The sequence below is a fragment of the Sphingobium sufflavum genome (genome assembly GCF_021403115.1).
Lineage (GTDB): Bacteria > Pseudomonadota > Alphaproteobacteria > Sphingomonadales > Sphingomonadaceae > Sphingobium > Sphingobium sufflavum.
The window spans coordinates 172,502-283,712 of sequence record NZ_JAJSSH010000002.1; the positions used below are offsets into that span (position 1 = coordinate 172,502).

Annotated in this window: 117 protein-coding genes and 1 pseudogene (2 of these 118 cut by a window edge); 76 read left to right on the forward strand and 42 right to left on the reverse strand. The window is 65.4% G+C overall.

Features of this window, described 5'->3' with window-relative positions:
* From LWE61_RS04015 to LWE61_RS04045, 7 genes are all read right to left on the reverse strand, one after another.
* Positions 1-410: the 5' portion of a hypothetical protein gene (locus tag LWE61_RS04015; protein ID WP_234148746.1), read on the reverse strand. Its footprint begins 82 nt before the window's first position; only the first 410 of its 492 coding nucleotides appear in the window; the start codon lies at positions 408-410; its stop codon lies beyond the left edge, outside the window.
* 20 nt (positions 411-430) lie between these two features.
* On the reverse strand, positions 431-2,374 hold the full coding sequence (locus LWE61_RS04020; RefSeq protein ID WP_234148747.1) for a ribonucleoside-diphosphate reductase subunit alpha: 1,944 nt from the start codon (positions 2,372-2,374) through the stop codon (positions 431-433).
* A gap of 622 nt (positions 2,375-2,996) precedes the next feature.
* On the reverse strand, positions 2,997-3,590 hold the full coding sequence (locus tag LWE61_RS04025) for a Smr/MutS family protein (RefSeq protein WP_234148748.1): 594 nt from the start codon (positions 3,588-3,590) through the stop codon (positions 2,997-2,999).
* A gap of 165 nt (positions 3,591-3,755) precedes the next feature.
* Entirely contained in the window at positions 3,756-5,018 is a 1,263-nt protein-coding gene (gene mltA, locus LWE61_RS04030) for a murein transglycosylase A (protein WP_234148749.1), read from the reverse strand.
* A gap of 132 nt (positions 5,019-5,150) precedes the next feature.
* Complete coding sequence (locus LWE61_RS04035; protein ID WP_234148750.1) at positions 5,151-5,801, reverse strand: Tim44/TimA family putative adaptor protein; 651 nt, start codon at positions 5,799-5,801, stop codon at positions 5,151-5,153.
* Between the two features lie 355 nt (positions 5,802-6,156).
* Positions 6,157-7,029 (reverse strand): alpha/beta fold hydrolase, encoded by an 873-nt coding sequence (locus LWE61_RS04040; RefSeq protein WP_234148751.1) that lies wholly within the window; start codon positions 7,027-7,029, stop codon positions 6,157-6,159.
* Positions 7,030-7,148: 119 nt separating this feature from the next.
* Positions 7,149-7,718 (reverse strand): hypothetical protein, encoded by a 570-nt coding sequence (locus LWE61_RS04045; RefSeq protein WP_234148752.1) that lies wholly within the window; start codon positions 7,716-7,718, stop codon positions 7,149-7,151.
* Positions 7,719-7,925: 207 nt separating this feature from the next.
* Between LWE61_RS04045 and secB the strand changes: the two genes are divergently transcribed.
* From secB to LWE61_RS04105, 12 genes are all read left to right on the forward strand, one after another.
* Positions 7,926-8,435: a protein-export chaperone SecB gene (gene secB, locus LWE61_RS04050; protein ID WP_234148753.1), complete on the forward strand. Its 510-nt coding sequence runs from the start codon at positions 7,926-7,928 to the stop codon at positions 8,433-8,435.
* Positions 8,436-8,628: 193 nt separating this feature from the next.
* Positions 8,629-10,215 (forward strand): murein biosynthesis integral membrane protein MurJ, encoded by a 1,587-nt coding sequence (gene murJ, locus LWE61_RS04055; RefSeq protein WP_234148754.1) that lies wholly within the window; start codon positions 8,629-8,631, stop codon positions 10,213-10,215.
* Between the two features lie 13 nt (positions 10,216-10,228).
* Positions 10,229-11,233, forward strand: a complete 1,005-nt coding sequence (gene trpS / locus LWE61_RS04060; RefSeq protein ID WP_234148755.1) for a tryptophan--tRNA ligase — start codon at positions 10,229-10,231, stop codon at positions 11,231-11,233.
* A gap of 421 nt (positions 11,234-11,654) precedes the next feature.
* A complete protein-coding gene (locus tag LWE61_RS04065; protein WP_234148756.1) occupies positions 11,655-13,373 on the forward strand; it encodes a sensor domain-containing diguanylate cyclase in 1,719 nt (572 codons plus the stop codon).
* 234 nt (positions 13,374-13,607) lie between these two features.
* On the forward strand, positions 13,608-14,714 hold the full coding sequence (locus tag LWE61_RS04070; protein ID WP_234148757.1) for an AI-2E family transporter: 1,107 nt from the start codon (positions 13,608-13,610) through the stop codon (positions 14,712-14,714).
* Positions 14,715-14,749: 35 nt separating this feature from the next.
* Complete coding sequence (locus LWE61_RS04075; RefSeq protein WP_234148758.1) at positions 14,750-15,253, forward strand: hemerythrin domain-containing protein; 504 nt, start codon at positions 14,750-14,752, stop codon at positions 15,251-15,253.
* A 303-nt stretch (positions 15,254-15,556) separates the two neighbouring features.
* Complete coding sequence (locus LWE61_RS04080) at positions 15,557-16,216, forward strand: DUF4136 domain-containing protein (RefSeq protein WP_234148759.1); 660 nt, start codon at positions 15,557-15,559, stop codon at positions 16,214-16,216.
* Between the two features lie 85 nt (positions 16,217-16,301).
* Positions 16,302-17,438 carry a homoserine O-acetyltransferase MetX gene (gene metX / locus LWE61_RS04085; RefSeq protein ID WP_234148760.1) on the forward strand — a complete coding sequence of 379 codons (1,137 nt, stop codon included), beginning with the start codon at positions 16,302-16,304 and terminating at the stop codon, positions 17,436-17,438.
* A complete protein-coding gene (locus tag LWE61_RS04090) occupies positions 17,435-17,917 on the forward strand; it encodes a GNAT family N-acetyltransferase (RefSeq protein ID WP_234148761.1) in 483 nt (160 codons plus the stop codon). The genes metX and LWE61_RS04090 overlap by 4 nt, the downstream gene beginning before the upstream one ends.
* Positions 17,914-18,507: a methionine biosynthesis protein MetW gene (gene metW / locus LWE61_RS04095; RefSeq protein ID WP_234148762.1), complete on the forward strand. Its 594-nt coding sequence runs from the start codon at positions 17,914-17,916 to the stop codon at positions 18,505-18,507. The genes LWE61_RS04090 and metW overlap by 4 nt, the downstream gene beginning before the upstream one ends.
* Positions 18,508-18,509: 2 nt before the next feature.
* Entirely contained in the window at positions 18,510-19,571 is a 1,062-nt protein-coding gene (locus LWE61_RS04100) for a cation diffusion facilitator family transporter (protein WP_234148763.1), read from the forward strand.
* Between the two features lie 234 nt (positions 19,572-19,805).
* Positions 19,806-20,882, forward strand: coding sequence for a L,D-transpeptidase family protein (locus tag LWE61_RS04105; protein WP_234148764.1), 1,077 nt, complete (start codon positions 19,806-19,808; stop codon positions 20,880-20,882).
* Positions 20,883-20,922: 40 nt separating this feature from the next.
* Here LWE61_RS04105 and LWE61_RS04110 read toward each other — a convergent pair whose 3' ends face one another.
* On the reverse strand, positions 20,923-22,503 hold the full coding sequence (locus tag LWE61_RS04110; RefSeq protein ID WP_234148765.1) for a peptide chain release factor 3: 1,581 nt from the start codon (positions 22,501-22,503) through the stop codon (positions 20,923-20,925).
* Positions 22,504-22,570: 67 nt separating this feature from the next.
* The gene (locus tag LWE61_RS04115) at positions 22,571-23,443 is read right to left on the reverse strand and encodes an aldose 1-epimerase family protein (protein ID WP_234148766.1); all 873 of its coding nucleotides are present in this window, start codon (positions 23,441-23,443) and stop codon (positions 22,571-22,573) included.
* A gap of 134 nt (positions 23,444-23,577) precedes the next feature.
* Between LWE61_RS04115 and LWE61_RS04120 the strand changes: the two genes are divergently transcribed.
* Positions 23,578-24,144 carry a hypothetical protein gene (locus tag LWE61_RS04120; RefSeq protein WP_234148767.1) on the forward strand — a complete coding sequence of 189 codons (567 nt, stop codon included), beginning with the start codon at positions 23,578-23,580 and terminating at the stop codon, positions 24,142-24,144.
* Between the two features lie 182 nt (positions 24,145-24,326).
* Here the strand turns inward: LWE61_RS04120 and dnaA are convergent, their stop codons facing one another.
* The 3 genes from dnaA to mutM form a co-directional block, all read right to left on the reverse strand.
* A complete protein-coding gene (dnaA, locus tag LWE61_RS04125; protein WP_234149062.1) occupies positions 24,327-25,706 on the reverse strand; it encodes a chromosomal replication initiator protein DnaA in 1,380 nt (459 codons plus the stop codon).
* Between the two features lie 647 nt (positions 25,707-26,353).
* On the reverse strand, positions 26,354-26,617 hold the full coding sequence (gene rpsT, locus LWE61_RS04130) for a 30S ribosomal protein S20 (RefSeq protein ID WP_234148768.1): 264 nt from the start codon (positions 26,615-26,617) through the stop codon (positions 26,354-26,356).
* A gap of 148 nt (positions 26,618-26,765) precedes the next feature.
* Entirely contained in the window at positions 26,766-27,593 is an 828-nt protein-coding gene (mutM, locus tag LWE61_RS04135; protein ID WP_234148769.1) for a bifunctional DNA-formamidopyrimidine glycosylase/DNA-(apurinic or apyrimidinic site) lyase, read from the reverse strand.
* A gap of 57 nt (positions 27,594-27,650) precedes the next feature.
* Here mutM and LWE61_RS04140 point away from each other — a divergent pair, with 57 nt between their 5' ends.
* Genes LWE61_RS04140 through LWE61_RS04150 form a run of 3 tightly spaced genes read left to right on the forward strand, consistent with a single transcriptional unit; the run spans position 27,651 to position 30,410 of the window.
* Positions 27,651-28,406 carry a class I SAM-dependent methyltransferase gene (locus LWE61_RS04140; protein ID WP_234148770.1) on the forward strand — a complete coding sequence of 252 codons (756 nt, stop codon included), beginning with the start codon at positions 27,651-27,653 and terminating at the stop codon, positions 28,404-28,406.
* 9 nt (positions 28,407-28,415) lie between these two features.
* Positions 28,416-29,963: a 2-polyprenylphenol 6-hydroxylase gene (gene ubiB / locus LWE61_RS04145; RefSeq protein ID WP_234148771.1), complete on the forward strand. Its 1,548-nt coding sequence runs from the start codon at positions 28,416-28,418 to the stop codon at positions 29,961-29,963.
* A 3-nt stretch (positions 29,964-29,966) separates the two neighbouring features.
* Positions 29,967-30,410, forward strand: coding sequence for a hypothetical protein (locus tag LWE61_RS04150; protein WP_234148772.1), 444 nt, complete (start codon positions 29,967-29,969; stop codon positions 30,408-30,410).
* Here the strand turns inward: LWE61_RS04150 and LWE61_RS04155 are convergent.
* On the reverse strand, positions 30,405-31,823 hold the full coding sequence (locus tag LWE61_RS04155) for an MFS transporter (RefSeq protein WP_234148773.1): 1,419 nt from the start codon (positions 31,821-31,823) through the stop codon (positions 30,405-30,407). The two genes, LWE61_RS04150 and LWE61_RS04155, sit on opposite strands and share 6 nt — an antisense overlap.
* Before the next feature lie 194 nt (positions 31,824-32,017).
* Between LWE61_RS04155 and LWE61_RS04160 the strand changes: the two genes are divergently transcribed.
* The 5 genes from LWE61_RS04160 to LWE61_RS04180 all read left to right on the forward strand — a co-directional run bounded on the left by LWE61_RS04160 (position 32,018) and on the right by LWE61_RS04180 (position 36,101).
* Entirely contained in the window at positions 32,018-33,292 is a 1,275-nt protein-coding gene (locus LWE61_RS04160) for a bifunctional phosphopantothenoylcysteine decarboxylase/phosphopantothenate synthase (protein ID WP_234148774.1), read from the forward strand.
* Complete coding sequence (gene dut / locus LWE61_RS04165) at positions 33,282-33,743, forward strand: dUTP diphosphatase (protein WP_234148775.1); 462 nt, start codon at positions 33,282-33,284, stop codon at positions 33,741-33,743. The genes LWE61_RS04160 and dut overlap by 11 nt, the downstream gene beginning before the upstream one ends.
* Complete coding sequence (locus LWE61_RS04170) at positions 33,740-34,531, forward strand: HesA/MoeB/ThiF family protein (protein WP_234148776.1); 792 nt, start codon at positions 33,740-33,742, stop codon at positions 34,529-34,531. Before dut ends, LWE61_RS04170 begins: the two co-directional genes overlap by 4 nt.
* Positions 34,532-34,541: 10 nt before the next feature.
* Positions 34,542-34,919: a peroxiredoxin gene (locus LWE61_RS04175; protein WP_234148777.1), complete on the forward strand. Its 378-nt coding sequence runs from the start codon at positions 34,542-34,544 to the stop codon at positions 34,917-34,919.
* Between the two features lie 99 nt (positions 34,920-35,018).
* Positions 35,019-36,101 (forward strand): branched-chain amino acid aminotransferase, encoded by a 1,083-nt coding sequence (locus LWE61_RS04180; protein WP_234148778.1) that lies wholly within the window; start codon positions 35,019-35,021, stop codon positions 36,099-36,101.
* A 181-nt stretch (positions 36,102-36,282) separates the two neighbouring features.
* Here LWE61_RS04180 and LWE61_RS04185 read toward each other — a convergent pair whose 3' ends face one another.
* The gene (locus tag LWE61_RS04185) at positions 36,283-36,714 is read right to left on the reverse strand and encodes an excalibur calcium-binding domain-containing protein (RefSeq protein WP_234148779.1); all 432 of its coding nucleotides are present in this window, start codon (positions 36,712-36,714) and stop codon (positions 36,283-36,285) included.
* Positions 36,715-37,580: 866 nt separating this feature from the next.
* On the opposite strand from LWE61_RS04185, the gene LWE61_RS04190 reads away from it, so the two are divergent.
* Complete coding sequence (locus tag LWE61_RS04190; RefSeq protein WP_234148780.1) at positions 37,581-38,447, forward strand: LytTR family DNA-binding domain-containing protein; 867 nt, start codon at positions 37,581-37,583, stop codon at positions 38,445-38,447.
* Between the two features lie 134 nt (positions 38,448-38,581).
* On the opposite strand, the gene LWE61_RS04195 is transcribed toward LWE61_RS04190, so the two are convergent.
* The 3 genes from LWE61_RS04195 to LWE61_RS04205 all read right to left on the reverse strand — a co-directional run bounded on the left by LWE61_RS04195 (position 38,582) and on the right by LWE61_RS04205 (position 40,766).
* Positions 38,582-39,157 (reverse strand): nitroreductase family protein, encoded by a 576-nt coding sequence (locus LWE61_RS04195; protein ID WP_234148781.1) that lies wholly within the window; start codon positions 39,155-39,157, stop codon positions 38,582-38,584.
* Between the two features lie 169 nt (positions 39,158-39,326).
* Positions 39,327-39,881 (reverse strand): nucleotidyltransferase family protein, encoded by a 555-nt coding sequence (locus LWE61_RS04200; protein ID WP_234148782.1) that lies wholly within the window; start codon positions 39,879-39,881, stop codon positions 39,327-39,329.
* A 78-nt stretch (positions 39,882-39,959) separates the two neighbouring features.
* Positions 39,960-40,766, reverse strand: coding sequence for a universal stress protein (locus LWE61_RS04205; RefSeq protein ID WP_234148783.1), 807 nt, complete (start codon positions 40,764-40,766; stop codon positions 39,960-39,962).
* Positions 40,767-41,000: 234 nt separating this feature from the next.
* Here LWE61_RS04205 and rpmI point away from each other — a divergent pair, with 234 nt between their 5' ends.
* The 5 genes from rpmI to pheT all read left to right on the forward strand — a co-directional run bounded on the left by rpmI (position 41,001) and on the right by pheT (position 46,201).
* The gene (rpmI, locus tag LWE61_RS04210; protein WP_129404793.1) at positions 41,001-41,204 is read left to right on the forward strand and encodes a 50S ribosomal protein L35; all 204 of its coding nucleotides are present in this window, start codon (positions 41,001-41,003) and stop codon (positions 41,202-41,204) included.
* Between the two features lie 13 nt (positions 41,205-41,217).
* Positions 41,218-41,580 carry a 50S ribosomal protein L20 gene (gene rplT, locus LWE61_RS04215; RefSeq protein WP_234148784.1) on the forward strand — a complete coding sequence of 121 codons (363 nt, stop codon included), beginning with the start codon at positions 41,218-41,220 and terminating at the stop codon, positions 41,578-41,580.
* 76 nt (positions 41,581-41,656) lie between these two features.
* Complete coding sequence (locus LWE61_RS04220; protein WP_234148785.1) at positions 41,657-42,661, forward strand: hypothetical protein; 1,005 nt, start codon at positions 41,657-41,659, stop codon at positions 42,659-42,661.
* Positions 42,662-42,740: 79 nt separating this feature from the next.
* The gene (gene pheS / locus LWE61_RS04225; protein ID WP_234148786.1) at positions 42,741-43,820 is read left to right on the forward strand and encodes a phenylalanine--tRNA ligase subunit alpha; all 1,080 of its coding nucleotides are present in this window, start codon (positions 42,741-42,743) and stop codon (positions 43,818-43,820) included.
* On the forward strand, positions 43,817-46,201 hold the full coding sequence (pheT, locus tag LWE61_RS04230) for a phenylalanine--tRNA ligase subunit beta (RefSeq protein ID WP_234148787.1): 2,385 nt from the start codon (positions 43,817-43,819) through the stop codon (positions 46,199-46,201). The genes pheS and pheT overlap by 4 nt, the downstream gene beginning before the upstream one ends.
* Before the next feature lie 54 nt (positions 46,202-46,255).
* Here the strand turns inward: pheT and LWE61_RS04235 are convergent, their stop codons facing one another.
* The 6 genes from LWE61_RS04235 to hisN form a co-directional block, all read right to left on the reverse strand.
* The gene (locus LWE61_RS04235) at positions 46,256-46,534 is read right to left on the reverse strand and encodes a hypothetical protein (protein ID WP_234148788.1); all 279 of its coding nucleotides are present in this window, start codon (positions 46,532-46,534) and stop codon (positions 46,256-46,258) included.
* An 81-nt stretch (positions 46,535-46,615) separates the two neighbouring features.
* A complete protein-coding gene (locus LWE61_RS04240; protein WP_326490607.1) occupies positions 46,616-47,917 on the reverse strand; it encodes a sensor histidine kinase in 1,302 nt (433 codons plus the stop codon).
* 96 nt (positions 47,918-48,013) lie between these two features.
* Positions 48,014-48,679, reverse strand: a complete 666-nt coding sequence (locus tag LWE61_RS04245; RefSeq protein WP_234148790.1) for a response regulator transcription factor — start codon at positions 48,677-48,679, stop codon at positions 48,014-48,016.
* A gap of 27 nt (positions 48,680-48,706) precedes the next feature.
* A complete protein-coding gene (locus LWE61_RS04250; protein ID WP_407696188.1) occupies positions 48,707-49,072 on the reverse strand; it encodes a hypothetical protein in 366 nt (121 codons plus the stop codon).
* Positions 49,073-49,236: 164 nt separating this feature from the next.
* On the reverse strand, positions 49,237-51,168 hold the full coding sequence (locus tag LWE61_RS04255) for a glycosyltransferase family 2 protein (protein ID WP_234148792.1): 1,932 nt from the start codon (positions 51,166-51,168) through the stop codon (positions 49,237-49,239).
* Between the two features lie 220 nt (positions 51,169-51,388).
* Positions 51,389-52,177: a histidinol-phosphatase gene (hisN, locus tag LWE61_RS04260; RefSeq protein ID WP_234148793.1), complete on the reverse strand. Its 789-nt coding sequence runs from the start codon at positions 52,175-52,177 to the stop codon at positions 51,389-51,391.
* A gap of 117 nt (positions 52,178-52,294) precedes the next feature.
* On the opposite strand from hisN, the gene LWE61_RS04265 reads away from it, so the two are divergent.
* From LWE61_RS04265 to LWE61_RS04410, 30 genes are all read left to right on the forward strand, one after another.
* Positions 52,295-53,068: a hypothetical protein gene (locus LWE61_RS04265; protein ID WP_234148794.1), complete on the forward strand. Its 774-nt coding sequence runs from the start codon at positions 52,295-52,297 to the stop codon at positions 53,066-53,068.
* 124 nt (positions 53,069-53,192) lie between these two features.
* Entirely contained in the window at positions 53,193-53,444 is a 252-nt protein-coding gene (locus LWE61_RS04270) for a hypothetical protein (protein ID WP_234148795.1), read from the forward strand.
* Positions 53,445-53,761: 317 nt separating this feature from the next.
* Positions 53,762-54,133, forward strand: a complete 372-nt coding sequence (gene rpsL / locus LWE61_RS04275) for a 30S ribosomal protein S12 (RefSeq protein ID WP_234149063.1) — start codon at positions 53,762-53,764, stop codon at positions 54,131-54,133.
* A gap of 18 nt (positions 54,134-54,151) precedes the next feature.
* Entirely contained in the window at positions 54,152-54,622 is a 471-nt protein-coding gene (gene rpsG / locus LWE61_RS04280; protein WP_234148796.1) for a 30S ribosomal protein S7, read from the forward strand.
* 185 nt (positions 54,623-54,807) lie between these two features.
* Entirely contained in the window at positions 54,808-56,901 is a 2,094-nt protein-coding gene (gene fusA, locus LWE61_RS04285) for an elongation factor G (protein ID WP_234148797.1), read from the forward strand.
* Positions 56,902-57,043: 142 nt separating this feature from the next.
* Complete coding sequence (tuf, locus tag LWE61_RS04290) at positions 57,044-58,234, forward strand: elongation factor Tu (protein WP_234148798.1); 1,191 nt, start codon at positions 57,044-57,046, stop codon at positions 58,232-58,234.
* A gap of 140 nt (positions 58,235-58,374) precedes the next feature.
* Positions 58,375-58,686: a 30S ribosomal protein S10 gene (gene rpsJ / locus LWE61_RS04295; protein WP_129403764.1), complete on the forward strand. Its 312-nt coding sequence runs from the start codon at positions 58,375-58,377 to the stop codon at positions 58,684-58,686.
* A 212-nt stretch (positions 58,687-58,898) separates the two neighbouring features.
* A complete protein-coding gene (rplC, locus tag LWE61_RS04300) occupies positions 58,899-59,657 on the forward strand; it encodes a 50S ribosomal protein L3 (protein WP_234148799.1) in 759 nt (252 codons plus the stop codon).
* 3 nt (positions 59,658-59,660) lie between these two features.
* Positions 59,661-60,284: a 50S ribosomal protein L4 gene (gene rplD, locus LWE61_RS04305; RefSeq protein WP_234149064.1), complete on the forward strand. Its 624-nt coding sequence runs from the start codon at positions 59,661-59,663 to the stop codon at positions 60,282-60,284.
* Positions 60,277-60,591 (forward strand): 50S ribosomal protein L23, encoded by a 315-nt coding sequence (locus LWE61_RS04310; RefSeq protein WP_234148800.1) that lies wholly within the window; start codon positions 60,277-60,279, stop codon positions 60,589-60,591. The genes rplD and LWE61_RS04310 overlap by 8 nt, the downstream gene beginning before the upstream one ends.
* Before the next feature lie 12 nt (positions 60,592-60,603).
* Positions 60,604-61,440 carry a 50S ribosomal protein L2 gene (rplB, locus tag LWE61_RS04315; protein WP_234148801.1) on the forward strand — a complete coding sequence of 279 codons (837 nt, stop codon included), beginning with the start codon at positions 60,604-60,606 and terminating at the stop codon, positions 61,438-61,440.
* 3 nt (positions 61,441-61,443) lie between these two features.
* Positions 61,444-61,719: a 30S ribosomal protein S19 gene (gene rpsS / locus LWE61_RS04320; protein WP_234148802.1), complete on the forward strand. Its 276-nt coding sequence runs from the start codon at positions 61,444-61,446 to the stop codon at positions 61,717-61,719.
* Entirely contained in the window at positions 61,719-62,105 is a 387-nt protein-coding gene (gene rplV / locus LWE61_RS04325) for a 50S ribosomal protein L22 (RefSeq protein WP_234148803.1), read from the forward strand. Before rpsS ends, rplV begins: the two co-directional genes overlap by 1 nt.
* 4 nt (positions 62,106-62,109) lie before the next feature.
* Positions 62,110-62,826, forward strand: a complete 717-nt coding sequence (gene rpsC, locus LWE61_RS04330; protein WP_234148804.1) for a 30S ribosomal protein S3 — start codon at positions 62,110-62,112, stop codon at positions 62,824-62,826.
* 27 nt (positions 62,827-62,853) lie between these two features.
* A complete protein-coding gene (gene rplP / locus LWE61_RS04335) occupies positions 62,854-63,285 on the forward strand; it encodes a 50S ribosomal protein L16 (protein ID WP_234148805.1) in 432 nt (143 codons plus the stop codon).
* A gap of 3 nt (positions 63,286-63,288) precedes the next feature.
* Complete coding sequence (gene rpmC, locus LWE61_RS04340) at positions 63,289-63,489, forward strand: 50S ribosomal protein L29 (protein ID WP_234148806.1); 201 nt, start codon at positions 63,289-63,291, stop codon at positions 63,487-63,489.
* Positions 63,490-63,499: 10 nt separating this feature from the next.
* Positions 63,500-63,763, forward strand: a complete 264-nt coding sequence (gene rpsQ, locus LWE61_RS04345; protein ID WP_234148807.1) for a 30S ribosomal protein S17 — start codon at positions 63,500-63,502, stop codon at positions 63,761-63,763.
* Positions 63,764-63,928: 165 nt separating this feature from the next.
* Entirely contained in the window at positions 63,929-64,297 is a 369-nt protein-coding gene (gene rplN, locus LWE61_RS04350; protein ID WP_234148808.1) for a 50S ribosomal protein L14, read from the forward strand.
* Positions 64,297-64,608, forward strand: a complete 312-nt coding sequence (gene rplX, locus LWE61_RS04355; protein WP_234148809.1) for a 50S ribosomal protein L24 — start codon at positions 64,297-64,299, stop codon at positions 64,606-64,608. Before rplN ends, rplX begins: the two co-directional genes overlap by 1 nt.
* Positions 64,608-65,183 (forward strand): 50S ribosomal protein L5, encoded by a 576-nt coding sequence (gene rplE, locus LWE61_RS04360; RefSeq protein WP_234148810.1) that lies wholly within the window; start codon positions 64,608-64,610, stop codon positions 65,181-65,183. The genes rplX and rplE overlap by 1 nt, the downstream gene beginning before the upstream one ends.
* A gap of 52 nt (positions 65,184-65,235) precedes the next feature.
* Positions 65,236-65,541: a 30S ribosomal protein S14 gene (rpsN, locus tag LWE61_RS04365; RefSeq protein WP_234148811.1), complete on the forward strand. Its 306-nt coding sequence runs from the start codon at positions 65,236-65,238 to the stop codon at positions 65,539-65,541.
* A 12-nt stretch (positions 65,542-65,553) separates the two neighbouring features.
* On the forward strand, positions 65,554-65,949 hold the full coding sequence (rpsH, locus tag LWE61_RS04370) for a 30S ribosomal protein S8 (RefSeq protein ID WP_234148812.1): 396 nt from the start codon (positions 65,554-65,556) through the stop codon (positions 65,947-65,949).
* On the forward strand, positions 65,949-66,482 hold the full coding sequence (rplF, locus tag LWE61_RS04375; protein WP_234148813.1) for a 50S ribosomal protein L6: 534 nt from the start codon (positions 65,949-65,951) through the stop codon (positions 66,480-66,482). The genes rpsH and rplF overlap by 1 nt, the downstream gene beginning before the upstream one ends.
* Position 66,483: 1 nt before the next feature.
* On the forward strand, positions 66,484-66,837 hold the full coding sequence (gene rplR / locus LWE61_RS04380) for a 50S ribosomal protein L18 (RefSeq protein ID WP_234148814.1): 354 nt from the start codon (positions 66,484-66,486) through the stop codon (positions 66,835-66,837).
* A gap of 2 nt (positions 66,838-66,839) precedes the next feature.
* Complete coding sequence (gene rpsE, locus LWE61_RS04385; RefSeq protein WP_234148815.1) at positions 66,840-67,565, forward strand: 30S ribosomal protein S5; 726 nt, start codon at positions 66,840-66,842, stop codon at positions 67,563-67,565.
* Positions 67,566-67,570: 5 nt separating this feature from the next.
* Complete coding sequence (rpmD, locus tag LWE61_RS04390; RefSeq protein WP_234148816.1) at positions 67,571-67,750, forward strand: 50S ribosomal protein L30; 180 nt, start codon at positions 67,571-67,573, stop codon at positions 67,748-67,750.
* Between the two features lie 233 nt (positions 67,751-67,983).
* Positions 67,984-68,523, forward strand: a complete 540-nt coding sequence (gene rplO, locus LWE61_RS04395) for a 50S ribosomal protein L15 (RefSeq protein WP_234148817.1) — start codon at positions 67,984-67,986, stop codon at positions 68,521-68,523.
* Between the two features lie 225 nt (positions 68,524-68,748).
* A complete protein-coding gene (secY, locus tag LWE61_RS04400; RefSeq protein WP_234148818.1) occupies positions 68,749-70,113 on the forward strand; it encodes a preprotein translocase subunit SecY in 1,365 nt (454 codons plus the stop codon).
* A gap of 86 nt (positions 70,114-70,199) precedes the next feature.
* Positions 70,200-70,847, forward strand: coding sequence for an adenylate kinase (locus LWE61_RS04405; protein ID WP_234148819.1), 648 nt, complete (start codon positions 70,200-70,202; stop codon positions 70,845-70,847).
* Between the two features lie 395 nt (positions 70,848-71,242).
* Entirely contained in the window at positions 71,243-71,407 is a 165-nt protein-coding gene (locus LWE61_RS04410) for a hypothetical protein (protein ID WP_234148820.1), read from the forward strand.
* A 14-nt stretch (positions 71,408-71,421) separates the two neighbouring features.
* Here LWE61_RS04410 and LWE61_RS04415 read toward each other — a convergent pair whose 3' ends face one another.
* On the reverse strand, positions 71,422-72,738 hold the full coding sequence (locus tag LWE61_RS04415; RefSeq protein ID WP_234148821.1) for an MFS transporter: 1,317 nt from the start codon (positions 72,736-72,738) through the stop codon (positions 71,422-71,424).
* A 358-nt stretch (positions 72,739-73,096) separates the two neighbouring features.
* On the opposite strand from LWE61_RS04415, the gene pgsA reads away from it, so the two are divergent.
* Genes pgsA through LWE61_RS04430 form a run of 3 tightly spaced genes read left to right on the forward strand, consistent with a single transcriptional unit; the run spans position 73,097 to position 74,386 of the window.
* Positions 73,097-73,663: a CDP-diacylglycerol--glycerol-3-phosphate 3-phosphatidyltransferase gene (pgsA, locus tag LWE61_RS04420; protein WP_234148822.1), complete on the forward strand. Its 567-nt coding sequence runs from the start codon at positions 73,097-73,099 to the stop codon at positions 73,661-73,663.
* Between the two features lie 10 nt (positions 73,664-73,673).
* Positions 73,674-73,946, forward strand: a complete 273-nt coding sequence (locus LWE61_RS04425; RefSeq protein WP_234148823.1) for a MoaD/ThiS family protein — start codon at positions 73,674-73,676, stop codon at positions 73,944-73,946.
* The gene (locus LWE61_RS04430; protein ID WP_234148824.1) at positions 73,943-74,386 is read left to right on the forward strand and encodes a molybdenum cofactor biosynthesis protein MoaE; all 444 of its coding nucleotides are present in this window, start codon (positions 73,943-73,945) and stop codon (positions 74,384-74,386) included. Before LWE61_RS04425 ends, LWE61_RS04430 begins: the two co-directional genes overlap by 4 nt.
* A gap of 154 nt (positions 74,387-74,540) precedes the next feature.
* Here the strand turns inward: LWE61_RS04430 and LWE61_RS04435 are convergent, their stop codons facing one another.
* From LWE61_RS04435 to epsC, 4 genes are all read right to left on the reverse strand, one after another.
* On the reverse strand, positions 74,541-75,176 hold the full coding sequence (locus tag LWE61_RS04435) for a glutathione S-transferase family protein (RefSeq protein ID WP_234148825.1): 636 nt from the start codon (positions 75,174-75,176) through the stop codon (positions 74,541-74,543).
* A 162-nt stretch (positions 75,177-75,338) separates the two neighbouring features.
* Complete coding sequence (locus tag LWE61_RS04440; protein ID WP_234148826.1) at positions 75,339-76,838, reverse strand: OprO/OprP family phosphate-selective porin; 1,500 nt, start codon at positions 76,836-76,838, stop codon at positions 75,339-75,341.
* 114 nt (positions 76,839-76,952) lie between these two features.
* Positions 76,953-77,321 (reverse strand): DUF2794 domain-containing protein, encoded by a 369-nt coding sequence (locus LWE61_RS04445; RefSeq protein ID WP_234148827.1) that lies wholly within the window; start codon positions 77,319-77,321, stop codon positions 76,953-76,955.
* Positions 77,321-78,016 carry a serine O-acetyltransferase EpsC gene (gene epsC / locus LWE61_RS04450; protein WP_234148828.1) on the reverse strand — a complete coding sequence of 232 codons (696 nt, stop codon included), beginning with the start codon at positions 78,014-78,016 and terminating at the stop codon, positions 77,321-77,323. The genes LWE61_RS04445 and epsC overlap by 1 nt, the downstream gene beginning before the upstream one ends.
* A 188-nt stretch (positions 78,017-78,204) precedes the next feature.
* Between epsC and LWE61_RS04455 the strand changes: the two genes are divergently transcribed.
* The 3 genes from LWE61_RS04455 (at position 78,205) to LWE61_RS04465 (ending at position 80,738) form a co-directional block, all read left to right on the forward strand.
* The gene (locus LWE61_RS04455; protein WP_234148829.1) at positions 78,205-78,978 is read left to right on the forward strand and encodes a sulfite exporter TauE/SafE family protein; all 774 of its coding nucleotides are present in this window, start codon (positions 78,205-78,207) and stop codon (positions 78,976-78,978) included.
* A 39-nt stretch (positions 78,979-79,017) separates the two neighbouring features.
* The gene (locus LWE61_RS04460) at positions 79,018-79,962 is read left to right on the forward strand and encodes a hydrogen peroxide-inducible genes activator (protein ID WP_234148830.1); all 945 of its coding nucleotides are present in this window, start codon (positions 79,018-79,020) and stop codon (positions 79,960-79,962) included.
* A 74-nt stretch (positions 79,963-80,036) separates the two neighbouring features.
* A complete protein-coding gene (locus LWE61_RS04465; protein ID WP_234148831.1) occupies positions 80,037-80,738 on the forward strand; it encodes a DUF2490 domain-containing protein in 702 nt (233 codons plus the stop codon).
* A 40-nt stretch (positions 80,739-80,778) separates the two neighbouring features.
* On the opposite strand, the gene phoB is transcribed toward LWE61_RS04465, so the two are convergent.
* The 7 genes from phoB to LWE61_RS04500 all read right to left on the reverse strand — a co-directional run bounded on the left by phoB (position 80,779) and on the right by LWE61_RS04500 (position 88,375).
* A complete protein-coding gene (phoB, locus tag LWE61_RS04470; RefSeq protein WP_234148832.1) occupies positions 80,779-81,477 on the reverse strand; it encodes a phosphate regulon transcriptional regulator PhoB in 699 nt (232 codons plus the stop codon).
* A gap of 3 nt (positions 81,478-81,480) precedes the next feature.
* Positions 81,481-82,179, reverse strand: a complete 699-nt coding sequence (phoU, locus tag LWE61_RS04475) for a phosphate signaling complex protein PhoU (protein ID WP_234148833.1) — start codon at positions 82,177-82,179, stop codon at positions 81,481-81,483.
* A 19-nt stretch (positions 82,180-82,198) separates the two neighbouring features.
* Complete coding sequence (gene pstB / locus LWE61_RS04480; RefSeq protein ID WP_234148834.1) at positions 82,199-82,993, reverse strand: phosphate ABC transporter ATP-binding protein PstB; 795 nt, start codon at positions 82,991-82,993, stop codon at positions 82,199-82,201.
* An 8-nt stretch (positions 82,994-83,001) separates the two neighbouring features.
* On the reverse strand, positions 83,002-84,258 hold the full coding sequence (pstA, locus tag LWE61_RS04485; protein ID WP_234149065.1) for a phosphate ABC transporter permease PstA: 1,257 nt from the start codon (positions 84,256-84,258) through the stop codon (positions 83,002-83,004).
* A gap of 59 nt (positions 84,259-84,317) precedes the next feature.
* A complete protein-coding gene (gene pstC, locus LWE61_RS04490) occupies positions 84,318-85,700 on the reverse strand; it encodes a phosphate ABC transporter permease subunit PstC (protein ID WP_234148835.1) in 1,383 nt (460 codons plus the stop codon).
* A gap of 165 nt (positions 85,701-85,865) precedes the next feature.
* The gene (locus tag LWE61_RS04495) at positions 85,866-86,918 is read right to left on the reverse strand and encodes a substrate-binding domain-containing protein (RefSeq protein ID WP_234148836.1); all 1,053 of its coding nucleotides are present in this window, start codon (positions 86,916-86,918) and stop codon (positions 85,866-85,868) included.
* 206 nt (positions 86,919-87,124) lie between these two features.
* Positions 87,125-88,375: an ATP-binding protein gene (locus LWE61_RS04500; RefSeq protein WP_234148837.1), complete on the reverse strand. Its 1,251-nt coding sequence runs from the start codon at positions 88,373-88,375 to the stop codon at positions 87,125-87,127.
* A 181-nt stretch (positions 88,376-88,556) separates the two neighbouring features.
* Between LWE61_RS04500 and LWE61_RS04505 the strand changes: the two genes are divergently transcribed.
* Genes LWE61_RS04505 through LWE61_RS04520 form a run of 4 tightly spaced genes read left to right on the forward strand, consistent with a single transcriptional unit; the run spans position 88,557 to position 91,911 of the window.
* Entirely contained in the window at positions 88,557-88,886 is a 330-nt protein-coding gene (locus LWE61_RS04505; RefSeq protein WP_234149066.1) for a hypothetical protein, read from the forward strand.
* Positions 88,887-88,901: 15 nt separating this feature from the next.
* Complete coding sequence (locus LWE61_RS04510; protein ID WP_234148838.1) at positions 88,902-89,915, forward strand: HPr-rel-A system PqqD family peptide chaperone; 1,014 nt, start codon at positions 88,902-88,904, stop codon at positions 89,913-89,915.
* Positions 89,912-90,877, forward strand: coding sequence for an HprK-related kinase A (locus LWE61_RS04515; RefSeq protein ID WP_234148839.1), 966 nt, complete (start codon positions 89,912-89,914; stop codon positions 90,875-90,877). Before LWE61_RS04510 ends, LWE61_RS04515 begins: the two co-directional genes overlap by 4 nt.
* On the forward strand, positions 90,874-91,911 hold the full coding sequence (locus LWE61_RS04520) for a nucleotidyltransferase domain-containing protein (protein WP_234148840.1): 1,038 nt from the start codon (positions 90,874-90,876) through the stop codon (positions 91,909-91,911). The genes LWE61_RS04515 and LWE61_RS04520 overlap by 4 nt, the downstream gene beginning before the upstream one ends.
* A 67-nt stretch (positions 91,912-91,978) precedes the next feature.
* Here LWE61_RS04520 and LWE61_RS04525 read toward each other — a convergent pair.
* Both LWE61_RS04525 and LWE61_RS04535 read right to left on the reverse strand, forming a co-directional pair.
* Positions 91,979-93,309 (reverse strand): annotated as a pseudogene (locus LWE61_RS04525) (MFS transporter).
* Positions 93,310-93,495: 186 nt separating this feature from the next.
* Positions 93,496-94,848: a hypothetical protein gene (locus LWE61_RS04535; protein ID WP_234148843.1), complete on the reverse strand. Its 1,353-nt coding sequence runs from the start codon at positions 94,846-94,848 to the stop codon at positions 93,496-93,498.
* A gap of 121 nt (positions 94,849-94,969) precedes the next feature.
* On the opposite strand from LWE61_RS04535, the gene LWE61_RS04540 reads away from it, so the two are divergent.
* Both LWE61_RS04540 and LWE61_RS04545 read left to right on the forward strand, forming a co-directional pair.
* Entirely contained in the window at positions 94,970-95,611 is a 642-nt protein-coding gene (locus LWE61_RS04540; RefSeq protein ID WP_234148844.1) for a TetR/AcrR family transcriptional regulator, read from the forward strand.
* Between the two features lie 224 nt (positions 95,612-95,835).
* Complete coding sequence (locus tag LWE61_RS04545; protein ID WP_234148845.1) at positions 95,836-96,735, forward strand: SDR family NAD(P)-dependent oxidoreductase; 900 nt, start codon at positions 95,836-95,838, stop codon at positions 96,733-96,735.
* A gap of 5 nt (positions 96,736-96,740) precedes the next feature.
* Here LWE61_RS04545 and LWE61_RS04550 read toward each other — a convergent pair whose 3' ends face one another.
* Positions 96,741-97,142: a 2Fe-2S iron-sulfur cluster-binding protein gene (locus tag LWE61_RS04550; RefSeq protein ID WP_234148846.1), complete on the reverse strand. Its 402-nt coding sequence runs from the start codon at positions 97,140-97,142 to the stop codon at positions 96,741-96,743.
* Here LWE61_RS04550 and LWE61_RS04555 point away from each other — a divergent pair.
* Entirely contained in the window at positions 97,141-98,013 is an 873-nt protein-coding gene (locus LWE61_RS04555) for an HpcH/HpaI aldolase/citrate lyase family protein (protein ID WP_234148847.1), read from the forward strand. The two genes, LWE61_RS04550 and LWE61_RS04555, sit on opposite strands and share 2 nt — an antisense overlap.
* Positions 98,014-98,120: 107 nt before the next feature.
* On the opposite strand, the gene LWE61_RS04560 is transcribed toward LWE61_RS04555, so the two are convergent.
* From LWE61_RS04560 to LWE61_RS04570, 3 genes are all read right to left on the reverse strand, one after another.
* Positions 98,121-99,344, reverse strand: coding sequence for a dihydroorotase (locus LWE61_RS04560; RefSeq protein WP_234148848.1), 1,224 nt, complete (start codon positions 99,342-99,344; stop codon positions 98,121-98,123).
* Complete coding sequence (locus LWE61_RS04565) at positions 99,335-100,297, reverse strand: aspartate carbamoyltransferase catalytic subunit (RefSeq protein ID WP_234148849.1); 963 nt, start codon at positions 100,295-100,297, stop codon at positions 99,335-99,337. The genes LWE61_RS04560 and LWE61_RS04565 overlap by 10 nt, the downstream gene beginning before the upstream one ends.
* Before the next feature lie 268 nt (positions 100,298-100,565).
* On the reverse strand, positions 100,566-101,498 hold the full coding sequence (locus LWE61_RS04570) for a glutaminase (protein WP_234148850.1): 933 nt from the start codon (positions 101,496-101,498) through the stop codon (positions 100,566-100,568).
* Between the two features lie 158 nt (positions 101,499-101,656).
* On the opposite strand from LWE61_RS04570, the gene LWE61_RS04575 reads away from it, so the two are divergent.
* From LWE61_RS04575 to LWE61_RS04595, 5 genes are all read left to right on the forward strand, one after another.
* The gene (locus LWE61_RS04575; protein WP_234149067.1) at positions 101,657-101,914 is read left to right on the forward strand and encodes a GlsB/YeaQ/YmgE family stress response membrane protein; all 258 of its coding nucleotides are present in this window, start codon (positions 101,657-101,659) and stop codon (positions 101,912-101,914) included.
* Between the two features lie 234 nt (positions 101,915-102,148).
* Positions 102,149-103,333, forward strand: coding sequence for an efflux RND transporter periplasmic adaptor subunit (locus tag LWE61_RS04580; protein ID WP_234148851.1), 1,185 nt, complete (start codon positions 102,149-102,151; stop codon positions 103,331-103,333).
* A gap of 12 nt (positions 103,334-103,345) precedes the next feature.
* Positions 103,346-106,504 carry an efflux RND transporter permease subunit gene (locus tag LWE61_RS04585; protein WP_234148852.1) on the forward strand — a complete coding sequence of 1,053 codons (3,159 nt, stop codon included), beginning with the start codon at positions 103,346-103,348 and terminating at the stop codon, positions 106,502-106,504.
* 113 nt (positions 106,505-106,617) lie between these two features.
* On the forward strand, positions 106,618-107,895 hold the full coding sequence (locus tag LWE61_RS04590; protein ID WP_234148853.1) for a DUF445 domain-containing protein: 1,278 nt from the start codon (positions 106,618-106,620) through the stop codon (positions 107,893-107,895).
* A 227-nt stretch (positions 107,896-108,122) separates the two neighbouring features.
* Positions 108,123-109,412 (forward strand): adenylosuccinate synthase, encoded by a 1,290-nt coding sequence (locus LWE61_RS04595; RefSeq protein ID WP_234148854.1) that lies wholly within the window; start codon positions 108,123-108,125, stop codon positions 109,410-109,412.
* 124 nt (positions 109,413-109,536) lie between these two features.
* On the opposite strand, the gene gph is transcribed toward LWE61_RS04595, so the two are convergent.
* Positions 109,537-110,208 (reverse strand): phosphoglycolate phosphatase, encoded by a 672-nt coding sequence (gph, locus tag LWE61_RS04600; RefSeq protein WP_234148855.1) that lies wholly within the window; start codon positions 110,206-110,208, stop codon positions 109,537-109,539.
* Between the two features lie 155 nt (positions 110,209-110,363).
* Between gph and glmU the strand changes: the two genes are divergently transcribed.
* Positions 110,364-111,211, forward strand: partial view of a bifunctional UDP-N-acetylglucosamine diphosphorylase/glucosamine-1-phosphate N-acetyltransferase GlmU gene (gene glmU, locus LWE61_RS04605; RefSeq protein WP_234149068.1) — the 5' portion only. It continues 442 nt past the right edge of the window; the window shows 848 of its 1,290 coding nt (coding positions 1-848); its start codon is at positions 110,364-110,366; its stop codon lies beyond the right edge, outside the window.

The following is a 111,211-nucleotide window of genomic DNA, read 5'->3' on the forward strand; positions in this document are numbered from 1 at the left end:
CAGAAATGCGCCTGCGCCGCGCGGGGTTGGACCCGTTCGGGAGCCAGCCGATAGGTTTCGACCATCTTCTGGCAAAGCTGGTTGGATATGTCCGGCGCGGACTGGCTCATCAGCACTTCGCAGGATAGCGCGCGCGGCGACCCTGCCGCAAACGCCATGTTGACCTGCATGCTGGCGGTGCGATCCGCGGGCGTCGTCGGCCGTTCCCTGTCCGTCGCAATCCGCGGCGCATCGGGATTGAAAAACCACAGGGGGAGCGTGGCGCCGAGCTGCTTGAGCCGGTCCATCGAAATCGGCACGGTGGCCGTCACGGACACCCCTTGATAGGCGCCGATGATCTGTGCGGAGGCCGTGGGGGCGATCGACAAGAGTGTCAACGCCCCCGCGAGGATGGGACTATAGCGGATCATGGCGCGCGCACGTCCGCCCGTCACTGACAGGCGAGACATTCGTCATAGTCGGTGGTCGTCGCCAGTTCGATGCGGGGCGCGTCGGGCGTGTTGTCCGCCTCCACACCGCCCGCGAAACCGGCGCGCTGGATCGACTTGGAGCGCAGGTAATAGAGCGACTTGATGCCCAGTTCCCATGCGCGGAAGTGCAGCATGAGCAAATCCCACTTCTCCACGTCCGCCGGGATGAACAGGTTCAGCGACTGCGCCTGGTCGATATAGGGCGTGCGGTCGGCGGCCAGTTCGAGCAGCCAGCGCTGGTCGATCTCGAAGCTGGTCTTGAACGTGTCCTTCTCGTCTGGCGTCAGGAAGTCGAGGTGCTGGACCGAACCGCCCTTCTCCAGGATCGAGTTCCAGACGTTGGTCGAATCCTTCGACTTCGCCTGGAGGATCTTCTCCAGATAGGGGTTCTTGACGATGAAGCTGCCCGACAGCGTCTTGTGCGTGTAGATGTTCGCCGGGATCGGTTCGATGCAGGCCGACGTGCCGCCGCAGATGATACTGATCGACGCGGTGGGCGCGATCGCCATCTTGCAGGAGAAACGCTCCATCACGCCCTGATCGGCGGCGTCGGGGCAGGGGCCGCGCTCCTGCGCCAGCATCATCGATGCCTCGTTCGCCTTGGCGTTGATATGCTTGAAGATCTTGAGGTTCCACGACTTCGCCAGCGCGCTCTCGAACGGGATGTTGCGCTGTTGCAGGAAACTGTGGAAACCCATGATGCCCATGCCGACCGACCGTTCGCGCGTCGCCGAATATTTGGCGCGGGCCATCTCTTCCGGTGCGCGGTCGATATAGTCCTGAAGCACATTGTCGAGGAAGCGCATCACATCCTCGATGAACAGCTTGTCGTCCTTCCACTCTTCCCACGTCTCGATGTTGAGCGAGGACAGGCAGCAGACGGCGGTGCGATCATTGCCGAGATGGTCGCGGCCAGTGGGCAGCGTGATCTCGGAACACAGGTTGGAGGTGGAAACCTTCAGCCCCACGTCGCGGTGATGCTTGGGCATCATGCGGTTCACCGTGTCGGAGAAGACGATGTACGGCTCACCCGTGGCGAGGCGGTTCTCGACGATCTTCTGGAACAAGCTGCGCGCATCGACGGTGTTGCGGACGCTGTTGTCCTTTGGCGAACGCAGCGCGAACTCCTTGCCGTCGCGCACCGCCTCCATGAACTCGTCGGTGATGAGCACGCCATGGTGCAGGTTCAGCGCCTTGCGGTTGAAGTCGCCGGACGGCTTGCGGATTTCGAGGAACTCCTCAATCTCCGGGTGGCTGATGTCGAGATAGCAGGCGGCCGAGCCACGGCGCAGCGAACCCTGCGAAATGGCGAGGGTAAGGCTGTCCATGACGCGCACGAAGGGGATGATGCCACTGGTCTTGCCGTTGAGGCCGACCGGCTCGCCGATGCCGCGCACCGCGCCCCAATAGGTGCCGATGCCGCCGCCGCGCGAGGCGAGCCAGACATTCTCGTTCCAGGTGTTCACAATGCCCTGAAGGCTGTCGTCGACCTGGTTGAGGAAGCAGGAGATGGGCAGGCCGCGCCCGGTGCCACCGTTGGACAGCACCGGCGTCGCGGGCATGAACCACAGGCGCGAGATATAGTCATAGATACGCTGGGCATGCGCCTGATCGTCGGAATAGGCGGAGGCGACGCGGGCGAACAGATCCTGATAGCTTTCGCCGGGCAGGAGGTAGCGGTCGTTCAGCGTGTCCTTGCCGAATTCGGTCAGCAGCGCGTCGCGCGACGAATCGGTGACGATGTCGAAGCGACGCTCCGCCACGGCGTTGGACGCCAGCGGTTTCGCGGCGGCGGGCGCAGGCGCGCCGGTGGCGCCTGTTTCCGAAGCCGCGGCGGCCTCCGAAGCGGCGGGCGAGGGAGCGGGACGGGTTTCCAGCACGGTGTCGTCAGTTCCTGTCTGCATATCGCGAAAATCCACTTTGCGCCCCCAACTTGCTCATTATCCGTTCGATCCGGTCTCTACCGACAGCTCCGGCGACAGTTTCGGCACCCCTGAAGGATGGCAAACGGCGCGAAAGGCCCCATGACGGAAAGCGATGCTCCCGCCCTGCGACACAATCTGTAGAGTGCTCCCCTTACTCCGAACACTATGGATAGTGCCACAGCCGAATCTCGACGCAAGAGGATAAACGCAGGATTAACGGCTCGGTTCACCGCTGAAAAGACTCGCCTCATGGAGGGGGCGAGGGGGGTGACAGGGCGCGACGCGCGGACTTTCCTGCACTTGGGAGCGGTGCAAGGGAAAAAATGGCCCGGCGCGGGGAAAAATTAAAACTGTGGATAAGGGGGAGGAGGGTGCCGTCCGGCGCGCAGGACGGTCATCGAGGACCGTCATTCTGCAGGGTTCGACCGACACGCGGAAAGGGCCGGACGAGAGGGGATTCGAGTCCCCTTTCCCATCCAGCCCCCGCGCCCGAGGCATCCTCCTCCGTTCATTGCGAAGATGGAATATTCGGCTTAATTTTTTATGTATCCGGCAGGGAAAATCCCACTTTTCCGAGCTTTATGGATAGCGGTGCAGGCTGTCAGCGGTCGCGGCGCAGGATGATGTAGAGCGCGCCGTCGCCGCCATGGCGCGGATGGGCGACGCGCACGCTGGCGATGCGGTCGGCATGGGGGGAGCGTTCGAGCCAGTGGCCGATCTCCGCCCGGATCGCGCCGCGTCCTTCGGGGGCGATGCGGCCGGGCCGGGGCTTGCCGGTGACGACCAGCAGCACCCGCACCCCGTCGCGCCGGGCGGCCCCCAGCGCGGTGTCGAGCGTGGCATGGGCGCCCGCCAGATTATGGCCGTGGAGGTCGACGCTGCGTTCCGGCTGGAGCGTGCCGGACCGGATGCGCTTCTCCCACCCGCTGTCGAGCGTTGCGACCGGCTCCCGCCGGGCGGGTGGCGGCGGGGGGGCGGGCGCGGGACGGAGCGGGGGCACGCGGCCCTTCACCCGCGCGGCGGGCGCGGGCGGCGGGGGGGGCAGGTCGGGAAGGGGTGGCGCGGGGCGCGGCGCGGCGGTGCGGGCCGGGGCGGCGTCACGGCGCAGCAGGCGGACGCTGCGCGCCAGATGCTGCCACAGCAACTCCTCCTCCGGGCTGAGCGGGCGTCCGCCACCGGGGCGGCGCGGGGTCATGTCAGCGGCCCGGCAGGAGGGTGATGAGGTGCGCCAACGGATTTGGCGCCGGCACGGACGGAACAGGCGACAGGGACAGCGGTATGCGCGATGGCGATGGGGCTGGCAGCGACCGGTGGGTGCGCGACAGAGGTGTCAGCGGGGACGGCATCGGCGCGGGTGGCATCAGCGCGGGGCGAGGCGCGCGGCGGTGCCGATGGGGAGCAGCAGCCAGGCGTTCCCCCGCGCCGACATGCCGCCCGCGATGGTGCGCGCGTCGGACCCTGCGCCCCAGAAGGTATCGAAGCGGTTCGACCCCTTGATCGCGCCGCCGGTATCCTGCGCCACCCACAGGCCGTTGGCCTCATCCCGGTCCATAGTCAGGAGGACGGGCGCGCCCAGCGGCACATATTTGGGATCGGCGGCGACGGTGGCGCGCGGCGTGACCGCAATGCCCAGCGCGCCAAGCGGCCCGGCCCCGGTCAGTTCGCGGAAGAAGATATAGCTGCGATTCTCGTTCATGATCCGGCGACCATCGACGGGGTTGGCGCGCAGCCACTGCATGATGTCCTGCATCGACCCGGCCTTGATGAGGCCGCGATCCTTCATCAACTTGCCGATGCCGGTATAGTCGCGGCCATTCTGCCCGGCATAGCCGACGCGCAGGATGCTGCCGTCGGGCTGGCGCAGGCGGCCCGATCCCTGAACCTCCAGGAAGAACAGCTCGATGGGGTCGTTGGCATAGGCGATTTCGAGGCCGCGCCCGCTGAGCGACCCGGCGGTGATCTCCGCCCGCTCGTCAAAGGGGATGAAGTTGGTGCCCGACACTTTGCCCCGGATGGTCTTGCCCTTGAGCGCCTCGCTGAACTTGCCGAGGTCGACGTCGATCAGATTGTCGGGACGGCGATAGAGGGGCGTGGCGCAACTGGCGGTGGGCGTGCGGCAGCCGGCGATCTCCGGCTCATAATAGCCGGTGGCATAGGCGCGGCCATCGGCGATCTGCACCGCTTCGAAATTGCGGCGGAAGAATTCGCGGGCCTGTCCGTCGCTCCAGCTCGCGGCGTTGCTGCACGCGGATTGCCAGTCGCTGCCCGCGGTCAGGCCGGACGTGTCGGTGCGGCGCATCAGCGAAGGGCAGGTGGCGCGGAAGGCGCGGAGCGCATCGGCCAGACGCGCCGAATCGGCGGGCAGCAGCGTGTCGAGGTCGGGGCCGAGGATCACGCCGGCCGAAGCCGCCATGCCGTCGGTGACGGGTGTCGTCGCGGTGGAGGGCGATAGGGGAGCGGGGGTGGGCCGGGGTGTCGTCGGTACAGGCGCGGGTGCGGGCCGGGGCGCAGGCCGGGGCCGGGTTGACGGAGTCGCGGGCGTGCGGGCCGATTCCGGGATGACGGTGCAGGCACTGATGGCAAAGGCCAGCGCGGAGATCGCGGCCAGATGGCTCCAGCGCATGGTCTTCCCCTTTTTGTCCCGGACGATCCCGGCAGCGAATGAAAAGGAACCGGACCGGATCGGTACATCCGGTCAGGCGATCAGATGGCGCGGTACAGGGAGCACGTCGCGATAAACCCTGACGCCAAGGCCTCAAACCTCGTCGGTGGCGACCAGAATCCAGTCGGGCGAGCGGCTGCGCAGGTCGCGCGCGAAGGTCCAGATTTCCCGCGTGGGAATGGCGTCCTCCAGCGAACCGGCGATCATCACGCCATCCGCATCGCGGGTAACGGCGGCGATGTCCGCTTCGAACTGCACGGTGATCTGGGCGGTGCTGCCGTTCAGCACGGCCTCGCCGATGCGGGCGGTGTCGATGCGGACCAGTCGGTTTTCAAGGCTGTGGCCTGCGGTGACGCGGTCGTCGATGGCGGTGGCGAAGGCGCCATAGACATCGTCGTCGCACAGCGCGCGCAGGCGGTCCTTATCACCCTGCCAGAAGGCTTCGAGGATCATGCCATAGGCGGCGCGCGCGCCGACGAGGAAGCGGGTCACGTCGAAACTGCGGTCGATTGCGATGATCGCGCGGATCCCGCCCTGCGCGTCGGGGGCCATCAGCGCATCACCGACGCGGACCGGATCGGGCCGGGCGTCGACGGCGGGACGCGCGGCGGACAGCGGCACCGCCGGACGGTCGTCGGCGGGGGCAGGCATCTGCTGCTCATGACCCGTGCGCTTGCCCAGCACCGAATAAAGGCGCAGCGCCAGAAGCGCGAAAATCATGGCAAGAATGACGATGACGGTCACGACGCTCCCAAACCTTCCTGTGCTGCAAATCCGGCGACCGTGGTTCGGTCATGCGTGCAGCCAACCGTTGACATAGGCAATTTATGCGCGGGATTCAAATAGACTGGCCCGCTATTGTTCGTTTCCGGCACGATAGCCCGGCTTGTCGCGGCGAACATGGGTGCGAACCGTTCGGCGCGCGGGGGTGAAGGGGGGCGAAAGGCGGACGTCATGATCGCCCTAACGGGTGAGGGCCGCGGTGGTTTCATCGGGCGTAACGAATCCTGTCACCGGGGGGACAAATCGCAGACCGGAAGGGGGCAGGTTCGCGAGAATCAGGCCCGTGAGGATAGAAGCAGCCGCGCGTGGCCCGCCTTCAGAGAAACTCCGTCAGCGAGGCGATGAAATCGTCGAAGCGGTCGTGGTGGACCCAATGGCCCGCGCCGTCATAGACGATGGTGCGATGGTCGCGCAGGTGCCGGGCGCGGCCGTCCTCCTCCGGGTCGGTGGTCCAGCTTTCGGTGCCATAATAGAGGAGGGTGGGGACGGTGACGCCCTGCCAGAAGGCTTCGCCGCCGACCGCGAAGTCGTGGGGCGCGAACATCTGAACGCGCGGATCGAACTTCCACGACCAGCCATCGGGATGCTGGCGCGCGCCATGGATGGCGAGGTGCCGGGCCTGTTCCGCGCTGAGGTGCGGATTGCCCTTTGCCATGCGCTCGACCATCTCCTCGATGGTGGCGAAGCGGCGCTGCGACGTGGCGCGCGGGTTGCGGCGTTTTTCCACCCATTCCCGCAGCCGGACGACGGGGCCGACCGCATCCCAGCCAGCGATGGCGTTGGGCGCGGGGCCGAGACCGTCGACCACCACCAGCTTCTCCACCCGGTCGGGATACAGCGCGGCATAGTGCCAACTGATGTTGCCGCCGAAGCTGTGGCCGAGGATCGTCACCTTGTCCGCCCCCAGATGATCGACCAGTTCGACCAGATCGAGGACATGATAGGGGGCGAGATAGCCGCCGTCCGCCGACCAGTCGCTGTCCCCATGGCCGCGCAGGTCCATCGCGACGACATGGAAACGGTCGCGCAGCGCGCGCGCCGTCCAGTCCCAGCTGCGCGCATGGTCCGCATTGCCGTGCAACAGGATCAGCACCGGCGCGCCCGCATTACCCCAGTCGAGATAATGGATGGCCAGCCCCTGCGAATCGATGGTGCGGGAGACGGGTTCGGGGGAAAGGCTCTGGGTCATGGAGGCCAGCGTATCAGGCCCGGCGGGCGATGCGCCAGTGGGGGCGGACGCATAGCGCGGTGGCGATGCGCCGTCGGCCCCGCTCTCTGTCTCGCCCTGTCTTGCCCATTGGCGGCAGGCTATGCGGCGATGCGCGCCGCCCTGGCCCGGCCTACGCGCCGTTGCCAGCGCAGAAGGGCATAGGTGAGGGTGACGATCCCCGCCATCATCGTGGAAAACAGGCTTTCCGATCCGCGCCGCCGCTCCATGGCCCTGTCGTCGTCCAGCAGGCTGCGATAGGAAGCCGCCGAGGCGTGGAGCAGGTTGAGCATGTCCTTACGCTCCCGCAATATCCGCCCCGACTTCAGCCGGATTTCGGTGGCATAGCGCGTCCCGTCCAGCGTGATGACGTCGATGGCGGCGATGTGCGGCTGGGCGTCCTTCCACGCTTCCACCGGGCATCGCAGGCAATAGAGATAGTGCCGCTCGCCATCCTTGCGATAGTAGAAATAGTTCGATCCCTTGCCCCGTCGCCGGTTGAAGGTCACGCCGCTGACCGTCTGCTCCGGCGCCTCCAGTGCGTGGAGGTAGAGAAGCAGCGCCGCATTATAGGTGCGGACATCGTCGGCGCGGCTGGGGGAGGGGAGCGATTGCACCAGCGCGAAGGTGCCGATGAAGACCAGCGTATAGCGGGCGATCCTGCGTATCATCCTGCCCATCATCCTGGCTGCCCCTACCCCCGTTATCGCCCTGCCCTATGGCAATATCCGCCGCTCTGCGAAAGGGCGGAGGGGGCGGCGGCGGCGCGGCGGGGGATCGTCCGCGGGGGACTGGCATTTTGCCGAGAATCGTCTAATCGCCGGGCGACGCGCCCGTTCGTGCGCGACCCATTTTCGCAGGCAGGAAAGACGACTCGCATGACCGACGCAATCGACAACGGCCTCAACGGCGACAACAGCCCCAATGGCGCGGACGACCTGCCGCAGGTCGGCCTGATCGCGCAATATGTGAAGGACCTGTCCTTCGAAAACCCCAATGCGCCCGCCGTGTATAGCTGGCAGACCCAGCCGCAGATCGACATCCAGTTCAACATCTCGACCGGATCGCCCGGCGACGATGTGCATGAGGTCGCGCTGAAGATCACCGCCAAGGCCGTGGCGGACGAGGGCACGACCTTCGCTGTCGAGCTGGTCTATGCGGGCCTGTTCGGCCTGCGCAACATCCCCGAAGACCAGCTCCAGCCCTTCCTGCTGGCGGAGGCTCCGCGCCTGCTCTTCCCGTTCGCGCGCCGCGTGCTGGCCGACACGGTGCAGGATGGCGGCTTCCCGCCCTTGCTGCTCGACCCCATCGATTTCGGGGCGCTGTACCTCCAGCAGCAGGCCGGCGTCGACGGCATCGCCAATGCGGAGCCGGCTGGCCACGCCTGATTGAGAGTGCCGGGGTGGCGTCAACTTCGCCATCCCGGCCTCGTTCGTCATCCCGGCGAAGGCCGGGATCTCTCACGACCGGGCACGATCTTGTCTCACCCGATCCCAGCCTGCGCTGGGATGACGAGAAGGATAGGGCGAAAAGCCCGTCTGCGCCGACTTTCCCGTGCGCGGGAATGAACGGGAGGACGCCATGAACCTTCTCAAGGCCACCGGAACCATCGGCGGGTTGACGCTGGTCAGCCGCATCCTCGGCATGGTGCGCGACATGTTGATGGCGCGCTATGTCGGCGCGGGTTTTGCGTCCGACGCCTTCCTGATCGCCTGGCGCCTGCCCAACCTGTTCCGCGCCCTGTTCGCGGAAGGGGCCTTCTCCGCCGCCTTCGTGCCGATGTTCAACCGGGTGATGGCGCAGAATGTCGACCCGGACGATCCACTGGCGGGGCAGCGGTGCGCGGTGATCTTTGCCGGGCAAGTCCTGTCCGTGCTGGTGCCGTTCCTGACAGTGTTCACCGTGCTGATGATGCTGGCCGCCGGTCCCATCGTCTATGCGATGACGGGGGGCTTTCCGGAAGGCGGCGCGGAAAAATTCGACCTTGCCCGGCACCTGACGCTCATCACCTTTCCGTATCTGGGCCTCATCTCGCTCACGTCGCTGCTGGGCGGTATCCTCAACAGCCTGAACCGTTTCTGGGTCAATGCGGCCGCGCCGGTGCTGCTCAACATCTGCATGATTGTTGCGATCGTCTTCCTCCGGGGCGACAGCGAGGTCGCGACGGCGGTGACGCAGGCGATTGCGGTCACCATCTCCGGCGCGATACAGTTGCTGTGGCTGATCTGGTCCTGCCGGCGGGCGGGGGTCGTGCTGCGCCTCGGCCCGCCGCGCCTGACGCCCGATGTGCGCCGGATGCTGGCCGTCATCGGTCCCGCCGCGATCGGGCAGGGGGCGATCCAGTTCAACCTGCTGATCTCCACCAGCCTCGCCGCGCGCTTCCTGCCGCAGGGCGCGGTCAGCTATATCTATTATGCGGACCGGCTGAACCAGTTGCCACTGGGCCTGATCGGCATCGGCGTGGGCACCGCGATCCTGCCCGCCCTGTCGCGCCAGATCGGCGGCGGCGATCCCAAGGCCGCCAGCCATACGCAGAATCGCGCGATGGAGCTGGCGCTGTTCCTGGCCCTGCCCGCCGCCATTGCCCTGTTCGTGTCAGCGATGCCGATCATCCGGGGTGTGTTGCAACATGGCGCGTTTACCGCCGCCGACACGCTGGGCAGTGCGGCGGTGCTGGCCGCCTTTGCGCCGGGCGTGCCCGCCTATGTGTTCATCAAGGTGCTGACCCCCGGCTTCTACGCGCGGCAGGATACGCGGACGCCGGTGCGGATCGCCTTCATCGCGATGCTGGTCAATCTGGTCGGCAACCTTGCGCTGATCTGGCCGCTGGGCGCGGTCGGCATCGCCTTGTCCACGGCGATTTCGGCGTGGGTCAATGTGCTGCTGCTCTATGGCGCGCTGCACCGGGCCGATCATCTGAAGATGGACGCGCGGTTCCGGGGCAAGGCGCTGCGCATCGTGGCGGCGGGCGTGGCGATGGGGGCGGCGCTGTGGGGCCTCAATATCCTGCTCGACCCCTATATGGCGGCGGGCTTCTGGGAGCGGATCGGCGCTCTCGGTTTGCTATGCGGTGGCGGTGCGGTGGTTTATGCAGTGGCGTCCTTCCTGTTTGGCGCGTATCGGCTCTCCGAACTCAAGGGGCAGTTCCGGCGCCCCGCCCGTAAATAGGAAGTAGGAAGCGATGCGTATCCTGTCCGGCATCCAGCCGACCGGCAATCTCCACCTCGGCAATTACCTCGGCGCGATCCGCAACTGGGTGGCGATGCAGGATGCGATGGGGCCGGAGGACGAGTGTTTCTTCTTCCTCGCCGACATGCACAGCATCACCGTGCATGAGGAGCGGGCGCAGCGCATCGCCAATGTGCGCGACATGGCGGCCGCGCTGGTCGCGTGCGGCATCGACCCGGACCGCTCCACCCTGTTCAACCAGGCGCGCGTACCCGCCCATGCGGAGCTGCAATGGCTGCTGAACGGCACCGCGCGCATCGGCTGGCTGAACCGCATGACCCAGTTCAAGGACAAGGCGGGCAAGAATCGCGAGGGCGTGTCCATCGGCCTCTATGTCTATCCGGTGCTGCAAGCCGCCGACGTGCTGCTGTATCAGGCGACGCATGTGCCGGTGGGGGAGGACCAGAAGCAGCATCTGGAGCTGACCCGCGACATTGCGGTCAAGTTCAACACGGATTTCGGCGTCGATCTGTTCACCCTGCCCGACCCGATCATCCCCAAGGAATCGGCGCGGATCATGTCCCTGCGGGACGGCAGTGCGAAAATGTCCAAGTCGGACCCCAGCGATATGAGCCGCATCAACCTGACCGATGATGACGACACCATCATGCAGAAGGTGAAGAAGGCCAAGAGCGACCCGGACCTGTTCCCCGAAACGGCGGCGGGCCTCGCGGAGCGGCCGGAGGCGCGCAATCTGGTCGGTATTTACGCGGTGCTGGCGGGGACCACCCCCGATGCCGTATGCGCGCAGTTCGCCGGGCAGGGCTTTGGCGCGTTCAAGCCCGCGCTGGCCGAGGTGCTGGTGGAGAGCCTGCGCCCGATCCGGGAGCGGTATCAGGCGCTGCGCGGTGACGATGCGGCGCTGGACGCCATCCTCGTCAAGGGTGCGCAGCGGGCGGCGGCGGCGGCGGAACCGACGCTGCGCGGGGCCTATGACGCATTGGGCCTGATGCGATAGGCGGGATCGACCTGCCGGTGGTCGAACCCCGGAAGGTCTGAGGCCGGACGGTCGCATGGGCGCGGTTTCGGCCTTTCCGTCGTCCTGACGAGCACCAACAGAATGAGGGGTGGCGAGCGGAAAGATGCTCGCCAAAAGCCCACCCCGGCAGTCCGGTGGAGATAGGTGACGGTCGGGGGTAAAGAGAGGATCGCCGGGACCGGCCCTCCCCACCCTGACTCCCAGCGCCCGCCTGATCCGCGCGGCATCGGCTATTGCGGGGGCTGCTTCGGGGTCTGTTTCTGGCCAATTCCCATAGTTCCGATTCCGCAACGATAATAATGTTAACGGCATGGCAACCCGATACTGGCATTGCCGGTCCATGGAATGGCGCCTCAACAGATCGGCCCGATCACTGTGCTTCGGTGGTCTCTGGGCGCCTTTGATCGTTGGTGTCTGCTATACGCTGCTGGTCGGCGCGACCCTGTATTTCGCCAGCGCCGTCCATGCCGTTTCGGTGCTGTGGCCCGCCAATTCGCTGCCACTGGCGCTCGCCATGCTGCGCCCGCGCCGCCAGTGGTGGGCGATCATGCTGTTCACCTTCCTGGGCGTGATCATTGCAACCTTCACGGTGCGGGGCGTGTCGCTGGCGCCCGTCTTCCTGGGCCTGGCCAATATGTCGGAAGTGCTGCTGGCGGCATGGCTCACCAATTTTTCCCGCATGGGCGACGGTATCGGCGGCAGCGCGCGCAGCATGGTGCGCTTTACCATCGGTGCCGGCGTGGCGGCCCCGGCGTTCAGTTCGCTGATCGGCGGGGCGACCTTCGCCCTGTTCTTCGGCAGGGATTTCCTGGGCAGCGCGCTGATCTGGTTCTTTGCGGACTCGCTGGGCATCCTGATCTTCGCTCCCGTCTTCTACACGCTGCTGGCGGGCCAATATGGCCGGGCGTGGCAGGAGGCGACGGTGGCGCGGCGCTGGGAGGCGGGCGGGCTGGTGCTGCTGACCTCCCTGGTCGCGATGCTCGTGTTCACGGCGGAGCGGCCGCTGGTCTTCCTCGTCATCATGCCGACCATGCTGGTTGCTTTCCGCCTTGGCTGGATGGGGGTGAAGGTCGCGGTGATGATGGTCGCGGTGATCGGCACCCTGTCCACCATGAATGGCCATGGCCCCATCGTCCCGCTCAGCGAGGATGTGCAACTGCGGGCCTATTTCCTGCAGATTTTCATCGCCGCCCAGTTGATGACGCAATGGCCGGTCGTCGTCGCGCTGGCCGCGCGTGACCGGGTGATGCAGGAACTGGCGAAGAGCGAGCAGTCGCTGCGCCTGCTGGCCGCCCGTTCCGCCGTGCTGATGCTGACCTTCGACGTCGGCGGCCGCTGCCGCAAGGCGATCGGCGCGATCGAGCTGCTGCATGGCCATGCGATGGACGACCTGCCCGGCCTGTTGATCGAGGAACTGGTGGAGAATGGTGGAGCCACCCTGCGACCGGCGCATGAAATGGCGCTGGACGTGCCTGATGCGGTGCACAGCGTCGAACTGCGTATCTGGGCCGGGGAGGAACGCTGGCTGGAGGCGAGCTTCCGCGCGTTGGAAGATGAGGGCGGGCGTTGCCCCGGCACGCTGATGACGCTGCACGATGTCTCCACCCGCAAGGCGCAGACGATGGCGCTGGCCCGGTCGGCCTATACCGACAGCCTGACCGGCCTGCTCAACCGCGCCGGTTTCCTGTTGCGGCTGGAGCGGGCATTGGCCGGGCGGACGGAGGGGCTGGTCCTCGCCATGATCGACGTGGACCGCTTCAAGCTCATCAACGACAATTGCGGGCACCAGACCGGCGACGCCGTGCTGGAGGAGATTGCGCGGCGTATCTCCGGCCAGTTGCGCGTGACCGATTCGGTGGGGCGGATGGGCGGCGACGAGTTCGTCATCCTGCTCGACACCACCGAATGGGACAGCGCGCAGGAGATTTGCCGGCGGCTGGTGGATGCGGTCAGCGCCCAGCCGGTGCGCCTTGCGTCTGGCCAGACCATCGCCGCCGCTATCAGTTGCGGCGTGGTGCGCCACCGGGTGGGGATGAGCGCGGACCATTTCCTCCACGACGCCGACGTGGCGCTGTACGAGGCAAAGCGGGGCGGCCGGAACCGGGTGGTCGCGGCCTGACGGGGCGCGCGGGCGGGGCGCCGTCCCGGTGCGGACGCCTTTGTCCGATGGCTTGAAACCGGACGGCAGCGGGGCCGCGGATCAGGTCCGGGGTGACGAGGGCGCGTTGCGGGTCGCCGTTCCCACCGTTTCGCTTTTCCCTTCCCGTTGCACCGCCCCTTGATCCCTCCGCCGTGCCGCCATAAGCCATGCGCCAGCCGGTGCGCGTCGCGCCGCGCGGCAGGGACATGATGCATGAAGCGCGGAGAAGACAGGTTTTTCGTGGCGCTGGTCGTCGGTGTCACCCTCGCGCTGGCGCTCATCATCCGCCCCTTCTTTGGCGCGATCCTGTGGGCGCTGGTCGCGGCGCTGATGTTCGAGCCGCTGATGAACCGGCTGGTCCACAAGCTGGGCGGGCGGCGCAGCCTGGCCGCGTCGCTGACCCTGCTGGCGATCATCGTCATGGTGGTGGTGCCCGCGCTGATCCTGGGGATGTTCATCGCGCGGGAGGTGGTGGCCCTGTACGGGCAGATTTCCACCGGCAACCTCGACATCAACAGCATCTTCGGCAAATTTCAGGCGCTGCTGCCCAACTGGGCGACGCAGATGCTGGAACGCTATGGCCTGTCGGACCTCGACGCGCTGCGCCAACGGGCGACCACCGCCATTGCGGGCAGTTTCCAGACGCTGGCCGGGCAGGCTTTCAACATCAGCCAGAGCGCGTTCGGCTTCATCCTGACGCTGGGCGTGATGCTGTACCTCGCCTATTTCCTGCTGCGCGACGGGCAGAAGCTGGCGCAGAGGATCGAACAATCCATTCCCCTCCAGCCGACGCTGCGCCGCCAGTTGCTGGACAAGGTGGCGACGGTGATCCGCGCCACCATCAAGGGCAGTCTGGTCGTCGCCATATTGCAGGGGCTGATCGGCGGGGTGATCTTCTGGATGCTGGGCGTGGGTGGCGCCTTGCTGTGGGGCATCGCGATGGGCTTCCTGTCGCTGGTGCCCGCCATAGGCACCGGCCTGATCTGGGTGCCGGTCGCCATCTACCTGCTGATTTCGGGCGCGATCTGGCAGGGTATCGTGCTGATCGCCTGCGGCATCCTCGTCATCGGCATGGTCGATAATGTGGTGCGCCCGGTGCTGGTTGGCCGCGATACGCAGATGCCGGACTATGTCGTCCTGATCTCCACCCTGGGCGGGCTGGAGCTGTTCGGCTTCAACGGTTTCGTCATCGGCCCGGTGATCGCCGCGCTGTTCATGGCGGTGTGGGAGATTTTCGCCAAGGCGCGGCGGCGCGGGACATCCGGCGATGCGGCGGACGGAGGGGCGGCAGGGGAACAAGCGCCGGTGCCGGGCGTCTGAAACCTTGTCCCGACAGGGGATGAGGAGAAACCATAATGGCGCAACCAGTGTTTAGCGACGCCATCGCGTTGCTGAAGGCCGACCATCGCACGGTCGAGGCTCTGTTCGAACAGTTTGAGAAAGCGCGCGACGCGACCCGCAAGAAGGAGATCGCGCACAAGATCTGCCTCGAACTCAAGATCCACACGACGATAGAGGAAGAGATTTTCTATCCGGCCTTCCGCGGCAAGATCGAGGACGGCACGCTGGACGAAGCCTATGTCGAGCATGACGGCGCCAAGCTGCTCATCAACGACATAGAGGCGTCGGGACCGGAGGCGGATTATTTCGACGCCAAGGTCAAGGTGCTGTCGGAAGAGATCAAGCATCATGTCCATGAGGAGGAAGCGCGGGGCGAAGGCATGTTCGCCCAGTGCCGTCGGGCCGATGTGGATCTGGTGGCGTTGCGCGACCGGATGCTGGCCCGCCAGCAGGAACTGAAGGCGGAGGGCGACCTGCCCCCCGCGAAGACGACGGCGCTGCATCTGGTCGCCGCCTGACGCCGGTACGCTGTCTGCCCCGGTGGTTCTGTACCGGGGCGGACAGTGGCTTGGTCGCCCGTCATATTGCCCGTCACACCGATGGCGATCGGCACGGCCGTTGCGGGTGGAAGGCGCTTTCAAAAAGCTCGCCCAGCCGTCTGCCCAAGAGGCCGAAGCTCGCCATGGCCTGACGCCGGAACATAGGACAGGGCGTGGCGGTTGATCGTTCAATTGCCGTTCACAGATGAGGACGTAATGTCCGTATCGAATTGCAATGGGTGCGCCCTCCCCCGACCGGCGCGAACGAACGGACGAGAAACCATGACCGGCACAAGATTTCTGAAAATGGTCGCCGCGCCCGCGCTGGCACTGGTGGCGCTGAGCGGCTGTGCGACGGGCTTCAACGCCAATGTCTCGCGCTTCCAGCAGCTCCCCCCCGCGCAGGGCGAGAGCTTTACCGTGGTGCCGGAGGACAGCCGCAAGGCGGGCGGGCTGGAGTTCGCCCATTATGCCGATCTGGTCGCGCAGCAGATGGGCCGGTTCGGCTATGTCCGCGCCGCCGACCCGGCCGCCGCCCAGCTGGTCGTGCGCGTCGATTATGACGTCGACCAGGGCCGCGAGCGCGTCCGCACTACGGGCGGCTTCGGGGCCGATCCCTTCCTCTATGGCGGCTATGCCGGTTATGGCTATGGCCGTCGCTGGGGCTGGGGTGGCCGCTGGGGCTATGGCTTCAACGATCCCTTCCTGTTCGGCGGCTATCCGCAGGTCGACAGCTACACCGTCTATGGCAGCACGTTGAAGCTGCGCATCGACAAGTCGTCGAACGGCAAGGCCCTGTTCGAGGGTACGGCGAGCGCCCAGTCGCTCTCCAACAAGCTGACCTATGTGGTGCCCAACCTGATCGACGCGATGTTCACCAACTTCCCCGGCAACAGCGGCGAAGAGGTGAAGGTGACGGTCGCGCCCGAACCGAAGAAGTAAGGCGAGGGCGGGGAGCAGGCGGTTCCTGCTCCCCGTTCGCAACAAGCGATTCCATTTCCCGTCCGACACTCTATGAGCATAGGCCATGGTCGAGACGGCTGAGCATCATGATCCGCGTTACGGCATCCGGCGGCATGTCGCGCTGCCGGGGCCGTTGCGGCTGGACGGGGGCGCGCTGCTCAGCCCGGTCGAGATCGCCTATGAAACCTATGGCACGCTCGCCCCAGATGGCCGCAATGCGATCCTGATCTGCCATGCGCTGACCGGCGACCAATATGTGGCCTCCACCCATCCGCTGACCGGCAAGGCGGGCTGGTGGACGCGGCTGATCGGGCCGGGCCTGCCCATCGACCCGGCGCGCCACTTCGTCGTCTGCGCCAATGTGCTGGGAAGTTGCATGGGGTCGCACGGTCCCGCCAGCGTCGATCCGGCGACCGGCCAGCCGTTTGGCATGCGCTTTCCCGTCATCACCATCGCCGACATGGTGCGGGCGCAGGGGCTGCTGCTCGACCATCTGGGCGTGGAGCGATTGTGCGCGGTGGTGGGCGGCTCCATGGGCGGGATGCAGGCGCTGAGCTGGCCCACCATCTTTCCCGACCGGGTGGAGAGCGCCATCGTCATCGCCTCCACCTCCCGCCATTCGGCGCAGAATATCGCGTTCCACGAGGTTGGGCGGCAGGCGATCATGGCCGATCCCAAATGGCGGCTGGGCCATTATTATATGGACGGCGATGCGCCCACCGACGGTCTGGCGGTCGCGCGCATGGCCGCCCATATCACCTATCTGTCCGAAGCGGGCCTGACCGAGAAGTTCGGGCGGCGGTTGCAGGCGCGGGACGCCAAGACATTCGGCTTCGACGCGGATTTTCAGGTGGAAAGCTATCTGCGCCATCAGGGCCTCAGCTTCGTCGAGCGGTTCGACGCCAACAGCTATCTCTACATCACCCGCGCCATGGACTATTATGACATTGCGGAGGATCATGGCGGATCGCTGGCCGCCGCCTTTGCCGAGACGCGGGCGCGATTCTGCCTCGTCAGCTTCGACACCGACTGGCTCTATCCCACCGCCGAATCGCGGCTGATCGTCCATGCCCTCAACGCGGCGGGGCGGGAGGTCAGCTTTGTCGAACTGAAAAGCCCGTTCGGCCATGACGCCTTCCTGCTTGACGCGCCCGACATGAACCGGGTGATCGACGGCTTTTTGCGGGCGGGCCAGAGATGAGTGATCTGGGGATGAGCGTGATCGAGATCGACCTGGGCGAGGGGTATGCGCTGTCGGACGATCCGGCGCGGCTGCAACCCGCCGCGATCCACGCCTATCTGACGCGCAGCTACTGGTCGCCGGGGATCGGGCGCGCGCTGGTCGAGAAGGCGATGGCCGGGTCGCATTGCGTCGGTGTCTATGCGGGGGACGAACAGGTCGCCTTCGCGCGGGTGGTGACGGACCATGCGACCTTCGCGCATCTGGCCGATGTCTATGTGCTGGAGGGGCATCAGGGGCATGGCCTGGCCTCCGCCATGCTGCGCTATTTCGATGCCCACCCGGACTTGCAGGATATGCGCCGCTGGACGCTGAACACGCGCGACGCGCACAGCCTGTATGAGCGGCATGGGTGGGAGCGGATTACGGGCATCTTCATGCAGCGGTTCGACGGGGAGGCCACGGCCCGCGCCACGCAGCGGCTGGACGGGGCGGCATGAGCGACGCGCTGCGCCCCGACCTCGCCATCATCGCGCGCCATGTGGCGCAGGGCGCGCGGGTACTGGATGTCGGCTGCGGCGATGGCGCGCTGCTCTCCGCCCTGCGCGGGATGAAGGGGGTGGACGCGCGCGGGCTGGAACTGGACGCGGACAATGTCGCCGCCGCCGTGGAACGGGGCCTGTCCGTGGTGCAGGGCGATGCGGACACGGACCTGGGCTATTATCCCGACACCAGCTTCGACTATGCCATCCTGTCCCAGACGCTCCAGACGACGCGGCGGCCGGACCGGGTGGTGGAGGAATTGTTGCGCATCGGGGCGCGGGCCTTTGTCTCCTTCCCCAATTTCGCGCATTGGCGGGGCAGGCTGGCGCTGTTGTTCGGCGGGCGGATGCCGGTGACGCGGCTGCTGCCCGAACGCTGGTACGACACGCCCAACATCCACCATCTGACTATCGACGATTTTCGCGCGCTGGTGCGGGATCGCGGCTGGACGATCGAGGCGCAATGGTTCCTGAAGGGCGACCATGAAACGGGCGGGGCCAACGCCAATCTGATGGCGGAACATGCCGTCTTCCTGCTGAGGGCCTGAGCATGGCAGCGGACCATCCGGCCCCGCACGGGCATAGCGCGTGTAACGGCGTGTCCGGGGGCGACTCCGGGGGCGAGTCCCATGGTTTTTCGCACGATCACGATCATGGCGAGGGCGGGGCGCATCATGGGCATGACCATTCCCATGGCCATCATGGCCACCACCATGGCGGTCATGGGCACAGCCATGCGCCCGCCAGTTTCGGCCGGGCCTTCGCTATCGGCATCACCCTCAACATCGCCTTCGTGCTGGTGGAAGGCGGGTTTGGCCTGCTGAGCGGATCGCTGGCGCTGGTCGCGGACGCGGGCCATAATCTCAGCGATGTGTTCGGCCTGCTGGTCGCATGGGGCGCGGTGGCGCTGGGCAAGGTGCGGCCGAGCGGGCGCTTCACCTATGGCCTGCGCGGATCGTCGATCCTCGCGGCGTTGCTCAACGGCCTGCTGCTGATGCTGGCGGCGGGCGCGATCGCGCTGGCGGCGGTTCAGCGGTTCGGCGATCCGCAACCGGTGATGGGCGGCACGATGATGGCGGTCGCGGGCGTCGGCATCCTCATCAACGGCGCGACGGCCTGGCTGTTCATGGCGGGGGCGAAGGGCGACATCAATATTCGCGGGGCCTTCCTGCATATGCTGGCCGATGCGCTGGTGTCGGCGGGGGTGGTGGTCGCGGGCCTCGCCATCGGCTTCACCGGCTGGCTGTGGATCGACCCCGTGACCAGCCTCCTCATCGTCGCGGTGATCGTCTGGTCGAGCTGGGGCCTGCTCAAGGAAGCGGTCGCCCTGTCGCTGGGCGCGGTCCCGGCGGGGATCGACGCGGGCGCGGTGGAACGGCATCTGGCCGCCCTACCCGGCGTGACGGCGGTCCATGACCTCCATATCTGGCCGATGAGCACGACCGAGACGGCGATGACCGCGCATCTGGTGATGCCCGACGGAGCCGGGCGGGACGCCTTCCTGCTGACCGTGGCGGAGGCGATGCGGCAGCGGTTCGGCATCGGCCACACCACGATCCAGGTCGAACAGGACGCCGCCGCCTGCACCCTGGGCGAGGCGCGGCTGGTCTAGGGTCAAGCGTTGTTGGGCAGGTTCCTGGGGAGCGTCTTTCCATCCTTTTCCCCCGTCATGCTGAAGGGCATCGGTATGACGGAGGAAAGGAGGAGTCTCGATCCGTGGATCTTCCTGACTGTCGATTCGACCGGCCGTCGTCCCCCTCTGACCGCCCTCCCGACAAAGCGCGGACAAGCGGCACTTTGCCCCGAATGGCGCGTTTCCCTGTCACAGTTCTGACGGGAGTATCGCGTGAAATCTGTTGCCCTGATCGCCAGCACATTGCTCCTGTCCGCCTGCCACGTCCCGACGGAGAAGGAGGGGGAGGGCAATGCAGCCCGCGCCGATCCCGCAGCCGCGCCCACGGCCACCGACCGGACCTCGCTGCGCTTTCCTGACATCGTAACGCGTCAGCCTTTTCGCGATCCGCCCATCCTGCGCGCGCAGGTGCTGCTCGACCGCGCCGGTTTTCCGGCGGGGGTGATCGACGGGCGGAAGGGGGCGTCCTATACCCTCGCCCTGCGCGGCTTCCAGACGGCGAACGATCTGCCGGTGACGGGGACACTCGACGAGCCGACGCTGGGCGCGCTGAACCGCTGGCGGGATGTGCCCGCGACCCGGACCGTCGCCATCCCGGCCGCCTTTGCCGCCGGTCCGTTCGTGCCGGATTTCCCCAAGGACGCGGCGGAGCAGGCGAAGCTGCCCTTCCTCGGCTATCGCACCGTCATAGAGGCGCTGGCCGAGCGGTTCCACACCACGGCCGAAACGCTGGCCGCGCTCAACCCGCGCCAGACGCGGACGAAGGGCGTCCTGCGCGTCCCCAATATTGCCGACGTGGACCCGGCGACACTGGGCAAGGATGAGCGGGGCTGGAACCGCACGCTGCAATTGCTGGGCGTCGCGCCGGACCAGCCGCAGGCGGACCGGGTGGTGGTGGACAAGTCGGAGGGTGCGCTGAAGGCCTATGACGCCGAGGGTCAGCTGCTGGCGCAATTCCCCGCGACGATGGGCAGCCGCCATGACCCGCTGCCGCTGGGCAACTGGACGATACAGGGGATCAGCCGCAATCCCGATTTTCACTATAATCCCAAGCTGTTCTGGGATGTCAGCGACAAGAAGCCGCCGGTGCTGCTCAAGCCCGGTCCCAACGGCCCGGTCGGCGTCGTGTGGCTGGACCTGTCCAAGCCCCATTATGGCATCCATGGCACCGGCGAGCCGCAGACCATCGGCCGGGCGGAAAGCCATGGCTGTGTCCGCCTGACTAACTGGGATGCGGCCCGCCTTGCCCAGATGGTCAAGGTCGGCACGCGGGCCGTCTTTCAGGAGTGAGCGGCCGGGCAGGAGTGAGGGGCGGGGAGGACGGCCCGCCTCATCGCTCGCGGGTGGCGCTGAACTTCAGGTCGGGATTGCGCTCGGACTGATAACCCACGTCCCATGCAGACTTGGCGAGGAAGACGGGGTTGTCGTCGCGGTCGCGCGCCATGGAGGAGCGGTTGATGGAGGCGAAGCTGTCCAGCTTGCCCGCATCGCCGGTCAGCCAGCGGGCTGTGTCATAGGGGGCCGGTTCCAGCACCGCCTCCACCTTATACTCCGCCTCCAGCCGGGAAATCAGCACATCGAGCTGCAATTGGCCGACGACGCCCACAACCCACTGGCTGCCGATCTCCGGGTAGAAGACCTGGATCACGCCTTCCTCGCTGAGGTCGTCGAGCGCCTTGCGGAGCTGCTTGGTCTTGGTCGGGTCTTTCAGGACTACACGGCGCAGGATTTCCGGCGCGAAATTGGGCAGGCCGGTGAAGCGCACGTCCGCTTTCTCGCTCAGCGTGTCGCCCACGCGGAGGGTGCCATGGTTGGGGATGCCGATGATGTCGCCGGGGAAGGCCTCGTCCGCGATTTCGCGGTCCTGCGCGAAGAAGAGGATGGGGGAGTGGACGGCGATGGGCTTGCCGCTGCCACTGGGGGTCAGCTTCATGCCGCGCCGGAACTTGCCGGAGCACAGCCGCATGAAGGCGATGCGGTCACGGTGCTGCGGGTCCATGTTCGCCTGCACCTTGAAGATGAAGCCGGTCACGTCGGGACGTTCCGGGTCCACCGCCGCCGGTTCGGCGGGCTGGGCGCGGGGCGGCGGCGCATGGGCGGCGAGTGCGTCGATCAGTTCGGTCACGCCAAAGCGTTTCAGCGCCGACCCGAAATAGACGGGCGTCAGGTCGCCGTTGCGATAGGCCTCCAGATCGAACTCCGCATAACCGCCCTGCGCCAGTTCCGCCTCGTCGCGCAGCCGGGTCAGGCCACGGTCGGACAGGACGCCCGCCAGCCCGTCGTCATCCAGCCCGCCGAACTGCTTGGGGTCGTCGGCATATTCCTTGCTCGGCCCGGTCGGCTGCATCAGCCGGTTGCGCGCGAAATCATAGATGCCTTCGAACTCGCCGCCCATGCCGACCGGCCAGCTCATCGGGGTCACGTCCAGCGCCAGCGCGTCCGCCACCTCGTCCAGCAGGGAGAAGGGGTCGCGCCCTTCCCGGTCCACCTTGTTGACGAAGGTGATGATGGGGACGGAACGGAGGCGGCACACCTCGAACAATTTGCGGGTCTGCGGCTCGATGCCTTTCGCGGCGTCGATGACCATCACCGCCGAATCGACGGCGGTCAGCGTGCGATAGGTATCCTCCGAGAAATCTTCATGCCCCGGCGTGTCGAGCAGGTTGAAGGTGATCTTCTCGCCATTCTCCCCCGTCCGTTCGAACGTCATGACGGAGGACGTGACGGAGATGCCGCGCTGCTGCTCGATCTTCATCCAGTCCGACCGGGCGCGGCGATTGGCGCCGCGCGCCTTGACCTCGCCCGCCAGATGGATCGCGCCGCCTTCCAGCAGCAGCTTTTCCGTCAGCGTGGTCTTGCCCGCGTCGGGGTGGGAGATGATCGCGAAGGTACGGCGGGAAGGGATGGTCATGATTCTGTTTCTGGCTGCGGCCGGGCGGTCATGCGGACAGGCACCCAGCAAATATCGGTGCCGCGCCTTACCCCTGAACCAGCGTCACGTCCATGCGGAAGGCGCGCTGGTCGCCCGGCGCCAGTATGACGATGCCGGGCTTGTCCTCCAGCACGCCGTCATAGCCCACCGGATCGGCGATCCCCGCCCAGGGTTCGATGCACAGATAGGGCGCCCCCGGCTTCTGCCACAGGCCCAGCATCGGCATGCCCGGAAAGTCGATACGCAGGTTCGGCGTCCCCGCCGCGCCCCATGTCAGCGATCGGCTTTCCAGCCGGTCCCAGATCATCGCGTCATCCTCGAACAGGGCGGTGGTCGGGGTCAGGGTGCGGCCATTGACCGGCGATGGCTCATGGCTCGCCAGCACCTGCCCGCCCGCGTCGAGGCGTCGGATCGGCGCAGGCTCGCGCTTTTCGAAGAGGATGCGATGATCCGCCTTCGCCGCGCCATAGGGGAGCGGCCAGGCGAACGCCGGGTGATAGCCCAGGCTGAACGGCAGGGGCGTGTCGCCGCTGTTGGTGACGGTCGCGGTGGTGAAAAGGGTCGCGCCCTCCAGCCGGAACGCCATGTCGAGCCGGAAGGGGAAGGGCCATGCCGCCAGCGTCTCCTGTGTCTCCGTCAGGCGGAACAGCGCATGGTCCGGCCCGCTCTCCACCACGGTGAAGAGGGAGCGGCGGGCAAAGCCATGGCGGGGGAGGGTGAACTGCCGCCCGTCGCGCAGGCGATAGCGATCGTCCGCCAGCCCGCCGACGATGGGGAAGAGCAGGGGCGCATGGCCGGTCCAATAGTCGGGAGCGCCGTCATGCATCAGCAGGCGGCCCTGCGCATCGTGCAGCGCCCAAAGCTCCGCGCCCGCCGGGTTCAGTGTCGCGCGCAGGGCGTCCGACAGGATTTCGATCATCCGCTTGGTCCCTTATGCGTCGTTTCGCGACCGTGAACGTTACGGCTATAGAGAGCGCGCAGCTTGCCCTGCAAGGCTCTAACCTGCACGACCCGGCCTATCGGTTGGTCGTGCCTGCGCGCCGGGGAGATACTATGACGAAATTCCATGCCACGATCTTGATGTTGCCCCTGCTGGCGTTCGGCACGGCGCTGCCCGCCCAGCCTTCGGCCTCCCCCTCGGCCAGCCGCGCCGACAAGGATGCGCCGAGGGACCGCGACGGCAAGGATGACGGTGACGAAAAGCGGAACGAGGACGGCACGGTGAAGCGTGCGGGCGAGATCGCCACCCAGCCGGTGCGCGACGTGGGCCTTTCCAAGAAGAAGATCCCGCCGATCCTGGAGAGCGCCTCCGCCGCGCCCTATGCCCGGCCTGCGGGCAAATGCGCCGCCATTTCCGCCGAACTGGCGCGGCTCAACGATGCGCTCGGCCCGGATTTCGGCCAGCCGAAAAAGAAGAAGGGCAGCACCGGCGGCAATCTGGCCGCGGCGGGGGGCGAGATGGTGGTCAACACCTTCATCCCGTTCCGCGGGCTGGTGCGGGAGGTCAGCGGCGCGGCGGCGGCGGATCGACGGTTGCAGGCGGCGGTCAACGCCGGGATCGCGCGGCGCGGCTATCTGCGCGGGGTGGCGGACATAAGAGGGTGCCGGATTGCGGGCTGAGGGCGCTCGGGTGACGCGCCGTTGCCTCGTCACCCCCGCCCCGGCCGGGGTGGGGGCGATGCATACAGGGCGTTATCTGAGCGAGAGCGATCCCGGCCTTCGCCAGGATGATGGTGTTGCCGCGACGATAGGGGACAGGCCAGCCTGATCTCGCCAGTGGCGGCGCGATCAGCGTGCCGGACTTATCCCTCCAACTGGCTTTGCAGCGTGCGGATGTCCTGATCGATGTCCGCATTCTCCTTGCGGAGGGCCTCGATGGTGCGGACGGCGTGGATCACCGTCGAATGGTCGCGCCCGCCAAAGATGCGGCCGATTTCCGGCAGGGAGCGGGGCGTCAGCTTCTTGGCGAGGTACATGGCGACCTGACGCGGGCGGGCGACGGCGCGCGCGCGGCGGGCGGAGCGCATTTCCGACGTGTCGATGCGATAATGGGCGGCGCAGGCGCGCTGAATTTCGTCGATGGTGATGCGGCGGGCGTTCGCGCGCAGCGAATCGGCCAGCACGGTCTGCGCCATCTCGATGGTCACGGCGCGGCCCATCAGCTGCGAATAGGCGATCAGCTTGTTGAAGGCGCCCTCCAGCTCGCGGATGTTGCTGCGGATGGAGCGGGCGAGCAGGTCGATCACCTCGTCACCCACCGCCGTCGTGCCGGTGGAGGCGCGGCGCGCGCGCAGGATGGCGAGGCGCAGTTCCAGCCCGGCCGGCTGGATGTCCGCGACCAGACCACCGGCAAGGCGCGACAGGATTCGCTTGTCCACGCCTTCGATCGCCTGCGGTGCGCGGTCGGCGGCAATGGCGATGCGCGCGCCCGAATCGATCAGGTCGTTGATGGTGTGGAGGAATTCCTCCTGCGTCGGACCCTTGCCCGCGATAAATTGAATATCGTCGATCAGCAGCAGCCGGGCGGCGCGCAGCCGCGCCTTGAACGCCATCGTGTCGTTGGCGCGGATCGCGCCGACGAATTCCACCATGAAGCGTTCGGCGGACATGTAGAGGACCGACTGGTTGGGGCTATGCTCCAGGAACGCGCCCGCGATGGCGTGCAGCAGGTGCGTCTTGCCCTGCCCGGTGCCGCCATGGATGAACAGCGGGTTGAACATGGGCTGGGTGACGGCGGCAAGGCCCTGCGACGCGGAGAAGGCGAGGCGGTTGCTCTCGTCCGCGACGAAAGCGGCAAAGTCGTGGCGCGGGCGGAAACCGTCGGCGGGAATGGCGGCGGTGGTGGCGGGAGCGAGAGACGGGGCGGCGGCCATGCCCTCGTCGCTCTGGGTCCGGGTGCCGGACTCCGCGCCCGCCTGCCCGGCGGAGGGCGTCAGCGCCAGCGTGCGGGCAGCGCCCACCCGGCGGACGACGCGCACCGCCGACACGCCCGCATTCTGCGAACGCCAGGCGAGCGACAACCGTGCACCATAATTGCTGGCGACGAAATTGGCGGCGAAGTCCGACGGGGCGGTCAGTTCCAGCGTGCCGGTCGGCGCGCAGAAATCGCCCAGCGCCAACTGGCGCAGCCACTGGTCGAACAGGCGCGCGCCAATGTCACGGCGCAGCCCGGTGCGGACCATGTCCCAGGTCGAATCCAGGCCGGTCGATTCGGAAGCGGATTCACCCCCGGACGAATCGACCGGCTCCCCCGCGCCGACCAGATTCGCGCCCACGATTCCCGCTACCGTCCCGGCAGCATGACGTGGTGCCCCTTTGGCCATTTCGCCCGCATTGACCATTATAGGAACTTCTCCACATTTCCGGGGATGCGACCCCCCAACATTCCGGACGCGAAGACATGACTTGCCCGCTCCCCGAAATGACAATCGGGGTTGAGAATCACATGTTCGCTGCTGTGATGCCGTCGAGGTGACTCGACTGCTCGGAGGGCTTTTCTGTCACCCCGCCACAGAGCGATCAAGTGCGGCCAAGGTCAAAAAACTGAAATAAATGGTTTGACTCAGGGAATCCGGGGAGATCAAATCAAGTCATTGAAAATACTCAATTTTGTTCCGAATTAACCATAGGGGTGAGGGGTGGGACAGCGCGAATCGTGGAGTTGCTTGGCTTTGCCCGAAAGGGTGTCGAAATGAGCCACATGTTTCGCGCGCGCCCTCTTCGTCTGGCGGATAAGTCGCCGGTGACGGGGACGCAAAAATACCCGCCGGGACGGACCCGGCGGGTATGGAATTCTGGATCATGACCCTATCGGATCATGGAACAGGTGTCAGGCGAGAGCCTGGACCCGCTTGGTCAGGCGACCGAACTTCCGCGAGGCGGTGTTCTGGTGCAGCACGCCGCGGGCGACGCCACGCGACAGCTCCGGCTGGACGGCGGTCAGGGCGGTCTGGGCAGCGGCCTTGTCGCCAGCTTCCAGGGCGCTCTCGACCTTCTTGACCAGAGTACGGATGCGGCTGACGCGCGCGCCGTTGATCTCGGCCCTGCGAGCGTTGCGGCGGATGCGCTTCTTTGCCTGCGGCGTGTTGGCCATCGTTGTCCTCGAACTTGCGAATAGTAAGAATCGGAGTGGGTGCAGAACCGTTGCCAGTCCACGCGAAACCCGCGAAGAGCGCGCCCTTAATCAGTATCCACCGAATCGTCAACCGCGATCGCAGGAAAAGCGGCCCGGGTGGAGCCGCTTATTTCTGACAGGCGGGGCAATAGAAGGTCGACCGGCCGCTGTCCACGCGCCGTAATACCGTGGTTCCACAGGCACAGGCCTCTCCCTCCCGGCCATAGACGCGCCAGTCCTTGGCGAAATAGCCCAGCTGGCCATCGGGGCGCACATAATCGCGCAGCGACGATCCGCCCGCGAGGATCGCGGCGGCCAGCACCTCCCGAATCGCCTCCACTAGCTTTGCGAGTCGCGGCCGGCTGATCCGGCCCGCCGCGCGGGTGGGGGCGATGCCCGCCATGTTCAGCGCCTCGCACACATAGATATTGCCCAGCCCCGCCACGATCCGCTGGTCCAGCAGCATCGCCTTGATCGGCGCGGCGCGGCCCTCCAGCATCCCGGCCAGATAGGCGGCGGTGAAATCCGGTCCCAGCGGTTCCGGTCCCATGGCGGCAAAGGCGGGGTACAGATGGAGGTCGGCGGTGGGCATCAGGTCGACGAAACCGAATCGGCGCGGATCGCGCAGCGCGAAATGATGGCCGCTCCCGCCCACCTCCTCCTCCGTCTCCAGAATGAGATGGTCGTGGATGTTCACCGCGTCCCCGTCGATCACCCAGCGCCCCGACATGCCGAGGTGGAAGATCATCGTGTCGCCGCGATCCGTGTGGATCAGCCCATATTTGGCGCGGCGGCCCAGACTGGTGACGCGCGCGCCGGTCATCCGCTGGCGCAGCTCGGCGGGGAAGGGCTTGCGCATGTCCGCGCGGCGCGGCTCGACACGGACGAGGCGCTGTCCCTCCAGAGGGCCACGCAGGCCAGCGACGGTCGTCTCGACTTCGGGTAATTCCGGCATGGCTATCGCGTTATCACCCTTTGCGGCGGAGGCAACAACTGGCTAGAGCCAGCGGCCATGACCGACACAGCGCCAGAGCCATCGAGCGACACCACATCCTTCGGCTATCGGGAAGTCCCCACAGAGGAGAAGGTGGGCCTTGTCGGGCAGGTCTTCTCCAGCGTGGCGAGCCGCTACGACGTCATGAACGACGCCATGTCGGTGGGCGCGCACCGGTTGTGGAAGGACAAGTTCGTGCGCCGGGTGAAACCGCGCGGCGGCGAGGCGATCCTCGACATGGCGGGCGGCACCGGCGACATCGCCTTTCGCATGGCGCCGTCGGGCGCGGCGATCACCGTGTCGGACATCAACCCGGACATGCTGGCCGTGGGCGTGGAGCGGGCGAAGAAGAAGGGCATAGAGGGCCTTGGCTGGTCGGAGCAGAATGCCGAGACGCTGAGCTTCGCCGACCGCAGCTTCGACGCCTATACCATCGCCTTTGGCATACGAAACGTCACCGATATTCCCGCCGCCCTGCGCGAGGCGCATCGCGTGCTGAAATATGGCGGGCGCTTCTTCTGCCTCGAATTCTCCACCACCGTCTGGCCGGGCTTTGCGGAGGTGTATGACGCCTATTCGCATCATCTGGTGCCCAAACTGGGCAAGCTGCTGGCGAAGGACGAGGACAGTTATCGCTACCTGATCGAATCCATCCGTCGCTTCCCGGACATGCCGACCTTTGCGGGGATGATCCGCGACGCCGGTTTCACGCAGGTGAAGGCGGAGCCGATTCTGGGCGGGCTGGTCGCGATCCACAGTGGCTGGAAGGCGTAACCGCTCCTCATGACCTCCCACGTCACCCATCTCTGGCGCATCCTCAAATGGGGGCGCACCCTCGCACGGCACGGCGCATTGCGCGGGATCGAGCAGGATCTGAACACGCCGCGGCCGGTCCGCCGCATCGCCCGCCTCGCGCGGTTCGGGGCGCGGGTGCCGAAACAGGCCCGCTATGCCGAGGCGTTCGGCGCCATCGGCCCGGCGGCGATCAAGCTGGGCCAGATGCTGGCCACCCGTCCCGACCTGGTGGGGGAGGAGCCGGCGCATGACCTGCTGAGCCTTCAGGATTCGCTGCCGCCCGTGCCCTTCGCGGCGATCCGCGCGGCGGTGGAGCAGAGCCTGGGCCGCCCCCTCGAAACGCTCTACAGCCGCTTCGACGAGCAGCCGGTCGGCGCCGCCTCCATCGCGCAGGTCCATCGCGCGGTGACGGCGGACGGGCGGGATGTCGCGGTCAAGGTCGTGCGCCCCGGCGTGGAGGCGCAGTTCGCGCGCGACATCGACACCTATGAATGGGCCGCTGCGCATCTGGAGGCGCTGGGCGGGGAGGCCGCGCGGCTTCGGCCCCGGCTGGTCATCGCCAACCTGAAACGCTGGACCGCGCGGGAACTGGACCTGCGCCGCGAAGCCGCCTCCGCCTCCGAACTGGCCGAGGCGATGGAGCCGGTGGCGGGCTATGTCGTGCCCGGTATCGACTGGGACCGCACGTCGGGTCGGGTGCTGACCCTCGACTGGATCGACGGGATCAAGATTAGCAACCGCGCCGCTCTGGTCGCCGCCGGGCACGACCTGAGCGACATTGCCGCGCGGCTGGTCAACACCTTCCTGCGGCAGGCGATCGCGGAGGGCTATTTCCACGCGGACATGCATCAGGGCAATTTGTTCGTGAAGGCCAATGGCGACATCGCCGCCATCGACTTCGGCATCATGGGCCGTATCGACCGGCGCGCGCGGACATGGCTGGCGGAGATTCTCTACGGCCTCATCACCGGCAATTACCGGCGCGTGGCGGAAATCCATTTCGAGGCGCAATATGTGCCCGCCCATCATGACGTGGCGGAGTTCGCGACCGCGCTCCGCGCCGTGGGCGAGCCGATGCGGGGCAAAGCGGTGTCCGAACTGTCGGTGGGCCAGATGCTGGATGGCCTGTTCGCCATCACCCGCGATTTCGACATGCAGACGCAGCCGCACCTGTTGCTCCTGCAAAAGACGATGGTGATGGTGGAAGGGGTTGCGACCATGCTCGACCCCGACATCAACATGTGGGACGTGTCCGGCCCCTATGTGAAGGCGTGGCTGCGCGACGAACTCGGTCCGGAGGCGAAGGCGGCGGACGCGATCCACGAAGGGGTGGGCCTCATCACCCGCCTGCCCGCACTGCTGAAACGGATCGAGGACGCCTTCCCGCAAAAGGGCGGCGCGCCGCCGCTGCCGCCGCTGCCGACAGTCGATCTGGTGTGGAACCGGCGCGGGCGGGGGTTGAAGGCGCTGGGCTATGTCGCGGTGGCGGTGGGGTCGGCGCTGGCGGGGGCCGGGGTGATGGCTTTCTGGGGATAGGCCATGGGCGGGCGCACGTCTTTCCGGGGCACCATGCTGGCCACGATTGTGACGGTCGCCTGCTCGATCATGGGGTTTGCGCTGATCTCCGACCCGCCCGGCCTGGTCAGCAATCCGGTCAATCTGCTCACGCGGCCCCTGTTGGGCCTGCTGTTCGGGCCGCTGCTGGCGCCCGCCACGACGCTGGCTTCGCTGGTGGTGGCCAATGCGATGATCCATGGTCTCGAGGTGCTCGCCAGACGCTGGCCACAGGCCAATGATCGCCGGATGTGGGCGCTGGCGGGGGCTGTGGGTGGTGCCATCATGGCCGGGCTGCTCATCATGGAACTGATTGTCTTCAGGCGCGGAGGGCAGATGAACATGCCTGCCGCGGCCTTGTTGTGGATGACGTGCAGTGGAGCGGCCGTCGGCGCTGTCTCGCTTCTTCTGGGCCGCCGTTTCCTATAAATCCGGCAAATCCTCGATCCGCTGCCGCCGGACATGCGCGCCCAGCACGGAGAAGCTGCATATCCCCGCCATGAAGGCCAGACCGACCGCGATCAGCGGACCCGTCGGCCCCACTCCCGCCCCACTGGCCAGCAGGGCGGCGACCAGCGTAGACCCCAAAGTCTGCCCCGCGCCGCGCACGGTGGAGGTGAGGCCACCCGCCGCCGCCGCCCGGTCCATCGGGGCCGCGCCCACCACCTGCCGCGTGCCGGGCGAATAGAATATGCCGAAGCCCGCCCCGCACAGCAGCACGCGCCAGACAAGGTCGAGATAGGTGGGCGCTTCGGGCAGCCAGGCCAGCGAACCCAGCCCCGCCATGGCGAAGATCATGCCGATCCCGCCCAGCAGGCCCGCGGGCAGCCGGTCGGACAGGAGGCCGGAGGTGGGCGCGAGCACCATCGACATGAGCGGCCAGACCGCGATGGCCGCGCCCGCCTCCGCCGGGGTGAAGCCATATTGCTGCTGGAGGCGGAAGGGCAGCATCAGCGTCAGCAGCATCGACGCCATATAGCCGAGCAGCAACGAGATGGAGGACAGGCTGATGACGCGATAGCGCATCAGGTCGATGGGGAAGGTCGGCCGTGCCTGACCACCCTCTCGCCGCACGAACACCACCCCCATGCCGATGGCCAGCGCGACGAGGGCGGCCGACACCACGGGCGAATCGCCATGTACCGCGCTTTCGAGGCCGAAGATGCCCAGACCGAAGGTGGCGGCGCACAGCACCGCGCCCAATGTGTCATAGGGTTCGTCCCGCGCCACCGGGTCGGGCAGCGACCGGCGCCCGATGATGACCGACAACACCCCGAACGGCACCAGCACGCCGAACAGCCAGGGCCAGCGCGCCATGCTGAGGATCAGGCCGCCCACCGTCGGCGCAAAGGAGGATGCGGTGGCGGCGATCACCGTGTTGAGGCTCAGCCCCCGCCCCAGTATCGCGGCGGGATAGATGCTGCGGATCAGGGCCGACCCGACCGCCAGCGTCGCCGCCGCGCCCAGCGCCTGGAATATCCGCACGATGACGAGGAAGGGCAGGCTCTGCGCGAAGAAGCACAGCACCGTCGCGCACAGGAAGACGACCTGCCCATATTGATAGAGCCGTCGCAGCCCGATCCGCTCGCCCAGCGCCGCGAAGGGCAGCATCGCCATCATCATGACCAGCTGGTACACGGTCACCACCATCACGGCGGAGGAGGGTTCCACCCGCAGGTCGCGCGCCAGCGTGGGCAGGGCGACGCTGATGATCGACCCGTCGATGGTGGTCAGCACCGTGCCCAGCGACAGCGCGACGATGGCGACTGTGCGGCGCGGCATGGGCAGGCCGTCCTGTTTCCCCGCCTCGACCGCTGTTTCCGTCACCCCTGTTGTCACCATCCTGCCCCTCCCGCCGATACTAACCCAGTAAAGCAACTTGGGGGTGTCATTCCAGCCCGGATTCATGCGCGTCCGTCCGGCGGCCATGATCCATCCCCCGATCCCGCCATGGCACGGGCTGGCGCGGCGGCGATTTTGTGCCTATCTAGCGGGCCGACCCGGACGCCGGTCGCGATATAGGCAAGTCAGGTGGCATGACCTCTCCCCGCATACTCCTCATCATCTCCGGCGGGATCGCCGCCTATAAGTCGCTGGAACTGGTGCGTCTGCTGCGGCGCAGGGGCGTGGCCGTGCGCGCCGTGCTGACCGACAGCGCCAAGGAATTCGTCACCCCGCTTTCGCTCGGCGTGCTGACGGAGGACCATGTCTATGGCGCGATGTTCGACCTAAAGGAGGAGCGGGAGATCGGCCATATCCAGCTTTCCCGGCAGGCCGACCTGATCGTCGTGTGCCCCGCGACCGCCAATCTGCTGGCCAGGATGGCGGGCGGCCTTGCCGACGATCTGGCCAGCACGATCCTGCTCGCGACCGACAAGCCGGTGCTGGCCGTGCCCGCGATGAATGTCCGCATGTGGCACCATGCCGCAACCCAGCGGAACCTCGCCCAACTCCGCGCCGATGGCATCACGATCATGGAGCCGGACGAGGGCGACATGGCCTGCGGCGAATTTGGCAAGGGCCGGTTGCCGGACCCGGAAGCGATTGCGGAGCGGATCATGGCGATGCTGGCGCCCGAAGTGGTGACGCCGACGCTCGCACCCCAGCTTCTCACCGATACCTCCCGCACCATCGTCGCGCCCGACCGCAGCGGTGCGACCCTGTACGGCCGGCATATCCTCGTCACCGCCGGTCCCACCCATGAACCGATCGACCCGGTGCGCTTCATCGGCAACCGCTCGTCCGGGTTGCAGGGCTTCGCCATCGCCCGCGCGGCGGCGGAGGCAGGCGCGCGCGTGACGCTCGTCTCCGGTCCCGTCTCGCTGCCCGACCCGCCCGGCGTGCGCCGCGTCAACGTGCAGACCGCGCGGGAGATGCTGGCCGCGGTGGAGGACGCCCTGCCCGCCGACGCCGCGATCATGGTCGCCGCCGTCGCCGACTGGCATGTCGCGGACAGCGCGGGGCAAAAGATCAAGAAGGATGGCAGCGGCGCGACGCCCACCCTGACCCTCGTCGAGAACCCGGACATATTGGCCACGCTCGGCCGTCACGCCCGGCGGCCCCGGCTGCTCGTCGGCTTTGCGGCGGAAACCAACGATGTCGTCGCCCATGCCGTCGCCAAGCGCGTGCGCAAGGGGGCGGACTGGATCGTCGCCAATGACGTGTCGGTCGGCGAAAACGGGCCCGGCGTGATGGGCGGCGCGGACAATGCCATTCACCTCATCACCAGCAGCGGGGTCGAGGACTGGCCCCTGTTGCCCAAGGAGGCGGTTGCCCGTCACCTCATCGAAAGGATTGCCGATGCCCTCTGATTTCCCCGTCGATATTGCCGTCAAGCGCCTGCCCCATGGCGAGGGCCTGCCGCTCCCGGCCTATGCGACGGACGGGGCGGCGGGCCTCGACGTCGTGGCGGCGGAGGATGTGACGCTGGTCCCCATGGGCCGCCATGCGGTCGCCACCGGCTTCGCGCTCGCCATCCCGGCGGGTTATGAGGTGCAGGTGCGCCCGCGCTCCGGTCTGGCGCTGAAACATGGCATCAGCCTGCCCAACACGCCCGGCACCATCGACAGCGACTATCGCGGCGAACTCAAGATCATCATGATAAATCTCGGTGCGGAGGATTTCGCCATCGCGCGCGGCGACCGCATCGCGCAACTGGTGGTCGCGCCGGTGCAGGCCGCCGCCTTCCGCGAGGTGGCCGATCTCGACGCCACCGCGCGCGGGGCGGGCGGGTTCGGCTCGACAGGGGTCAGGACGGCATGACGGCGACGGCCGCCTCCGCCGCGCCCCTGACCGACCAGCAGCTCGAACGCTATGCGCGCCATATCGTGCTGAAGGAGATCGGCGGCGCGGGGCAGATCCGCCTGCTCGGCGCGCATGTGGCGGTGGTGGGCGCGGGTGGCCTCGGTTGCCCGGCCATCGCCTTTCTCGCCGCGGCGGGCGTCGGTACGATCCGGGTGATCGACCCGGACATCGTGTCCCTCTCCAACCTCCAGCGGCAGATATTGTTCGGCACCGCCGACATCGGCCGACCCAAGGCGGAGGCGGTGCAGTCCGCTGTCGCCCTCCTCAACCCCGACGTGCATGTCGTCGCGATCAACCAGCGGCTGGAGGCGGCCAATGCCGCCGTGCTGCTGCGCGACGTGGATGTGATCCTCGACGGCTGCGACAATTTCGAGACGCGGCTGGCGGTGTCCGACGCCGCGACCCTGCTCCGCACCCCGCTGGTCAGCGCGGCGGTCGGCGCGTTCGATGGACAGATCGGCGTCTGGCGCGGATGGGAAGCGGGGCAGCCCTGCTATCGCTGCCTCGTCGGCGCGGACCCGGAGCGGCCCGATGTGAATTGCGCGGATCAGGGCATCGTCGGCGCCGTTACCGGCACCATCGGCAGCATGGCCGCGCTGGAGGTGGTCCGCGCCCTCGTTCCCTTTGGCGAGGCCGCGATCGGCCAGATGCTGATCGCGGATTTCATGGCGAATCGGTTCCGCACCGTGCGCGTGTCCGCCGATCCGGCCTGCCCGGCCTGCGCGGCGGAGTCCGTCCCCGCGTGAGGAACAGGGTGTGACGGACAGTCGCCCGCCGCTCCTGCTGGTCGCGACCACCGATGATGGGGAGCGGCTGCGCGGCGGCCTGACGCTGGCCTGTGCGGAGGCGGCGCTGGGCGGGTCGGTGCGGCTGTTCCTGCAACTGGACGCGGTGGCGCTGTTGCGTCCGCCGCTGTCCGCGCCCCGTGACGCCGCCCATGCCGCCCATGGCCTGCCGACCCTTGCCGTCTTGTTGGACGATGCGCTGGAACTCGGCGTCGCCCTCGTCGCCTGCCAGAGCGGGCTGGCGCTGGCCGGGCTGGACGCCAGCCTGCTCGACTCGCGTATCGCGCCGGGCGGTCCGGTAGGCGTCCTCGCCGCGACCGGGGCGGGGGAGCGGTTGGTCATCCTGTAACGATCCCGGTTGCGTGTCACGCATCCAGACAGATGACAGGCAGGCCCGGCAATGCTAGCGAGCCAGAGCATATAACAGTCAGTCAACCAGGTTGTCCCGATGAACGCTTTCTCCACCCTGACCCATAGCGCCCCCACCAGTGCGGAAGACCGCGCCGCCCTGCTCGCCGAGCCGGGCTTCGGCAAGGTGTTCACCGATCATATGGTGACGATCCGCTATACCGAGGGGCAGGGGTGGCATGACGCGACGCTGGGGCCGCGCGGTCCCATCGCGCTCGATCCGGCGGCGGCGGTGCTGCATTATGCGCAGGAGATTTTCGAGGGGCTGAAGGCCTATCGCCTGCCCGACGGCGGCATCGGCAGCTTCCGCCCGGACGCCAATGCGCGCCGCTTCAACCAGAGCGCGCGCCGCCTCGCCATGCCGGAAATTCCGGAGGAGCTGTTTGTCGAGAGCATCCGGCAGATCGTTCAGGCGGATGCGGGCTGGACCCCGTCGGCGGACAAGGGCAGCCTGTACTTGCGTCCCTTCATGTTCGCGGACGAGGCGTTTCTGGGCGTGCGCCCGGCCAAAAGCTATATCTTCTGCGTCATCGCTTCGCCGGTCGGCGGCTATTTCAAGGGTGGCAAGGAGGCGGTCACGCTTTGGGTCAGCCATGATTATGTCCGCGCCGTCCCCGGCGGCACCGGATCGGCCAAGTGCGGCGGCAATTATGCCGCGTCGCTGTTGCCGCAGGCGCATGGCATCGCGGAAGGCTGCGATCAGGTGCTGTTCCTCGACGCGGTCGAGCGCCGCTATATCGAGGAACTGGGCGGCATGAACATCATGTTCGTCATGACCGACGGCAGCATCATCACCCCGCCGCTCGACGGGTCCATCCTGCCCGGCATCACGCGCGATTCGCTGATCGCGCTGGCGGGAGAGGCGGGGTATCGTATCCGCGAGGAACGCTACAGCTTTGAACAATGGGAGGAAGACACCCGTTCCGGCGCGCTGAAGGAGGCTTTCGCCTGCGGCACGGCGGCGGTCATCACCCCCATCGGCGAGGTCCGCTCGAACAAGGGCGGCTTCGTGATCGGCAATGGCGCGGGCGGCGACGTGGCGCGGATGCTGAAGGAAAAGCTGGTCGGCATCCAATATGGCCGGGTCGAGGATAGCCATGGCTGGCTGGAGCGGCTGGCCTGAATGTCTGTGGCCGAGGGCATGGGGCGTGAAGCCTTGTAACTCTTGGCCAATATCTTAGGCCATTATCCCGCTTGAGTATGTAATAGCCCGCGTTCGCCCTTCGACAAGCTCAGGGCGAACGGTCTCTATCCTACAGCTCTTGACGGATAATGGCCAATCCCCGGCCCACCTATCGGCCCACCTATCGGCCCCGATGCGGTTCGCAGGCGATGCCATCCGAATCGCCGTCCATCTCCGCACGATAGCCCGGTTGCCCGATATAGAGGGGAGCCGCTCCGGCTGCGCGCACGGCGTTGCACCCCGCATAATAGACGGAACCATCAGGGCGCGGGGCTGTCCGGCGGGGCGGGCTGCGACGGGCCTCGGAATAGGCCATGGCGGCGGCATGGGCCTGCGCGTCCGCCCTGAGGAAGGCATCGCTGTCGTCACGCGCCCTGCCTCTGCTGGCGGAGGGGCTGGCGGGGGAGCGGAAAGAGGCCGGCCCGGCGGTTGGCGCCGGAGCGCGGGGCGGCAATGCGGACGGACCGATGGCCCCCGGTGCCGTCGCCACCCAGGCGGAACCAAATCCCAACGTCGAAACCCCACCCAGCAGCAGAAGAAATTTTCCATCCATGCCGCGTCATGGCACGGGCTGGTCAACGGGCCTTCAAAGACCTTGCTTAACGGCGGGCTGTCATCGTTCCGGTGGGGATAAAGCCGGATGATCGCCTGCGAGCCGATGCAGCCCGCAGGCGATGCCATCCCGTCACGTGCCGGTTCAGGCCGTTGGCCGGGCGCCCGGCATCAGGCCACCCGGTGCCCGTCACGCCAGCCGGACCTTGGCCCGGAATGGCATCGGGATGGCGCAGCGACTGGTGCGACCCAAGGCTGCGCGCGGACAGCGAACGCGGATGCGCCCGATTCCGGTCGCGCCGGACAGGGGCTTGCCCCATCCGTGCCCTATACCGAAACCGGTCGTCACCGCCGCGATCGCAATCGGGAGAGATGTCCAGTGCCGACCGGCTGGCGTCCGATGGGAAACGGGCGCGGGGCGGCGGACGACATGGACAGTATTGTCAAAATCTGCGGGACGGCGCCTGCCCCGGAGAGGAGAAGGGCGGCGCCGTCCGCGCTCTACCGTCACCGTTCAGGCGGTGACGGTTGCACCGTCGTTCAGGCGACGGCGTAGCAGGGGCCTCGTTCAGACGATGGCGTAGGTCAGCGCGGCCGAGAAGGCAGCGATGTGAGCGACAACGGTGAACGCAACTGCGAAGAAGATGTCGCTGTTCTTGAAGTTCTTGGTCATGGGCTGTTCCTTTGCAATGTCTGGCGCCGGTGCAGGAGTGTGTTTGCATCTGCGGTACGGCTTTGTTGCACTGCACATGGCGCATCGCGGTTCGCGGACAAGGGCGAATGCGTCACGCATTACCACCCCTTGCCAAAGTGGCGGAAATGCTGCTTATTTCCGGTTCGCGCTTCGCGAATGGGTGAGAGGATTGCGTGGAACGGTTACGCCGCACGCTGCTGGAAATCTGGATCATTCCGCTGGTGGCGGGTGTGGTCGGGTTCATGGGGCCATTTGGAACCTATCTGATGGGGGATTTCCTGACGCGCGCGCTGCGCTGGGAAATTCTCCTGATGGGGGCCTATGTGCTCGTACGCCCGACGATGGTTTTCTGGAACTGGGTGGCGGATGCGACGCGCCTGCCGCGGGGCACGCTGATGGTCTGGGGCCTATCGGTGTCCAGCATCCCGATGGGCCTAATCTGGCAGGCGGCGCGGGCTGACGAGCTGAAGCAGTTGGGCGGCTATGCCGGGGTGCTGCCCTTCTCCTGGCTGTGCGCGCTCACCATCCTGCTGGTCACATGGCTGGCGAATCGGGCGGACGAGCATCTGCTGGCCAATTATGGCGACCCCATGCAGCGGTTGCGCGGCGATGGCGCTCAATCGCTGAAGGCTGCCCAGCCGGTCGTGGCGGAGGCGGTGTCGCCCATTGCCGTCCCGCCCTCAACTCCGGCGATCACGGATGGCTGTGCGCGCCTCTATGCGCGTCTGGGGCCGCAATTCCATGGCACGGTCCTCGCGCTGGAGAGCGAGGATCATTATGTCCGCGTGCATGGGATGCAGGGCAGTGCGCTGCTGCTGATGCGCCTGCGCGATGCGATTGCGGAGATGGATGGCGCGCCCGGCGAGCAGACTCACCGAAGCTGGTGGATCGCCCGCGACGCCATCGCCCATATCCGCCGCACCGGCCGCACCACCGATCTGGAACTGGTCAACGGCACCCATGCCCCCGTCGCGCGCGATTCGGTCGACCGGCTGGAACGGAGCGGCTTCCTGAAAGCGGCGGCTTCGCCCCTTTCCTGATTATCAATATAGGATCGGGCGTCGGCGCGGCGCAGGGTGATGAGTGCGCGCAACCTGTATTGGCCCAAGGCGGCCTTTCCTTGCCATGATCGGCGGCCCGGCGGCGATAGCGCGCCGGACCGCCTGCATCGGGGTCAGGCCCGGAAATTGCCTGGATAGGCAATGTCGGCGCGCGGCTTGCGGTCGCTCGGCACTTCCCGTTCGCGCAGGCCGTCGGGCAGGGTCGCGGGGTCGCCCTGCTTGCCGATGGCGATGGCCGCCTCGATACGGAAACCCTCCGGCACGGCCAGTTCGGTGCGCGCCTTTGCCAGATCGAAACCGACCATGCCATGCGCATAATAGCCGCTGATGAAGGATTGCAGCGCCAGTTGCGCCCAGGCCGCGCCCGCATCGAAGCTGTGCGAATGGCTGGGCTTGTCCGGCGATCCCATCGTCGTCTCGCTGACGATGAAGATCAGCACGCCTGCATCCTTGGCCCAGCTCTGGTTGAAGGGGATGAGAATGTCGAGGAACCGCTGCCAGTCGGCGCTGTCGCGCGTGGCGTAGAGCAGCCGCCACGGCTGGTAATTATAGGAGGAGGGCGCCCAGCGCGCGGCGTCGAGGATCGTGTGGAGGTCGGCGTTCGGGATGGCGGACCCGTCATAGGCGCGCGGCGACCAGCGGTCGAGGAACAAGCGGTCGAGTCCGGTGTCGGTCTGGCGGTCGGTCATCGGTATGAGGCTCCCTTGCGCGCCGCCGGGAAGGGGGACGCGGCGCGCGCGTACCATAAGGCCGTCACCCGGCGCGCCAAGCCTGTGTGGTGATGATTCGTTTCGATCAGCAACGGAGAGGGAGGCGATCAGTGGGGGTTATGTGGGAGACGAGCCGCGCCCCTGATCGTCACGCTGCGATGGTCAGCCACGGCCAGCGCCGCCGATAGCTCTCTGCCTTCTGGCGGAACAGCTCCGGCTTGGGATGGAGCGGGTTCATGTCCAGACGCCCGGCGGCCAGATCGTCCAGGCCATTGGGAGTGTAGAGAGCGCCGTTCTGTACGTCGATGCCGACACAGGTGCAGGCAATAAGGTAGCGGTCGATTCCCGCCCGTGAAGAGGGAAGCTGGGGATAGTCGCTGCCGAAGCGCGCCGGATACCAGAGGTGGACGCGCGCCTGATTGCGGGTTTCGATCCTGACCGGCAGGTCGGCCATGGCGTCGGCGACCCGGCGGATGACGCGGTCCTCCGCCTCCCACGACAGATCCCGGTCATCATGGTAGAAGAGGTCATAATCCTGGACGCCCCAATCGGCGGCTTGTCCAGACAGCCGGTTCCACACGGCCTGAAACAGGCAGCCGGCGGTCAGCAGGCAATCCGGCAGCCCCAGTTCGGGCAGTCGGGCCAGCAACTGCCCATTGACCCTGTTGCGCAGAATATCGTCCTTGAACTCCAGATCGGTCATAGGGGCGGGAATAGCATGGCTACCCCCGCCTTCAAGCCTGCCGGACCGCTCCCGGCGCCTTCCCTCCGCTGTCGTGCCTCAATGCGCGATCACCAGCGGCACCGGCGTTTCCTCGATCAGCGTCCAGGTCGTGCCGCCGAACAGCCGTTCGCGCAGGCGGCCATGGCCATAGCTGCCGATTACGCCCCAGTCCGCCGCGAACAGCGCGTCGCGCAACTGCGTGCTGACCGCCCGGCCGCTGTCGCCGGTCCGCGCCACGACCTCCGCCGTCACCTGGCATCCATGGCGGGCGAGGTAACGGGCGGCATGGTCCGGGTTTGCCGGGGTGTCGCCGCCCTCGATGGTCAATATCTCCACTGATCCCGCCCGTTTCAGCAGGGGCAGCGCGGCGCGGATCGACGTAGCGGCGGTTGCGGACCCGTTCCAGCCGACGATAGCCCGGCCGCCGATGTCGAACCCGCGCTGTTCCGGGGGCACCACCAATATGGGCGCCGTCACCGACTGGGCGACGCGGCCGGGCAGGTCACCCTGGTCGATCAGGCCGGGCGCGCCCTTGCTGCTCATCACCACCAGATCGACGAGTCGCGCCGCCTCCGCCAGCGAATGGCCGAAATCGCCCTGCGCCCGCTGCCATTCGTGGGAGACGCCTTCCCCCTCCAGCCGCTGTTGCAGGCGGTGGATGTTGCGGTCCTCCCGGTCGCGCTCGACGGTCAGCACGGTCGCCTGCGCGCCGATGCCCGCGCCATAGGCGTCCACCACCACGGGGATACGCACAAGGTCGAGGCACAGGAGATGCCCGTTGGTCGCCCGTGCGATGTCCAGCGCGCATTGCAGCCGCGCCTCCTGACCCGGATCGTCATGCACCATCAGCAGGATCGTCTTCATCGCCTGTCTCCTTCTGCGTCTTCTGCCCGGATGATAGCACCAACTCCGCCGGGGAGGGGCGCAAATTACCTTGCCTTCGCGGGGACTCATCCGTATAGGCGCGCGTTCCCGTGCCGACCTGTCGGTGGGGAAAGCGATGGGACGGGCCGGCCAGTAGGGCTGCCGTGTCTGTCCGCAAGATCGTCTGCGGTCCCTTTTTACAAGGGGTGCCGCATCAGACACAAGGAGACGAAAATGCCCAAGCTCAAGACAAAGAGCGGTGTGAAGAAGCGCTTCAAGTTCACCGCCACCGGCAAGGTAAAGCATGGCGTCGCTGGCAAGCGTCACCGTCTTATCAGCCACAACGCAAAGTATATTCGCCAGAATCGCGGCACTTCCGTGCTCGCCGACGCTGACGTTGCCCATGTGCGCCTCTGGGCGCCCTACGGCCTGAAGTAAGGAGTAGAGACACATGGCACGTGTAAAACGCGGTGTAACGACGCGCGCGAAGCATAATCGCATTCTGAAGGCGGCAAAGGGCTATTATGGCCGCCGCAAGAATACGATCCGCGTCGCGCGCCAGGCCGTCGAAAAGGCCGGCCAGTACGCCTATCGCGACCGCAAGGTTAAGAAGCGCAGCTTCCGCGCTCTCTGGATCCAGCGCATCAACGCGGCTGTCCGCGCCGAAGGCCTGACCTATGGCGTGTTCATGCATGGCCTGAAGCTGGCGGGCGTCGAACTGGACCGCAAGGTTCTGGCCGACATCGCCATGCACGAAGGCGATGCGTTCAAGGGCATCATCGCCCAGGCCCGCGCGGCGCTGCCCGCGGCCTGAACGGCACGACAGAGATAAAGGGGGCGTCGGGCGAAAGTCCGGCGCCCTTTTTCATGTCTTGCGCTATGGGAGGGGCATGGCGGTGCAGGTGACGGAATCGGGCGGGGCAGGAACGGACCGGGCGGGAATGTGTGCGATGCGGGTCGTCGCGCGGGCCATGGTGTTCGCGACGATTCCCGCCCTGTGCGTTGTGCTAGCCCTGTCCGTCCCGCCTGCGGCTGCTCCCGCCCGGTCCGCACCATCGGACCTGCCTCCGCTGCTGCCATCCCTGATGTCGGAGATGCTGGGCCGAGATGTCGGGGTGGAGGAACTGGCGGGGGGAGGCGGCAGTACCCCAGCGGAAACTGCATCCGAAATCGCGGCAGAAGCTGTGCCAACGGTCGACCCCCCGGTGGAGGCGGCTCCCGAACCTATACCGGCCGTGGCAATGGCAGGCGCTGCCCCGGCTATCACGGCGGAATCATCGCCGCCGGTCGCTGCCCCGCCTGAGTCGCGCGCATCGCCGGACGCCGGGCCTTCCACCGAGGCATCTGCGGCTGTCGATTACTTCGGCAATCCCGTCGAGGAAGGGCCTGCGCCCGCCGCCGCTTCCCCGGTAGCCGTGCCGTCCACCGAAGCCCCATCCGCACCGGCACCATTACCTCTCGCTGTGCCCGCCCCCCTCCCGCTGCCCAACGTCCCGGCCCCGGACATACAAGTCAGCGCCGCCGAACTGCTGCTGCGTGCCACGGACGGCAACGGTGTGAGCACCGACACCGCCACCACCGCCGTCCCCTATGTGGTCGGGCGCAATTGCTATCGCTGGTCGCTTCGCTTCGCACCGGTGGAGGGCGATCTGTTGCTGACGGAGGAACTGCGGCTACCCGGTCCCGCGCGCAACTGGACCAATGCGGCGGACAGCGCGGTCAACCCGCAACGCTCCATCGCCGTCACGCCGCGCCATTTCGACGCGGCAAAGGGGGAGGCGTCCGCCGGCTGGTGCGTCGCCAAGGACGACCCGGTCGGCAGCTATCGCTACATCATCCGGCAGGGCGACCGGGAGGTGGCCCGGCTGGATTTTACCGTCGGCGATTTGCTCTGACGCCAACAAATGCCTATCCGGGCGCCAAATCCCCAAACGGGCGCCCGCGCGAGTCCCGAACAGACCAGAAGAGTATCGCATGAGTGAAGTGGAAGCACTGAAGTCCGGCCTCGTCGCCGACATCGAATCGGCGGACAGCCTCGACGCGGTGGAGGCGCTGCGCGTCGGCGCGCTCGGCAAGCAGGGCGTGGTGACGGCGCTGCTCAAGACGCTGGGCGGCATGTCCCCCGACGAGAGGCTGGAAAAAGGTCCGCCGATCCAGTCCCTGCGTGAAGCCGTGACGGACGCGATCGCGACCCGCAAGGCCGCGCTGGAAACCGCCGCCCTCGACGCGCGCCTCGCGTCGGAGCGGGTGGACATGACGCTGCCCGCCGCCGAAGCGCCGCAAGGGTCGATCCATCCGGTCAGCCAGGTGATGGACGAACTGGCCGAAATCTTCGCCGACCTCGGCTTCACCGTCGCCACCGGGCCGGAGATTGAGGACGACTGGCATAATTTTACCGCGCTCAACATCCCGGAGACGCATCCGGCGCGCGCGATGCACGATACCTTCTATTTCCCGGACAAGGATGCCGAGGGCCGCTCCATGCTGCTCCGCACCCACACGTCGCCGGTGCAGATTCGCGAGATGCTCAAGCACAAGCCGCCGATCCGCCTTGTCGCGCCCGGCCGCGTCTATCGTTCGGACAGCGATGCGACCCACACGCCGATGTTCCACCAGATAGAGGGGCTGGTGATCGACCGCGACATCCACCTCGGCCACCTCAAATGGACGCTCGAAACCTTTCTCAAGGCGTTCTTCGAGCGCGACGATGTGACCATCCGCCTGCGCCCCAGCTTCTTCCCCTTCACTGAACCGTCGATGGAGTTCGACGCCAGCTACAGCCTCGTCAATGGCCAGCGGGTGATGGGCGGCACCGACGGCTGGATGGAATTGGGTGGGTCCGGTATGGTCCACCCCAATGTCATCCGCAATTGCGGCCTCGACCCGGCGGAGTGGCAGGGCTTTGCCTTTGGCATCGGCGTCGATCGTCTCGCCATGCTGAAATATGGCATGAACGACCTGCGCGCCTTCTTCGACGGCGACCTGCGCTGGCTCAAACATTATGGATTTTCGGCGCTCGACGTGCCCACGCTGTCAGGAGGAGTCGGCGCATGAAATTCACCCTCAACTGGCTCCGTGAGCATCTCGACACCAGCGCATCGCTGGACGACATACTGAGCGCGCTGACCGACGTCGGACTGGAGGTCGAGGGCGTTGAAAGCCCTGCCGAGAAGCTGACCGGTTTCCGCGTCGCGAAAATTCTCACCGCCGCCCCGCATCCGCAGGCGGACAAGTTGCAGGTGCTGACCGTCGATCAGGGTGACGGCACGCCGCCGTTGCAGGTGGTGTGCGGCGCGCCCAACGCGCGTGCGGGCCTGATCGGTGTGTTCGGTGTCGAGGGCGCGGTCGTGCCGTCCAACGGCATGGTGCTGCGGAAGGCGGCGATTCGTGGTGTCGAATCCAACGGCATGATGTGTTCCACGCGCGAGCTGGAACTGGGTGAGGATCATGACGGCATCATCGAGCTTCCCGCCGATGCACCTGTCGGCACCGCCTTTGCCGATTATGCCGGTCTGGACGACCCCATCATCGACGTGTCGGTCACGCCCAACAAGCAGGATTGCATGGGCGTGCGCGGTATCGCGCGCGATCTCGCGGCAAAGGGCCTCGGCACGCTGAAGCCGCTCGCCATTCCCGCCATCGCGGAAAATGGCGCCGGTCCCGACGTGCGGACCGACGATGCGGACGGCTGCCCCGCTTTCTTCGCCCGCTCGGTGGAGGGTGTCGCCAATGGCGCGTCGCCGGAGTGGATGCAGGTCCGCCTCAAGGCCATCGGGCAGAAGCCAATTTCCGCGCTGGTGGACATCACAAACTACATCACTTTTGACCTTGGCCGTCCGCTCCATGTCTATGACCGGGCGACGCTCAACGGTCCGCTCGTGGCGCGCAGGGCCGTGCCGGGTGAGCAGGTGCTGGCGCTGAATGGAAAGACCTACACCCTGCCCGAAGGCGCGACCGTCATCGCGGACGCCGATGGCGCGCATGACATTGGCGGCATCATGGGCGGCGAGCGGTCGGGCGCGCAGGCCGGGACGACCAGCGTCCTGATCGAATGTGCTTATTTCACCCCGGAAAGCATCGCGCGCGCCGGGCAGGCGCTCGGCCTCACCTCCGACGCGCGGCAGCGGTTCGAACGGGGCGTTGACCCGGCGTTCCTGGCCGATGGCCTCGACATCGCAACCGACTATGTGCTGCGCCTGTGCGGCGGCACCGCCAGCGCCATGACCCGCGCGGGGGAGCCTCCCGTGGCGGCAAAGAGCATCGCCTATGACCCGGCCCTGTCGGCGCGTCTCGGCGGCATCGACCTCGCCCCCGCCGATCAGCAGGGGATCCTCGAACGGCTCGGCTTCATTGTCGGCGCGGACTGGACCGTGACCGTGCCGAGCTGGCGCCGCGACGTGGATGGCCCCGCCGATCTGGTGGAGGAGGTCATCCGCATCCATGGCATCGACAATGTGGCCTCCGTGCCGCTGCCGCGCGTACCGGGCGTCGCCCGCCCGACCGCCACGCCGGAACAGCTTGTGGAGCGCCGCGTCCGCCGCGCCGCCGCCGCGCGCGGTTTCAACGAGGCAGTGAACTGGTCCTTTCTCTCTGAAAAGGAAGCTGCCGCCGTGGGCGGGGGGGACTGGACGCTGGCCAACCCCATTTCCGAAGACCTCAAGGTCATGCGGCCCTCGCTGCTGCCCGGCCTGCTGTCCGCCGCCGCGCGGAACGCGGCGCGCGGCGCGACCGCCATCCGCCTGTTCGAGGTCGGCCGCCGCTATTTCCGCAACGAGGATGGTACGAGCCGGGAGCGGCTGACGCTGGGCTTCGTGCTGGCCGGGGACAAGTCGCCCCGCAATTGGCAACAGGGCAAGGCAGCGCCCTTCTCGGCCTTCGACGCCAAGGCGGAAGTGCTGGCCCTCCTCGCCGCCGCCGGTGCGCCGGTCCAGAATCTCCAGATGATGGGGGATGCGGGCGCCAGCTATCATCCCGGCCAGTCCGGCACGCTGCGGCTTGGTCCCAAGACGGTGCTGGCCGCCTATGGCGTGCTGCACCCCACGCTGGCCCGGACGTTCGACCTGTCGGGGCCGGTGGTTGCGGGCGAGCTGTACCTCGACGCCGTCCCGCTGAAGCGCAAGAGCGGCTTCATGCGCCCGGCCTATGCGCCGCCCGCGCTTCAGGCGGTGACGCGCGACTTCGCTTTCCTGGTGCCGGAAACGGTGGAGGCGGATGCGCTGGTCCGCGCGATCCGGGGTGCGGACAAGGGCAGCATCGTCACCGCCCGCCTGTTCGACATGTTTGCCGGGCAGGGCGTGCCGGAAGGGCAGAAAAGCCTCGCCGTGGAGGTCACGCTCCAGCCGGGAGAAAAGAGCTTTGCCGAGGAGGAGCTGAAGGCCATTTCCGACAAGGTCGTGACGGCGGCGGAGAAGCTGGGCGGCGTCCTGCGGGGATAGATCGATGGGACGGGGAGCGGGGTTGCAACCTCGCCTCCCTCCCCCCTATGCGGATCAGTCCGTGCGCGGTCCGACCGGCGTGCTGAGCGCATAGGCCAGCACAGAGGATTGCACAGACGACTGCTGTCCATTTTCATGGATCAGGGTCGACCGGCCAAAGGCGGGGGTGAGCGCCACCGCCGTCACCGTATCCACCCAGGCATGCAGCACCGCCCGCACATGGGCGACCGCGCTGCCTTCCGTGACAGCGGTGCCGGACACCTCCAGCTCTGCGGCAAGTTCCAGCACATGGTCGATCGCTGCCTGAACCTTGCTCAATTCATCGCTGCTCATGGTCGCTCCTCCGATTTTCGCCCGATGTGGGCCGGGCGGAGGATTTAGGCAAGCCGCTCCGGCGATCTATGGGGACGGAATTCACGCCCTCGGCAGGCAGAGGCGCACCATCAGTCCGCCCAGATCCTCGCTCTCGTCCAGAGCGACATCGCCGCCATAGATTTCCGCCACGTCCCGCACGATGGCGAGGCCGAGGCCCGTGCCCGGCTTGCCCGTGTCCAGCCGCGCGCCCCGGTCGAAGATGCGCTCCCGCTCGGCGGGTGGGATACCGGTGCCGTCATCCTCCACCAATATGTCGATCATGTGCCCGCGCTGCGCCACGGTGACGAAGACGCTACCACCGCCATATTTGGCCGCGTTCTCGACCAGGTTGCCCAGCATCTCCTCCAGATCCTGCCGCTCCACGCGCACCGCCGCCTCCTGATCGCCGTCGCGGTCGATGCGGGTGTCGGGATAGAGGCGGGAGACGGCCCGCTCCACCGCTTCGAGCGAGGGCCAGACCTGCGCCCGCGCCTGCGCCGCGCCCCGCCGCCCGACGGCGCGGGCGCGGGCGAGGTGATGGTCGATCTGCCGCCGCATCGTTGCCGTCTCGCGCAGCACCGTGGGGGCGAGGTCCGGCGAGTTGGCGCCCGCCGCATTCATCACCACGGTCAGCGGCGTCTTGAGTGCATGGGCGAGGTTGCCCGCATGGGTACGCGCTTCCTCCGCCTGCTGCTCGACATGGTCCAGCAGGCCGTTGAGTTCGTCGACCAGCGGACTGACTTCGCGGGGCAGGGGTTCGGTGATCCGCGCCTTCTCCCCGTCGCGCATCCGGGCGATCTCCTGCCGGATCTTGCGCAGTGGACGGATGCCGTAGAACACCTGGAGCGCGGCGAGGATGACGAGGCCGATGCCCAGCGCGGCGAAGCTTTGCGTCAGGGTGGTCCGCAGCGCCTTGATCTGCGCGTCGAGGCCGCCGCGCGCCTGCGCCACGATGAAGATCCAGCGCGTCTTGCTGCCCGGCAGGATCACCTCCTGCTGCATGACGCGCAGCGCCTCTCCGGGGAATTCCGCGCTGTCATGCGCGCTGAAATCGGTGGTGCCAGGCGGCGAAACGCGCAGCGCCCGGTCCCACAGCGACCGCGACCGCCAGTCCTCATGCCCCGTGCCGCTGATCTGGTAATAGAGGCCGCTGGCGGGTTCGAGGAACCGCTGGTCCGCCAGCGGGCGGTTGAACAGCACCTCTCCCTCCGGCCCGATCTCGGCGGAGGAGATCATCGCGGTCAGCACATAGTTGAGGCCGTCATCGAAACTGCGCGTGACGGCGCTCACCAATATACGGTCCAGCCCGACGCCGCCGCCGACCAGCAATATGCCGATCCACAGCGCCGCGATGCCGATCATGCGCCGGCTCAGCGAGCCGGTGGAGCGGACCGGCGGGGTGGGGATCAGGTCGGTCATGCGGCCTGCATCTGCACATCGAATCTGCGGACAGGGTGATTAATGCGCCGGTTCGTCGAGGCTGTAGCCAAGCCCGCGGATGGTGGAGATGACGTCCGCCCCCAGCTTCTTGCGGATACGCGTGACGAACACTTCGATCGTGTTGGAATCCCGGTCGAAATCCTGATCGTAAATATGCTCGATCAACTCGGTGCGGCTCACCACCTTGCCCTTGTGGTGGAGGAGGTAGGAGAGCAGTTTATATTCCTGCGCCGTCAGCTTCACCGGCTCGCCCTTCAGCGTGACCCGGCCCGACCGTGTGTCGAGGCGTACGTCGCCCGCGATCAGCTCGCTCGACGCATTGCCCGATGCGCGGCGGATCAGGGCGCGCAGCCGGGCGATCAGCTCCTCCGACTGGAAGGGTTTGGCGAGATAATCGTCCGCGCCCGCGTCCAGCCCCGCCACCTTGTCCGACCAGCTGTCGCGGGCGGTGAGGACGAGGACGGGGAAGGCGCGGCCTTCCTTGCGCCAGCGGTCGAGCACGGTCAGCCCGTCGATCTCCGGCAGGCCGAGGTCGAGGACCACTGCGTCGTAATTTTCCGAGGAGCCGAGGAAATGCCCGTCCTCGCCATCGGTAGCGAGGTCCACGGCATAGCCCGCCCCCTCCAGCGTGGCCTTGAGTTGCGGTCCGAGGGTGGGTTCATCCTCGACGATCAACAGACGCATGCGTCCCTACTCCCAATAATAATCTGATTAGCGGCCTGCCCAGCCGATTATGTCGCCTGTCCGGCCGTCCACATCAACCCACACGACGTTGCGGTCGCGCATATATTTCAGGCGATAGCGGTTGCGGTCGGGCAGGAATTCCGATCCCAGATAGTCCGCATCGCCGCCCATCTGCGCCTCCACCCGGCGTTTGAGCACCGAGAAAGGCATGACATTGCCGTTGAGCATGGCGCGGCGTGCCGCATCCTGATCGCCGCGAAAGCGACCGGGCGGCAGGGCGGCCGGTCCCGATCCTGCCGGTCCCGACGAAGGCTGGGCCGAGGCGGTGATGGAGATCCCGTCCGCTGCCAGCGTGGCGGCGAGCGCCAGGATCGCAAGACGCTTTTTCATCATGATTGTCATGACATAGCGCGGGGGCATTGAACAGCCGCTGAATGGAGCGGTCGGCGGCGGTTCATTCTGGTCCCTTGTCACCGGTCGCTGTCACCGGTCCCTGTTTCCGCTCCTCGTCACCCGTCTTTGCGATTCCGGCGTACCGGTGCCGGAAAGCCCGATGGTCAGGTGGTCGCCTCACGCACCGCCGTCACATCGGCCGCCACGGGGCCGGACGTCCCTATCTCCTGCCGCGCATGACGGATCGCCATCGCCGCCATATAGGGCGCGCAGAAGAAGCGAAACGCCATGGTCGCAAAGCCGAAGGCGATCAGCAACGCCATTTCGAAACCCAGCGCAGGGGCCAGCAGCAGCGCGCCGATGGTGAGCAGCACATGCGCGCCGCCCAGCACGGTTTCCGGCACGGTGGAGGCGAAGGGCGACGGATCGGCCGCCTCCAGCGCGAACTTTGGCGTCCGCCGCCACGCCAGCGGCCGCTTCGACAGCCCGGCCACCCCCGCCAGCAGCACGACATAGGTCAGCGACATGCGGGCGATCTCGCCATGCAGCACATCCTTGACCGACGTGCTGCCCGACAATTGATAGCGCAGGCTGGTGCGGATCCACCATGTCACCGCGCCCACCATCATCAGCAGCCAGGAGACATTGGGGATGTCGATCGGTTCGAAATTGTCGGTCGCCAGCGCAAAACCCAGCGCGCATGTGCCCGCAAAGGCGCTGGCCAGTCCCAGCAGTGTCTGCACCGGATAGATGCAGCGCAACACCTCCAGCACCTTGGTCCAGCCCGGCATCGCGGGGGCCAGCGGGGCGGGCAGGAACAGCCGCCAGTGGCGGCGCAACTGTTGCACCGGCCCGGCGGTCCAGCGGAACCGCTGCTTCTTGTAATCGTCGAACGTGTCGGGGATCAGGCCGCGACCGAATGTCTCGCCCAGGTAAATGCCTTCATAGCCGACCGCGCGCAGGCGGACGCTGACCTCCGAATCCTCGGTCAGGCACCACTCGGCCCAGCCGCCCGCCTTGCGTAGCGCCTCGGTGCGCAGGATGCACATCGTCCCGATGGTGAAGGCCCCGCCATATTCGCTGACGCCCGGCATATCGATCTTGTTATTGGGCATATACTCCCAATAGCAGGCGCTTAAGTAGTCGCTGTTCTCATAGTCGCGATAGTCGTGCGGGGTCTGGACATAGCCGATCGCCGGATCGTCGAAGAAGGCGACGAGGCGGGACAGGAAGTCGGGGCGCGAATAGTAATCCGCGTCGATCACCGCGATCAGGTCCGCATCGTCGGCCATCTGCCCGTCGAGCAGATAGTTGAGCGCCCCCGCCTTCGCGCCCGGCAGGGGAGCCACATGGAAGAAGCGGAAATGCTCACGGCCAAGGCGCTTGTTCAGCAGCGCGCAATGCGCCTCCAGCGGACGCCATAGCGCCTCGTCCTGGGTGTTGTTGTCGATGACGCACACTTCATAATTGTCATAGTGCAGTGCGGCGAGGCGGTTCATCGTCTCCTTCACCACTTCCGGCGGCTCGGCATAACAGGGGAGCTGGATCGACACCTTGAACCGCTGCTCGGCGGAGAAGGGGGCGGGCGCGGCCGTCGGCAGGCGCCACAGATGATGGGTCAGCAGAGCCTCGCGCGCGACGCGGGAGGACAGGCCGACCGTGAACATCGCGATGGACCCGAACAGGCCGAGATTGGCGAGTTGTTCGATCCAGCGCGGAAATTCGGCCTCCGCGATGAAGTGATGCGTCCACAGCGCGCCGACCGCGATGCCCAGCGTCTCCGCCGTCAGCCAGATGGTGCCCGGCATGCTGAGCCGGGGCACGAAATAGCAGGCAAAGGCCGCCGTCGCGAGGAACAGCGCATAGATGGGGAGGACGCTGACCACATCGCCGAACAGCAGCCCGGCGGCGAGCAGGGCGGTCGTGGACGCCCCGGCCAGTTCGACCGCCTCGTCGATGGCGGGCCGGTCCTGCGGCTGCCCCTGCTGGGACGGGTCCACACGGAAGGTACGGGCCATCAGCCAGGCGGCGATCAGTCCGACAAAGGCCAGGAACAATAAGGACGAATCGAATGTCGATCGGGAAAAGTCGAACAAATGCGGACCCACTTCCTGTTTCAGAGCTGCGAGCCGCTGCTCTGCCGGAGCGGTTACGCACTGAAATGCTTCACAGGGGAAATTGTCGCGATGGTGCAACAGCGAATGCGGTAAACGGTGCGTTTGCCACCTTGCGCTGAAGTTTCGCTGCGCCGCAATTGGAAAAAGTCGTGGGTCCGGCGGCTAGAGCGGGTTTGATCGCACCGTGAACGAGGGGCGTTCAGCCATGGTCATGGCCGCCATGGTGCAGCGCCTCCAGCACATCGTCCAGCCGGGCGGGATCGCCGATGGCGATGACCTGACCGTCGCTGGCGTCGGTGATGGGGTCGCCGTTCCAGTCGCACATGCGCCCGCCCGCGCCCTCCACCACCGGCACCAGTGCGGCGATGTCGTGCAGTTTCAGGCCGCTCTCGACCACGATGTCGATATGGCCGGACGCCAGCAGCGCATAATTATAGCAGTCGCCGCCCCACACCGTATCTTTGCACTGACCCGCCAGAATGGCGAAATGCTCGCCCGTGCAGCCTGCGAAATATTGCGGCCCGGTGGAGGCGAGGATGGCCTGGTCCAGATCGCGGCAGCGGCGGGTGCGGGTGAGCCGGGTGCCCAGCAGGGTCGGCTTGCCCATCGCGCCGATCCAGCGTTCGCCGGAAATCGGCTGGTCGATGATGCCCAGGATCGGCCAGCCGTCCTGCATCAGCGCGATCAGCGTGCCGAAGATCGGGCGGCCCGCGATGAAACTGCGCGTGCCGTCAATGGGGTCGAGCACCCACTGGCGGCTGGCCTCTCCCCGCGTCGCGCCGAATTCTTCGCCGATGATGCCGTCGGCGGGCCGTTCCGCATCCAGCAGCGCGCGGATCGCCAGTTCGGCGGCGCGGTCGGCCTCCGTCACGGGGGAGGCGTCCGCCTTGTCCTCTATCTCGTAAGGCGCGCGGAAGAAGGGGCGGATCGCCGCGCCCGCCGCATCGGCAAGGGCATGGGCGAGAGCGATGTCGTCGGAAATGGCCATGGCGGAGCATTGGCGGAGGTCGTCGCGGCGCGCAAGCGGGGAGGGCGATTCGCGCGATCGCCGCCGGATCATTTTTGAGAGGCGCCATTCATCGCGAACCAGTATAGAGGCGCCCGCATGCCCTCCCTTCTTCCGACGAGACTGGCCCTTTCCCTCGCGAATCGGGTGCCCGACTACGCCCGGCTCACGCGCAGCAGCGTGGCCCTGATCGCGACCATCCTCGTCCATCTCCTGCTGTTGCTGATCCTGTTGCTCAGTCGCGGGCAGCCGGTCGTGAAGCAGGAGGAGCGCGACCTGATGACCTTTTCCGTCACGCCGGACCCGGCAAAAAAGGACGCCGGGGCGAAGACGAAGCAGCCGGAGAAGAAGGCCGCGCTACAGGCCGCCGCACCTCCTGCGGTCAAGCCCGTCGTCACGCCCGATCCCCCGCCGCAGGTGGCCGCGCCGTCGATCATCCCCATGACCCGCGATGCCTTTGCAGCCAGCAATATCGCCAACCTGCCCTCCCATGGCAAAAGCGCCGGGTCGGCAGGAGCGGGGTCGGACAGCGCGCTGGCGTCGGGACCAGGGCAGGGGCCGGGCGGCGTGCAACTCTATGAGGCGGAATGGTATCGTCGGCCCAGCGACATGGAACTGGCCGGCTACCTGCCGGCGGAGCGGCCACCCAATGGCTGGGGGCTGGTCGCCTGCAAGACGGTCGAGAATTTCCATGTCGAGAATTGCCAGTCGCTGGGCGAATCGCCGCCGGGGTCGGGCTTTGCGCGCGCGGTGCGGCAGGCGGCATGGCAGTTTCTCGTTCGCCCACCCCGCATCGACGGCCGGGCGCAGGTGGGCGCATGGGTCCGCATCCGCATCGACTATAGTCAGCGCGAACGCACGGGACCGGAATAGCGCCCGATGCGGGGACAGTCATTTCAGCCTCCGCCCGTTCGAACCCCGCCGCATTAACCCCCACCGTATTTAACCCGTGCCGTCCGCTGCCGTTCTCAGCGTCGATGCCCGATTCCGATTCCCGATGCGCCTGATCGCCTGGCTCCTGACGCTGATCTTTGGATTGGCGGGCCTTGCCCTGCGCGAACAGGGCGGGATTCCCTTTGCCTTCCAGATCGGCACCGGCGCGCTGATGCTCGCTGCGCTGTCCTGTCCTCTGGTCTGGGCGCCCGACACCGGCCTGCTCGCAGGGCTGTGGCCGACCCGCAAGTTCCGGGTCATGTCAGGCCTTGCCCTGATCCTGGCGACGCCGCTGATCCTGCCCTGGCCCTTCTGATCGTGTGACAGGGGCAGGGGAGGAGGTGCACGCCCTCTGCCTTGCGCGTCCTACGCCATCGCCACGCCGTCCACGTCGTCATCCCCCATGATCGCCGCCGCCCCGCTTGACCCTGTGATGGCCCCCGGCTATAGGGCGCGCCTGCCTCGCGGCCCGACTCCGGTGTTTGCGAGACGAAGCAGAGCTTGAACATTGCCTATGTTGCTCGTGGGCCTGGGAGTTTCCTGTGGGAAACTGCCCGGCTTTTGCCGTTTGGAGATTGGCTCCTGCCGGCATGGGTTTCAGACGGTAAAGTAACTGAGAAGGTGAAGGGCTTCATGCCAACAATTAATCAGCTGGTCCGCAAGGGCCGCGAGCCGCAGAAGGCCAAGTCCAAGGTCCCTGCGATGGACGCAAACCCGCAGAAGCGTGGCGTTTGCACCCGCGTCTATACGACGACCCCGAAGAAGCCGAACTCGGCTCTGCGTAAGGTGGCCAAGGTCCGTCTGACCAACGCCCGTGAAGTCATCACCTATATTCCGGGTGAAGGCCACAACCTGCAAGAGCATAGCGTCGTCCTGATTCGCGGCGGCCGTGTGCGAGATCTTCCCGGTGTCCGTTACCACGTCCTGCGCGGCGTGCTCGACACACAGGGCGTCAAGGATCGCAAGCAGAGCCGTTCGAAGTACGGCGCGAAGCGTCCGAAGTAAGGCTGGGGAGAACAAACTATGTCACGTCGTCGTCGCCCAGAAAAGCGCATCATCCTGCCCGATCCCGTGTATCACGATCAGGTTCTGTCCAAGTTCATGAACAGTGTCATGCTCGACGGCAAGAAGTCCGTCGCTGAAGGCATTGTCTATGGCGCTCTCGAAGTTGTCGAGAACAAGGCCAAGAAGGACCCCATCGGTCTGTTCCATGACGCGCTGAACAATGTGAAGCCGGGCATCGAAGTTCGCAGCCGCCGCGTCGGTGGTGCGACCTATCAGGTTCCCGTCGAGGTTCGTCCCGAGCGTGCACAGGCTCTGGCGATCCGCTGGCTCATCACCGCCGCGCGTGCGCGGTCGGAGACGACCATGGCGGCCCGCCTGTCGGGTGAACTGCTCGATGCGGCCAACAATCGCGGCAATGCCGTGAAGAAGCGCGAAGACACGCACCGCATGGCGGAAGCGAACCGCGCCTTCTCGCACTATCGCTGGTAATCCGGCGCTGGTGACAGCTATCGGGATGAGGGCTTTGCGGTCCTCATCCCCTTACCGTTTCTCCCGCGCTTGACGCGGAACTGTCATTCTTCAGGACGAAGGGGCAGGGGGCTTGAAGGCCCGGACGGACGATATTCAAAGACTTTCAAGAACGCACCGCCGGACATCGGCAATGGAGTAAGACCATGGCACGCGCTCATCCGCTCAACCAGTATCGTAACATCGGCATCATGGCGCACATCGACGCCGGCAAGACGACGACGACCGAGCGCATCCTTTTCTACACCGGCAAGTCCTACAAGATCGGCGAAGTCCATGACGGCGCCGCCACCATGGACTGGATGGAGCAGGAGCAAGAGCGCGGCATCACGATCACGTCCGCCGCGACGACCTGCTTCTGGCGCGCTGAAGAGGGCAAAGGCCCTGAGCATCGCATCAACATCATCGACACCCCCGGCCACGTCGACTTCACGATTGAAGTCGAGCGTTCGCTGCGCGTGCTCGATGGCGCGGTTGCCTGTTTCGACGGCGTTGCTGGCGTGGAGCCGCAGTCGGAGACGGTGTGGCGTCAGGCCGACAAGTACGGCGTGCCGCGCATGTGCTTCATCAACAAGCTCGACCGCACCGGCGCGAACTTCAAGTACTGCGTGCAGTCGATCATCGACCGTCTGGGCGCCAAGCCCGCCGTGCTCTACATTCCGATCGGCCTCGAAGCCGACCTGAAGGGTCTGGTCGATCTGGTCAACAACCGCGCCATCGTCTGGAAGGACGAGGCGCTGGGCGCCGAATTCTTCTATGAGGAAATCCCGGCCGACCTGGTGGACGAGGCCGCCGAATATCGCGAGAAGCTGATCGAGCTGGCCGTCGAGCAGGACGATGCCGCGATGGAAGCCTATCTGGAAGGCAATGAGCCTGACGTCGCGACGCTGAAGGCGCTGATCCGCAAGGGCACGCTGAACCAGTCGTTCGTTCCCGTCTGCTGCGGCTCGGCGTTCAAGAACAAGGGCGTGCAGCCTCTGCTCGACGCCGTGGTCGACTATCTGCCTTCGCCGCTCGACATTCCTGACGTGCAGGGTGTCAAGATGGACAGCGATGAGCCGGACAGCCGTCCCGCCACCGACGACGCGCCCTTCTCGGCGCTCGCCTTCAAGGTCATGAACGATCCGTTTGTGGGCAGCCTCACCTTCATCCGCATCTATTCGGGTACGCTCGTCAAGGGCACCTACCTGAACTCGGTGAAGGACAAGAAGGAGAAGGTCGGCCGCATGCTCGAAATGCATGCGAACGAGCGTAAGGACGTGGACGAAGCGTTCGCGGGCGACATCATTGCTCTCGCGGGCATGAAGGAAACCACGACCGGCGACACCATCTGCGCCGAGCGCCAGCCGATCGTGCTGGAGCGCATGGAATTCCCGGAGCCGGTCATCGAGCTGTCGGTGGAACCGAAGACCAAGGCCGACCAGGAGAAGATGGGCATCGCGCTCAACCGTCTCTCGGCAGAGGATCCCTCGTTCCGCGTCTCGACCGACCACGAATCGGGCCAGACCATCATCAAGGGCATGGGCGAGCTTCACCTCGACATCATCGTCGACCGTATGAAGCGCGAGTTCAAGGTCGAGGCCAATGTCGGTGCGCCGCAGGTGGCCTATCGCGAATATCTCGCGAAGCCGGTGGACATCGACTACACCCACAAGAAGCAGTCGGGCGGCACCGGCCAGTTCGGTCGCGTGAAGGTGAAGGTCACGCCGGGCGAGCGCGGTTCGGGCATCATCTTCAAGGATGAGATCAAGGGCGGTAACATTCCGAAGGAATATATCCCCGCGATCGAAAAGGGCTTCCGCGAGACGGCGGCTTCGGGTTCGCTGGTCGGCTTCCCGATCATCGACTTCGAGATCCTGCTCTATGACGGTTCGTATCATGACGTCGACTCGTCCGCCCTGGCGTTCGAAATCGCCGCCCGCGGTGCGATGCGCGAAGTGGCGCAGAAGTCCGGCATCAAGCTGCTCGAGCCGATCATGAAGGTGGAAGTGGTGTCGCCGGAGGAATATCTCGGCGACGTGATCGGCGACATGAACAGCCGCCGTGGCCAGATCCAGGGCACCGACACCCGCGGCAACGCGCAGGTCGTCGAGGCCATGGTGCCGCTGGCGAACATGTTCGGCTATGTGAACCAGCTGCGCTCGTTCACTCAGGGCCGGGCGAATTACTCGATGTTCTTCTCCCACTATGACGAAGTCCCGGCGAACGTCGCGGCTGAGGTCAAGGAGAAGCTGGCCTGATCGGGATGAGGGGCGTCGCTTTGACGTCCCAAGGCCCAACTACAGGCTGGATTTATGGAAATTAGCTGCTATGGACGCGCCTTCGCAAGGCGCGGCCTTGGCGGTCAGACACCCACGCTGTATGGACAGAAGGTAGAGAGAAATGGCGAAAGCTAAGTTTGAGCGGAACAAGCCGCACTGCAATATCGGCACCATCGGTCACGTCGACCATGGCAAGACCTCGCTGACCGCAGCGATCACGAAGGTTCTGGCCGAGACCGGCGGCGCGACCTTCGTTGACTATGCCAACATCGACAAGGCTCCCGAAGAGCGCGAGCGCGGCATCACCATCTCGACCGCGCACGTCGAGTATGAGACCGAGAAGCGTCACTACGCACACGTCGACTGCCCCGGCCACGCTGACTATGTGAAGAACATGATCACCGGCGCTGCGCAGATGGACGGCGCGATCCTCGTCGTGTCCGCGACCGACGGCCCGATGCCCCAGACCCGCGAGCACATCCTGCTCGCCCGTCAGGTCGGCGTGCCGCAGATGGTTGTGTTCATGAACAAGGTCGACCTGGTCGACGACGCTGAAATCCTCGAGCTGGTCGAGCTGGAAATCCGCGAGCTGCTGTCGTCCTACGACTTCGACGGCGACAACATCCCCGTCATCCCCGGCTCGGCCGTGAAGGCTCTCGATGGTTCCAACGACGAGATCGGCAAGAACGCCGTTCTGAAGCTGATGGAGTCGGTCGACAGCTGGATCCCGCAGCCTGAGCGTCCCGTCGATCGTCCGTTCCTGATGCCGATCGAAGACGTGTTCTCGATCTCGGGCCGTGGTACGGTTGTGACCGGCCGCGTCGAGACCGGCATCGTCAAGGTCGGCGAGGAAGTCGAGATCGTGGGTCTGAAGGACACGCGCAAGACCACTGTCACGGGCGTTGAAATGTTCCGCAAGCTGCTCGATCAGGGTGAAGCTGGCGACAACATCGGCGCGCTGGTTCGCGGTGTTGGCCGTGAAGACGTCGAGCGCGGCCAGGTTCTCTGCAAGCCCGGTTCGATCAAGCCGCACACCGAGTTCACCTCGGAAGTGTATGTGCTGTCGAAGGACGAGGGTGGTCGTCACACGCCGTTCTTCGCCAACTATCGTCCGCAGTTCTACTTCCGCACCACGGACGTCACCGGTGAAGTTCTGCTTCCCGAGGGCACCGAGATGGTGATGCCCGGCGACAACGTGCAGCTCGGCGTCAAGCTGATTGCGCCCATCGCCATGGAGCAGGGCCTGCGCTTCTCGATCCGCGAAGGTGGCCGTACGGTCGGTTCCGGGGTTGTGGCGTCGATCACAAAGTAATATACGCGCCCGACCGGCGGATCACGCAGTGATTCGCCGGTCGGTATTTCACCGCTTCGCTTTGGGGTCTGATGGCCGGATGGCTCGACCCTGCTGAGTGAGGCGGTTTTGTTTTTGGCTCTTTCGCATCGGTAGTGGACATGGAAACGCAGAATATCCGCATTCGCCTGAAGGCCTTTGATCACCGCGTGCTCGATCAGGCTACTGGCGACATTGCCGACACCGCCCGTCGCACGGGCGCCCTTATTCGCGGTCCTATTCCGCTGCCGACGCGCATTGAGAAATTCACGGTCAACCGTGGCCCGCACGTCGACAAGAAGAGCCGCGAGCAGTTCGAGGTCCGCACCTACAAGCGTATGCTTGACATTGTGCAGCCGACGCCGCAGACGGTCGACGCGCTGATGAAGCTGGACCTCGCTGCCGGCGTGAACGTCGAGATCAAGCTGGCCTGATAGGCTGACGCGATAAGGGATACCGCACAGTTCGCTGTGGTCCTGGTCCCCCGTCGCCCTTCCATCGTGAAGGGCATCCGACCCGGACGGGGTGATCGAAAATTTGGGTTGGCCGCTTTGGGGGATTCTCCGGGCGGTTTTGTCGTTGGATACGCCCGCCGTTTCTCCCTTGTTTCTCTGGGATGGGCCGGGCCTCTATGGGAGAATTGATCATGCGTACTGGCGTGATCGCGAAAAAAGTCGGGATGACCCGCCTGTTCCAGGATGATGGCCGCCATGTGCCCGTCACCGTTCTGGCACTCGAAGGCAATCAGGTTGTCGCGCGTCGCGAACTCGATCGGGACGGCTATGTGGCTGTCCAGCTTGGTGCAGGTGTCGCCAAGGCCAAGAATGTAGCTAAGCCGCAGCGCGGCCACTTCGCCAAGGCGGAAGTGGAGCTGAAGGCTCAGCTCGTGGAATTCCGTGTCGCCGAGGATGCTCTCCTCGATGTCGGTTCGGAAATCTCCGCAGACCATTTCATCGCCGGCCAGTTGGTCGACGTTTCGGGGCATACGCAGGGCAAGGGCTTTGCGGGCGCCATGAAGCGTTGGGGCTTCGGCGGTATGCGCGCCACCCACGGCGTGTCCATCAGCCACCGTGCCCATGGTTCGACGGGTAACCGTCAGGATCCAGGTCGCGTCTTCAAAAACAAGAAGATGGCCGGTCACATGGGTGATCGTGAGCGCACGCAGCAGAACCTTGAGATCGTCCGCACGGACGTCGAGCGGGGCCTGCTGTTCGTCAAGGGCAGCGTTCCCGGTTCCAAGGGAACCTGGCTGACCGTTCAGGACGCCGTCAAGGTTGCCCGTCCGGCTGACGCGCCCTATCCCGCCAGCCTGAAGCTGGCTGCGAACAACAATGCCGCTGCGGCCGCCGATACGCCTGCTGAAGAAGCTGCGGCGCCTGAAGCGACCGAAGGCCAGGAGGGCTAAATGGTGAAACTGTCCGTTCAGACCCTCGACGCCAAGAGCGTGGGCGATGTCGAGCTGCCCGAAGCCGTGTTCGGCATCGAGCCGCGCGCTGACATCCTGCACCGCGTTGTCACCTGGCAACTCGAAAAGCGCCGTAACCCGGCATCCGGCACCCGCGAACGTTCCGACGTCGCGCGCACCGGCAAGAAGTTCGGTCGCCAGAAGGGCGGCGGTACGGCGCGTCACGGCGATCGCCGCGCCCCGATCTTCATCGGCGGTGGTAAGGCTCATGGTCAGCGCACCCGCGTATTCGGCCATGACCTGAACAAGAAGATCCGCGCCCTCGGTCTCCGCATGGCGCTGTCCGCGAAGGCGCAGGCCGGCACGATCACCATTCTCGACAATCTTGACGTCAAGGACGGCAAGACCCGCGAGCTGGTGGCGAACCTGGCCAAGCTGAACCTGAACAAGGCTCTGTTCATCGACGGCGACGCCGTGAACATCAGCTTCGCAAAGGCTTCCGCGAACATCGTCGGTGTCAATGTGCTCCCCGCCGTCGGCGCCAATGTCTATGATATCCTGCGTGCCGACAGCCTGGTGCTGACGCGCGCCGCGATCGAAAAGCTGGAGGCGCGCTTCAATGGCTAAGAACGAGACCAAGGCCGTGGACAACCGCCACTATGACGTGGTGCTTGCTCCGCACATCACGGAGAAAGCCACGCTTCTCTCCGAGAACAACGCCGTTGTCTTCAAGGTCGCGAAGGACGCGTCGAAGCCTGAGATCAAGGCTGCCGTGGAGGCGCTGTTCGGCGTCACCGTGCTCGGCGTCAACACGCTGATCGCCAAGGGCAAGACGAAGCGCTGGAAGGGCAAGCCCTACAAGCGCACCGACGTGAAGAAGGCTGTCGTCCGCCTGGCCGAAGGCCAGTCGATCGACATCACCACCGGTATTTGAGGCGCGAGATAGATGGCACTCAAGCATTATAACCCGACGAGCCCGGCCCAGCGCGGCCTGATCCTCGTCGACAAGTCCAGCCTGCACAAGGGCAAGCCCGTCAAGGCGCTGACCGAGGGCAAGCACCGGACTGGCGGCCGCAACAACAAGGGTCATGTGACCTCGCGTGGTATCGGTGGCGGTCACAAGCAGCGGTATCGCATCATCGACTTCAAGCGTCGCACCTGGGACGTGGAAGCGACGGTCGAGCGTCTGGAATATGACCCCAACCGCACCGCGTTCATCGCGCTCATCAGCTATCCCGACGGTACGCAGTCGTACATCCTGGCCCCGCAGCGTCTCGCTGTCGGCGACAAGGTGATCGCCGCGAAGAAGACCGACGTGAAGCCGGGCAACGCGATGGAATTGGGCCAGATGCCGGTCGGCACCATCATCCACAATGTGGAGATGAAGCCGGGCAAGGGCGGCCAGCTCGCCCGTTCGGCGGGCACCTATGCCCAGCTCGTCGGTCGTGACCGCGGCATGGTCATGGTTCGCCTGAACTCTGGCGAGCAGCGCTACATTCGTTCGGACTGCATGGGTACTGTCGGTGCCGTGTCCAACCCGGACAATGCCAACCAGAACCTGGCGAAGGCCGGTCGCAACCGCTGGCTGGGCAAGCGTCCGCTTACCCGCGGCGTTGCAAAGAACCCGGTCGACCATCCGCACGGCGGTGGTGAAGGCCGGACCTCCGGTGGTCGTCATCCTGTGACGCCCTGGGGCAAGCCGACCAAGGGCGCGCGCACGCGCTCCAACAAGTCGACCGACAAGTTCATCATCCGTTCGCGTCACGCGAAGAAGAAGAGGTAAGCGATGGCTCGCTCCGTATGGAAGGGTCCGTTCGTGGACCTTCATCTGCTCAAGAAGGCGGAAGCCGCGCAGGACAGCAATGGCCGTGCACCGATCAAGACCTGGTCGCGTCGCTCCACCATTCTGCCCCAGTTCGTTGGCCTCACCTTCTCCGTCTACAACGGTCGCAAGCATGTTCCCGTTTCGGTGAATGAGGACATGGTCGGCCACAAGCTGGGTGAATTCGCGCCGACGCGCTACTTCCCCGGCCACGCCGCCGACAAGAAGGGCAAGCGCTGATGGGCAAGGAAAAATCTCCCCGCCGCGTCGAGGCCAATGAGGCTCTCGCTGTTGGTACGCAGATCCGCGGTTCGGCTCAGAAGCTGAACCTGGTCGCTGCCCTGATCCGCGGCCGTACGGTCGAGGACGCGCTGAACGTGCTGACCTTCTCCAAGAAGGCCATGGCGGTCGACGTTCGCAAGGTGCTCGCTTCCGCGATCGCCAACGCGGAGAACAACCACAATCTCGACGTCGACTCGCTGGTCGTCGCGGAAGCATCGGTTGGCAAGAGCTTCACCATGAAGCGATTCCACACCCGTGGCCGTGGCAAGTCGACCCGGATCCTGAAGCCCTTCAGCCGCGTGCGCATCGTCGTTCGTGAAGCTGCTGAAGAAGCGGAGGCGTAAGAACATGGGTCACAAGAGCAATCCGATCGGTCTGCGTCTTCAGATCAACCGCACCTGGGACAGCCGCTGGTATGCGGAAGGCCAGGACTATGGTCGTCTCCTTCTTGAGGATCTGAAGATCCGCAAGTTCGTGATGAAGAGCCTGCCGCAGGCCGCGATCTCCAAGGTCGTGATCGAGCGTCCGGCCAAGCTGTGCCGCGTCAGCATCTATGCTGCCCGTCCCGGCGTCATCATCGGCAAGAAGGGCGCTGACATCGAGAAGCTTCGCCGGAAGCTGGGCGAGATGACCGCGAGCGACGTGTCGCTGAACATCGTCGAGATCCGCAAGCCGGAGATCGACTCCAAGCTCGTCGCGCAGGGTGTTGCCGACCAGCTTGAGCGTCGCATCGCCTTCCGTCGCGCCATGAAGCGTGCGGTTCAGTCCGCCCTGCGTCTCGGCGCAGAGGGCATCAAGATCACCTGTGGTGGCCGTTTGGGCGGCGCGGAAATCGCGCGGACCGAATGGTATCGCGAGGGTCGCGTTCCGCTGCACACGCTGCGCGCCAACGTGGATTATGCCGAGGCCGAAGCCCACACCGCCTATGGCGTGTGCGGCATCAAGGTCTGGATCTTCAAGGGTGAGATCCTCGGCCATGATCCGTTGGCACAGGACCGGTTGATGCTGGAGGCACAGACCTCCGGCGTTCGTCCGGCGCCTGGCGACCGCCGTCCGCAGCGTTGAACGAATTGAAAAGGTAGGCAAAGCGTCATGCTGCAACCGAAGAAGATGAAGTTCCGCAAGACCTTCAAGGGCCGTATCCACGGCTTGGCGAAGGGCGGCACGGACCTCAATTTTGGTTCTTATGGTCTCAAGGCCATGGAACCGGATCGTCTCACCGCGCGTCAGATCGAGGCGGCTCGCCGCGCGATCACGCGCCATATCCGCCGTCAGGGCCGTTTGTGGATCCGCGTGTTCCCCGACGTGCCTGTGTCGAAGAAGCCGGCCGAAGTCCGTCAGGGCAAGGGCAAGGGTTCGATCGAATATTGGGCAGCCCGCGTTAAGCCGGGTCGCATTCTGTTCGAACTCGACGGTGTTCCCGGACCCCTCGCAGCAGAGGCCTTCTCGCGCGCCGCGATGAAGCTGCCGATCAAGACGAAGGTCGTCGCCCGCCTCGGCGACACCTCGCATCTGGGAGCGTAAGCCATGAGCAACGCAGCCGATTTCCGCGCCAAGAGCGACGACGAACTTTCGAACCAGCTCGGCGAGCTGAAGCGCGAGCAGTTCAACCTTCGCTTCCAGGCGGCAACGAACCAGCTCGAAAAGGCCAGCCGCGTGCGCGAAGTGCGTCGTGACATCGCCCGTATCAAGACGTTGCAGGGCGAACGCGCCCTCGCAGCGAAGTAAGGAGGACACGATGCCCAAGCGCGTGCTGACGGGAACCGTGGTTTCCGACAAGGGTGATAAGACGGTGGTCGTCAAGGTGGAGCGTAAGGTCAAGCACCCGCTCTACGGCAAGATCATTCGCCGTTCGAAGAAGTATCACGCCCATGACGAGGCGAACGCCTATCATGAGGGTGAGACGGTCCGCATCGAGGAGACTGCGCCGATTTCCAAGCTCAAGACCTGGAAGGTCATCGAGCGGGTGGATACGCACAAGTCGCCAGAGGTCGCGGCCTGAGCCAGTCAGTGGCCTGAAAGTTCGAAGGCATGAATGCGGGGCTGGCCTTTTCCGTCAGGAGAGGTTACAGGCCCGCTCTTCGTGCATCGAATCTTCCGGGTTGAGGCATGAATTCGGAACCGCCGGGTATCGTCCCGGTAGGCCAAATGAGAAGGAACCGGATCAATGATCCAGATGCAATCCAATCTCGACGTCGCTGACAACAGCGGCGCCAAGCGCGTCCAGTGCATCAAGGTGCTGGGCGGATCGAAGCGTCGCTTCGCGGGCGTGGGCGACATCATCGTCGTGTCCGTCAAGGATGCGGCCCCTCGTGGCAAGGTCAAGAAGGGCGACGTTCATCGCGCCGTGATCGTGCGCACCGCCAAGGACGTTCGTCGTCCCGACGGCAGCGTGATCCGCTTCGACGGCAATGCGGCCGTGCTGGTCAACAAGAATGCGGAGCCGATCGGCACGCGCATCTTTGGCCCCGTGGTTCGTGAGCTGCGCGCGAAGAACTTCATGAAGATCATTTCGCTCGCTCCCGAGGTGCTGTAATGAGCGCTGCAAAGATCAAGAAGGGCGACACTGTCGTCGTGCTCGCGGGCAAGGACAAGGGCCGTACCGGCACCATCCTCCAGGTTCTTCCCAAGGAAGACCGTGTCGTGGTTGAGGGCGTTAACGTCCACGCCCGTCACCGCAAGGCCGACCAGGCGAACCCGCAGGGCGGTATCGAGCGCAAGCCGGCACCGCTGCACGTTTCCAACGTCGCCATCGCCGGCGCGGACGGCAAGGCCACCCGCGTTCGTTTCGAGGAGCGCGACGGCAAGAAGGTCCGCGTGGCCGTCAAGTCCGGGGAGGTCATCTGATGGCGGACAAGTATATCCCGCGTTCCAAGTCGCTTTATAACGACACGATCATCGCGGCGTTGACCGAGAAGTTCGGCTACAAGAATGTGATGCAGATTCCCCGGATCGAAAAGATCACGCTCAACATGGGCGTGGGCGAAGCGACCCAGGACAAGAAGAAGGTCACGCAGGCCGCCGAGGAAATGGAGCTGATCGCCGGCCAGAAGCCGGTCATCACCAAGGCGAAGAAGTCGATCGCACAGTTCAAGCTGCGCGAAGGCATGCCCATCGGTGCGAAGGTCACCCTTCGTCGCGAGCGCATGTATGAGTTCCTCGACCGTCTGGTGACGATCGCCATGCCCCGCATCCGCGATTTCCGTGGCCTGAATGCAAATTCCTTCGACGGCCGTGGCAACTATGCCTTCGGTATCAAGGAACAGATCATCTTCCCGGAGATCAACTATGACCGCATCGACAAGGTGCGCGGCATGGACATCATCGTGACGACGACGGCCCAGACCGACGATGAAGCGCGCGAACTGCTGCGCCTCTTCGGTTTCCCGTTCCCCGTCGAAGAGGAGAAGCAGGCCGCCTGAAAAGGCGGCCCGGCTTCTCCTTCCACTACTTAAGAGGAAGAGAACTTAAGTCATGGCGAAACTGAGTTCCATCAACAAGAATGAGCGTCGCAAGCTGCTGGTCAAGAAATATGCCGGCAAATATGCGAAGCTGAAGGCGATTGCGGCTGACACGTCGCTCGACGATGGCGAGCGTCTGATTGCTCGTCTCAAGCTGGCGGAAATCCCGCGCAACGGCAACCCCACCCGCATCCGTAACCGGTGCGAGCTGACCGGCCGTCCCCGCGCTTATTACCGCAAGTTCCGGCTTTGCCGTATCCAGCTGCGTGATCTGGCCAACAAGGGCCTGATCCCCGGCGTTACGAAGTCGAGCTGGTAAGGAACCCAAGATATGGCATTGACCGATCCCCTGGGTGACATGCTCACCCGCATCCGTAATGGCCAGCAGGCGAAGAAGGACAGCGTCCTTTCGCCCGCTTCCAAGCTGCGTGCACGCGTTCTCGACGTGCTCCAGCGCGAAGGCTATATCCGTGGCTATACCGAGGAGGCGCTGGGCGCCCACCCCGGCCTGCGCATCGAGCTGAAGTATTTCGAGGGCCAGCCCGCCATCAAGCATGTGGCGCGCGTCTCGAAGCCCGGCCGCCGCGTCTATTCTGGTTCGAAGGATCTGCCGGTCGTTCGCAACGGTCTGGGCATCACCATTGTCTCGACGCCTCGCGGTGTTCTGTCCGACGCGGAAGCGCGCGAGCAGAATGTCGGCGGCGAAGTGCTGGCGGAGGTATTCTGATGAGCCGCATCGGTAAAAAGCCGGTCGCGATCCCCGCTGGGGTGACGGCGACCATCGAGGGCGGCCAGCTCTCGGTCAAGGGCCCGAAGGGCGCCCTGACCCTGGCGCTGCGCGACGAGATCAGCTACGCGGTGGAGGAGGGCAGCATCTCGGTGCAGCCCGCCAACGCCACCAAGCAGGCTCGCGCTTTCTGGGGTATGCAGCGTACGCTGGTCCAGAACCTCATAACCGGCGTGACCGAGGGCTTCTCCAAGAAGCTGCTCATCACCGGCGTCGGTTATCGCGCTAACTCCCAGGGCAAGACGCTCAAGCTTCAGCTTGGCTACAGCCATGACGTCGACTTTGATGTGCCGGAAGGCATCGAGATCAAGACCCCGGATAACACCACGGTCGAGATCAGCGGTATCGACAAGCAGAAGGTCGGCCAGGTAGCCGCCGAGATCCGTCGCTGGAGGAAGCCGGAACCCTATAAGGGCAAGGGCATCAAGTACGACGGCGAATTCATCTTCCGCAAGGAAGGGAAGAAGAAGTAAGATGGCAAAGCTTTCTACCTTTGAGCGGCGTCGTCGCCGCGTTCGCACCGCCCTCAAGGCACGTGCAGGCGGCAAGCCCCGTCTGTCCGTCCACCGTTCGGGCCGTCACATCTATGCTCAGGTCATCGACGATGCGGCTGGCCGCACCGTTGCTGCCGCCTCGACGCTCGACAAGGACGTGCGCGGTACGACTGGCGCGACGGCTGCTGCCGCCGCCGAAGTCGGCAAGCGCGTTGCCGAAGCGGCGACCAAGGCCGGTATCAAGGCTGTCGTGTTCGATCGCGGCGGTTTCCTTTTCCATGGCCGCGTCAAGGCGCTGGCCGATGCCGCCCGTGAGGGCGGACTGGAGTTCTGAGCATGGCTGACGAAAACACCATCGAGGGCGCAGGCCCGGCCGTAGAGGCAGATGCAGCCGCCGCTCCCGCAGCGACGGAAGGTCGTGGTCCGCGTGGCGGCCGTGGCGGCCGTGGCGGCAACGACCGCGGCGGGAACAACCGTGGCGGCCGTCGTGACGATCGTCGCGGCAATCGCAACGAGGACGATGGCGGCGAGGAGTTCATCGAGAAGCTCGTCCACATCAACCGCGTGTCGAAGACGGTCAAGGGCGGTAAGCGTTTCGGCTTTGCTGCGCTCGTCGTTGTCGGCGACGGCAAGGGCCGTGCAGGCTTCGGCCATGGCAAGGCGCGCGAAGTGCCCGAGGCGATCAGCAAGGCGACCGCCGCTGCCAAGAAGGCAATGGTTCGCGTTCCGCTGAAGGAAGGCCGCACGCTGCACCATGATGGCCTCGGCCATTTCGGCGCCGGCAAGGTGACGGTGCGTTCGGCTCCCGCCGGTACGGGCATCATCGCAGGCGGCCCGATGCGCGCTGTCTTCGAGAGCCTGGGCGTGGCCGACGTCGTGACCAAGTCCAACGGCACGTCGAACCCCTACAACATGATCCGGGCGACCTTCGCGGCGCTGGGTGAGCAGACCAGCCCCAAGGCCGTCGCACAGCGTCGCGGCAAGAAGGTTGCGGACCTGCTGCGTCGTGGTGGTGCCTCTGCCGAGGTCGCACAGGCCGACGCCGAAGCGATTGCGGAGTAACAGACATGGCGAAGATCAAGATCAAGCAGATCGGTTCGCCGATCCGTCGCCCTGAGAGCCAGAAGAAGATTCTGATCGGCCTCGGTCTGGGCAAGATGAACCGGGTGGTCGAGCTGGAAGACACGGCGGAAGTCCGCGGTGCCATCCGCAAGCTGCCCCACATGGTTCAGGTGGTCGAGGGCTGAACGCCCTGACAGCGTGAAATCGAGCGGAAGAGGGGGAAACCCCTCTTTCGTTTTTTGAGGAAGGGCGCTATGGGCGCGCTTCCGAAACCCCGGCGCAGGCTGGGGTCTTCCTCCGCCGATGCGGCCTTCAAGGATGCATCCGGCTTCACAAGGCCCCAGCCTTCGCTGGGGCTGCGACGGAAATGCTGCGGCGTTGCCGTTTTGCGCGACAAAAGCGAAAGCGAGTGCACGACATGACTTTCAATCTGAACGAACTCCGGGACAATGATGGCGCTCGCAAGGGCCGTATGCGCGTCGGACGCGGTATCGGTTCGGGCAAGGGCAAGACCGCGGGTCGCGGCCAGAAGGGCGCCAAGGCGCGTTCGGGCGTTGCGATCAACGGCTTCGAGGGTGGCCAGATGCCGCTCCACATGCGCATCCCGAAGCGCGGCTTCAACAACATCTTCGCCAAGGACTATGCAGAGGTGAACCTCGGCCTGGTGCAGAAGGCGATCGACGCGGGCAAGATCGAGGCTGGCGCTTCGCTCGACCAGGCCGCTCTGCGCGCTGCCGGTCTCTCGCGCGGCGGCAAGGACGGCATCCGTCTGCTCGCCAAGGGCGAACTGACCACGAAGGTCAGCTTCACCGTTGCCGGTGCGTCGAAGGGCGCCATCGCGGCGGTCGAGAAGGCTGGTGGTTCCGTCACCGTGATCGAGACCGTCTCGGCCGCCGAGAAGGCAAAGGCCAAGAAGGGCACCGCCCTGGCCGCTGCAAAGGCTGCCCGGAAGGCCTGATCGGTCGTCCAGACTTGCAACACTGACCCCGCTGTCCGATATGGGCCGGCGGGGTCCTGTGTTTCTGGCGGCCAGACGGCGCCAGAAGGCGAGGGGCGGTTCTCCTGATGTCCGTGGAGCGGTTTTGACCGGCCCATGCGCGTAGGCAGTGACACGCCCCGGCTGGCCCGCTAAAGGGCGACGGCGTCGTGCGGAATGGCACGCTTGAATTTTGAAGGTAGCGTAATGGCATCGAGAGCCGACCAGCTTGCATCCAACATCAGCCTGGCGAAATTCAGCCAGGCGACGGAGTTGAAAAAGCGCCTGTGGTTTACCGTCGGCGCCCTGATCGTGTTCCGCTTCCTGAGCTTCGTGCCGCTGCCGGGCGTCGATCCGACCGTCCTGTCGCAGCTTTATTCGCAGACGCGCGGCGGTGTCCTCGACATCTTCAACACCTTCTCCGGTGGATCGCTGGAGCGCATGAGCCTCATCGCGCTCGGCGTCATGCCCTATATCACGGCCTCCATCGTGGTGCAGCTTGCCGCCTCCCTCTCGCCGCAGCTCGCGTCGATCAAGAAGGAAGGCGAGAGCGGTCGCAAGAAGCTGAACCAGTACACCCGCTATGGCACGGTCGGCCTGACGGCGGTGCAGGGCTATTTCATCGCGGTCGGGCTGGAAAGCTATGGCGCGCAGTCGGGGCTTCAGGCCGTGGTCGATCCGGGCATGATGTTCCGCGTCGCGGCGGTCATCTCGCTCATCGGTGGCACCATGTTCCTGATGTGGCTGGGTGAGCAGATCACCAGCCGGGGTATCGGCAACGGCACCTCGCTCATCATCATGGCGGGCATCGTGGCGCAGCTGCCGGTGACGCTGGCCAAGCTGTTCGAATCGGGCCGCGAGGGTTCGATCTCCGGTCTGCTAATCTTCTTCGTGATGGTCGTCGCGCTGGGCCTGATCGCCTTCATCTGCTTCATGGAGCGGGCGCAGCGCCGGGTGCTGATCCAATATCCCAAGCGCCAGACGCGCCAGGGCCTGATGCAGGCGGACCGCAGCCATCTGCCGCTCAAGGTGAACACCGCGGGCGTTATCCCGCCGATCTTCGCCTCGTCGCTGCTGCTGATGCCGCTCACCATCTCGCAGTTCGCGGGCAACCGCGTGGCGGGCGAGAGCAAGTGGGGTGATTTCCTGCTCAGCCTCAACCAGTATCTGTCGCACGGCAGTCCGGTCTATATGGCGCTCTATGGCCTCGGCATCATCTTCTTCTGCTTCTTCTATACCGCGGTCGTGTTCAACCCGGAAGAGACGGCGGACAATCTCAAGCGCAACGGCGGTTTCATTCCCGGCATCCGTCCGGGCAAGAATACCGAAAATTATCTCGACTATGTGCTGACGCGCATCACCGTGATCGGTGCGGGCTATCTGGCGATCATCTGCCTGCTGCCCGAATATCTGATCTCTCAGGCGGGCATCCCCTTCTATCTGGGCGGCACCAGCCTGCTGATCGTGGTCAATGTCACCGTCGACACGGTGACGCAGATCCAGAGCCATCTGATCGCGCATCAATATGGCGACCTTATCAAGAAGGCGCGGCTGAAAGGCCGGATTCGCTAACATCGTAGTGGCGGGCTGGACGGCGGCTGTTCCGGCCGCCATTGTCCGCGCCAACACGCAAGTCGAATAACAGGGGATACAGGGCGATGAACATCATTCTGCTGGGACCGCCGGGAGCGGGCAAGGGCACGCAGGCGCAACGTCTGGTCACGGAACGCGGGATGGTGCAGCTTTCCACCGGCGACATGCTGCGCGCTGCGGTCAAGGAGGGCACGCCCACGGGCCTGAAGGCGAAGGCCGTGATGGAGGCGGGGCAGCTCGTGTCCGACGAGATCGTCTCCGGCATCATCGGCGAGGCGCTCGACGCCCTGTCGGCAGACACCGGCGTGATCTTCGACGGCTATCCGCGCACCGCGCCCCAGGCCGAATCGCTCGACGGGATTCTCAGCGCCCGTAACCGCAGCCTCGACCATGTGATCGAACTGGAAGTGGACGAGGACAAGCTGGTCGAGCGCATCACCGGTCGCTTCACCTGCGCGTCGTGCGGCAAGGGCTATCACGACCGGTTCGAACAGCCCAAGGTCGAGGGCGAGTGCGACAAGTGCCATGGGCATGAGTTCAAGCGCCGTCCCGACGACAATGAGGAAACGGTTCGCACCCGCATGGCCGAATATCGCGCCAAGACCGCGCCGATCCTGCCCATCTATGAAGCGCGCGGCATCGTCGCCCGTGTCGATGGCATGGCGGACATTGGCGAGGTGACGACGCAGATCGAGGCCATTCTCGACAAGTGATTCCGGGACAGCGGGGCGGGGCCATGGTCTCTCCCGGCACCCTTCAGGAGACAGAACGCGGAGGCGCCGAGAGGCGTTCTCCGCGTTTTTCTATGCGTTCTTCGCTTTCGACAATCCCGTGCATGGAGCAAGAGCGCGCATGGCGTGAGCAGGGACCAGCCGCTCTGGAGCTTGCCCAAAGCTGAATAGAGTAAATTTCCCGCCCAGCGATTTTACACAATTTACGGTGAATCGGGCGGCGCAAGTCGTCCGCGACGGGCGGATTCCGGCGGATTCCGGTGGGTGCGGCCCACGCCTGTCCCATCGGGAGACGGGGGCGTCGTTAACCCTTCTTTAACCTTTTGCGCCGTCCGCGGATTTCAATAGTTCCTGTCGTCATGAAAAGAACCTTGGTCATGACGAGCGACGGCGCCCGCCATCCCTTTCGCCGGGGATTGCCGCAGCATGTGACGAGCGGGACGGAGGAGCTTCGCCCGATCGCCTCCTCGGACAATGACTGGCGATTGTTCCTGCTCAGCTTCACGGCCTTCTTCATCGTGGCCTACAGCTTCATCGCCTGACCCGGCCCGTCGTTTCAGCGGCGGGCGGCCTGTTCGCGGCTGTGGCTCTCGCAGGCGCGGTGCAGGCGCCAGGCGAGCATGGCGGTGACGATGCACAGCGCGGCGACGATCAGCAGCGCCTGCCGGTTCGACAGCCCCATCCCCATCGCCACGATGATGACCAGCGCGCCGATCACCATCGCGCCCGAATTGACCACATTGTTCGCCGCCACGGTCCGCGCCGTCTCGTCCTTGCCCACGGTGGTCGTCAGGAAGGCGTAGAGCGGCACCACGAACATGCCGCCGAACACCGCGACCCCGAACAGCGCCAGCAGCACGCGCCAGCTGTAGGGCTGGCCCAGAAAGCTCGCGACGTCATAGAGGGTTCCGGCGGGAGCGGGCGTCCAGGTGACGGTCACATATTGGAAGAACCAGACGAACCCCGCCATGATGATGACGGAGACGGGGGAGTAGCGGGCCGAAACCTCACCCTGCAACAGCCGGTTGATCGCGATGGACCCGACCGCGATGCCGATGGAGAAGATGGCGAGGAACAGGCTGGCGACTTCCTTGGTCGCGGTGAAATCATTCTTCACCAGCGGCGGGAAGATGACGATCAGCACGGTCGCGACCATCCAGAAGAAACTGATCGACATGATCGCCAGGAACAGGCGCGGGATATGCATCGTCCCGCCGATCAGCTTCCAGGACGAGCGGAACACATTATAATCGATGGTCAGCGGAGGCCCGATGCGCGGGGCGGGGGGGATCATCCGCCCGGAGAAGAAACCGACGCAGGCGACCGCGACCACCGCGACGGCGGCCGCCATCGGGCTGATCCAGCCGGCGGCGATGGTGCCCGCGAGGATGGCGATATAGGTGCCCGCCTCGACCAGTCCGGTGCCGCCCAGCACCTCGTCCGCGTGCAGATGCTGCGGCAGGATGGCATATTTGATTGGGCCGAAGAAGGTGGAGTGGATGCCCATCAGGAACACCGCGCCCAGCATCAGGCCGATGCCCAGCACCGGCTGGCCCTCGCACAGCAACAGGCCCGCCGCGCCCAGCCCCATGATGAAGATTTCCGCGAGCTTCACCCAGCGGATGATCCGCGACTTGTCCATATTGTCCGCCAACTGGCCCGACAGGGCGGACAGCAGGAAGAAGGGCAGCACGAACAGGCCCGTGGCCAGCGCGTTGAAGTTCGATTCCTGCTGCGGGTCGCGATAGACCGCATAGGTGGCGAACAGGACCATGGAGGTCTTGAACAGATTGTCGTTGAAGGCGCCAAGGAACTGGGTGACGAACAACGGCAAAAACCGGCGATTGCCCAAAAGCCGCAGGGAAGCCTGCATAAAGGACGTATCTCTTTCTTGCCTTGGCGGAACGGCTGCCGCTCGGCGCGCCTTCTAGCGCGTCGGGACGCGCGGGAAAAGCCCCGGCCTGTCGCTTTGGCCCGTTCCGGGGATGGGCGGTGGGGGCGGGGGAGGAGGGGCGCCCACGCCCGTCTCTTTCCTCGTCATCCCGCTGGTGTCTCCTCACCCCGGACCTGATCCGGGATAATGAGGATGGGGCATGACGGAAATTCAGTCAGCGACCTCCGCCCTCGCTCCTCGATGCCGCAGCGGGCAAATGGCAGTCCCCGCGCTGCCCCATCCAAACCCCCTCATCCAATCCCTTGTGCGCCGCACATCTCTGTGGCAGGCGTGGGCCGTGCAGTGGTTGCCCAATCTCCTGACGTTGTCGCGAATCTTCGCGGTCCCCTTGCTGGTTGCCCTGTTGTGGCCGGCGGAGCAGGGGCATGAGTGGCGCATCGGCTATCTGCTCGCCTTCGGCCTCTACTGCCTGATGGGCATCACCGATTATTTCGACGGCTATCTGGCGCGGGCGCAGGGCACCGTGTCGAAGCTGGGCGTCTTCCTCGATCCCATCGCGGACAAGATCATGGTCGCGGCGGTCATCCTGATGCTGTGCGCCACGCGGGATATTCATGGCTGGCATATCATCGCCGCGCTGGTGATCCTGCTGCGGGAGATTGCGGTGTCCGGCCTGCGCGAATTTCTGGCGGGCCTGCGCGTGTCGGTGCCCGTGTCGCGGCTCGCGAAATGGAAGACGACGTGCCAGCTTGTCGCGCTGGGCGCGTTGATCCTGGGCGGGGGCGTGCCGGAATGGGCCTTCGTCCATCAGGTCGGCCTCATCACCCTCTGGCTCGCCGCGATCCTGACGGCGCTGACTGGCTGGGATTATCTGCGCGTCGGCCTCAAGCATATGGACGCCTGACGGGCGGGCGATGGCGGATCGGCTTACCCTCGTCTATTTCGCATGGGTCCGGGATCGCATCGGTGCCGGGGAGGAGCGGGTCGCGCACCCCGGCGCGGCTTGCACCATCTCCGCCTTGCTGGACCAGCTGGCGGAGGGCAGCGCGGGCCATGCCGCGGCCTTTGCCGACCGGGCGCGGCTGCGCGCGGCGCTGGATCAGGACTATGTTCCGCTCGACACGCCCATCGGCACCGCCCGCGAACTGGCGATCTTTCCGCCGGTGACGGGCGGCGATACGCAATGATCCGCGTCACGGTGCAGGCGCAGGGCTTCGACCCCGCCGCCGAGCTTGCCGCGCTCGAAGGGTTGGCGGGCGCGGGCGGCATCGCCAGCTTCACCGGCATCGTCCGCGCGGATGGCGGGATCAGCGCGCTGCACCTCGACCATTATCCCGCGATGACGCTGGCGCAGGTGGAGAAGGTGGCGGCACAGGCCGCCGCGCGCTGGCCCCTCCTCGGCCTCACCATCATCCACCGTTTCGGCACGCTGGCGGTGGGGGAGCGCATCGTCTTCGTCGGCACCGCCTCGGTCGGTCGCACCCCCGCGCTGGAGGCCTGCGCCTTCCTGATCGACTGGCTCAAGGTCGCGGCCCCCTTCTGGAAGCGGGAGGTCCATGCCGACGGCAGCGGCGATTGGGTGGAGGCGAAGGCCGCCGACGATGCACAGGCGGCGCGCTGGTCCTGACCCTATCTCAGTCCGGGTCGGGCGGAGGCATTGCCCGCCTGCCCCTCGCCGCACGGACAACCGCACCGAAGACGACGCCCAGCGCAATGCCCAGTCCCGCCGCGCCTGCCGATCCTTTCATCACCGCCCCCTGTTCCGTCCCGCTTAACCCGCTTCAATCGAGCAGCGGCGCCCTGTCCGGTTCCGCCCGCGCCATGGCGGCGCGATAGGCCGGTCGCGCCCCGATCCGCCGCAGCCAGCCCTGCAGGTTCGGCGAATCCGATATGTCGCGGCGGGAGTAGAGGCGCATGGTGCTCAGCGGAAAGGCCATCATGATGTCGGCGGCGCTGAAGTCCGCACCCGCGAACCATGGCGCCTCGCCCAGTCGCTCTTCGACCAGCCGAAAGGCCGTGTCGGTCCGCCCGTTTGCCAGCCCCGGTGTCTGTACTGGCGCGCCCAGCCGCTGCGCGACCAGGTCCATCATGATCGCGGGCATCATCGACCCGTTGGCATAATGATACCAGAAGAGGAACGGCGCGAAATCGGGATGCTCCGGCCCCGGCGTCAGGTCGCTCTTGCCGTGGCGGCGCACGATATAGTCCATGATCGCACCCGTCTCCGCCAGCGTCACCGCGCCATCGCGGATGACCGGCGCGGTGCCGGCGGGGTGCAGCGCCTTATACTCCGGCGGCGCGGCGCGCGTCTGCGGATCGCGGTCGTAGCGGACGAGGTCATAGGGAAGGCCCAGTTCCTCGCACAGCCAGACGATGCGTTCCGACTGGGAACCGCCGAGATGATGGATGGTGAGCATGATGTCCCCTGCGGATTGCGTGTGCGGGCCTTTTCGGCCGCTGCGAACCATGGTGCAATGCCGGGCTGCGCTCCCCCGGCTGTCTGGGGACGCACGTTCCGCCAGGAAGGGAGTCCGCGGCCGGGTGCGGGCAGGTCGACGCCCGCCCGCACCCTCGTTCCGTCAGAAATCCAGTTCCGCCCGCGCCGCGACCACATCGACCGCATAGTCGTTGCGCGTGCCCGCCAGCAGGATGGCGTCGGTGTAGGACATATGGGCGTAATTGACGTTGAAGCGCAGATACTGGATCGGCGTCCAGATGGCGGCGGCGATGATGCCATTCTGCTTGCCGCCGTTGATCCCGGCCTTGCTGTCCGCCAGCGTCAGATAGTCGTAGCGCAGGTTGAGCTGGATCGCGCCGGGACCGCCCTTGCCGAACGGGTTGGCGGGCTTGGGCGTGCCCAATATGCCATTGGCATAGGGGCGGCTGTCACCCTTGGTCAGGAAGAAGCCGACCTCGCCATAGGCGCCGAAGAAGGTCGGATCGACCAATCCCGGACGCCCCGCCTTCAGCCAGTGCGCCTCCGCCGCATAATGGAAGCGGCCGAACACGCCGGCGGCCTCCGCGCCATAATGGGTTTCGGACGCCACCTGCATCGCGGGCGTGCCGATATAGCGGTCGTTGACGCTGTGCAGGAAGGGGCGCACCCGATAGCGTTGCGTGCCCTCGCGCAGCCGGTTGAGGTCGCGCCAGTGGTAGGAACCGGCGAAGTGCAACTGCCCGCCCGCGACCTTGGGCGCAAAGACGACACGCCCGTCGAGGCCATAGCTGTCATTCTTGTCGCCGCCGTTCACCTCCGTACTTGCGCCTGCGCCGCCGGTGTCCGCGATGGAATCGATGCTGTCGGTGAACAGGCCGGCCTGGAGCAGCCAGGGGCCGCTCTGATATTGGGTGGACAGGCCGAGGCGACGCTCATTGTTGAAGGCGGTGGTGAAGGCCGCGCGCTCCATCACCGATCCGGCCGTGTCGCTGATGAGTTCGTCCAGCGACTGGAAGCTGTTGTGGTTGCCCAGCGTCACCAGCCACTTGCCATTCTGGTAGGTGATGAAGGTGTCGACCATGCGGACCGCATTGTCCGCCAGTTCCGCCTCCAGCTTATAGCCGAAGCCGCTGCCCAGCGCGCCCTCCGCGCCGAGGCGCAGGCGGCGGAACTCGTTGGAGAAGCCCTTCGCGCGGCTGTTGGCGGGGCTGGCGAGATAGCCCGCGTCATATTGGATGCGGCCCTTGGCCTTGAACTTGGCGTCGCCCTGCGTGAACTGCGGCGATCCCTTCCACCCGATGTCCATTACGGGCTTGGACTTGGCGGCGGCTGCCGGTGCCGGGGCGGCGCTGCTGCCCGACTGGGCGAGCTGTCCGGTGGCCGAAGTCGTGGCTGGGGCCGAGGTTGGGGCGGACGTCGGGGGCGGAGCCGCGCCACGGTTCGCGAGCGCACCCGCGCCCTCGACCCTGTCGAGCCGCGCCTCCAGCGTCGCCATGGCCGCTTTCAGCCGGGCGATTTCGGCGCGCAGTTCCGCCCGTTCATCACCGGCGACCTGCGGCGCTGCGGCCGGGGACTGGGCATGCAGCGGACCCGCTGCAACGAGGAGGAGGGCCGTGCCCACCAGGAGAGTCGCTTTGGTCATAAGGCTCATGTTCCATCAAGGATGGGCGCGCCTATGACACTGACATGACAATTGTGTGACAGCGTATGACTATTTCGTGACAATCGTCGCCATCGCCAGTGTTTCCCGACTGTTTCAGTCTGCGACCAGTTTCAGCAATCTTCGCTCAACCGGCGACAGCACGGGGCCAAGCTCGTGCCCCCGGCGCAGCACCGCGCCATTTTCGGAAAACAGCGTCCACATGCCCTGCCGGTTGCGCAGGGCGGGGCGCTTTTCGATGCGGAATTCCGGGCGTTCCGCCGACCGGCGAAAGGCGGAGAAGATCGCCACATCGCGATGATGGTCGATGGCATAGTCGCGCCAGTGGCCCGCCGACACCATGCGCCCGTACAGGTCCATGATGCGGGTCAGCTCGGCCCGAATGAAAACGGTTTGTTGCGGTATGTTTCCCGGATTCTGGTGCCCGTTCTGGCCCGGTCCGGGGAATTGCGCGACAGTTCCCATCAGGCGATGGTGCGCCTGTCGGACGCCACCGGCGCGCCCTCCGCCTGCCCGGCGCGCAGGGCGGCTACTTCCTTGTGGAGGCGTTCCAGTTCGCATTGCAGCCATTCCAGCTTCTGCGCCTGCGGGTCGGGATTGTCGGTGCAGGTGCCATAGGGCACGAAGCTTTTCTGATATTCGGCGGCGTCCACCAGCGTCGGCTTGGCGGGGATGCCGACCATCACGGCGCCCTCCGCCACGTCGCGCGTCACCACGGCATTGGCGCCGATGCGCGCGCGCGCGCCGACGATGACGGGACCGAGAACCTGCGCGCCCGACCCGATGATCGCGCCGTCGCTGATCGTCGGGTGCCGCTTGCCCGCTATGCCGTTGGCCGGGTCGGTGCCGCCCAGCGTGACGCATTGATAGATGGTGACGTCATCGCCGATCTGCGCCGTCTCCCCGATCACGGTGAAGCCGTGGTCGATGAAGAAATTGCGGCCGATGGTTGCGCCCGGATGAATGTCGATGGCGGTCACCATGCGGGAGACATGGTTGACCAGCCGCGCCAGGAAATAGAGGCGGCGGCGGTACAGCGCATGGGCGACGCGGTGCAGGCCCAGCGCCCAGACGCCCGGATACAGCAATATCTCCGCACGGGAGCGGGGCGCGGGGTCGCGCAATTTCACGGAATCGAGATAATCGGACAGCCGACCCATGCCCTGCCTTTCCAGCCATTATGCTCCACAGATAGGCCGCAAAGCGCAAAAATTCCAGTGGCCCGCGCATTTGCCCGGCGGGCGGGGCATTTGACAGGGTGCCATTCCATGCCATTACCGCACAGCCCCGGTCGGAAAACGGCGAAAATGGGCTGGCATTGTTGCTGGAATGTGGTGATAGGGGTGAAATGATAGATTCTCTACTGATTCACTTGGAAAACATCTGGCCCTATATGGTCGTGGGTTTCGGGGCGCAGGTTATCGACGGCGCATTGGGCATGGCCTATGGCGTGATCTCCAGCACGTTCCTCCTCGCCCTCGGCGTTCCGCCCAGCGCCGCCTCTGCGGGCGTGCATGCGGCGGAGACGTTCACGACCGGCGTGTCCGGGATCAGCCACATCCTGCATCGCAACGTCGACTGGAAGATTTTCTTCAGGCTGGTGATCCCCGGCGTGATCGGCGGCGTGCTGGGCGCCTATGTCCTCTCCAACATCGACGGTTCTGTCATCAAGCCGTTCATTCAGGCCTATCTGGCCGCCATCGGTATCTGGTTGCTGTGGCGCAGCTTCCATTTCCCGCCGGAGCCGAAAGACCCCAAATGGGTCGCCCCGCTCGGTCTGGTCGGCGGCTTCATGGATGCATCGGGCGGCGGCGGCTGGGGTCCGATCGTGACCTCCAACCTGCTGGTGCAGGGGGCCAGCCCGCGCTTCACCATCGGCACGGTCAACACGGTCGAGTTCATCCTGACCCTGTCGATCAGCATCACCTTCCTGATCCATCTGGGCTGGGAAGTGCTGACGCAGGCGACGCTTGGCCTGCTGATCGGCGGCGTCATCGCCGCGCCCTTCGGCGCGATGCTGGCCCGGCATATGAAGCCGCAGGCGTTGCTGATGGCGGTGGGCGTGGTGCTGATCCTCACCTCGGCCTTCGGGGTGGCCAAGGCGCTTGGATTTATCGGCTAAGGCGATTATATTGCCGCCATTGGATTGCGGAGCCGATTAATGTCCAGTTACATGCCGACCCTCAAGCAACTCCAATATCTGGTAGCGCTGAAGGAACAGGGGCATTTCGGCCGGGCGGCGGACGCCTGTTTCGTCACCCAGTCCACCCTGTCGGCGGGCATCAGGGAGCTGGAATCGCTGATCGGCGTCACGCTGGTGGAGCGGACCCGGCGGGTGGTGCGCTTTACCGCGCTGGGCGACCGCATCGTGGAAAAGGCGCACCGCGTGCTGCGCGAGGCGGAGGAGCTCGCCGCCATCGCCCAGGCGTCGGGCAAGCCGCTGTCGGGCGAACTGCGCATGGGCGTCATCCCCACCATCGCCCCCTTCCTGCTGCCTCGCTTGCTACCCCGCCTGCGCGCCGAGCGGCCCCAGCTCAAACTCTTCCTGCGCGAGGAGATGAGCCACGCCGCCATCGAGAGCCTGCGCCATGGCCATGTCGACTGCGTGCTGCTCGCCCTGCCGTTCCCGACCGGCGACACGGATTGCGAGATCCTCTTTGCCGACCCGCTCCACATCGCCTTTCCGCACGATGACCCGCGCGACCCGCCGCACGAAATCACGCCGGACATGATCGACAGCACGCGCCTGCTGCTGCTGGAGGATGGCCATTGCCTCAAGGAACATGCGCTCGCCGCCTGCGCCCGGCCGGAGATTCGGACGGAGGCGATGATTACCGGCACGTCCCTGCACACATTGGTGCAGATGGTGGAGAATGGGCTGGGCCTGACGCTCCTGCCCGAAATGGCGATCCGGGGCGGCATATTGGCGGGCACCCATATCGCGGTGCGCCCGATTGATTCCGCCCATGCCCACCGCGACATCGCCCTGATCTGGCGTCGCAACAGCCCGCGCGAGAAGGAATTTCGCATGATGGCGGGCATCTTGCGCGACGCGGCGGCGGTGCAAGAGGTGGCCGATACGGTGGTCGCCGCAGAGGCCGCCTGATCCCGGCTTTCCTGCGAGACCTTTACTGACGCACCGGACATGGGCGGGTAACAAAGCGGCGCTACTGGCGCGGCATGTCCCGTCGCCCGCCTGCCGCTCCGGCCCTCGCCCTCTTCCTCGCGGCCCTGCTGCCATGGTCCACGGACGCGCGGGCCGCGCCCCGGCAGGATGAGCAGCTCTGGGTCAACCTTACCGCCATGGGGCCGCTGTCCGGTCCGCTCGTCTATTTCGCGGAGGTGCAGCCGCGCACCGGCGACGGATCGTCCCGGCTCGACCAGTTGCTGCTGCGCGGGGCCGTCGGCGTCCGCCTGAACCCGCGCCTCACCCTCTATCAGGGCTATGCCCATGTCGTGGTGCCGGTGGACGGCGGCCGCGACGTCAATGAGGAGCGCAGCTTCCAGCAACTGACCGCGGCGCTCGGCAAGCCTTTGGGCGGCGAACTCTCTTCACGCACCCGGCTGGAGCAAAGATGGCGCTCGGACGGCGACGGCATGGGCTGGCGGTTGCGCCAGATGCTGCGCTACGAAACGCCGCTCCGGTCCGACCGGCAGGGGCCGAGCGCGCTGGTCCATGCGGAACTGTTCGTGGCGTTCAACCATACCGACTGGGGCGCGCGCTCCGGCTTCGACCAGCTTCGCAGCTTCGCCGGGGTGGAGATTCCCGTCGGCGGCGCATCGACCATAGAGGCGGGCTATCTCAACCAATATATTGCCCGGCCCACCGGCCCGGACCGCATGAACCATGTCGCGTCCCTGACCCTCTTCTTCCGCCATTGAGGGCGGGTGGGGAGGGCGGTTCGTGCCGCCCCCGCCCGTCTTAGAGAACCGCGTCGCTGTCCAGCGAATAGCCCGCCGACCGCACGGTGCGGATGATGTCCGGCCGTCCGTTGACGTTGATCGCCTTGCGCAGCCGCCGGATATGCACGTCCACGGTGCGCAGTTCGATGTCGCTGTCCTGACCCCATACGCTGTCCAGCAGCCGCTCGCGCGAGAAGACCCAGCCCGGATGCTCCAGCAGGTGGCGCAGCAGGCGGAACTCGGTCGGCCCCAGCTGCACCGGGTCGCCGCCCCGCCGCACCTTGTGCCCCACCGTGTCCATCTCCACGTCGGAGAAGGTCAGCACCTCGCCCGCCAGCGCGGGGCGCACCCGGCGCAGCACTGCGCCGACCCGTGCGATCAGTTCGCGCGGGCTGAACGGCTTGGTCACATAATCGTCCGCGCCCGTCTCCAGGCCGCGCACCCGATCCTCTTCCTCGCCGCGCGCGGTGAGCATGATGATGGGGACATTGGCCGTCTCGCTCATCCGGCGCAGGCGGCGGCAGACCTCGATACCGGAGAGATTCTCGACCATCCAGTCCAGCAGCACGATGTCCGGCGTCTTCTCCTGCGCCAGGATCAGCGCCTCCTCGCCGTCCGGCGTATGGGTGACGGAGAAATCCTCCCGGCGGAAATGCCAGACGAGCAGTTCCGCAAGGGCGGCGTCATCCTCGACCAGCAGCATTTCGGCACGTGCCATGGTTTAGCCTTCCTGTTCCTGGAAAAGGTCGGGACCGCGCTCCCGCTCCGGCGGGTGGGCGCCGGTCGCGGCATAATAGACCATCTCGGCCACATTGGTCGCATGGTCGCCGACCCGCTCCAGGTTCTTGGCGATGAACAGGATATGGGCGCTTTCGGAGATGGTCTTGGGATTCTCCATCATGAAGGTGACCATGGTGCGAAAGATGCTGTTGTAGAAATCGTCGACCGCCCGGTCGCGCTCCATCACCCACAGCGCCTTTTGCGCGTCGCGCGCGGCAAAGGCGTCGAGCGCGCCCTTCACCATCTCCCGCGCGATCTGGCCCATGGCGGGCAGCAGGGACAGCGGTTCATGGCTGGACCGATGGCTGATGAGGGGGACGCGCTTGGCGATATTCTTCGCATAGTCGCCGATCCGCTCGACCACGCCCACGATCTTCAGCGCGGCGATGATCTCGCGCAGGTCGTCGGCCATCGGCGCGCGGAGCGCGATGACCTGCACCACCTTCTTCTCAATCAGCGCCTCCAGTTCGTCGATGGCCTTGTCGCCCTCGACCACCCGCTCGGCCAGCGCATTGTCGCGGCGGCTCAGCGCGACGAGGGCGTCGTCGATCGCGGCCTCCGCACGGCCGCCCATTTCCGCGATCAGCGCGCGCAGTTCGCCAATGTCGTCGTCAAAGGCTTTCAGGGTATGCTCTGCCATTTTCTGATGCTCCCGACCGTCAGCCATAGCGTCCGGTGATATAATCCTTGGTGCGCTCTTCGCGCGGATTGGTGAAGATGTCCGACGTCACGCCATATTCGACCAGCGTACCGAGGTGGAAGAAGGCCGTGCGCTGCGATACGCGCGCCGCCTGCTGCATGTTGTGCGTCACGATCACGATGGCATATTTGCCGCGCAGTTCGTGGATCAGTTCCTCGATCTTGGCCGTCGCGATGGGGTCCAGCGCGGAGCAGGGTTCGTCCATCAAGATCACCTCCGGCTGCACCGCGATGGCGCGGCCGATGCACAGGCGCTGCTGCTGGCCGCCCGACAGCGCGGTGCCGCTGTCCTGAAGGCGATCCTTCACCTCTTCCCACAGGCCGGCGCGGCGCAGCGACTGCTCCACGATCACGTCCATGTCGGCCCGGCTGTTCGCCAGGCCATGGATGCGCGGGCCATAGGCCACATTCTCATAGATCGACTTGGGGAAGGGATTGGGCTTCTGGAACACCATGCCCACCCGCGCGCGCAGTTGCACCACGTCCATGGCGGTGGAGTAGATGTCCTCACCGTCCAGCGTGATGCGGCCCTCGACACGGGCCGATGCGACCGTGTCGTTCATGCGGTTCAGCGTGCGCAGGAAGGTGGACTTGCCACAGCCCGACGGGCCGATGAAGGCCGTCACCTCGTCCATGCCCACGTCGATGGACACGTTCCGGATCGCCTGCTTGTCGCCATAGAAGACGTTGACGTCCTGCGCCGCCATCTTGATCGGCGCAGAGATGTTCGGGGAAGTTGATGCCGTGGAGGCCATGGTCTGATTTACCACCGTGTTTCGAACTTGTTGCGGAGATAGATGGCGATCCCGTTCATCGCGAGCAGGAAGACCAGCAGGACGATGATCGCGGCCGAGGTTTTCTCGACGAAGCCGCGGGAGACCTCGTCCGACCAGAGGAAGATCTGGACGGGCAGGACGGTCGCGGGATCGGTGACGCCACCGGGCGGCGTCGCGATGAAGGCGCGCATGCCGATCATCAGCAGCGGCGCGGTCTCGCCCAGCGCGCGCGCCATGCCGATGATGGTGCCGGTCAAGATGCCGGGCATGGCGAGGGGCAGGACATGGTGGAACACCACCTGGATCGGGCTGGCGCCCACGCCCAGCGCCGCGTCGCGGATGGACGGCGGCACGGCCTTCACCGCGTTGCGCCCGGCGATGACGATGACCGGCATGGTCATCAGCGCCAGCGTCAACCCGCCGACGATGGCGGCCGACCGGGGCAGCATCCAGGCGTTGAGGAACACCGCGAGGCCCAGCAGGCCGAAGATGATGGAGGGCACCGCCGCCAGATTGTTGATCGACACCTCGATCAGGTCGGTCCAGCGGTTGCGGCCCGCATATTCCTCCAGATAGATGGCGGTCATCACGCCGATGGGAAAGCTCAGCAGCAGCGTGACCGCCATGGTCAGCAGCGATCCCTTGAGCGCGCCCCAGATGCCGACTTGCGTCGGGTCGGTGCCGTCGCTCATGGTCAGGAAGTCGAGGTTGAAGGTGGAGGAAAGCGCGCCCTTCTCCGTCAGGCGGGCGACGGTCGCTTCCGCCTCCGCCGTGCCTTCGCGCTTATGCGCCAGGTCGATGTCGCTGGCGGCGGGCACGGGGATGACCGCGCTGCGCTCCAGCAGGCTGGGGTCTTTCAGCAAGGCGTCGCGCACCGCGACCCATGCGGAGTCGGACAGCAGTTCCTCACCCTTGTCGCCATAGGTGGCGCGGGCGGCGGCGGTCGTGACGGCGGGCAGGTTGGCGTTGGCCAGCGCCTGCTGCGCGTTGGGGCCTTTCAGCATGGCCGGTTCCAGCATCACCGGGGATGCGGGAAAGTTGATCGGCAGCGCGATGTCCGTCCGCAGGAAGCCGGTCAGGCCGCCGGACAACATGGTGACCAGCAGGAACAGCAGGAAGCCAGCGGACAGCGTCACCGCCCCCAGCCCCATCAGGCGAAAGCGCCGTTCGGCGGCGTAGCGGCGCGCGATGCGCTGGCGCATCACGGGGCTGCTCCAGTCGGTGGGCGTGCGATCGTGCGACATGCTGGTCCTGCTGGTGGAGGGAAGGGGGGCGGTGGCGGTGGCTGTGGTGCTGGCGCTACTCACTCATAAGCCTCCCGATATTTCTTCACGACGCGCAGGGCGACGATGTTGAGCAGCAGCGTGACGATGAACAGGACGAGGCCGAGGGCGAAGGCGGCCAGCGTCTTCGGGCTGTCGAACTCCTGATCGCCGGTCAGCAACTGGACGATCTGCGTCGTCACCGTGGTCACGCTGGCAAAGGGGTTGGCGGTCAGGTTCGCGGCAAGGCCCGCGGCCATCACCACGATCATCGTCTCGCCGATCGCGCGGCTGACGGCCAGCAGCACGCCGCCGACGACGCCGGGCAGGGCGGCGGGGATCAGGACGCGCTTGATCGTCTCGCTCTTGGTCGCGCCCATCGCCAGGCTGCCGTCGCGCATCGACTGCGGCACGGCGTTGATGCTGTCATCGGCCATGGAGGAGACGAAGGGGATGATCATCACGCCCATGACGAGGCCGGCGGCCAGCGCGCTTTCCGACGATGCGCCGCTGATGCCCACCGCCACCGCGAAATCGCGCAGCAGCGGTGCGACGGTCAGCGCGGCGAAATAGCCATAGACGACGGTCGGCACGCCCGCGAGGATCTCCAGTATCGGCTTCATCCACTGGCGCACGGCGGGCCGGGCATATTGGGTCAGGTAGATGGCGCACATCAGGCCCAGCGGGATGGCGACCAGCATGGCGATGATCGCGCCGATGAAGATCGTGCCCCAGAACAGCGGCACCGCGCCAAAGGCATGTTCCGCGCCATAGCCCAGCGCGGCGGACTGCGGCGACCATTTGGTGCCGAACAGGAAGCTCAGCGGGTTGATCATGGAGAAGAAGCGCGCGCTTTCGAACAGCAGCGACGCGACGATGCCGATGGTCGTGACGATGGCGATCAGCGAGGCGAGCAGCAGCCCGCCCATCACCAGCCGCTCGACGCGGGTGCGCGCCTTGAAATCCGCCTTGACGCGGGTGAAGGCGAACGCGCCGCCCGCAAAGGCGAGGATCAGGGTCAGCACCGCGCCGATGATGTCATAGCGGGTGATGGCGCTGCGATAAGGGGCGACCAGCGCCTGGCTCTGCGGGTTGAACGCGCTCTGCGCGTGCCCGGTCGCGATGGAGCGGGCCTCGCTCAGCACCGTGGAGCGGGAGAAGGCGTCGGCGGGCAGGCTGGCGGCTTCCGGCGCGGTCAGGACGGCGTTCGTCACCAGCGCGGGCGAGACATTCTGCCAGACGATCAGGAACAGCGCGGCGGGCAGCAGCGTCCACAGCGCGACATAGGCGCCATGATAATGGGCGCGGCTGTGCGTCGCGAGGCGCCCCGCCGACTTTTCGAGGAGGGTGGCGCGCGCACGGGCGCTGAGCCAGGCGATGGCGGCCAGCCCGATGATGAGAAGCCAGACGGAGGCGGCGTTCAAGGAGCTTCACCTTATCATGCGCCCCTATGGGGGCTGGGATCATGCGCCCCGTCGGGGGCGGGCAGAGGGAAACGGGCGGACGAAAACGGGTCGATGGAAACGCGCCGGGAAAGACCGGCAGGGTGTCGGCGCGGACAGTGGTTTCCCCCGCCCGCGCCGCGCGGATTACTTCAGGCCGTCGGCGCTCAGCGTCGGCAGCTCGGCCGCGGCCTTGGCGTTGGCGGTGCGGACATCCTCGGTCGCGGCGACCATGCCGCGCTTGGTCAGCGTGCCGTCGGGGTTCCAGTTCTTGGCAAAGGTATCGACATAGGCCTTCAGGCCCGGAACCGCGTTCAGATGCGCCTTCTTGACGTAGATGAACAGCGGGCGCGCGCCCGGATAGGTGGCGTTGGACACCGTCTCATAAGTCGCCTGTATGTCGTTGAGCGCCACATCCTTCAGCTTGTCGCGGTTTTCCTCGAAATAGCTGAAGCCGAACACGCCGATGGCGTTGGGGTTGGCGGTCAGCTTCTGCACGATCAGATTGTCATTCTCGCCCGCGTCGACATAGGCGCCGTCCTCGCGGATCTGGTGGCAGGTCTGCTTGTGCTTCTTCTCGTCGGCCTTCTTCAGCTCCTTCATCGCCGGGTCGCTGTCGCAGCCCTTCTCCAGGATCAGCTCGGCCAGCGAATCGCGCGTGCCGGACGTGGAGGGCGGGCCAAAGACGGAGATGGCGACGGCGGGCAGCGACGGATCGACATCGGCCCAGGTCTTGGCCTTGTTCGGACCCTTGCCATAGGGGTTGGCGGCCAGCGCCTCATAGATGATCTTGGGCGTCAGCTTGTAGCCGGGGCCGTTTTTCGATTCGGCAAAGGCCAGGCCGTCGACGCCGATCTGGATTTCCGCGATTTCCTTTACGCCATTGGCGGCGCACTGCTCGAACTCGGCCTTCTTGATGCGGCGCGATGCGTTGGCGATGTCGGGATGCTCGGCGCCCACGCCCGCGCAGAACAGCTTCATGCCCGCACCCGTGCCGGTCGATTCGATGATCGGCGACTTCATGCCGGGGTTGCCCTTCACATACAGCTCCGCGACGGCGGTGGCGAAGGGGAAGACGGTGGAGGAGCCGACCGCGCGGATCTGGTCCCGCGCGCCGCCGGATGCGCCGCCACCGGCCTGGTCCTGGCAGGCGGAAAGGGCGAGAGTTGAAACAGCGGCGACGGCCAGAATCTTGTACATGAATGTTCCCCACATTGCCGATCATGATGATCGTTCCCGGCAGCCCGATAAGCGCCCTTCATCGCGCCAATGTGACATTTACATTGCAGTAATGTGACAACGGCCCCGAACCGCCGGAAAACGGGCTGGTTCGGGCACAGAGTTTTTTACCCTGTCATCCGCGCCGCGTCATCCGGCGGCGTACGGCGCGGGAGTCAGGCGGGGCATCAGGCCGCGGGGGCCGCCGGGATGGGCAGCATCACCCCCATCGTCGTTCCCCGGCCCACCACGCTGTCGATCTGCAACCGTCCCCGGTGCCGTTCCACGATATGCTTGACGATGGCGAGGCCCAGCCCGGTGCCGCCCGCCGCCTTGCTCCGGCTGGCGTCGACGCGATAGAATCGCTCGGTCAGGCGGGGCAGATGCTCCGGCGCGATCCCGTCCCCCTCGTCCGCGACGGTCAGGCGAATCATGTCCGGCCCGTCGCGCAGCAGGGTGACGACCACCGGCGTGCCGGCCCGGCCATATTTCAGCGCGTTGCTGACCAGATTGTGGATCAACTGGCTCAGTTGCGCCTGGTCACCGCGAATCGGCGGGCAGCCGAGATCGAGGTCGAGCGCGATGTCCTGCGCGCGCAGGTTGCTGCCCTTGGCCAGCACGTCCGCCGTCTCCTGCACCAGCGCGCACAGGTCCACATGCTGCTCCGGCTGGCGGAATTTCTCCGCCTCGATGCGGGAGAGGGACATGAGGTCGTCGACCAGCCGTTGCATCCGCCGCGCCTCACCCTCCATGATCGACAGGAAGCGTTCGCGGGTCGCGATGTCATTGCCCGCGTCCCGGTCGTTCAGCGTCTCGATAAAGCCCAATATGCCCGCCAGCGGCGTCCGCAGTTCATGGCTGGCGTTGGCGACGAAATCGACGCGCATCTTCTCCGCCGCGCGCCGCGCGCTCTGGTCGGTCAGCAGGACGAGCTGGCGCGTGGGGGACAGCGGGGTGATGCGAATCTCCCAGCTCTGGTCGCCGATGCCGATGCCGACCAGCTCCATGGTGGCGGCCTGTCCGGCATGGTCGCCCACCAGATGCTGCGTCACGGCGGGATGGCGGATGGCCAGCCGCACGTCCTGGCCCAGGACATGATGGCCCAGCAGGGTCAGCGTTGCCCGGTTGGCGCGCGCGATCCGCCCGTCGGAGACGATGAAGGCGGGCTGGGGCAGCGCCTCGACCAGCGCGTCGATCTCCGGCTGGCCCAGCAGCGGCGGTTCTTCGAACAGGCTGGCCGGTGCGGGGGACGGGGCGGCGTCGGCGGGGCGAATCTCGCCATGGGCCGCGCCGTCATACATCAATGCGGTGGCGAACAGGCCGACCAGCGCGCAGGCGACGCCCGCATAGGTCGACTGGGTCGACATCGACACGAACAACGTGCCGATGACAGTCGCGATCACGCACAGCATTACAGGGCCGAATATACGGAACGACATGGTTAGCCCGCCTAGATTATTTCGCGATGGTCTGCGATGGGTAATATGCGGCGCTAGACTTCGGGGGCTACAGATGGATGACAACAGCAATCGGCAGCCCGGCGAGATCGCGGGCAGCACCTCCGCGTCCGACGTGGATCAGGCCGGTACGCCGGACGCGCCCACTCGCCGCCGCGTGCTGATGATCGGCGCGGCCACCGCGACCACGGTGCTCAGCGTCCGTCCCGCGCTGGCGCAGACGGCGGCCTCCGTCCTCAACTGCACCATCCCCGTGCCGGATGTGGCGGGCAAGGCGGTGGCGTCCGATGGCTCGCTGGTCGCGCAGGGCGCGCCGGGGTCGTTTCCGGGCGGCAAGGTCTTCCGGGGCGAGGATGTGAAGAATGCGCTGAAGGGCCGCAGCCTGCCCGGCACCAGCTATTCGCAGAGCCAGGCCTACATCAATTATATCCGCCGCCTGCAATATGGCCGCAGCGGCTTCACCTGCTACGCCTCGCTCCAGATGCCGCGCTGATCGCGGGGCGGGCGGGTGAGCGATGGGGTGCGCTATCGCGCCGAGCCTGCCGGATCGCGGCTGGAGCATGATCTGGGGCTGATGACGCTCGTCTATCATCGCCGGTCGGGCATCACCCATATGGTCAGCGACCCGGTGCCCCAGATATTGGCGGCGCTGGATGCGCTGGGGCCTGCCGATGCGCGGGCGGTGGCGGACCATCTCCGGGGGGATTTCGACATGCGGGCCGATGATGGCGATGCGGGTGATGCGGGCGATGCCGGTGACAGGGGCGACGCGGACGACGCCATGGGGGCAGAGACCATGGCGGGCGATGCTGCGGGGAGGTGTGCCGGAACGGGTGATGCGGGAACGGGCCATGCCGGCGGCGATGTGGAGGCCGTGATCGCCGCCCGGTTGGAGGAACTGGCCGTGCTGGGCCTCGTCCTGCGGGACGGGCTGGAACCGGTTGCCGGGGGCGACGCCCGTGCCGATGCCCTGTCCTGTGTCGACACCGGCACCTTCGCTGCGGTGGATTCAGAAGCCGACACCGACGCGGATGCCAGCACTGGCATGGACGTTGACGCCGCCGCTGGCGCGGATACCGACGCTAAAGTCGCCGCCGCCTCCACGGCCCCCGCCGCCCGCACCCCCACCGACGCCACCGAAACCGACGCCGCCATCGCCACTGAAGCGACCGCCACCGCCGCTACCGATGCTGATGCCGCGACCGCCACTGATGCTGGCACGGACCCTGACGCCAACGCCAACGTCAGCACCAACGCCAACGCCAACGTCAGCGTTGAAGTTGGGCCTGACGTTGAAGCCGACGCCGTCTCGGACGTCGAAGCTATAGTCTCCGCCGATGACGCCAGCGCCGAAGCCTGTGCTGACATGGATAAAGCCGCCCATGCCGCTGCGCCCGACGACGGCGCGGACCCGGATGCCCGTGCCGATCCCTGCACCGATACCCACGCCCACGCCCGGATTGATGCGGGTGGCGCCGTCCGTGCCGACGGCGCCGCCGCCGGGCCATCGGCGCGCGCGTGAGGCACAGCCTGACCCTGCGCGTCGGCCCGGCGCTGTTCCGCATCGGTTCGGCATGGGCTTCGCCCATCGCCCAGTTGCGGCGGCTCTACGCCGATTATCCGCAAGGGCCGGGGGAGGGAGCCGGGGCCGCAACCGCAACCGGTGCCGGGAGGGGAGCTGGAACCGGGACCGAAACCTGGTCCGGCACCGGCACTGGGGAGGGCGACATCGCCGACTTCACCGTGCGGCTTCAACCGGTCAAGCCGTGGCGGCGCTGGCTGCGGCCCTCCATCTTCATCGCGGGCGACCATATGCTGGCGGATGCCGCGCCGATGGCGCTGGCGCATGGGCTGCTGGCGGCGGAGATGGGCATGAACCTCCAGATGGCGCTGGGCTGGCGACGGCACCTGCTTTTGCACGCGGCCACGGTGGAAAAGGATGGTTTTGCGGTCATTCTGAGCGGGGAATCGGGCAGCGGCAAGTCGACTCTCGCGGCCCTGCTGGGCGAACGCGGCTGGCGGCTGATGGGTGACGAATTCGCGCTGCTCGATCTGGCGACCGGGATGCTCGCCCCGTTCCCGCGATTGGTGAGCCTTAAGAATCAATCGGTTGACGCGGTGCGCGCGGTCGTGGGGGAGGATCGCCTCGGCCCCCTGATGGCCGCGACGGCCAAGGGGGACATCCGCCACCTCGTCCCCCGCCCGGACGCCGTGCGGAAAATGGATACGCAGGCGAAACCAATCCTCCTCCTTTTTCCCCATTTCGGTTGTAACACTTGTAATGCCACCGCCCGCCCGATGGACGCTGCGGAGACGTTCGTTCGCCTGACGCAGGCCTCCACAAACTATGTCGCGCTGGGGGAATCGGGCTTCCGCGCGCTGACCGGACTGGTCGCCTCCGTGCCCGCCGCCGCCATCGACTATGGCAGCGGAGAAGACGGCATCGCCATCGTCGAGACCTTGCTCCGAGAGGCGCGGCAATGAGCGCCGTCCTGCTGGTCAGTGTCCTGCGCGACCCTGCCGCAGCGCCGCCCCTGTCCAGTGCGGACTGGACGCGCCTGTTCGCGGCGGCGCGGGCCGAACGGCTTCTCGGCACGCTCGCGCATCGCCTTGCCGGACTGCCCGTGCCGGACCGGGTTGCCGCCATCCTCGCCGACGCCCGCTTCGATGCTGCGACGGAACGGCGGCAGGCGCTGTGGGAGGCGGACCGGGCGCGGGTTGCGCTGGCGGGGTTGCCGGACGTCAGGATCGTCTTGCTCAAGGGGACCGCCTATGTAGCGGCGGGACTGGCGGCGGGGACGGGTCGCTCGATCGGCGACCTCGACATTCTCGTTGCCCGCGACCGGCTGGACGATGTGGAGGCGGCGCTGCTGGTGGCGGGATGGGAGTGGGTGAAGCCCGACCCCTATGACGATATCTATTATCGCCGCTGGATGCACGAATTGCCGCCGCTGATCCATCGCGACCGCGACCGTATGATCGACGTGCACCACACCATCCTGCCCCTTACCGCGCGGCCCAGCCCCGATGCGGCCGCGATGATCCGCGACGCCATCGTGCTGGAGGACGGTCTCTTCATTCTCTCGCCGGAGGACAGGCTTTGCCATGCGGCGGCGCATATGCTGGCGGACGGCGGGCTGGAGGGGGGGCTGCGTAACCTGTGGGACATTCATTGCCTGTGTGCCGAGGCGAGTGAGACGCAGGAAGACTTCTACCCCCGCCTCTTCGAGCGGGCCGCCGGGCATGGCCTGACGGTTGCAGTGTGGCGTGCCCTGCGACTGGCGCATCATCTCTATGGCACGCCGGTTCGCAGTCAGATCGGAACGGATTTCCGGCTCCGCTGGAGCGACCGCCTGTTCATTGCCCGTCTGATGTCAAGGGATGGCTGGGGGCGGGAAGGGCGATGGCTGCTGGGGCAGGGTTTCTACATCCGCTCCCACCTGCTCCGTATGCCTCCGATGATGCTGGCTCGGCACCTGTGGACCAAATGGCGCAGGGGCTATCGGCCGTTGGGCTGAAAGGGAGCGTCCGGCCCAGTGTTCGCCAGCGCGAGCGGGGCCGGAGTCTCGACATTGTCAGCTACCGTCACCGCCGCACTTCACATCCTCCGCCAGTTGCGCCGCCGCTGCCCGGTGGTGCGCCGCATAATGGCGGCTGGCGAACCAGAACATCAGTGCTGCAGGAAAGGCCAGCAGCAGCGCGATCATCATTGCGATGCGCAGCGATCCCTCGCCATATTCGGGGCGCAAAACATCGCTCAGCGCACCGACCAGCGCCGGTCCTACGCCCATGCCGACCGCTTGCATCACCATGAACATTGCCGCCGCCATGGTGGCCCGCGCCAAGACCGGCGGCAGGCTGACGACCAGCGACAGCAGGGGTGAGGAGAGCAGGCCACTCACGAAAAAACTGCAAGCCGATGACAGGGAAGAATATCCCAACCGGTCCGGCGAAGGCGAGGAGGGACAGGCCCGCAGCGGTCAGTACGATACAGGAGCCTAACCAGAACGGCCAGCGCATGTCGCGGCGCGAGAGATAGTCGGAGAAGGGGCCGCCGACCAGATGGCCGATCAGCGATCCTGTACCCATCGCCGCGCCCAGCGCGCCGCCGATCACGGCCGGGCTGAGGCCGTGGGTGCGTTGGAGAAAGGCGGGTATCCACCCCACCAGTCCCGACGCCAGCAAAGTTTGAAGCGTGGCGCCTGCCACCAGAAAGGGCAGGGTGCGAATCTTCACCAGCATCTTCAGCGTCACCAGCAGGCCGGGTTGCGCAAAGGACCGGGTGATGCCGTCGGCCAGCCCCTTGGCGATGTTGCGCACGGTCAGGAGGATCAGGGGGCCGAGGATGATTCCCGGCACGCCGGCGCACATCAGCACGAACCGCCAGCCGTGCTCCTCCAGCGTCCATCCGCCAAGGCCGAGGCCCGCGGCGACACCGATCGGCGCGCCCATCAGATAGAGGGACATGGCCGATGCGCGCTGGCGCGGCGGGAACATGTCGCTGATGAGGGCCTGCGCGGGTGCGGCGGCCCCGGCCTCGCCAAACCGACGCCGACGCGGGCCAGGAACAGTTGCACGAAGCTTTGGGCCAGACCGGAAACGGCGGTCATCACGCTCCATACGCTCACCGCCACGCCGATGACCATCTTGCGTGAGGAACGGTCGGCGAGGCGTGCGATGGGGATGCTGGCGATTACGAAAGTCAGGGCAAAGGCCATGCCGGTCAGCGCGCCGATCTGCTTGTCGCTGAGGCTGAATTCATGGCGGATCGGTTCGACCAGAATGAACAGGATTTGGCGATCTACCGCTGCTACCGCCGCGACGAAGATCAGCAGCAGCAGGACATAGCCGCGATAGGCGAGGCTTGGCGGCGCCTCCGGAGGCGATTCTCGGCTATCCCGCGTCTGTTCCTGCATCCAGCCATCTTCCCGACTGTACGGAGTAGACGAAGCATGTGTGTCATGACCATGGAAAACTACCGTCACGGATAGTGATGGCTGCTCCTGGTGGATTACAGCCTTGCCAAATAGGAATCGTGGCGCGCCATGCTTCCTTGCACGGCGCGTCACGGAAAGGCTCAGGGCAAACTGGTAACGCTCAGGTCAGGCGACGCCGCGCACATAGGCGTCTACCGTACCTGCACAGCCGATCTTGTCGTCGCCTTCCAGGTCGGCATAACGCTGCACATTGTCGCGGATCGTCGGCCCCTTGTGCCCACAGGCGCAGGGACGGAAATCGATCGCGACCTTGTCGCCGGAAATCACGCCACCCCAGCGACCGTCCAGCGACAGGTCGAAGAAGGCCGCACGCCCCTCATATTCTTGGGTCTGGTCGAGCGGCAGGAGGTTGTCACCGCTCTTGTCGAGGATCAGCGGCACCAGCCATGGCGGCAGGTGATAGCGCCCGCCCTTCTGGCACTTGGGCATGCCGGACTGGAGTTCCTGCATCGAATAATTCTGGAAATTGCGTTCGGGGCGGATGTTGAACGTGTCGAACACGAACTCCTGATAATCGTCGGGCAGCACGGCCCGCTTCAGGCCACCGCCGACATAGATGGAGTTTTCGGGGTTGAAGTCCTTGGCGCTATAGCCGCGATCCCGCACCGCCTTGGCGATCTGGTACAGGTTCGCCCACAGGCCACCGACGTGGATCTTGCTCTCGCGCGCCTTGATCAGTTCGTCGGCGGTTCGCTCCACGCCCTCCTCCAATGCCTTGGCGCGAAAGGCGGATGTTGCCTCGAAATCGGCGATGTCGCTGGGCTTGGCCGTGCCTTCCGCCATCGCCTTGCGCAGCACCACCATCTTGGTGATCGCGCCGACGGTCAGGGGCGGAATGGGGAACTCCCATGGGGCATAGTTGGGATCCTGCAACGCCTCGCGCTGGCCGACGCTGCTGTAATAGTTGCGGGGGACGGAGGCGATGGCGCCGGTGCCAAACATGCGGCGGTCCTTGGCGGGCTTGATCCCCGAACCCCAGCTATAGGCCTTGATCGTTTCCTTGCTGACCCGCTCCATGTCCTTCATCGACGCGACCAGCATGGCCGACTTGCCGGTCGTACCGCTGGAGCAGGACACGAAGAAACCATTGTCGGACAGCTTCGTCACCCAGTCGTCGACGTCGGCGGCATCCTTCACCTTGTCGACTGGCACGCGATAGGTGGAGACGGTGTCCATCCACTTGGACAGGCGGTCCCACCGTTCCTCGCGCAGCCAGTTCTCCGGATAGCTTTTGTAGGCGGTGTGGGGCAGCAGCAGCGGCACGATATCCTCAAAGCTGCGGACCTCACTGATGCCTGCTTCCGCCGCGCGATGGCCGACCAACTTGATCGCGTCCTTCCGCTCCTGGAACCGCTCGTTCATCGCCTCGATCTGAACGTCGTGCACGTCCGCATGGGGGATATTGTAGCGATCGTCCGAGTCGATCAGCTTTGTCAGTCGTTCGACAGCCTCGCCCATGATATTTTTTCCTTTAACTCGTGCCTTGCCGGCCTATAATAATGAAACCGATACGTTTCGTTATCTTTGATTCGGTCCGAAAGGCAAGAAAATTCTGCGCGACGATTCCCCCGATGCCGCCTTGGCCTCTCCCCCCGCCCGGTCCCGCCTAGGTCGCCCGACGCGGGAGGAGGCGGAACAGCGCCATGCCGACATGCTGGAGACGGCGCTCGACATGTTTCTGGAAAAAGGCTTCGAGCAGACGACCATAGAAGCCATTGCTACTGCGCTGGGCATGACCAAGCGCACCATTTACGCGCGCTATGAGGACAAGGCCGCGCTGTTCAAGGCTGCGGTGCAGCAAGCCATCGAACGCTGGATCATGCCGCAGGACCAACTGGAGGCGCTGACCGAGAAAAGCCTAGAGGAGGCCTTGCTCGCCATTGCCCGCCTGCGCGTGGCCCATGTGCTGACGCCGCAGGGGCTGAAGATGCAGCGTATCCTGACAGCCGAAGCCTACCGCTTTCCGGAGATTTTCGCGTCTGCCTATGATCAGGGCAGCAAGCCGGTCATCGCCTTCCTGTCCGGACTGCTGCAACGCCATCATGACATGGGCGCAATCCATGTGCCGCGACCGTTCATGGCGGCAACGGTCTTTCTGGGCATGGTGGTCGGCGGTCCGACTCGCACCATCGCCCTCGGCGCCAAATTCGACCCGCAGGATGTGGAGGACCGGTTGACCTTCAGCGTCTCCCTGTTCCTCGACGGGGTAAGGTCGCGCTGAAACCATGCGGAACAGGCCCGTGCCATGGTCCCGGCGAAGAGGGATGCGGGCGGGCCACAGGGACAAGAAAATTGGGATAAGAGAGTGAGGATGCGGGTGGACGACGCAACAGCAAGGGGCGCTGTCGGCCGCACCGCCACCGCGCGCCCTCCCCGCTACCGTGCAGCGCCGCGCCATTCTCGCGTTCCAGACTATCGACACAATATAATCCGTCAGGAGAGAACATGACCCAGAATCGACCCGTCGCCGTCATTACCGGCGCCAGTTCCGGCATCGGCAAGGCCACCGCCAGGGCGCTGCTCCAGCAGGACTGGCACGTCATCGCCCATGGCCGCGATCCCGCTCGCACCGACGCCGCCGCCGAGGAATTGCGCGCTTCCGCCGCACCCCAGGCGCGGCTCGACATGGTGCGAGGCGATCTTGCCCTGCTCTCCGACACGGCGCGGCTGGCGGACGAAATTGCGGGACTGACACCGCGGGTTCATGTCCTGCTGAACAATGCGGGCGGCACGCGCGCGGACCTTTTCATCACGCCGGAGGGGAATGAGGCGACCTTTGCGGGCAATCATCTCGGCCATTTCCTGCTGACCGATCGACTGTTGCCCTTGTTGCGCAAGGCGGCCGCGGAGAGCGCGCCCGGCACGGTGCGGATCGTCAACACCAGTTCGGCGGGGCATCTCGCGTCCCCGCCGATCGACTGGGACGATCTGCAATATACCCGCGACTGGCAGTCCGGGCGGGTCTATTGTCTCGTCAAGCTCTACAATGTGCTGTTCGCCAATGAACTGGCCCGGCGGCTGGCGGCGGACGGCATCGTCGCCAATTCCATCCACCCCGGCACCATCGGCAGCAATTTCGCCAATCACTGCGAACCGGGCATGAAAGCCTATATGGAGAGCCAGGATCTGCGCTCCCCGGAGGAAGGGGCGGATACGCTCATCTGGCTGGCCACTGCGTGCGAAGCTGGCAACAAGACCGGCCTCTATTTCCATAAGCGTGAAGTTAGCCCGGTTTCCGAACAGGCGGCGGATGCCGATGCAGCGCGGCGGTTGTGGGATGAGAGCGAGGCTCTGCTCGCCAAGGCAGGCTATCCCGCTAAGGCGACGGCGTCCCAGCCCTCATAGATGTCTCAATCCTCGTAGATGAAGGTGACATGCGGCGAGGTGGGGATGGCCTGACAGGTCAGAATATAGCCATCGGCTCTCTCTTCCTCGCTCAGCACGTTATTTTCGATCATGGTGGCGGTGCCCTTGGTCACGCGCGCGATGCAAGTGGCGCAGGCCCCGCCCAAACAGGAAAAGGGTGGATTGACCCCTGCGTCCAGCGCCATGCCAAGGAGCGCAGCGCCCGGATCATAGACCATGTCCACGGTCTGGCCGCGCCTGATGATGGTGAGGGTGATGGGTGCATCGCCAATCGTCATGGCTGTGCCATCGTCCAGCGGAAAGCCATCGTCAAGGGCATAGCCGTATGGGGTCTGGTCCCACATCGCCGCGAACGCTAAGGCCAGCGCAACAGGAGACTTCGCCATGATCGCCCCCGACCGTCCGCGCCGCAGCGCGCTCTACCTCCCCGCCTCCAATGCCAAAGCGATCGCCAAGGCACGCACCCTGCCCGCCGATGTCGTCATCCTCGATCTGGAGGATGCCGTCGCGCCGGAAGCGAAGGCGGAGGCCCGCGCCGCTGCCGTAGCCGCTGTGCGAGAAGGTGGCTTTGGCGACCGGGAAGTGGTGATCCGTGTCAATGGCCGGGCGACCGAATGGGGAGCGGACGACCTTACGGCTGTCGCGACGTCCGGGGCAGATGCGATATTGGTGCCCAAGGTCGACGGGCCGGAGGATATTGCGGCCTATGATGCTGCCCTGTCCACCGAGCCTGTGGCGACCCAGCTTTGGGCTATGATCGAGACATGTGCCTCTGTCAGCAAATTGTCAGAGATTGCAGCCAGCGCCGCGACGACACGCCTGTCGCTTTTTGTCATGGGCACCAATGACCTTGCAAAAGAGATGTGCGCTCGTCTCACCCCGGAACGCACGCCCTTCCTGCCGATCCTGAGCCTGGCCGTTGCCGCTGCCCGTGCGCATGGCGTGGCGCTGCTCGATGGTGTGTGCAACGAGTTTCGTGATTGCGATATCTTCCGCGCGGAAGCGGAGCAGGGCCTGCTGTTCGGTTTTGATGGCAAGACCGTGATTCACCCCGACCAGATCACGCCCTGCAATGGGGTCTTCTCTCCCAGTGAAGAGGAACTGCGCTGGGCCGATGCGGTAATTCATGCCTTCACCTTGCCCGACAATGCGGGAAAGGGAGTAATCAAGGTGGAGGGGAAGATGGTGGAACTTCTCCACCTTGATCAGGCGAAGCGGCTCACCGCCGTGGCTGCACAGATTGCTGCGCGAGGGTAGGTAAGGTTGGCGGATGGGTGAACGGACCTACGCAATTGTGGGCACCGTCCATCCAGCCTCCAAATCAGTACCAAAGCCGAATCCCGTCCACGAGGATATCCTATCGCCTAGTAGAAAATCCCGCCCTTCATCACCTTGCGTACGCGGCCTTGCACGGGCAGGCCGTGGAAGGGTGTGTTACCCGCAGCTGCCGCCATCTTGCGCGAGTCCACGCGCCAGGGCGTTTCGGGGTCGATGAAGATAATGTCCGCAGGTGCGCCGGGGGTCAGGCTGCCCGCGTCCAGCCCCAGTAGTCGCGCCGGATTGGCCGCCAGCAGCCGCATCAGTGCGGGCAGGGTCAGTTGTCCTTCCCGCACCAGATTGAGGGAGAGGGCGAGCAAGGTCTCAGCGCCCGCCATGCCCGGCGCGGCATCCTCGAACGGCAGGCGCTTGTCCTCCGGTCCGCGTGGGTCGTGGCTGGAAGTGATGACGTCCACTGTCCCGTCCGCCACCGCCGCAATGGTTGCCTGTCGGTCGCTTTCCGACCGTAGCGGCGGGGACAGGCGGGCGAAGGTGCGGAAGTCGCTGACCGCCGCGTCGCTCAGGAACAGATAGGCCGGGCTGGTGCCGCAGGTGATAGCTAGCCCGTCCGCCTTGGCTGCGCGGATCAGGGCGAAACCCTCCGCGGTCGTGACCAGCCGGAAGTGCAATCGTGCGCCGGATATGCGGGCCAGAGCAATGTCGCGGGTTATCGCGATAGCTTCGGCGCAGGATGGCGCGGCGGGAAGGCCAAGGCGCGTCGCCGTTTCCCCTTCGGTTGCGATGGTCCCGGCGGTCAGCCCGGCATCTTCTGCATGGGTGACGACGGTCAGGTCGAGCGCGGCGGCATAGCGCAGCACTCGCAGCATCACGCCCGCATCAGCAATGGCGGCGCGGCCGGTGGCTACGCCGCGCGCGCCCGCTGCCTTCATCATTGCGATTTCGGCCAGATCCTTGCCCGCCAGCCCACGCGTGGCAGCGGCCAGGGGGTGGACCCAGAAGTCCGGTTTGCCGCCGCGCCCGGCGTGCTGGACCAGACCGGGATCGTCCAGCGTCGGGGACGTGTCGGGCATCAGTGCGGCACGGGTGATGCCACCGAAGTGGAAGGCGGGCTTGTCCGTCTTGAACACACCCAGATCGATGATGCCGGGCGCGACGACCAAGCCCGCAGCGTCGATCCGTTCCGCGTTGACGGGTATAGTGGCGGGATTCACTGCCTCTATCACCGTATCGCGGATCAGCAGCGTGCCATCTATGATGATGTCAGCGGCCGGATCGCACAGCCGCGCATTTTCAATAGCGATCATGCCCATCCTGCTACTCCCCGTGACCGCCGTGTCAGCACGTCGAGGCAGGCCATGCGCATGGCGACCCCCATTTCCACCTGTTCGGTAATCGCCGATTTTTCGGGATGATCCGCGACACTGCTCAATATCTCCACGCCCCGGTTCATCGGGCCGGGATGCATGACCAGCGCATCCGGCTTGGCTAGTGCCAGCCGTTCCGGCGTTAGCCCATAGAGCGCATGATATTCGCGGCTGGAGGGGATGAAGGCACCATCCATCCGTTCATTCTGGAGGCGCAGCATCATTATGACGTCGGCATCGCGCAGCGCGGCGTTGAAGTCATGGAAGGGTGCTACCCGATAACGTTCGATCTCGGCCGGCATCAGCGTTGGCGGCGCGACCACCCGGACCTGCGCGCCGAGCGCAGTTAGGCACAACATGTTGGACCGTGCGACCCGGCTGTGCAGCACATCGCCGCAGATGGTGACGATCTGGCCCTCCACGCTGCCCTTGCGAGTGCGGATGGTGAGAGCGTCGAGTAGCGCCTGAGTCGGATGCTCATGCCGACCGTCGCCCGCGTTGAGCACGGGACAGTCGACCCGGTCGGCGATCAGGCGGACTGCGCCCGACGATTGGTGACGGATCACGATCACGTCGGCACGCATGGCGTTGAGCGTGACGGCGGTGTCGATCAGCGTCTCGCCCTTTTTCACGCTCGACTGGGCGGCATGCATGTTGATGACATCCGCGCCCAGCCGCTTACCTGCAATCTCGAAGGACAGGAGCGTGCGCGTGCTGTTCTCGAAAAAGGCGTTGATCTGGGTCAAACCCTCCAGACGCCCGTCATGTTTGCGGCTGGCGGCGCGATTGAGGGCGACCCAATGCTCAGCCTCGTCAAGCAGATATCGGATTTCATGCGGGGCAAGGCCTGCGATACCGAGCAGGTGCCGGTGCGGAAAGGGTGTGGATGGCGATGTCATTAAAGCCGCTCGATAGCCGAGGCATCGCTGCGGGGCAAGGGCAGGGCAAGGGGTTTTGGCAGGGCGCACGGCGCTGTCGGGCCAACGGCTATTGCGTCGCCGAAGAGCGCGGCGGCCATGGGATCGAGCTTGCACCGGGATTACCCGACGAACATGGGCCAATGTCCTTGGCGACTTAAGTTGTTCCTATGTCTGCCGGGAATTCATCCGCACGGTTTCTCGATCGGGTTTCAATACAGCAATGACATCCGTTGGCCGAATAGGTTGGTTATGTGGATGCTGCGCGGAAAATCGACCAGCCGGTCTCCTCCGCCAGCATCTGTAACGCCAGCGTGCCCAGCTTCGAATTTCCATTCTCGTTCAAACCGGGCGACCATACAGCGATGCTCGCGCGGCCCGGTACGACCGCCAATATGCCGCCGCCGACGCCGGACTTGCCCGGTATGCCGATGCGGAAGGCGAAATCGCCGCTCGCATCATAATGGCCGCAGGTCAGCATAAGCGCGTTGATGCGCCGTGCTCGCGCCGGGGAGATGACCCGTCCTTGTTCCGGCAATCGCCCGTCCAGCATCAGGAACCGGCCCGCCTGCGCCAGTTGTGTGGCGGACAGGGCGAGGGCACACTGGTGAAAATACACTCCCAGCACCAGATCGACCGCATGACGCAAATTGCCGAACGCTCGCATGTAATTGGCTAGCGCCATGTTGCGAAAGCCGGTGTCCTGCTCGCCCTTTGCAATATCTTCGTCGATGAAGATGCTGTCGTCATCCGCCAGGAAACGCACGAAACGGAGCATTTCGCCGATCGCTTCGCGCGGCTGGTGGTTGCCCAAATTCACGTCTGCCACCACGATGGCGCCAGCATTGATGAAAGGGTTACGCGGGATGCCCTTCTCTGCCTCCAATTGTACGATGGAGTTGAAGGCGCTGCCCGACGGTTCGCGCCCGACCCGCTGCCAGAGCTGGTCACCAACCTTGCCCAGCGCCAGTGTCAGCGCGAAGACCTTTGATATGGATTGGATGGAGAATGGCGTGTCGGCATCCCCGCTCGCCACTTGAGTTCCGTCCGCGAGCGTGATGGCCAGACCAAACCGTGCCGGGTCGATCCGGGCGAGGCCGGGAATATAGGTGGCGACGTCGCCCCGATCCTCTTCAGCGGAGATCCTGCCCCTGATTCTGTCGATGAGTGCCTGCAGATCCATAGGTGCCTTTTCCCGGCTGTCCGTCCTGTTCCATATCCATGCCCACCGATTTTGCACAGCGTTGTGGCGTGGGAACCCTTCATCCCCATCGCGTGTTTGAAGCCACAGGACAGGAGGGCCGCCGGACATGGCGGAATCCTCAAGAGATGGAGGACGGCATGGGACTTATTCTTTGGCTTATCATCGGCGGTGTCATCGGCTGGCTGGCCAGCATCATCATGCGGACTGACGCACAGCAGGGTATATTCCTGAATATCGTCGTCGGCGTGGTTGGTGCCTTTATCGGCGGCCTTCTTTTTTCCGGTGGCAATATCAATAATGCGCCCTTGACGATCACGTCCTTCTTGGTGTCGCTGGTCGGTGCGGTCATACTTCTGGCCATCGTCAATCTGGTGCGTCGCGGTTCGTTGCGCTGAGACCAGCCTGCCAGACATGTTTGGCGACAATATCGCCCGGCCGGGAAACTGGCCGGGCGTTTTGCTTACTGGTATTGGATATTAACCAGGTTTAAGGGATGGATCGGCACTGATATGAACGGACCGATAATCGTGCAGTTTTTGCACAAGCGAAATAAACGGCTTGAGCGAAGTGCTGTGCAAGGATAATACAGTGCCGGTTAAACGGCGCCATGCGCGACAGGCTTCAGGCATATGAACTACGAACCCAAGCTCGCGGGCGATTTGCAATCCGCCGGACGCGATGGCGATGATGAAGATCGCGTTCGCGCGCGTCGTCGTATCTTTCGCACTGCCGGTATCGGCGTTGCTGTGATCCTTGTTCTAGCGCTCTGGGTCGTTTGGACCAAGACGCATAATGGCGCAGATGGTGCAAACGATGGGCCTGAAATTCCCAGCGTCACCGTGATCGCGGCTACGAGCGGCGCAGTCGGTCGGTCGGCAAGTGGGACGGGCGCCTTGGCAGCGCGGCGTGATATGCCGGTCAGCGTGGTGGGTGAAGGTGGCCGCGTTCTCGCAGTGCAGGTGGAGCCGGGAAGTTGGGTTCGCGCCGGACAGACACTGGCGACAATCGAACGCTCGGTGCAGACCCAGCAAACTGCGTCCCTCGCCGCACAGGTGGATGTCGCCCGCGCCGACGCCAAACTAGCGGAGGCCAATCTGACCCGCGCCCGTGCATTGGTCGGCAACGGTTTTATCTCCAAAGCCGATCTGGAGACGCGGATCGCGAACCGGGATGCCGCTGCAGCTCGTGTCAACGTTGCCATCGCCCAGCTTAATCAGGCCCGTGCTTCCATGGCGCGCCTTGATGTCCGCGCGCCCGCCGATGGGCTGGTTCTTACCCGCACAGTCGAGGCGGGGCAGGTGGTTTCAGGTGGGTCGGGCGTCCTGTTTCGTATTGCCCTGAAGGGCGAGATGGAAATGCAGCTTGCCCTGAACGAGGGGGATATTGTTGGTATCAAGGTGGGAGACCGTGCATCCGTCGTACCGGTGGGGGCCACGGCGCCTGTCATAGGCACAGTATGGCAGATATCCCCCGTCGTCGATCCGCAGACCCGGCAGGGTGTGGTACGCATCCTGCTGCCCTACGATCGTTCGCTTCGCCCCGGCGCTTTTGCCCAGGCGAGCGTCGCGATCTCCAGCGTTCCCGGTGTATTGCTGCCGGAATCGGCGGTGCAGAGCGACGAGAAGGGTAATTTCGTCTATGTCGTGGATGGACATAACTTGGTGGTGCGTCGCCCGGTTGAAACCGGGACCGTCAGCGATGCGGGTGTTTCCGTGGTCAAGGGGCTTTCCGGTGGAGAGCGGGTGATCGCGACTGCCGGCGGTTTCCTGAGTGCCGGCGACAAGGTGAAGCCCGTGCGCGCCAGCGCGCCCTGACGGAGCGGACCAATGGATTTCCGTAACATCTCGGCATGGTGCATCCGCAATCCGGTGCCCCCTATCGTGTTCTTCGTGGCCTTGTGCGCGGCGGGCGTGATGGCCTTTATCCGCATGGATATTCAGGCTGAGCCAGACATCGATTTTCCCGCCGCGATGGTGATAGTATCGCAGCCGGGCGCTGCGCCTGCCGAACTGGAAACCCAGGTGACGCAGCGGGTGGAAGCGGCGGTTCGCTCCCTCCAGGGCATTGACGAACTGAACTCTACTATCACGGAGGGTTCCAGTCGCACGATGGTCCAGTTCGCGCTGGGCACACCGATCGATCGCGCTGTTACCGATATTCGGGACAAGATGTCGCAAATCCGTTCCAACCTGCCCGAAGGCATTTTGGAGCCGCAAGTTATTCGCCTGTCTACATCGGGTAACGTCCTCGCCTTCTACAAGGTGGAGGCGACGGATATGACGCTGGAGCAGTTGAGCTGGTTCGTCGACAATACTGTCGCTCGTCGTCTTCAGGCAATCGCTGGCATGGGCGATGTGACGCGGGCAGGCGGGGTAAGCCGTGAAATCCGTATCATCCTCGACCCGCTGCGGATGCAGTCGTTGGGCCTGACAGCGACGCAGGTCAACCAGCAACTGCGGCAGGTCAACATCAATGCTGCGGGTGGATTGACCCAGGTCGCCGGGGCGGAGCAGTCTGTTCGCGTGTTGGGCAACGCCGCCACGGCGGCGCAACTTGCCGAAGTGCAGATCGCCATCGGCAACGGTCGCACGGTCGCGTTGAAGAATATTGCGAAGGTGCGCGATCTGTATGCTGAGCAGCGTGGCCTGACCAAGTCGGGCGGCCGTGAAGTGCTGTCCTTCGGTATCGAGCGGGCCAAGGGTGAATCTGACGTCACCGTCTATGATGAAGCGGAAAAAGTTCTTAATGAACTTCAGAAGGAAAATCCGAAAGTTAAGATTTCGGTTCTCTTCACCAATGTCGGATATACGAAGGAACAGTATAAGTCTGCCATCCATGCATTGATTGAAGGTGCTGTTCTGGCTGTTGTCGTGGTGTTCCTGTTCCTTCGGGACTGGCGGGCGACGATCATCTCCGCATTAGCGATTCCGATGTCGGCCATTCCGGCCTTCTGGTTCATGGATATGCTCGGCTTTTCGCTGAATAGCCTGACCCTGCTTGCACTCAGCCTCGTCGCGGGCGTGCTGGTCGATGACGCCATCGTGGAGATCGAGAATATCGTCCGCCACATGCGGATGGGTAAAACTGCGTTTCAGGCCAGTATCGACGCCGCGGATGAGATTGGCCTTGCGGTCGTCGCCACGACTAGCGTCATCGTCGCCGTCTTCCTGCCGGTTGCGCTGATGCCGGGCGTATCAGGCGAATTTTTTAAGAATTTTGGCCTGACCGTGGTTAGTGCCGTGCTTGTCAGTCTGGCCGTGGCGCGCATGATTACACCAATGCTCGCCGCCTATTTCCTCAAGGCGCACGGCACCGCGGAGCATGGCGGTGGCAAACTGATGGACTGGTACATGATCGTGCTGCGCTGGGCGCTGGATGATACCAAGCGGCGGGCTATTGTCCGTACCAAATATGGCAACATCTGGCGCGTCCGGGCGCTGTTCGCCGACCATCGCATCTGGATGATGGGCATTGCGACGCTGGGCCTGCTCCTTACCGTCCTGACTTTCTCGCAATTGCCCATGACGTTCCAGCCGGATGCCAACATGCATACGTCCCGCATCGCGATCAAGCTGGTGCCGGGCTCGACGCTGGAGCAGACGGAAGCGGTGACGGACAAGGTCGCCACCATGATGGCGCGTGATCCGATCGTGGAAAGCACCTTCTCCAACATCAAGGTCGGTAATTCTACTGTTTTCCTTAATCTGAAGCATAACCGCAAGATTACCAGCCAGCAGTTCGAGCGCGCCCGCGCGCCCGCTCTCTTGCGCATCCCTGACGCCCAGATTGCCTTTACCTCCATGCACAGTGCGGGTGGTGGCACGCAGCGGCCTATCGGCGTGACGTTGGGCAGCGACGATCCGGTGTTGTTGCAAGAGACGATGAATCGCCTGTCGAGCGAAATGCGCGGCGTGCGTGAAGTCGTGGCCCCGCGGATCGAAGGCAATCTCCAGCGACCGGAGATTATTCTGAAGCCGCGCTTCGACCTCGCTGCCCAGTTCGGCGTCACGACCTCCGCGCTTAGTAATGCGGTGCGCATCGCGACATTGGGCGATATTGAACAGAATATGGCGAAATTCTCTCTGCATGACCGGCAGGTGCCGATCCGGGTGTCGGTGGATGAGGATGCGCGCAAACGGTTCGACTTTATCCGCAATCTGCCTGTCCAGACGACGACTGGCAGCTCTGTCCCACTAAGCTTGGTCGCCGATATTGGCTTTGGAGCAGGTCCGACGCAGATCGACCGTAATAACCAGATGCGCCAGATCACCATTGGCGCTGATCTGGCCCCAGGGGTCGTATCGGGGGAGGCGCAAAAGAAGATTGATGCGCTGCCGGCGCTCAAGAACCTACCCGCAGGCATTACCCGCATTGTGCTGGGCGCGAGCAAGTGGCAGGCGGAACTGGTGGTGAATTTCGTCATCGCCGTCTGCGTGGGCGTGCTGATGGTCTTTGCCGTCCTCGTCCTGCTTTACCGCACCGTTATGCCGCCGTTCGTCAACATGGGGTCGCTTCTGCTCGCGCCGCTGGGTGGTGGTATCGCACTACTCGTGACGGGTTATCCCATCTCGTTGCCGGTGTTCATCGGACTGCTCATGCTGCTGGGCATCGTCGGCAAGAATTCGATCCTCCTGGTCGATTTCGCGCTGGAGGAAATGGCCAAGGGCGTGACCAAGCGCGATGCGATAATCGACGCCGGGCACAAGCGGGCACAGCCCATCGTGATGACCACGGTGGCGATGGTGGCGGGTATGCTGCCCACTGCGTTAGCTCTTTCGGGCGACGGCGCATGGCGTGCGCCCATGGGTATCACCGTGATCGGTGGTCTGACGCTCTCCACCCTGCTCACCCTGTTGATCGTACCGCCAAGCTTCAGCCTTGCCATAGGTTTCGAACGGTGGGTTGGTCCGCACTTGCGCAAGAGGTTGCTGACCTATGAGCCGGGGGACGAAGATGGCCGGCCTGCGCCACACGCGGCAGAATAGGAGGCGACGGACAGGCTTGCATGGACGGCCAGCCTTTTTGCTGTGTGGTGAGAAGCAAGGCTGCCCGTACGATCCTTACCCCGTCATTCCGCTTGCGCCATGAAACCCTAAACATGACCGCACGTTCCGCATCCATGGCCTCTCCCGTTTCTTCGTCCGGTGGTCGCTCCATGCGGATCATCGCGACCTGTCTGCTGATTGCGATGGCCGCCGTCTATGGTCTGGCGCGTTGGGGCGAAACGACTCATGCGGCCGATTTGGGTCCATGGATCGGCTATGTGCGTGCCTTTGCAGAGGCGGCGATGGTCGGCGGATTAGCAGACTGGTTCGCGGTGACGGCGCTGTTCCGCCATCCGCTCGGGGTGCCCATCCCGCATACCGCCATCATCCCACGTAACAAGGATCGGATAGGCGATACGCTGGCCCTGTTCCTGCGCGACAATTTCCTGACTCCGGCGGTGGTCGCCCGCCGCATGGTGCGGCTGGACATGGCAGGGGCGGCGGGTCGTTTCCTAGCCGCACCGCCGGACGTGGATGGTCGCCTGCGCCGCGGCGCCTCGCGCCTGCTTGCGGACGTCATGGACGCGTTGGACGATGAGCGACTGGGAATTATGGTCAAGGGTGCGATCGCTCAGCGCCTGCGCGCGGTCGATTTCGCGCCGATGATCGGTCAGGCGCTGGACGCCGCCATCCGTGAAGGGCGGCATGAGCCGGTCATGCAGGCGATCATCACCTGGGCATCTCGCACGCTGGACGCCAATGCTGTGCTGATCCGGCAGATGGTGCATGATAAGGCGGGTGCTATAGTGCGCTGGACCGGGCTGGACGAGACATTGGCCAATGCTATCCTCTCCGGGTTGCAGAAGATGTTGGCGGAGGCGGCTGCCGATCCTCAGCACAGCCTGCGCATCAAGGCAATGGAGGGCATCGAAAGCCTCGCTCACCGCCTTCAGCATGAACCGGAGATGCAAGGGCGCATCGGCCGTGTGCGCGACGAGATCATCGGGAACCCTGCCATGCAGGCGTGGATGGAGAGCCTGTGGCGACAGGCGCGGGAGGCTTTGCTCCGGTCAGCGCGCGATCCGCGCACGGCGCTGGCGGGGCGGTTCGGTGACATGCTGCGCCAACTGGGGACGATGCTGGAGGAGGATGCGACGGTCCGTCTGCTCCTCAACCGCTTTGCCCGGCGAGTGGCGGTGGGTACGGCTGCCTCTTACGGCGATGCGATCGTGCGGCTGGTTAGTGAGACGGTTCGGGGCTGGGATGCGCAGACGATCACTAACCGGTTGGAACAGGCGGTTGGCCGCGACCTGCAATATATCCGCATTAACGGCACGCTGGTTGGTGGGCTGGTAGGGGTCATCATTCATGCCGTCGGGCGACAGTTTTAGGGAGGGCGATCGTGGATCGGCCTCCTGCCGATCGAAGCGATAAAAGAATGGGCACCCTCTTCCTCTCATGGGCAAGAGAGGGCTGTCCGGCGATCCGCTGCTTGACTTCGTAAGGTGCCTGACCTAACCGCCTCGCCGGTCCGGGCGTCAGCCCCTCATCCCACCCTGCCGCCGAGTCCTGTCGAAGGGCGGCCAGGGTCCGCTCGGCAGGGCGAGGACGTATATCCATGGCAAATGTAACCGTTATCGGCGCTCAGTGGGGCGACGAAGGCAAGGGCAAGATCGTCGACTGGCTGGCCAGCCGCGCGAATGTGGTCGTTCGCTTTCAGGGCGGACATAATGCCGGTCACACGCTGGTTGTGGGTGACAAGACTTACAAGCTGTCGTTGCTCCCGTCGGGCATCGTGCGTGGCACGCTGTCGGTCATCGGCAATGGTGTCGTCCTTGATCCCTGGCATTTCCGCGAGGAGGTCGCGAAGCTGAAGGGACAGGGCGTCGACGTGAACACCGATAATCTGCACATCGCGGAAACGGTGCCGTTGATCCTGCCGATTCATCGCGATCTGGATGGTCTGCGTGAGGATGCGAGCGGCGCGGGCAAGATCGGCACCACCCGCCGCGGTATCGGTCCTGCCTATGAGGACAAGGTCGGCCGCCGCGCGATCCGCCTGTGCGACCTTGCTCATCTCGATGACCTCGGCCCACAACTGGACCGCATTTGCGCGCACCATGATGCGCTGCGCGCCGGTTTCGGTGAGCCGCCGGTGGATCGTCAGCGCCTGCTCGACGATCTGGCCGAAATTGCGGACTATATCCTGCCTTACGCAAAGCCTGTGTGGGTGACGCTGAACCAGGCGAAAAAGCGCGGCGACCGCATTCTGTTCGAGGGTGCGCAGGGTGTTCTGCTCGACGTCGATCATGGCACGTATCCGTTCGTCACCTCGTCCAATACCATCGCGGGCACGGCGTCGGGCGGATCGGGCCTTGGCCCGTCCTCGGTCGGTTTCGTGCTTGGTATCGTCAAGGCCTACACCACGCGCGTCGGTGCCGGTCCTTTCCCCAGCGAACTGGAGGATGAGGTCGGCCAGCGGCTGGGCGAGCGGGGTCATGAGTTCGGCACGGTGACGGGACGCAAGCGTCGTTGCGGCTGGTTCGACGCTGTATTGGTGCGCCAGTCGGCGGCGGTTTCCGGCATCACTGGCATTGCGCTGACCAAGCTCGACGTTCTGGACGGGTTCGAGACGCTCGCCATCTGTGTCGGTTATGATGTGGACGGCAAGCGGTACGATTATCTGCCGCCGCACCCGCAGGATCAGGCGAAGGCCGTCCCTGTCTATGAAACTATGGACGGTTGGCAGGAAACAACGGCGGGTGCTCGTAGCTGGGCCGACCTGCCAGCGCAGGCGATCAAATATATCCGCCGTATCGAGGAATTGATCGAGTGCCCCGTGGCCCTCGTCTCCACTTCGCCGGAGCGGGATGACACCATATTGGTGCGTGATCCATTCCAAGATTGACGCAGTTTACAGCCGAATAGAAGGCCCCGGTTCTCCGGGGCCTTTTTATAGCGATGATGGGTTGGGCAGGATGATGGCGGGTCGGGGCGTAATGAGCTTTGCTTTCCTGTCCTTTGCCTTGGCATCAACGGTTGGTCCATTCCTCTACCAGCGGGACAAGTTCTCCAAATTCCTGGATCAGGGCGTCTGCGCCCAGTTCTGCCGGATCGCCTTCGACATAGCCGAAGCTGACCGCGACGCTCGCCACGCCCGCAGCCCGTGCTGCCAATATGTCATTGTCGCTGTCGCCTACGAACAGCGTCCGTCCGCCGCCCGCAGTATCAATCATCGCCAGTAGCGGTGCCGGGTCTGGCTTGAGCTGGGGGGTGGTATCGCCACCCACGATAGCGACGAAATGATGTGCCATACCCAGTTCCGCCAGTACGAGTCGGGCCAGCCGCTCGATCTTGTTGGTGCAGACGGCGAGACGATAGCCACGCGCGGACAGGCCTTCCAGTGCCGCGACAACGCCCGGATAGGGGCGGCTGAGATCGGCAATGTGCGCCTCATAATGGGCGATCACGATCGGATAAAGTTGGTCGATCAGCGTTTGTGGCGCATCTCCGGTGGCGGCGAGGGCGCGGGCCAGCATGATTCTTGCCCCTCGGCCAACCATCTTCTGCACATCTGTCACAGGTAACGGGTTGCGCCCGATGGTGCCCAACGCATGATTAAGCGCCATGGCCAGATCGCCACTGGTGTCCAGTAATGTGCCGTCGAGGTCGAAACCGATGAGATCGAAGGGGCGTACAGTCATGTGCGCCGCATGCCGCTCGATTGTGGAAGTGGCAACCTAAACATGGCAGAGACAGCGGCAGACATCTGATTCAGCCGTAAGGATCCTCCGTGAACCAACGCTCCTCCGCCCGTCCTGTTGCCATCGTCATCCTTGCCGCCGGACAGGGCACGCGCATGAAGTCGGGCCTGCACAAGGTGCTGCATCCCATTGCGGGGCGGCCCATGCTGTTACATCTTCTCGCTGCGACCGAGGCGCTTTTCCCGGAGCGTACCGTGATCGTCGTCGGGTCGGGCCGAGAACAGGTGGAAAAGGCCGTTGCGGGTCGTGGCGTGGATATTGCCGTACAGGCGGAGCAACTGGGCACTGGCCATGCCGTCGCGCAGGCGAAGGAGGCTCTCCATGGCTTTGCGGGGGATGTGCTGATCCTTTATGGCGATGTGCCGCTGGTTCGGGCGGAGACGATGAAGGCGATGCTGGAGCGGCTCAACCGGGGCGACGAGCCGCGCGCTGTGGTGTTGGGCTTCCGGCCGGAACAGGCAGGCGCCTATGGCCGGATCATCGCAGACGGGCAGGGCGTGATCGAGAAGATGGTGGAATATAAGGATGCCACTGCGACCGAACGCGCCGTGACCCTGTGCAACAGCGGCCTGATGGCGGTGCATGCCGCGGAACTGTTCGTGCTGCTGGACATGGTGGGCAATGATAATGCGGCGGGCGAATATTATCTCCCTGACATTGTCATGATGTCGGGAGCGCAAAGCGCGGTGATCGAGACGGACGCCATCGAGGTGGCGGGCGTCAACAGCCGTATCGAACTGGCCGCTCTGGAACGGGCCTGGCAGGAGCGGCGGCGCGACGAGGCAATGCTGGACGGTGTGACATTGGTCGCGCCGGACACGGTCTTCTTCTCCCATGACACAGTTCTGGGCCGGGATGTGACCGTGGAGCCGAATGTGGTGTTCGGTCCCGGTGTCGTCGTGGAGGCAGGCGCGGTCATTCATGCCTTCTCCCATCTGGAGGG

Coding starts and splice junctions, on each gene's coding strand:
- LWE61_RS04020 (WP_234148747.1), bottom strand. CDS start 2,374: ATGCAGACAGGAACTGACGACACCGTGCTGGAAACCCGTCCCGCTCCC.
- LWE61_RS04025 (WP_234148748.1), bottom strand. CDS start 3,590: ATGACCCCGCGCCGCCCCGGTGGCGGACGCCCGCTCAGCCCGGAGGAG.
- mltA (WP_234148749.1), bottom strand. CDS start 5,018: ATGCGCTGGAGCCATCTGGCCGCGATCTCCGCGCTGGCCTTTGCCATC.
- LWE61_RS04040 (WP_234148751.1), bottom strand. CDS start 7,029: ATGACCCAGAGCCTTTCCCCCGAACCCGTCTCCCGCACCATCGATTCG.
- LWE61_RS04045 (WP_234148752.1), bottom strand. CDS start 7,718: ATGATACGCAGGATCGCCCGCTATACGCTGGTCTTCATCGGCACCTTC.
- secB (WP_234148753.1), top strand. CDS start 7,926: ATGACCGACGCAATCGACAACGGCCTCAACGGCGACAACAGCCCCAAT.
- murJ (WP_234148754.1), top strand. CDS start 8,629: ATGAACCTTCTCAAGGCCACCGGAACCATCGGCGGGTTGACGCTGGTC.
- trpS (WP_234148755.1), top strand. CDS start 10,229: ATGCGTATCCTGTCCGGCATCCAGCCGACCGGCAATCTCCACCTCGGC.
- LWE61_RS04070 (WP_234148757.1), top strand. CDS start 13,608: ATGAAGCGCGGAGAAGACAGGTTTTTCGTGGCGCTGGTCGTCGGTGTC.
- LWE61_RS04075 (WP_234148758.1), top strand. CDS start 14,750: ATGGCGCAACCAGTGTTTAGCGACGCCATCGCGTTGCTGAAGGCCGAC.
- LWE61_RS04080 (WP_234148759.1), top strand. CDS start 15,557: ATGACCGGCACAAGATTTCTGAAAATGGTCGCCGCGCCCGCGCTGGCA.
- metX (WP_234148760.1), top strand. CDS start 16,302: ATGGTCGAGACGGCTGAGCATCATGATCCGCGTTACGGCATCCGGCGG.
- LWE61_RS04090 (WP_234148761.1), top strand. CDS start 17,435: ATGAGTGATCTGGGGATGAGCGTGATCGAGATCGACCTGGGCGAGGGG.
- metW (WP_234148762.1), top strand. CDS start 17,914: ATGAGCGACGCGCTGCGCCCCGACCTCGCCATCATCGCGCGCCATGTG.
- LWE61_RS04100 (WP_234148763.1), top strand. CDS start 18,510: ATGGCAGCGGACCATCCGGCCCCGCACGGGCATAGCGCGTGTAACGGC.
- LWE61_RS04110 (WP_234148765.1), bottom strand. CDS start 22,503: ATGACCATCCCTTCCCGCCGTACCTTCGCGATCATCTCCCACCCCGAC.
- LWE61_RS04115 (WP_234148766.1), bottom strand. CDS start 23,443: ATGATCGAAATCCTGTCGGACGCCCTGCGCGCGACACTGAACCCGGCG.
- LWE61_RS04120 (WP_234148767.1), top strand. CDS start 23,578: ATGACGAAATTCCATGCCACGATCTTGATGTTGCCCCTGCTGGCGTTC.
- dnaA (WP_234149062.1), bottom strand. CDS start 25,706: ATGGTCCGCACCGGGCTGCGCCGTGACATTGGCGCGCGCCTGTTCGAC.
- rpsT (WP_234148768.1), bottom strand. CDS start 26,617: ATGGCCAACACGCCGCAGGCAAAGAAGCGCATCCGCCGCAACGCTCGC.
- mutM (WP_234148769.1), bottom strand. CDS start 27,593: ATGCCGGAATTACCCGAAGTCGAGACGACCGTCGCTGGCCTGCGTGGC.
- LWE61_RS04140 (WP_234148770.1), top strand. CDS start 27,651: ATGACCGACACAGCGCCAGAGCCATCGAGCGACACCACATCCTTCGGC.
- ubiB (WP_234148771.1), top strand. CDS start 28,416: ATGACCTCCCACGTCACCCATCTCTGGCGCATCCTCAAATGGGGGCGC.
- LWE61_RS04150 (WP_234148772.1), top strand. CDS start 29,967: ATGGGCGGGCGCACGTCTTTCCGGGGCACCATGCTGGCCACGATTGTG.
- LWE61_RS04155 (WP_234148773.1), bottom strand. CDS start 31,823: ATGGTGACAACAGGGGTGACGGAAACAGCGGTCGAGGCGGGGAAACAG.
- LWE61_RS04160 (WP_234148774.1), top strand. CDS start 32,018: ATGACCTCTCCCCGCATACTCCTCATCATCTCCGGCGGGATCGCCGCC.
- dut (WP_234148775.1), top strand. CDS start 33,282: ATGCCCTCTGATTTCCCCGTCGATATTGCCGTCAAGCGCCTGCCCCAT.
- LWE61_RS04170 (WP_234148776.1), top strand. CDS start 33,740: ATGACGGCGACGGCCGCCTCCGCCGCGCCCCTGACCGACCAGCAGCTC.
- LWE61_RS04180 (WP_234148778.1), top strand. CDS start 35,019: ATGAACGCTTTCTCCACCCTGACCCATAGCGCCCCCACCAGTGCGGAA.
- LWE61_RS04185 (WP_234148779.1), bottom strand. CDS start 36,714: ATGGATGGAAAATTTCTTCTGCTGCTGGGTGGGGTTTCGACGTTGGGA.
- LWE61_RS04195 (WP_234148781.1), bottom strand. CDS start 39,157: ATGACCGACCGCCAGACCGACACCGGACTCGACCGCTTGTTCCTCGAC.
- LWE61_RS04200 (WP_234148782.1), bottom strand. CDS start 39,881: ATGACCGATCTGGAGTTCAAGGACGATATTCTGCGCAACAGGGTCAAT.
- LWE61_RS04205 (WP_234148783.1), bottom strand. CDS start 40,766: ATGAAGACGATCCTGCTGATGGTGCATGACGATCCGGGTCAGGAGGCG.
- rpmI (WP_129404793.1), top strand. CDS start 41,001: ATGCCCAAGCTCAAGACAAAGAGCGGTGTGAAGAAGCGCTTCAAGTTC.
- rplT (WP_234148784.1), top strand. CDS start 41,218: ATGGCACGTGTAAAACGCGGTGTAACGACGCGCGCGAAGCATAATCGC.
- LWE61_RS04220 (WP_234148785.1), top strand. CDS start 41,657: ATGGCGGTGCAGGTGACGGAATCGGGCGGGGCAGGAACGGACCGGGCG.
- pheS (WP_234148786.1), top strand. CDS start 42,741: ATGAGTGAAGTGGAAGCACTGAAGTCCGGCCTCGTCGCCGACATCGAA.
- pheT (WP_234148787.1), top strand. CDS start 43,817: ATGAAATTCACCCTCAACTGGCTCCGTGAGCATCTCGACACCAGCGCA.
- LWE61_RS04235 (WP_234148788.1), bottom strand. CDS start 46,534: ATGAGCAGCGATGAATTGAGCAAGGTTCAGGCAGCGATCGACCATGTG.
- LWE61_RS04240 (WP_326490607.1), bottom strand. CDS start 47,917: ATGATCGGCATCGCGGCGCTGTGGATCGGCATATTGCTGGTCGGCGGC.
- LWE61_RS04245 (WP_234148790.1), bottom strand. CDS start 48,679: ATGCGTCTGTTGATCGTCGAGGATGAACCCACCCTCGGACCGCAACTC.
- LWE61_RS04250 (WP_407696188.1), bottom strand. CDS start 49,072: ATGATGAAAAAGCGTCTTGCGATCCTGGCGCTCGCCGCCACGCTGGCA.
- hisN (WP_234148793.1), bottom strand. CDS start 52,177: ATGGCCATTTCCGACGACATCGCTCTCGCCCATGCCCTTGCCGATGCG.
- LWE61_RS04265 (WP_234148794.1), top strand. CDS start 52,295: ATGCCCTCCCTTCTTCCGACGAGACTGGCCCTTTCCCTCGCGAATCGG.
- LWE61_RS04270 (WP_234148795.1), top strand. CDS start 53,193: ATGCGCCTGATCGCCTGGCTCCTGACGCTGATCTTTGGATTGGCGGGC.
- rpsL (WP_234149063.1), top strand. CDS start 53,762: ATGCCAACAATTAATCAGCTGGTCCGCAAGGGCCGCGAGCCGCAGAAG.
- rpsG (WP_234148796.1), top strand. CDS start 54,152: ATGTCACGTCGTCGTCGCCCAGAAAAGCGCATCATCCTGCCCGATCCC.
- fusA (WP_234148797.1), top strand. CDS start 54,808: ATGGCACGCGCTCATCCGCTCAACCAGTATCGTAACATCGGCATCATG.
- tuf (WP_234148798.1), top strand. CDS start 57,044: ATGGCGAAAGCTAAGTTTGAGCGGAACAAGCCGCACTGCAATATCGGC.
- rpsJ (WP_129403764.1), top strand. CDS start 58,375: ATGGAAACGCAGAATATCCGCATTCGCCTGAAGGCCTTTGATCACCGC.
- rplC (WP_234148799.1), top strand. CDS start 58,899: ATGCGTACTGGCGTGATCGCGAAAAAAGTCGGGATGACCCGCCTGTTC.
- LWE61_RS04310 (WP_234148800.1), top strand. CDS start 60,277: ATGGCTAAGAACGAGACCAAGGCCGTGGACAACCGCCACTATGACGTG.
- rplB (WP_234148801.1), top strand. CDS start 60,604: ATGGCACTCAAGCATTATAACCCGACGAGCCCGGCCCAGCGCGGCCTG.
- rpsS (WP_234148802.1), top strand. CDS start 61,444: ATGGCTCGCTCCGTATGGAAGGGTCCGTTCGTGGACCTTCATCTGCTC.
- rplV (WP_234148803.1), top strand. CDS start 61,719: ATGGGCAAGGAAAAATCTCCCCGCCGCGTCGAGGCCAATGAGGCTCTC.
- rpsC (WP_234148804.1), top strand. CDS start 62,110: ATGGGTCACAAGAGCAATCCGATCGGTCTGCGTCTTCAGATCAACCGC.
- rplP (WP_234148805.1), top strand. CDS start 62,854: ATGCTGCAACCGAAGAAGATGAAGTTCCGCAAGACCTTCAAGGGCCGT.
- rpmC (WP_234148806.1), top strand. CDS start 63,289: ATGAGCAACGCAGCCGATTTCCGCGCCAAGAGCGACGACGAACTTTCG.
- rpsQ (WP_234148807.1), top strand. CDS start 63,500: ATGCCCAAGCGCGTGCTGACGGGAACCGTGGTTTCCGACAAGGGTGAT.
- rplN (WP_234148808.1), top strand. CDS start 63,929: ATGATCCAGATGCAATCCAATCTCGACGTCGCTGACAACAGCGGCGCC.
- rplX (WP_234148809.1), top strand. CDS start 64,297: ATGAGCGCTGCAAAGATCAAGAAGGGCGACACTGTCGTCGTGCTCGCG.
- rplE (WP_234148810.1), top strand. CDS start 64,608: ATGGCGGACAAGTATATCCCGCGTTCCAAGTCGCTTTATAACGACACG.
- rpsN (WP_234148811.1), top strand. CDS start 65,236: ATGGCGAAACTGAGTTCCATCAACAAGAATGAGCGTCGCAAGCTGCTG.
- rpsH (WP_234148812.1), top strand. CDS start 65,554: ATGGCATTGACCGATCCCCTGGGTGACATGCTCACCCGCATCCGTAAT.
- rplF (WP_234148813.1), top strand. CDS start 65,949: ATGAGCCGCATCGGTAAAAAGCCGGTCGCGATCCCCGCTGGGGTGACG.
- rplR (WP_234148814.1), top strand. CDS start 66,484: ATGGCAAAGCTTTCTACCTTTGAGCGGCGTCGTCGCCGCGTTCGCACC.
- rpsE (WP_234148815.1), top strand. CDS start 66,840: ATGGCTGACGAAAACACCATCGAGGGCGCAGGCCCGGCCGTAGAGGCA.
- rpmD (WP_234148816.1), top strand. CDS start 67,571: ATGGCGAAGATCAAGATCAAGCAGATCGGTTCGCCGATCCGTCGCCCT.
- rplO (WP_234148817.1), top strand. CDS start 67,984: ATGACTTTCAATCTGAACGAACTCCGGGACAATGATGGCGCTCGCAAG.
- secY (WP_234148818.1), top strand. CDS start 68,749: ATGGCATCGAGAGCCGACCAGCTTGCATCCAACATCAGCCTGGCGAAA.
- LWE61_RS04405 (WP_234148819.1), top strand. CDS start 70,200: ATGAACATCATTCTGCTGGGACCGCCGGGAGCGGGCAAGGGCACGCAG.
- LWE61_RS04410 (WP_234148820.1), top strand. CDS start 71,243: ATGACGAGCGACGGCGCCCGCCATCCCTTTCGCCGGGGATTGCCGCAG.
- LWE61_RS04415 (WP_234148821.1), bottom strand. CDS start 72,738: ATGCAGGCTTCCCTGCGGCTTTTGGGCAATCGCCGGTTTTTGCCGTTG.
- LWE61_RS04425 (WP_234148823.1), top strand. CDS start 73,674: ATGGCGGATCGGCTTACCCTCGTCTATTTCGCATGGGTCCGGGATCGC.
- LWE61_RS04430 (WP_234148824.1), top strand. CDS start 73,943: ATGATCCGCGTCACGGTGCAGGCGCAGGGCTTCGACCCCGCCGCCGAG.
- LWE61_RS04435 (WP_234148825.1), bottom strand. CDS start 75,176: ATGCTCACCATCCATCATCTCGGCGGTTCCCAGTCGGAACGCATCGTC.
- LWE61_RS04440 (WP_234148826.1), bottom strand. CDS start 76,838: ATGACCAAAGCGACTCTCCTGGTGGGCACGGCCCTCCTCCTCGTTGCA.
- LWE61_RS04445 (WP_234148827.1), bottom strand. CDS start 77,321: ATGGGAACTGTCGCGCAATTCCCCGGACCGGGCCAGAACGGGCACCAG.
- epsC (WP_234148828.1), bottom strand. CDS start 78,016: ATGGGTCGGCTGTCCGATTATCTCGATTCCGTGAAATTGCGCGACCCC.
- LWE61_RS04455 (WP_234148829.1), top strand. CDS start 78,205: ATGATAGATTCTCTACTGATTCACTTGGAAAACATCTGGCCCTATATG.
- LWE61_RS04460 (WP_234148830.1), top strand. CDS start 79,018: ATGTCCAGTTACATGCCGACCCTCAAGCAACTCCAATATCTGGTAGCG.
- LWE61_RS04465 (WP_234148831.1), top strand. CDS start 80,037: ATGTCCCGTCGCCCGCCTGCCGCTCCGGCCCTCGCCCTCTTCCTCGCG.
- phoB (WP_234148832.1), bottom strand. CDS start 81,477: ATGGCACGTGCCGAAATGCTGCTGGTCGAGGATGACGCCGCCCTTGCG.
- phoU (WP_234148833.1), bottom strand. CDS start 82,179: ATGGCAGAGCATACCCTGAAAGCCTTTGACGACGACATTGGCGAACTG.
- pstB (WP_234148834.1), bottom strand. CDS start 82,993: ATGGCCTCCACGGCATCAACTTCCCCGAACATCTCTGCGCCGATCAAG.
- pstA (WP_234149065.1), bottom strand. CDS start 84,258: ATGTCGCACGATCGCACGCCCACCGACTGGAGCAGCCCCGTGATGCGC.
- LWE61_RS04495 (WP_234148836.1), bottom strand. CDS start 86,918: ATGTACAAGATTCTGGCCGTCGCCGCTGTTTCAACTCTCGCCCTTTCC.
- LWE61_RS04500 (WP_234148837.1), bottom strand. CDS start 88,375: ATGTCGTTCCGTATATTCGGCCCTGTAATGCTGTGCGTGATCGCGACT.
- LWE61_RS04505 (WP_234149066.1), top strand. CDS start 88,557: ATGATCGGCGCGGCCACCGCGACCACGGTGCTCAGCGTCCGTCCCGCG.
- LWE61_RS04520 (WP_234148840.1), top strand. CDS start 90,874: ATGAGCGCCGTCCTGCTGGTCAGTGTCCTGCGCGACCCTGCCGCAGCG.
- LWE61_RS04535 (WP_234148843.1), bottom strand. CDS start 94,848: ATGGGCGAGGCTGTCGAACGACTGACAAAGCTGATCGACTCGGACGAT.
- LWE61_RS04545 (WP_234148845.1), top strand. CDS start 95,836: ATGACCCAGAATCGACCCGTCGCCGTCATTACCGGCGCCAGTTCCGGC.
- LWE61_RS04555 (WP_234148847.1), top strand. CDS start 97,141: ATGATCGCCCCCGACCGTCCGCGCCGCAGCGCGCTCTACCTCCCCGCC.
- LWE61_RS04550 (WP_234148846.1), bottom strand. CDS start 97,142: ATGGCGAAGTCTCCTGTTGCGCTGGCCTTAGCGTTCGCGGCGATGTGG.
- LWE61_RS04560 (WP_234148848.1), bottom strand. CDS start 99,344: ATGGGCATGATCGCTATTGAAAATGCGCGGCTGTGCGATCCGGCCGCT.
- LWE61_RS04565 (WP_234148849.1), bottom strand. CDS start 100,297: ATGACATCGCCATCCACACCCTTTCCGCACCGGCACCTGCTCGGTATC.
- LWE61_RS04570 (WP_234148850.1), bottom strand. CDS start 101,498: ATGGATCTGCAGGCACTCATCGACAGAATCAGGGGCAGGATCTCCGCT.
- LWE61_RS04575 (WP_234149067.1), top strand. CDS start 101,657: ATGGGACTTATTCTTTGGCTTATCATCGGCGGTGTCATCGGCTGGCTG.
- LWE61_RS04580 (WP_234148851.1), top strand. CDS start 102,149: ATGAACTACGAACCCAAGCTCGCGGGCGATTTGCAATCCGCCGGACGC.
- LWE61_RS04585 (WP_234148852.1), top strand. CDS start 103,346: ATGGATTTCCGTAACATCTCGGCATGGTGCATCCGCAATCCGGTGCCC.
- LWE61_RS04590 (WP_234148853.1), top strand. CDS start 106,618: ATGACCGCACGTTCCGCATCCATGGCCTCTCCCGTTTCTTCGTCCGGT.
- LWE61_RS04595 (WP_234148854.1), top strand. CDS start 108,123: ATGGCAAATGTAACCGTTATCGGCGCTCAGTGGGGCGACGAAGGCAAG.
- gph (WP_234148855.1), bottom strand. CDS start 110,208: ATGACTGTACGCCCCTTCGATCTCATCGGTTTCGACCTCGACGGCACA.